The following is a 93,432-nucleotide window of genomic DNA, read 5'->3' as shown; positions in this document are numbered from 1 at the left end:
GACCCCGAAACCAACGAATTACTGCATACAAAGCTTGAACCGACACGGACGAACGTGCTCGCGCACGCGTTCTTCTCGGAGTTACGCGAGAAACACGACGTCGATGACGCCGTGTTTCTCGTCGACGGTGCGACGCCGCTGAAAGACGCTTGCAACCGTCACGGGCTCGATTTCCGCTACGAGAAACACGGAAATCGCAACAGCGTCGAACGTGTCTTTCGAGAGGTAAAACGCAGAACTAACGCTTTCTCGAACTGTTTCAGTCACGCCGAAGCTGAAACTGCTGACGAGTGGCTCAAATCATTCGCCTTCGCATGGAATCAGCTAATCTGAACGCGACCCCTGCCGTTGGGCGAGCCTTTATCCTGATTCCTGACCAATACTCGCGGCATGAACGTGATTGTCGCCGGCGGAACCGGCTTCATCGGAAGTCACCTGTGTGCAGAGCTCGCCGACCGCGGACACGACGTGACCGCCCTCGCACGGAGCCCCGACGACGCCGACCTCCCGAACACCGTGGAGACTGCGATGGGCGACGTGAGCGCCTACGAGTCCATCGAGTCCCACTTCGAGGGGCAGGACGTGGCGGTCAACCTCGTCGCGCTCTCCCCGCTGTTCAAGCCGAAGGGGAACCTCAGCCACGAGACGGTCCACCTGCAGGGGACGGAGAACGTCGTGCGCGCCTGCGAAGAGCACGATGTCGGCAAGCTCGTCCAGATGTCGGCGCTCGGGGCCGACCCGAACGGCCCGACGGCGTACCTCCGGACGAAGGGGCAGGCCGAGGAGGTCGTCCGGTCCGCCGACCTGGACTGGGTCCTCGTCCGTCCCTCGGTCGTGTTCGGCGACGGCGGCGAGTTCGTCTCCTTCACGAAGAAGCTGACGACGCCGTACGTCACAGGCTTCCCCGGCGGCGGGAAGACGCCGTTCCAGCCCATCTGGCTGGGCGACCTGGTGCCGATGCTGGCCGACGCCGTCGAGGACGACGACCACGTCGGCGAGGCGTACGACATCGGTGGCCCGGAGGTGCTGACCCTCGCGGACGTCACTCACCTCGCCTACGCCGCCGAGGGGAAATCAGTCCGCATTCTGCCAGTTCCGATGCCGCTGGCGAAGCTGGGTATGACGATGGCCGGACCGCTCCCGTTCATCCCGTTCGGCCCGGACCAGGCTCGCTCCCTGAAGGTCGACAACACGGTCGCCGACAACGGCGTCGCGGCGTTCGGTGTCGAACCCCACGAGCTGACGACGCTGTCGTCGTATCTCGGCGTGGAGAACACGGCGAAAGCCAGCGCCTGACCGGGGAAACGACACCCCCGCAGGAGCTTAAATAGACCGGGGTAGTGTCACGGAATAATTGAAAAGTATCGTATGCCTAATTCGGACGATAGCAGGCCTATCGGACGGTTATTTTTGGGAACATGACATCGGGCCGAGAGTGGGACCATCCAAAGGCTTATATCCTTCATCCCACTCTTGGCAAACCAACGGAGCCCCCTTTCAAATGAAACTGGCGATGATTGGATTCGGTCAGGCCGGCGGGAAGATCGTCGACCGATTCGTCGACTACGACGAACGGACACAGAGCGGCATCGTCCGTTCGGCGATCGCGGTCAACACGGCCAAGGCCGACCTGATGGGTCTGGAGAACATTCAGAACGAGAACCGCGTCCTCATCGGTCAGTCCCGGGTGAAGGGACACGGTGTCGGCGCTGACAACGAGCTCGGCGCGGAGATCGCCGAGGAGGACATCGACGAGGTGCAGGGCGCCATCGACTCGATCCCGACACACGAGATCGACGCGTTCCTCGTCGTCGCCGGGATGGGCGGCGGCACGGGGAGCGGTGGCGCACCGGTCCTCGCCAAGCACCTGAAGCGCATCTACACGATTCCGGTGTACGGGCTGGGCGTCCTGCCGGGGTCGGACGAAGGTGGTATCTACACGCTGAACGCCGCGCGGTCGTTCCAGACGTTCGTCCGCGAGGTCGACAACCTGCTGGTCTTCGACAACGACTCGTGGCGGCAGGCCGGCGAGTCCGTCGAGGGCGGCTACGAGGAGATCAACGAGGAAATCGTCCGCCGCTTCGGCGTCCTGTTCGGGGCCGGCGAGGTCGGCCAGGGGGACGAGGTGGGCGAGTCTGTCGTCGACTCCTCCGAGATCATCAACACGCTGGCCGGCGGCGGCATCTCGACCGTCGGCTACGCGACCGAGGAGGTCGAGCTGTCCGACGACAGCGGCCTCCTCTCGCGCTTTACCGGCGGCGACGACGAGCAGGTCGACACCGCACACACGACCAACCGCATCACGTCGCTCGTCCGCAAGGCCGCGCTCGGGCGACTGACCCTGCCGTGTGAGATCGAGGGGGCGGAGCGGGCCCTGCTCGTCATGGCAGGTCCCACGGAGCACCTCAACCGGAAAGGGATAGAGCGCGGGCGGAAGTGGCTCGAGGAGCAGACCGGCTCCATGGAGGTCCGCGGCGGCGACTACCCGCTGCGTGAGCCCCAGGTCGCGTCCTGTATCCTCCTGTCGGGCGTGAACAACGTCCCGCGGATCAAGGAGCTGCAGCAGGTCGCCATCGAGGCCCAGGACAACATCGAGGCCATCCGAGAGGAAAGCGAAGATAACTTACAGAACTTAGTCGAAGATGACGAGGATGAGCTCGAGCCGCTATTCTAGGTGGGCGATCCTCGCCGCGGTGGCCTTGCTGGCGTTCGCCGCGGTCGGCACAGCCGTGGCCGTACAGGTCAGCGAGGAGGACGTCCCGGACGAAGGACAGGTCGGTGAAGACTACACCGCGAGCGTCACTCTCGGGGAGCTGTACCAGAACCCCGACTACACCTCGTGGACGCTGCGCGGCGAGACCGAACTGCAGAACGTGACGTGGACGGTGACGACCACCGACACGGACACCGGGAACCAGATCGACAGCCAGTCGTTCGACGGGCAGTCGTTCAACTACTCGAACATCGACGCCGAGGCGAACGACGCCAACCAGGTCACCGTCGAGGTGACCGGCACGGTGCCGAGCATCGAGAACTTCACCTACGCCGACGAGGAGATGTTCGTCGTCGCGTCGCTGACCCAGGCCCGCGAGGGCGGCACCTCGAACGAGATCGCCTCCCGCGAGGCCCACCACTTCACCGAGGAGAGCCAGGCAGCGCGGGAGGCCATCGTCGAGGCGCAGGCCGCCATCGACGAGGCCGACAGCGCGGGCGGCGACACCTCGACCGCCGAGGACTCGCTCGAGTCGGCCATCTCGGCCTACGAGGGCGAGAACTTCGGCAACGCACAGAACCTCGCCAGTCGGGCACAGGAGGAGGCCAACACGGCCAAGAGCAACGCCGAATCGACCGAGCAGCGCAACCAGCTGCTCCTCTACGCCGGCGTCGGCGTCGTCGTCGTCGCTCTCATCGGTGGCGGCTTCTACTGGTACCGCCAGCAGCAGGACGACCACAGCCGCCTCGGCTGAGCGGTTCGGAACGTTCTTTGCGATTCACCGGCGACCTCCAGCTATGCGTGTCGTCGTACCGTTCGCGGCTGAGAACCCCAAGACCCGGCTCTCCGGCGTCCTCGACGCCGGCGAGCGCGCCGCCTTCGCGCGGGCGATGCTCGCGGACGTGCTCGACGCCGTCCGGGCCGCGGGCCACACACCGACGGTCCTCGCGACCGCACCGGTCGACATCGACGCCCGCGTCCGCGTGGACGACCGGTCGCTGACGGCCGCCGTGAACGACCTGCTCGCGGAGACCGACGGGGCGGTCGCGGTCGTGATGGCCGACCTGCCGCTCGTGACGCCCGCGGTGCTCGAGCGGCTGTTCGGAGCCGACGGCGACGTGGTCGTCGCGCCGGGCCGTGGCGCGGGCACGAACGCCCTGGTCGTGCGCGAGCCGGCGTTCCGGACCGACTTCCACGGCGCGTCCTACCTCGACCACCGTGCGGCGGCGAACGCCGTCGGTGCGGCGGTGACGGTGGTCGACTCCCACCGGCTCGCGACCGACGTCGACGAGCGCGTCGACCTGGTGGAGGTGCTCGTCCACGGGGACGGCCGGGCCCCTACCTGGCTCGCGAACCACGGCGTTCGAATCGAGCGCGGAAACGGCCGGGTCAACGCGGTGCGAGTCGACGACTGAGTCGCTACGTGGCACTATATCGGGGCGACTCCTCAGTGAGAGTGCGCGAGGCCTCTGCGCGCGAATCCACCACTACTCCCCTTCTGGCTTTCTCGGAATACGGGTAGCGCATGTCGTCGAGAGCGGTCTGCTGACGTTGCGGAGGTCACTGTTTCCGGTGACTGAGCTGCGGTGAAACCGCGAACGACCGGACGCCACGGCAGTCGTGGGACGGCCGGCTCGCAGGCGTGTGCCGCCCGGTCGTCCCCAAGCCATCGCGTCTTCGGACGAATCCTTCCCATGAAGACACCCTTTTGCCCGTCGACCACGCATCCCCGAGCATGATTCCGGGGGCGGACGAGTACGACATCTCGCTGTCGTTCGACGAGCGCGAGGTGGCGCGCGCGCTCTCGGTCACCCCCGACGACGTCGAGCCCGCCGACGAGCTCACCTTCGCCCGGAACGTGTTCCTGCCGCTGACGACCGCCTGCCGGTACACCTGCACCTACTGTACGTTCTTCGACCCGCCGGGCGAGGCGACGCTCATGGACGACGACGACGTGGACGAGACGCTCGACAGGGGCATCGACGCTGGCTGTACGGAGGCCCTCTTTACCTTCGGCGACGACCCCGACGACCGCTACGACGAGGTCCACGCCCAGCTCGACCGCTGGGGCTACGACGATATCCACGACTACCTCCGTGCGGTGTGTGCGCACACCCTGGACCGGGGCATCCTTCCGCACTCGAACCCCGGCGACCAGACCAGAGAGCAGATGGCGATGGTCGCACCGTACAACGCCAGCATGGGGGTGATGCTGGAGACGACCGCCGACGTGGACGCCCACGCGGGGCGCCGGGTGAAGTCGCCCGGCCAGCGGCTCAACACCATCCGGAACGCCGGCGAGCTGCGGGTCCCGTTCACGACGGGCATCCTGGTCGGCATCGGCGAGGACTGGCGCGACCGCGCGGAGAGCCTGCTCGCCATCCGCGACCTGCACGAGCGATACGGGCACGTGCAGGAGGTCATCGTCCAGAACGTCGTCCCGAACGAGCGCTCGCGCTACGAGCGTCCCGACGTCGAGACGATGCGCCGGGTGGTCGCCATGGCGCGCTGGGTGCTCCCCGAGACGGTGTCGGTGCAGGTGCCGCCGAACCTCTCGCCGACGCGCGAGCTGCTCGACTGCGGGGTCGACGACCTCGGCGGCGTCTCCCCGGTGACGGACGACTACATCAACCCCGACTACGAGTGGCCGGCGCTCCGCGAGCTCCGGGACATCGCCGACGAGGCCGGGGTCCCCCTCCGCGAACGCCTGCCCGTCTACGAGCGCTACCTCCCCGCGGAGCTGCGCTCGGACGACTTCGACGGCGAGGCCGCTCCCGGTGACGGGTGGCTCGACGACCCCGTCCGCGACGCACTCGCCGGCGACACCCCGGCGGGCCGACGGTACCGTCGGGTCCTCGATGGGGCACCGGTCCAGCTATAGACCGCTCGGGAGCGCTCGATACGTCTCCTAGTGAGCTTCTTGCTGCAGCCGTCCCTTCGCTGGAGTGGGATGGACGAGACTCACGCACCCGACGCCGACCAGCCCACGCCAGACTCACCACCAGCGCCGGACCGCCCGGCCGACCTGGCCATCCTCCACGCGCTCGACACCGCTCACGCCATGCCCATCGCGGAGCTCACGAGCGCGGTCGACGCCGACCCGACGACCATCGACCACCTCTGTCACCGCCTCCAGAGCGCGGGCTACGTCCGCGCCCGGACCGACGGCGCCTACAGCATCACCGCGCACGGGGAACAGTACCTGCGGACACTGCTCAGACAGCGACGCATCAGCCCCTGACACCGGGGGTCACTCCGCCGCTCTGACGACCCAGTGGCCCTCTCCCTGCCGCGCGATGACCGACGGTTCGCGCATCCGCACCACGTAGCCCGTCGGGTTCGACTGCACCTCGTGTTCGGCACGGACGCTGCCCAACTCGCCGAGCAGCTGCGCCGTGGGCGGCTTCTGTGCCGCGCCGCAGTCGTAGACCGTGAGGAGCCCGCGGCCGCCCTCGCGCTCGTAGACGACGATGTGGGCGTGCTGTGGCAGCCGATAGCGGTCGTCGCCGTCTGCCGGCGCGAGCGTGTTCATGCGTGGCGGTAGGTCGAACGGGGTGAAAAGGGGTGCTGTTCAGTCGTCGGCCGCGAGCCCGTCGCCGCCGGCCCGCGCGCCCTCGTCCTCGCGGAGCAGCGGCGTTCCGTCCGCTCGGGGGCCGAGTTCGGGGCCGAACGGCGGGTCCCCGTCGACGACGCGGCGCTGCTCGTAGTCCGTCGAACGCTCGACCGGCGTGCGGCCGATGGCCCGTATCATCTCGACGTACTGGTCGAACGAGCGGAACTCGCCGTACTCGCCGCCGGCGCGCTTCGTTATCTCCTCGGAGAGGATGGTGCCCATGAAGTCGTCCGCGCCGCAGTTGAGCATCTTCAGTCCCCGCTCGTCGCCGTACTTCACCCACGAGGACTGCACGTGGTCGACGTTGTCGAGGTAGAGCCGGGAGACGGCGATCATCAGCTCGTCCTCGTCGTCGCTCGCGCCGCCGTCGACGACGCCGTGCTCGTACAGCGGCGTCGACTGGTGGATAAAGGAGAGCGGGACGAACTCGGTGATGGCCCCGTCGACGCGCTCTTGCAGGTCCCGCACCTTGTCGAGGTGGCGGACTCGGTGTGCCGCGTTCTCGACGTGGCCGTACATGATGGTGGCAGTGAGCCCCAGGCCGACGTTCGCGGCGGCCTCCATGGCTTCGAGCCACTCGTCGGTCCGTATCTTCCCGGGGCAGATGACGTCCCGGACCTCGTCGACGAGAATCTCGGCGGCGGTGCCGGGCACCGAGTCGAGGCCGGCGGCCTGCAGCTCGTCGTACACCTCCTCGTAGCTCCAGTCGGTGCCGCGCCGCGCGTGGTACGCCTCCTCCGGCGTCATCGAGTGGAGGTGGACGTCGCCGACCGACATCGCCTCCATCTGCTCGACGTAGGTCCCGGGGTCCGTGTCGTAGCGCTCGGGCGGCTTGTAGTTCGTCTCCTTCCAGTCCGAGTCGCGCAGTATCTCGTGGTGCGCCTCGTTCAGCGCGAACGCTGGATGGAGCCCCGAGACCGACGTGACCTCGTAGATGCCGCGGTCGAGCATCGACGCGACGACCTCGCGGGACTCCGCCGGCGTCTTCGTGAAGCCGGCGTGGTCCACGTCGCTGTCGTCCTCGAAGGCGTGGGCGGTGTCCTTGAAGTTGCAGAACAGACAGCCGGTGTTGCAGGCCGTCGTGACGTTGTTGTTCAGGTTGGCGACGAACGTGACCTCGTCGCCGACGACCGCGGCGCGCCGGCGGTCGGCGGCCTCCAGCACCAGCTCCTTCCGGGACTGGTCGATGCCGTCGACGTCCGTGCCGGTGGTGATGAGTTCGATGCCGTCCGCGACGGTGAGCCGCTCCCCGTTCCGCGCCTTCGCGAGCGCGTTCCCGAAGGACTGGTCGCTCTCGGGAACGTGCTCGTAGTCGAAGCCGTCCGTGGGCAGGTCAGCCGCGCTGTGCTCGGACGAGTCGGCCATTATCTATGCGTCGGGTTTGACTCTCAAAAGGGTAGTGGAACCGGCCGTTAGTCGTAATTGGGTTTCTCCGAATCGAGGTCTCCATGAGAGCTGTGACGGCCTCGAAAGCCCCGAGACGCTGGAGTCGGGGGCCTCGCTGCGGTCCTCGTTCCTCCGGTCCTTGCATCGCCCGCCTTCCTCCAGCGTCTCGCCCCTTTCAGTCCCACCGTCGGAGCAAGCTCCGACGAGCCCCCGTTCGCTCGCAGGCTCGCTCACGGGGACACCCCGCACAGCACCGCACCTCTGACCTCCCCAACCGATTCGCTCGGTCGCAGGCTCCCTCGCTCATCCCTCGCACGAGCGTTGGACTCGCCGCCTCGCAGTGCTCGGCGACGAGTTCGGCCGCGCGCCAGCCGGCTGATTGGCTGTCGTCGCCACCCGGTTCGGACTCCCTCGACCGCGTAGTGAAACCTTCTTTAGTGACGGCTTCGCCCGTTCGAGTATGAGCACTCGCCTGCGGAGGGAGCGGCCGTGACGAGCGTCAAGGAGTTCCGCATCGAGGAGCCAGCGACCGCCGACGAGCTGGGCCGTGGTGCGTTCGTCTTCACCGACGACTACTCCGTCTTCGACTGGGGGAAGATGCCAGACACCATCGCGAACAAGGGCGCGTCGCTCTGCTCGATGGGCGCGTTCAACTTCGAACTCCTCGAGGACGAGGGGATTCCGACGCACTACCGAGGCGTCGTCCGCAACGGCGACACGCTGCCGCTGCGCGAGGCCGACCAGCCCCCGTGGGAGATGGCCATCGACCTTACGCAGGTGCCCGACCTCCCGCACGAGGGCCGGGACTACGACTACGACGCGTTCCACGCCGAAGCGGGCGGGAACTACCTCGTCCCGCTCGAGATCGTCTTCCGGAACCGCGTCCCCGTCGGCTCCAGCCTGCGCAGCCGGACCGACCCCGCGGACCACGGGCTCGACTTCGACGCGTGGCCCGAGGGGGTCGTCGACCTCGACGAGCCCATCGTCGAGTTCTCCACGAAGTTCGAGGAGTCCGACCGCTACCTCTCCCGCGAGGAGGCCGACGCCGTCGCGGGCCGTGCGGACGTCGACGCGCTGGAACGGACCGCCCGCGAGGTCAACCGCGTCGTCACCGAGCAGGCCGAGTCCGGCGGCCTGACCCACGAGGACGGGAAGATCGAGTGCCTCTACTTCGACGGCGAGATCCGCGTCGCGGACGTGGTCGGCACCTTCGACGAGAACCGCTTCAGCTACGAGGGCACGCAGATCTCGAAGGAGGTCATCCGGCAGTACCACAAGCGCACCCAGCCCGACTGGGTCGCCGCCGTCACCGAGGCCAAGGAGCGCGCGAAGGCCGAGAACGTCGCCGACTGGAAGTCGCTCTGCGAGGTCCGGCCCGAGCCCCTCGACGACGACGTCCTCGCCGTCGCGAGCGAGCTCTACACCGCCGGTGCCAACGCGTACACCGGCCTCGAACTGTTCGATGCTCCACCGCTGAACTCGGCAATCGGGGCCGTCAGCCGGCTCTGAGCCGGGGCGCTGTACTCGTTCGAGGGTCTCCGATTCACTCCAGAGGCTGTGCGAAGTCGACCTGTTTCGGCCGGAACCCCGTGTCGCGGTAGAAGCGTCGCGCACCCTCGTTCCCCCACTCACAGGAGACTTTCAGGTAGTCACAGCCCCGCTCGCAGGCCAGCGTTTTCACACGGTCGACGACGGCAGCGCCGTGACCGCTGTCCCGGTACTCTGCGTCGATGAAGAGGTTCACGATGCGGAGGTACCGCGAGTACTCGCGGGACGGATGAGTACCCTCCCGGAGGGTGACGAGGCCGATTTGCTCGCCGTCCTCGACGCCGAGGTAATCGTCGACCGCGTCGTCGGCGAGCTGCCGGCGAAAGCCCTCCGCGGCGGCCTCCGTTACGTCCGGGCTGGCGAGTTCGTTCAGTTCGTCGTGGGCCTCCATCGCCCGGGCCAGCGAGTGCCAGCGGTCGACGAGCGCCTGGATGTCGTCGGTGGTGGCTTCGACGAGTTCCATGGGACGACTCGTCGGGGCTGGCTCGTAAACCTCCGGTCGCCGTGGGAGCTCCAGACACACCCCGGGACCGCACTCGAAACACGCTTGCCCACGGAACGACCTAGTGACCGACAGTGACAGCGGAGGAACCCCGGAACTCCATCGACATCGACGAGTTCTACGACGCGCTCGACGCCGAGGGACGGCCGGTCATCACGGCCGACCAGCTCGCGCGCCGGCTCGACAGCACGCAGGAGGCCGCCCTGCAGGCGCTCGAAGCCCTCGAATCGCAGGGCGCGGTCGAGCGGACCGACGCGGGCGTCGAGCCGACCATCTGGTACCCGAGCGACTGGGGCGCGATGCTCGAGCGCGAGCGGGTCGTCTTCTTCCCGGAGCGTCGGCAGTTCGTCGTCGACCAGCCCAAGCAGTTCACCCGGGCGCAGTGCTCGCAGTTCGCCCACCTCGTCGACACGACGCGGTCGGGCGGCTACCTCTACGAGGTGCGCCAGCAGGACATCTGGCAGGCGCCCTACGAGACGTTCGAGAAGCTCGAACGGACGATGCGGCAGGTGCTCCCCGAGCGCGCGCCGGAGTTCGAGGCGTGGGTCGAGGACCAGTGGAAGCGCGCGAACCAGTTCGTCCTCCGCACGCACGAGGACGGCTACGTCGTGCTCGAGGCGGCGAACGAGAGCCTCCTGGGCAACGTCGCACTGGAGAAGCTCCCCGAGGACTGCATCCGCGCGCCCATCGACGACGTGACCGCGTGGGTCGCCGAGGAGAAGCTCGCCGAGGTGAAGCGCCGGCTGTACGAGGCGGGCTACCCCGTGCAGGACGAGCGCGAGCTGGAGGGCGGCGACGAGCTGCCGATGGAGCTCGGGCTCGTGCTCCGGGACTACCAGCAGTCCTGGGTCGACCGATTCCTCGAGGCGAAAGCCGGCGTGATGGTCGGCCCACCGGGGAGCGGCAAGACCGTCGCCGCGATGGGCGTCATGGCCGCCATCGAGGGAGAGACGCTCATCCTGGTGCCCTCGCGCGAGCTCGCCGGGCAGTGGCGCGACGAGATTCTGACCCACACGTCGCTCTCGCCCGACCAGGTCGGCGAGTACCACGGCGGCACGAAGGACGTCCGTCCCGTCACGGTCGCCACGTACCAGATCGCCGGGATGGACCGCCACCGCGGCCTGTTCGACTCCCGCGAGTGGGGGCTCATCGTCTACGACGAGGTCCAACACATCCCCTCCGACGTGCGTCGGCGGACCGCCGACCTGCAGTCGAAGCACCGCCTCGGGCTCACCGCGACGCCCGTCCGCGAGGACGACCGCGAGGAGGACATCTTCACGCTCGTCGGCCCGCCAATCGGGACCGACTGGGACGCGCTGTTCGCGGCCGGCTACGTGCAGGAGCCGGAGGTCCACATCCGTTACGTGCCGTGGACGGACGACGAGAAGAAGAGCGAGCACGCCAGCGCCGACCCCGGCCACCACCGCCGCCAGCTCGCCGCGATGAACCCCGCGAAGGTCACCGAGACGCGGCACCTCCTCGCCGAGAACCCCGAGAAGAAGGCGCTCGTGTTCGTCGAGTACCTCGACCACGGCGACCAGCTCGCCGCGGCGCTCGACGCCCCGTTCATCTCCGGCGAGACGCCGCACGCGCGCCGTCGGGAGCTGTTCGCGGAGTTCCGCCGCGGCGACCGGCGGACGCTCGTCGTCTCCCGCGTCGGCGACGAGGGCATCGACCTGCCCGACGCCGAACTCGCCATCGTCGCCTCCGGCCTCGGCGGGTCGCGACGGCAGGGCGCACAGCGCGCCGGCCGGACGATGCGCCCCGAGGGCACTGCGCTGGTCTACGTGCTCGCGACCCGGGGCACGCGGGAGGAGGGCTTCGCGAAGCGACAGGTCCGCCACCTCGCCTCGAAGGGCATCGGTGTCCGCGACGGCCCGGCCGAGGCGGTCGACTGACGCGGCGAGCGGACAGCGACCGAAGAATTGCCGTCGTCGGGACTGTTGACCCTCTCCGCGTGCGAAGGGGAGCCATGGTCGACCCCACATCGGACATCGGCGACGTGGACCCCGAGGACGCCCCGGCCTGTGCCGTCTGCGGCGCGGCCGTCACCGGCGACGAGCACCGGGTGCGCTCGTGGGTCGAGGACGGCAACGTCGAGCATCGCCACTTCTGTGACGACGACTGCCTCGAGAAGTGGGACGGCTGATCAGTCGTCCGTCGACTCCTCGCCCGCTGCCGACCCCGCCACTATCTCGCCGAGGCCGTCGACGGGCCGGTCGGGGTTCGCGTCGCGCGCTTCCCTGGAGAGGCCGAGCTGGTAGCTCGCACTCTGCTCCCTGAGTCGGGTCCGCCCCCGGTGGACGGAGACGTCACCGTTCAGATGCAGGCGCACTGCCTCGAGCAGCGCGTCCGCCTCGAGCGGCTGGCCCCGCTCTTTCATCGTCTGGATGTCGGCACCGTCGGGCACGTCGAACGCCCGCTGGGTGATGATGGGCCCCTGGTCGAGGTCCGTCGTCACGTAGTGCGCGGTGACGCCGGCGATACGGACGCCCTCCTCCAGCGCCTGCCGGTACGCCTTCGCGCCCGGGAAGGCCGGCAGCAGGCTCGGGTGGATGTTGATGATGCGGTCCTCGAACCGGAACACCACGTCCGGGCTGAGGATGCGCATGTACCGCGCGAGGACGATGAGGTCGGCGTCGTACTCGCCCAGCAGGTCGAGAATCTCGCCCTCGTCGGGCGTGCCCTTCTCGTCGCCGACGTCGTGGAACGGGACCTCGTACTTATCGGCGAGCGGTTCGAGGGTGTCGTGGTTCGCGATGACCACCGAGATGTCCGCGCCGAGGTCGCCGCTGGCCCACGCCTGGAACAGCCGCTCGAGACAGTGGCTCTCCTTCGTCGCCAGCACCGCGATCTGCTGGGTCTCGCGGTCGGCGGGGAACCGCACCTGTACGTCGACGCCGAGCTCGTCCCCGAGGTCGTGGAGGTCGTCACGCAGCGTCTCCTCCTTGCAGACCATCTCCGTGGTGTCCGCGTGGAGGGTCATCCGGAAGATGTCGTCCCGGACGGCCTGGTCCAGGTCCTCGACGTTGATGCCGCGCTCGAACAGGAGGCTCGTGACGCGTGCGATGAGTCCGGTCTTGTCTCCTCCGACCACCGTAATTTCGGTTAGCTCTGTCGTCATCGATACCACCTCCGGTCACTGGTCGTCGGAGACATCAGTTTGCGCTCAGGCCGTCGGCGTGCAAAAGCGTTCGCATCGGCGCAACGACAGCCTGGCCCGTGTGACCAGGCACCATCTGGGTCGGGGCGACGCCGATCAGCCCACGATGGCGACCGGCACCGGCATGAAGCAGAGCAGGCCGAGGACGAACGTGAGCACGCCGAGCGCCATCCGGCCGCGGCCGAGTCGCTCCTCGTCGCTGACCGGCGTCGCCGAGCCCGCGGCGGCGATGAACGCGGCGAAGCCGCCCCAGAAGACCCAGATGAACACCGAGTCCCAGGCGAACCCGTCGACGAAGTGGAGGTAGCCCGCGAGCGAGAACAGCCCGACGGGGACCAGCGTCGCCACGGTGTCGTGGGCCTCGCCGAACATCGCACGCATGATGTGCCCGCCGTCCAGCTGGCCGACGGGGATGAGGTTCAGCAGGGTGATGAACGCGCCGGCCCACGCGCCGATGACGACCGGGTGGGCGTTCACCGTCGGGTCCTGGTAGGAGAGCTGCTGTCCCGTCAGGAAGGCGATTCCCTCGATGAGCGGTGGGAACTGCAGCTGGATGGTGACCGCGTCGGCCCCGGGGGCGAAGCTCTCCGGCGCGACGACCGGCGGGAGGAAGAGTCCCACGACGGTGACGAGCACGGTCGCGACGAGCCCGGCCAGCGGACCGGCCGCGCCGATGTCGAACAACGCCTTCCGGTTGGGCATCCGGCCACGCATCCGGATGACCGCGCCCATCGTCCCGATGAGCGTCGGGAACGGCAGGAAGTACGGCAGCGACGCGTCCACGTCGTGGTACCGGCTCATCGCGTAGTGCCCCAGTTCGTGCGTGCCCAGGACGAACAGGATAGCGGCGGAGAACGGCCAGGCGGTCAGCACCGCCTCGACCGGGTTCGCGACGGGGTCCACGTAGAACCACCGCGCACCCACGTAGAGCGTGGAGAAGACGGTGGCGAGGAACAGCAGGACGTTCTTCCAGGGAATCCCGTCCGGACCGTGACTGGCCGGTTCCGCGACGATGACGTACCGTCCTGCAGAGGTCGTCAGCTCCGCGTCGTAGCCGGCCTCGTGGAACGTACCCCAGACGTTCCGCATTGTCATCTCCGGGGTCCGAAGCGGCGTGCCGTAGTAGTAAATCGTCTCACCGTCTCGTCGGACGTCCTCCACGTGGAACTCGTCCGCCAGGGCGGAGAGCGGCGGCCCGGCCTCAGGGACGGACTGTGACGGCGGCTCGTCGGCGGCCATGTGGACGTTGCTTAGTCGTCACGTCGTAAAAAGGCACGGCGGCGGGCCGCAGACGATGAGGCGCCGGGGACCAACGGCCGGCGGTGGGGTGTGGGGCGGGCCGCAGTGCAGTGGTGGGGTCGGCGTGGTGGGAGCGGCGTTGTGGGGTGTGGTGGGGTGTGGTGGGGTGTGGTGGGGTGTGGTGGGGTGTGGTGGTGTGGGATGCCAGGGTGCGGGGCCGCTCAGATGGGCTCGACCCGCCAGGTCGTCGCGCTCGTGTACGACCACTTCTCGATCTCGAGGTCCGTGGCCGAGTCCTTGAGCTTCACCATGAGTGCGCCGATCTCCTTCGGGGAGAGGCCGACGTCGTCGGCGATGAACTTCGACTTGAAGTACATCTCGCCGTCGGTCGCCTTCTCCCGCAGGTACTCCTGCAGGCGCGTCTCTTTGTTGGCGGGCTCGCTGTCAACGGAGGGATTCTGCGTTGCGCTCATATTGCGTTCGCCTCACTTCCTCCAAGCCACTGGGAGAGGTTATAAAGGGCAGTTGCTTCGGGCTGTTTTGATATATTTCGAGTGAAATCGGAGTAATACGACGTTTTACGCGAGTTATAAGATAGAATTCGAAGGTTTCAGAAGACGCTAGAAGTTTTAAAACCGCTGCTAACCCTTCCAAACGAGGTGTCGTCTGACGCACGTCAGATTCCATCTTTCCCCCCGATACACGAGAAAATAACTCCAGGGACCTGTCAGGCGCGGTTACTCAGCACCGGTGTCCCGCTCGTGAACCCAGAACTCGCCGTCGGTCGTCGCCTCCTTCTTGAAGATGGGAACCTCGTCTTTGAGCCGGTCGATCCCGTCCGAGACGGTCTCGAAGGCCTCCGGCCGGTGGCCGGCGAGGACGACGACGAACACGATGTCCTCTCCGGCGGCGACGACCCCGGTCCGGTGGTGCATGACGACCTCGTGGACGCCCTCGCGTTGCTCGAGGTCGGCCTCGATGGTCGCCATGCGTTCCTCGGCGACACCCTCGTACGTCTCGAACTCGAGGTGGGTCGTCCGCTCGTCGTCGGGGTCGTCCCGTGCCCGTACCCTGCCCGTGAACGTGGCGATGGCACCGGCGAACTCCGCACCGGGCGCACCCGTGGCACGCTCGACCAGCGAGTCGAGCGTCTCGTGGGGAATCCGCTCGTGGAGCGTCGTGACGACCGCGTCGACGTCGACGCCGCTCCCGGTTTCGACGGTCGTCAGGGCGTCGCCCGCGTAGTCCACCCCGCCGAGGACGACGCCGGGTACCGTCGCCTCGCGAACGTCGTCGAGGAGGCAGTAGTCGTGCGTCGGCGTGAGGTCGTCGACGACGTCGTCCAGCGTGCGGTCGGTGCCGGCAGCGGCCCAGCCGTCGGAACCGACCCCGACGCTGGTTCGGACGCGCTCGTCCGACGCCCCCGGCAGCCCATCGGCCTCCCGGACCGGGTCGTCCTCGGTCACGACGGCGACCGTCCCATCGGCCGCGAGCGCGCCGACGAACTGGTCGACGAGGTCGGCCCGCCCCGCCCCGTCGGGGCCGACCACTGCGAGTACGTACATACCGGACTGGTCAGGCGGCAGTCGCTTGTAGGTGTCGCCGACGGGTACTTGGCAATCCTTAAGAGAGGCAGTCGGCTACTGGCCGGTAGCATGAAGGTAGTCGTCTCCGTCGGGGGCAGCGTCCTCGCGCCGGAACTCGACCCCGACCGGGTCGCCGCGTACGCGGACGTTGTCGACGAGCTCGTCGCGGACGGATGTCAGGTCGCCGCCGTCGTCGGCGGCGGGGGCGTCGCCCGCGACTACATCGGCACGGCGCGTGACCTCGGTGCCAACGAGATCGAACTCGACCAGATCGGCATCGACGTCACTCGCCTGAACGCCCGGCTCCTCATCTCCGCCCTCGGCGAGAACGTCGTGACCGCGCCCGCGAAGGACTACGAGTCCGCCGGCGAGGTGATGCGCAACGGCGACGTCGTCGTCATGGGCGGCGTCGCGCCCGCACAGACCACCGACGCCGTCAGCGCTGCCCTCGCGGAGTACGTCGGCGCGGACCTGCTCGTCTACGCCACCTCGGTCCCCGGCGTCTTCTCCGCCGACCCCGAGGAGGACGATACCGCGGAGCGCTACGAGGAGCTCACCGCGAACGACCTCGTCGACGTCATCGCCGGGCTGGAGATGAACGCCGGGGCGTCCGCCCCGGTCGACCTCCTCGCCGCGAAGGTCATCCAGCGCTCCGGGATGCGAACCATCGTCCTCGACGGGAACGACCCCGAGCGCGTCCTCACTGCCGTCCGTTACGGCGACCACGACGGCACCGACGTCATCCCCGAGGGGGCCGGCGACGAACTCACCTACTGGGCCGAGTAGGCGCGGCTGCCTCTGCTTGACAACCCTTAAGCACGCCACACGGGTAGCCACAGCCATGCAACCGACACGCGCTGCTGCGGCCGAACGCGGGGTGTGCGCCCCGTGAGCGCCGACGAGGCGACCAGCCCGTACACGCTCCAGGCGGACGAGGACGACGGCGACGACCAGCGACACGTGTTCTGGGCCGACCGGATCGCCGACGAGATAGCGGCACGCGACCCCGACGACCCCATCGTCATCAAGGGCGGTATCTCCCCGTCGGGCGTCCCCCACTTCGGCAACATGAACGAGGTGATGCGGGGCTACTTCGTCGCCGCGGTGCTCCGCGAGCGCGGCCACGATGTCCGGCAGGTGTTCACCGCCGACGACCGCGACCCGCTCCGGAAGCTGCCCCGGAAGCTCGCCGACCTCGACGGCACCCTCGTCGACCTCGGCGACGTGAACGCCGGCGCACTCGGACGGAACCTCGGCAGGCCGTACACCGACATCCCCGACCCGTTCGGCTGCTGTGACTCCTACGGCGACCACTTCTCCGCACTCATCCAGTCCAGCGCCGACGCCCTCGGCGTGCCCATCGAGCTCGTCTCGAACACCGAGCTCTACGAGGACGGCGAGTTCGAGGCCGTGACCCGCTTCCTGCTGGACCACGCCGACACCGCCCGGACCGTCCTCGCGAAGTACCAGGACAAGGTCGACGCCGACTACGTCCCGTTCAACCCGATCTGTGCCGACTGCGGGAAGGTCACCGAGACCGTCACCGACATCCGGCCCGACGAGGGCGAGGTCGACTACGTCTGCACCGACATGGAGGCCGGCGGCGACACCATCGCCGGCTGTGGTCACGAGGGCACCGCCACGCTGCGCGAGGGCAAGCTCCCCTGGCGCTTCGAGTGGCCCGCGCAGTGGCGCGTCCTGGGCGTCGACTTCGAACCCTTCGGGAAGGACCACGCCGAGGGCTCCTGGCCCTCCGGCGACGACGTGGCGCGGAACGTCCTCGGCGACGTTCCGCCGGTCCCGATGGTGTACGAGTGGTTCACCCTCGACGGGAAGGCCTTCTCTTCCTCCGAGGGCCACGTCGTCCTCGTCGAGGACGTGCTCGAACTGCTGGAGCCGGAGGTCGTCCGCTTCTTCTTCGCGAAGAACCCGAAGCGGGCGCGGGACTTCTCCATCGAGCGCCTCGACCAGCTCGTCGACGAGTTCGACCGCTTCGAGCAGCTCTACTTCGGCGAGGTCGAGGGCACCGAGGACGAGACCGCCCGGGCGGAGCGGGTCTACCCCTTCGTCGTCGACGAGGTCGACCCCGACCGCATCCGGCTCCCCTTTACCTTCGCCGCCGTCCTCGGGATGTTCGACGACCCGGACCTCCGCGAACAGGTCGCCCGAAAGGAGGGCCACATCCCCGACGACGCCGACGAGGAAACCGTCGAGGCCGCCCTCGCCCGCGTCGAGCGCGCCCGGAACTGGACGCGCCGCACGGACAACGAGTTCAACTACGAGCTCAAGCGCGCGGAGATGCCCGACGTGGACCTCGACCCGGCCACCGAGGCGGCGCTCGACGAACTCGCCGACTTCGTCGCCGAGGGCCACGACGGCGACGCCATCCAGGGCGAGATCTACGAGACCGCGAAGGACAACGACATCGACATCGGCGCGCTCTTCACCGCCGGCTACCGGCTGTTCTTCGACGAGGAGCAGGGACCCCAGCTCGGCACGTTTCTCGGCAAGCTCGACCGCGACTTCGTGGTCGCGCGACTGCGTCGGGAACGGTGAACAGCTACCGGTTACAGCAGGAACAGCGATTCCCGATGGAACAGGCGCTACGCTACAGAGCGAGCGCCCCACACAGGTAGTGATTGCTGAGGTACTATCCCTACGAACCGTTCAGGCGCTCTTTCGACCAAAATGATTATGTCAGTAAGATGCGCGGACCGGTGCGTGAGATTAGATCTCGTTTCCCGTTCCAGAGCAGCCGACCTGCCTTGTGAAAACGGATATTGACTCATCGTCTATCTGGAATATAACGTCGAGACAGACATTATCATCCGAGCCGTTGGTATTGTCTCCGGGTTGGTTAGAATTGAATTTCTGGCTTCGACCGTCAGCCGTTTCGACCGATACTTCGTATGGTACCGGTTTTCCCATATCCTCGTGATGAAAATGTCTATCCTCCCATGTCGACAATTTGGAATTGTCCGATAATATAGTTTCGTCGTTCCTCCAAACGTTTATTTCGAAATTCGTCTCTGATTCTGAGGCATTTAATAAAGTAATTTGAGCTAATCCCATACTAGAACTAACACTATCCAAACACCCAGATAATATAATCGGGACTGGGATAAGTGACGAAATATAGGTTCTCCGTTTCATTGTCTCAATATTTTGTTGGGAGATTCAGTTACGACGATTAACTACTAATTGATATTCTTTACGCAAACTTATATTATATTGTATATTTTGCTAAAGATTCAATCCAAATCCCCGACTAAGGATTTGGACATATCCGTGATTACTTTTCTCTCCATTCCTCACTCCGTCCAACATTTGTTACAGTGATAGGGGGGTTCGTTGCAATATATTCTGGGGTCCTCCCATTATACTGTGGTACATTCTCAGCAGTCGCATACTCATCTTCATCAACACGTGTGATCCCCAATTGTTGTTCCATTTCCGAGGACATTTCATCAGGATGTGGCAGTTCACTAGTAGACTCATCACAATAATTCCCTCTCGGTCCACAATTAACGTCGTGAAGGTGAATGTTCGCGTACCAGCTTGACCAGTGTTCATCAGCCCACGAATTCCCATCCTGATAGGACATTTTTACTTTGACATATGGGTCGAGACTTTGGCTGATGAATTGCGCGTAGTGACCGCAATTCCGCCATCCTTTCAACTCGCCAGGAGTGTTATCTTGGTTATGATATTTATATATGTCCGACGGGTCCTCGCCTGCCGGACCAAATGCCTCTTCAATCGCATCACCACCTGCTTGCATCCAGCCATCAGATGGATTGGAGTTTGCTAATGCGTTTTCTAGCAGTGGAATCGCCCAGTCCGGTAGAGAGCCACCGTCACCATTTGGATGTACGCCTGAATGATTTGTCGATTCCTTGTATAAATTTGATCCTCTAGGGTCGACCGTATACTCATGCCCAAACAATTCCGTTCCAAGTCCAACGCTGTCGCAATGTGCAACCGACGAAATTCCCCATTTATGATACCACTCACCACCAGAATGCCCCGACGAGTATTTAACAATTGACCCTTGGTCCCAACGATTGCAAGGCCCAAGTTCAAGCATGCCGGTATTCCCTGTTTCAAGAACCTCCCCTTCTTCAGAAGCTCCCGAAACCCGTGCGTCATTATATGTTTCCCTACTATCCTCTTTCGCGAATACTTTACTTGCAATTCCAGAACTTCCGACTCCAATTCCCAATCCAGCGGTGGTCGTGAGGAATGCACGCCGTCCGTGTTTTTCCATACTATTCATATATCCTACCCCATCATAAATATTTTGAAATAATATATTAAATAATATCATATATAACTTTATTTGCCCGTAATTTATTTGTAGTATTTATTGTATTACTTGTAGGATTGCCCCCTCATCATGGCTCCTATTGATTCCTACCAGACTAATCAAATAATTCGCTACCTGACTAACAAGAGACTAATGACCACCAAATCTTTAGACCTTCGCAGATTGTAACTGGCTGCTGGAAGCCGTGTAGGAGCGACGGACTGTCGCTTCCGGGGCCTCAACGATAGTCCCCCTGCTCGCGTGGTGCCGACGGGGACAGCCATGGTTTCTCCCCGTAGTGTGTCGTCTCACGTCGATGTATCAGCCGGAGTACTGGGGGCGACCGACCACACCGGATAGCCGAGTGTAATCCGAACGTGACAGCCGACCTGAACCCCCGCACGTACCCGGTCAAACCAAACGCATTTCCCCGCGCCTCCCTCAATATCCGGCAATGGTCTCCACCCTGTGGCTGGGTATCGGCGGTTTCGTCCTCTACTGGCTGGTGGTCTGGGCGGCCAAGAAGGAGAACCTCCTCCCGTCGTACATCTCGACGCAGGGGCCGGTGCTGCTGGTCCACACGAAGCGCGGGCGGCGGTTCCTGAACTGGCTGGCCGGGCCGAAGCGGTTCTGGCGGGCCTGGTCGAACATCGGCCTCGGCATCGCCCTCGTGGTGATGTTCGGCGCGTTCCTCTTCCTCCTCCAGGGGGCCATCCTGACGATCCAAAACCCGCCGGCACCGAGCGCGGTGAACCAGCCCCGAAACGTGCTGGTCATCCCCGGCGTGAACGACTTCCTGCCACTGGCGGCGACGCCGGGAATCCTCTTCGGGCTGCTGGTCGGGCTGGTCGTCCACGAGGGCGGCCACGGGCTGCTCTGCCGGGTCGAGGACATCGAGATCGAGTCGATGGGCATCGGCCTGCTCGCGGTGCTGCCGGTCGCGGCGTTCGTCGAGCCGAACGAGGAGAACCGCCGGAAGGCGTCCCGGGGCGCGCAGTCGCGGATGTTCGCGGCGGGCGTGACGAACAACTTCGCCATCACCGTCGTCGCGTTCGCGCTGCTGTTCGGGCCTGTCGCGGGCTCTATCGGCGTCGCGAGCGGCGCGCTCGTCGGCGGCGCGCTCCCGGGGTCGGCGGCGGCCGACGCGGGCATCGACGGCGGCGACAGAATCACCGCCGTCGGTGGGACCCCCGTCGAGAACAACAGCCACTTCGAGGATCTCGTCGCCGAGCAGAACGCGAGCCGGCTCGAACTGGAGGTGAACGGCGACCGGACGGTGACGATGAACCGGAGCGTGCTCGTGACCGGAGCCCTGGAGAACGGGCCGGCCAACCTCTCCGCGGGCGATACGATAACCGCGGTGAACGGGACGCCCGTCACGACCACCGCCGGCTTCGAGGACGCGCTCCGTGACTCATCCGGCCGGGTCACGGTGACGACGCAGGAGGGCGAGACGAAGGCGTTCGTCGCCGGCGCGTACCTCCGCCCCATCGAGGGCGAACCGCTGGCAGCGGCGGGCGCACCTGCCGGTGAGAACGTCATCGTCACCCGGTTCGGCGACACACGGGTCATCTCCTACAGCGAGCTCGGCGAGGCCATCGACGCCGCCGAGCCGGGCAAGACCGTCGAAGTCGTGCTCTACGACGACGGCGAACGCTCGGTCCGGGAGGTCACCCTCGGCACGCAGGACGACGGCAGCAGCTTCCTCGGCGTCGCACCGCTCGCCCGCGGCGTCAGCGGGGTGACCGTCGACGACGTGGGGCTGAACTACTACCCCGCCGAGTCGTACCTCGCCATCCTGGGTGGCGGCGACCAGTCGATGCTCAACTCGTTCGCCCAGTCGTTCGTCGGCAAGGTGCTGTTCGTGCTCGTCCTGCCCATCGCGGCCGTGATGCCCGGCGGCGACTTCCCGTACAACTTCGCGGGATTCATCGGCGAGATCACGAACTTCTTCGTCGCGACCGGCCCACTGGAGTTCCTCGGCGCGGGCGTGCTGTTCGCGATCGCGAACGCCCTGTTCTGGACCGGCTGGATCAACGTCCAGCTCGGCGCGTTCAACTGCATCCCCGCGTTCCCGCTCGACGGCGGGCACCTGCTGCGGACCTCGACCGAGGCCGTGCTCTCGCGGTTCCCGGTCGAGGTGACCCGCCGGCGCGTGAGCGCGGTGACGACGACCGTCGGCCTGACGATGTTCCTGAGCTTCGTCGTGCTGGTCGTCGGCCCGCAGTTCCTGGCCGGCTGAGGGGTCGTTCGGCTTCGACGAGTGAACCGGCGGTGACCGCACTCATCGCTCACTACACTGGAACCGGGGGACCGCAAACAGCCGTGGACGCCGGCGCGCGCTACTCCTCGTCGTTGTCGATGCCGTGTTCCTCGTAGAACTCCTCTGGCGTGGCGTCGATACGGTCGAACTCGTCGCTGTAGTAGTGCTCGTGGTGGCGGATCATCTGCTCGACGATCCACGCGGAGAAGGTCTCGTCGAAGCGCCACTCGCCCTCGACGTGCGGCACCTCGAACCGGTCGTCGCAGGAGAAGGCGACGTAGACGTGGTAGAAACCGAGGATGACGTCGGCGAACTCCTTGGCCTTCATCGCGGAGTCCTCGCGGCGGCTGTCCAGTTCGTCGTATCCCGAGTCGGTCAGCTCGAAGTACTTGCGGTCGGGCTCGTCCTCGCGCTCGATGCGCTCGGCCCAGCCCTCGTCCTCGAACTTGTACAGGATGGGGTAGACCGAGCCGTAGGAGGGCTCCCAGTGGCCGCCACTGAGCTCCCGTATCTCCTTGAGTATCTCGTACCCGTACCGCGGTTTCTCCGCGAGCAGCTCGAGCACCAGATAGGCGATGAGTCCCTTCGGTGGACCGCTTTTCCGCATTGTCGCGTGGTACCCGTGGTGGACGTGAAAGGGTTTCGATACTGAGAACCGCTTGCCCGGTTCTCGGTCGCGTCCCGCCGTCGTCTCCGACGAATCAACACGTCCTTACCCTTCGTCTCCGAACGCTCGACCATGCAGCGACGCGAACCTCCGTTGACCGAGGAAGGCTGGTACGCACTGCACGACTTCCGGACCGTGGACTGGGACGCGTGGCGCGACGCGCCGGAGCGAACGCGCGAGCGGGCCGTCGGGGAGGGCATCGCGTTCCTCGACACCCACAGCGACCCCGAGACGGGCGGGACGGCGGTCTACACCGTGCTCGGCCACAAGGCCGACCTCGTGGTACTGCACCTGCGCCCGACACTCGACGAGTTGGACCAGCTCGAACGCGGCTTCGAGTCGACGGAGTTCGCGGGGTTCACCGAGCAGACGAGCTCGTACATCTCTGTCACGGAGGCCTCGGGCTACACCGAGCGTGCCCGGGAGTACTTCGAGGGCGAGGTCGACGACGACTCCGGGCTGGCGCAGTACATCCAGTCGCGCCTCCACCCGGAGATACCGGACATGGACTACCTCTCCTTCTACCCGATGTCCAAGCGCCGCACCGCCGAGGACAACTGGTACGACCTGCCGTTCGAGGACCGCGCCGAGCACATGGCGAGCCACGGCGACATCGGCCGCGACTACGGCGGCAAGGTCCAGCAGATGATCACGGGGAGCGTCGGTCTCGACGACCACGAGTGGGGCGTCACGCTCTGGGCCGACGACATGACCGACGTGAAGGACCTGCTGTACGAGATGCGCTTCGACCCGTCCACCTCCCGGTTCGCCGAGTTCGGCCAGTTCTACACCGGCCGCCGGTTCGAGCCGCGCGACCTCCCGGCGTTCATGGCCGGCGAGGCCGTCCCCGCCGAGGAGGGCGACGCACACGGCCACGGTGAGGGTGGCCATCACGGCGACGGCGAAGGCGGACACCACCACGGCGACGGCGACGAGGACGAGCGCCCGGCCACCGACCACGGCGCGGACGTGCGCTCCGCGCTCGAGGAGGAGGGTGTCTACGGGGGTCAGCCCCACGGCGAGGACGTCTACGCCGTCGTCCTCTACTCCGACGCCGACCCGGACGAACTGTTCGACGAGGTCGAGGGACTGCGCTCGAACTTCGAGCACTACGACTCCCACGTGAAGACGGCGGTGTACCAGTCCGACGGCGACGCCCCGACGGCGGTCGCGAGCGTCTGGGAGACCCAGTCCGCCGCCGACACGGCCAGTGGCTTCCTCTCGGACCTGCCCGGCATCGTCCGGCAGGCCGGCGACGACGCCGCGGCCGACACCTGGGGGACGATGGGGATGTTCTACGCCACCAAGCCCGAGAAGCGCACGGACTTCGTCGAGAAGTTCGAGACCGTCGGGAACGTGCTCGCGGACATGGACGGCCACATCACCACGGACCTGCTCGCCAACCGCGAGGACGAGAACGACATGTTCATCGCCTCGCGCTGGGAGTCCCAGGACGACGCGATGGCGTTCTTCCGGTCGGACGCGTTCTCGGACACGGTCGACTGGGGGCGCGACGTGCTGGCGGACCGCCCGCGCCACGTCTTCCTGGCCTGACCGGCCACGGCGGCCCGCCACAGCAGTCGTCGGGACTGCGGAGTGAAAGTAAAACTCGGCGCGTGTATTCGCCCGACTGTGACGGGGCTCCAGCCGAAAGAAAGGGGTAGCAGTCCCGTGTTCGGAGCGAACACGACGACCGCCCCCGCCCCGCGTCAGTGGGGGGAGTCTGCGCGGCAGGGGGTTGGTGCGGCCCGGAATCGGCCAGGCTCTCGCTCGACGGAATCCGACCGTCGGAGCCGAGAGCAGGAGTAGCGTGAACCCCGAGACAGAAAGGTAATCGCCCGTTTTCCAGGCGAATGGACAGATTAGTCCGGCGTTTTCAGGTCGCCTGCTTGTCGATGTTCGCCGCGTCGATGTCCTCGCCGCCGACCGACGAGCGGAGCACGTCCATCCCGTCGTCGCGTTCGATGCCGAAGTCGTCGGCGTACAGCTCGGCGACGCGCGTGACCTCCTCGTCGCTGAGCGGCGGCACGTCGCTCGCGGCCGCCCACTCGTCGATGTCGTCCTTCGTGCGGAACGTCGGGGTCACCGTCGCGACCTCGCTGTGCGAGAGGAGCCACCGGATGCTGGCCTGGGACATCGTGCGCTCGCGGTCGTTCCCGGACTGCGTCCGGGAGTTCGACGAGGTCCCCTCGTCGGCGCGTTCGAGGAACCGGAGCGCCTCGACCTTCTCCCAGCCCGTCTCGTACCACTCGTCGGGACGGTAGGAGCGGTGGTCCCCGTCGTCGAGCTCCGTCTCCGGCGTGACCTGCTCGTTCAGCAGGCCGGAGGAGTGCGGGACGCGGGGGATGAGACTCGTCCCCGAGCCGGTGCGCTCGATGGTGTCGAGGAAGTGGTCGCCGACCTCCTGTTCGAGCACGTTCCAGACGAGCTGCAACGAGTCGAACTCCTGTTCGATGGCCATGTCGCCCTCGGCGAGCCAGCCGATGGAGGGGCCGAGCGCCCAGCCGATGGCGTCGACGAGGCCCTCCTCGCGGAGCTCGTCGAGGACCTCGAGCACGTCCGCGTCGACCTCGTCGACGTTCGCGTTGTGCAGCTGAAGCACGTCGACGTAGTCGAAGCCGAGGCGGTCGAGGCTCCGCTCGGTCGCGGTGCGGATCCACTCCGGTGTGATCTCCTTCGGGAGCTCGCCGTGGCCCGCCTGCGGGTTGTTGTAGAAGTCGTAGCCGACCTTCGTCGCGACGGTCACGTCGTCGCGTCGGTCGCCGAGGGCCTCGCCGACGAGCTCCTCGCTACGCCCGTGGCCGTACACGTCACCGGTGTCGAAGTAGGTGATGCCCTGGTCGTGGGCGTACTGCAGCATCTCGACCGCCTGTTCCTCCGTGCGGTCGCCCCACCAGTCCGTGCCGACGACCCACGCGCCGAAGCCGATTTCGGACACCTCGACGCCGGAGTCTCCGAGTTCGCGGTACTGCATACTCCCGGCTAGGGAACGGTGCCACTTAGCGAGTGCGTTTCGGTCCCAGCTCGCGGGAAAGGGCCACGGGACGCCGGCTACGTCAGGTCGACATCGAACACGAGCGCACCGATACCGATGATGGCGAGCGTTATGCCGGCCGTAACCCCGGCGATGGCGAGGGGGCCGGAGACTGTGCTGAACGCGACGGTCGCACCGAAGGCACCGCCGATACCGCCGAGGGCCGCACCGCTGATCGACGAGTCGGCATCACCGCTGGGGTGGGACGTACCGGGCATGACGGGCAGTCGGTGCCCGGCGCGTGTAAATCTTGTCGTCATTCGGAGAGGTCCTGGCGCTGTCCGTCGCCGTCTGTTGCTCGACGAACTGGACGACGACGGCGGCCGCGGCCGCGCAGAGGCCGACCGTGACCGAGAGCAGACCGGGAGATGCGCTGGGATATCTGCTGGGTCGTCGTCACGTCGAGCGCCGGCGGCAGGAACGCCGCCGACTTCAGACCCAAACTGAACACGGTCGCCCCGACGACAGCCAGCAGGAGCCCGTACAGCTGGGTCCGGAAGCCGTCGAGCACCATCTCGCGGTCGAGCAGCACCGTCCCGACGCTGGCCGTCAGCGCAGAGCCGACCAGCGGGGCGATGACCATCGAGCCGACCACGATGGCCGGCGAGTCGAGCAACAGTCCCGCGGTCGCGACGAGCACGCTCAGTAGCGTCATCGCGTAGTACGTCACCGGGCTGGGCGTGAGGTCGAGCGCTGTCGAGCGGATCTCCTCGGTCGCGATGCTGTCGTCCTCCTCGTCCCCCGTGATGAACCGTTCCTCCAGCTGGTCGTCGTGCTCGGAGAAGACGCCCTCCGCGCTGGCGACGACCGTGTAGGTCTCGTCGACCGCCGTCGCCTCCCCGAGGTCGTCGAGGACCGTCTCGACCGCCTGTGTCGGCAGGGGGAACTCGACGACCACCGCGTCGTCGCGGCCGCTGTCCTCCTCGAACAGCAGGTAGTCGATGTCGTGTTCGTCGAGCACCGACCGTACGGCCGACACATCCGACGACGGGACGAGCGTTCGAATCAGACGCACAGGCCACGGTACGGGCTCCATCGGGAAACCGCTGTTCTGACCACCTGAAAACGGTAACCAGTCGTCGGCAAGCGGCAGCGACCCGGACGGGACGGCGACCCCCGCCGCGGACCGCTGCTGCACGGAGTTCGGACAACAGAAGGTCCATACGGCTGCCCGCCGAACGGGGAGCCATGACGAAACGGCACGTCTCGCTCCCGGCCGACGCGGAGGCTGGTGTTCGGGCCTTCATCGACGAGGTCGACGAGCGGCTCTCGTCCGACGAGGACACCTGCACGGTCGTCGAGGAGACGCTGGTCGACCTGCACGGCGACCGTGACGCCTACGAGCGCTGGCAGAACGACGCGACGGTCTCGCCGGCCGAGCGCGTCCGTCTCCAGGGCTACGACCCGTGCAACACGACGCTCGAGTCGGAGTACTACGCCGAGAAGGACGAGGAGCGCTTCGAGCGCTCGAAGCACCTCCAGTGGCTCTGGCGGCAGTTCGACGCCACGCCGATGGCCGACAACGTCGAGTTCGCGCTGCGCTTCCGGGCGATGCTCGCCGACCACCTGTTCGACGAGTGCGGGGATGACTGCCGGTTCTTCAAGGATATCTCCTTCACCTACGGCCACAACATCAGCGTCGGCGACAACGTGGTCGTCCACGACGACGTCCACCTCGACGACCGCGGGACGCTGACAATCGGCGACCGTGTCTCCATCTCCGACGACGCCCACATCTACAGCCACGACCACGACATCGTCGACCAGACTGCGGTGTCGAACTTCCACACCATCGTCGACGACGACGCCCGCGTCACCTACGACTCGATGGTCCGGGCGGGCTGTCGCGTCGGGGAGAACGCCGTCGTCGGCGCCAAGAGCATCGTCGCCAGCGACGTGCCCGACCACCACGTCGCCGTCGGCCAGCCCGCAAAGAGCGTCCGCGTCAAGCCCGGCTGGGAGGACGTCGCCACCCCGCTCGAGGACGCGAACGTGGACCGCCGGGACGAACGCGAGCTCGAGTACGAACTGCCCGAGGACCTCGACACGTTCGACGAGTTCGGGCGCGACCTGTCGCCGACGAAGTAACAGGTTTTTACTCTGTCGTGTGAAAAGTCGGTGTAATGAAGCGTCGCCGCCTCCTCGCCACGGTCGGTGTCGGCCTCGCCAGTGGCGTCGCCGGCTGTCTGACCCCGCCCGACACCGGCGAGGGGACGACCATCAAGGACGGTGCCCCGCTCCGACTCGAGCGCGTCCGGATGCGCCTCGACACGCCGTGGGGGGCGTCGTTCCACCCCGAGACTGGCAACCTGTTCGTCACCGAGCGGCCGGGACGGGTCGTCCGAGCGATGGGGAACGACCGCGGCCCCGTCAGGACCCTCGACAGCACCGCCAACTTCGGCGAGGGCGGCCTCCTCGGTCTCGCGTTCGACCCCCGGAACCCGCGCGATGCCTACGTCTACCAGACCTACGACGGCGAAGCGGGGCTGGCCAACCGGGTGCTGCGACTCGACGCCGACCGCGAGTTCGCCGTCGACTCGGTCGTCCTCGACGGCATCCCGGCGAACACCGTCCACAACGGCGGCCGACTCGAGTTCGGCCCCGACGGCGCGCTCTGGGTGACGACCGGCGACGCCGGCGAGCCGAGCACGGCGCAGTCCCGGGACTCACTCGCCGGGAAGGTGCTCCGGATCACCCGCAACGGCGACCCCGACCCGGGCAACCCGTTCGACAGCCCGGTGTACACCTACGGCCACCGGAACCCGCAGGGCCTCTCGTTCGTCGGCGGGTCCGTCTACGCCGTCGAGCACGGACCGGACGAGGCCGACGAGCTCAACCGACTGGAGGCCGGCGGGAACTACGGCTGGCCGGCGGTCAGCGGCGAGAGCGACCGGGAGACGTACGTCGAGCCGCTGGTCACGTGGACTCCCTCCATCGGCCCGGCCGGGCTCGCCTACTACACCGGCCCGATCGAGCGCTGGCAGGACAGCTTCTTCGTCGGGGCGCTGGTGGGCACGCACCTGCGCCAGGTCAGCCTCGACGCTGACGACGTGGCGTCCCAGAACACCCTCTACGGTAACCTCGGTCGGCTCCGGACGACGTTCACCGGCCCCGACGACCACCTCTACTTCACCACCAGCAACCAGGACGGACGCGGCGACCCGGACCCGACCGACGACGAGGTCTACCGCGTCAGACCGCCGTGACCCTCTCGGGACGACAACTGGCGAACGGTATAAGTCCCATGGCACACTATAGCATAGTATGGCGAACGTCTGGGACTGGACCCTCGGCTACCTCGTCGTGTTCGCTGTCCTGCAGTTCGCCGTGTACGCCTACTACCGCCGGCAGGTCGACGACGACCCGACGCCGGACCCTGCAGGCGGCGACCCGGCAGGCATCGACCGGACCGTGGCGAACACCTCGGTCCGCGGCAGCGAGACGACCGACAGTCGCCGCTGTCCACACTGCGGCGCGTCGAACGAGCCCGACTCGCGCTACCGGTACTGTCGCAACTGCACGAAGTCGCTGTCCGGTGCTTAGGCGTTGTGGCCACGCCGGCCAGCAAACATAAGCCCAGCGCGGCGGAATCCTGAATCGACTCGAATGGAAGATACGGATTCCGAACGGTACGTCGGCCGCGAGACGGTCAACGGACTCATCATCTACGACCGAGAGAACTTAGACGCCTGGATCGAGTCCGATACCACCGTCGCCGTCACCGAGCAGACGGACCATCGCTCGTCGCCGTCGCGGTAGGCTCGGCTGTCTGCGCTTCTCAGGCTACTCGGACCCCGAAGCCGCTGCTCCGTGGACGGTGCGCGAAGAAGTGCGAGGGCGCCAGCGGGATGACGCCGCGAAGCTGTGGAATCAGTAGGTGCCTCGAAGCTCCGGTTCGAGCGCGAGTCCGACCGTGAACAGACAGACTGCGAGGATGCCGATCGACCCCAGCGCGTACACCGCTCCCTCGAGCGACCACGCCAGGGCGAGTGCGGTCAGTGCGAACAACGCCAGACCGACCACCAGCCGGACCATGGTCGGGAACCGCATCTCACTCCCCCTCCGCACAGTCGAGTAGCGCTTCCGGCTCGACGTCGAGGTCCTCGTGCTCGATGTCGTCCCACTCGACCGCGACTGCGGCCTGGATGGTCACGAAGTCGTTCGACGAGTAGCCACGTTCGAGCTGTGGCCACCGCTCGGCGACCGTCGATTCGGAGAGGACGTCGAACACGAGCGACTCCGCCCTCCGCTGTTCACCCGTCGCGGGTGGATCGATACCCCCAGTATCAGATTGTGCGTTTTGGCTCACGGCCTTCCAACTCCCCGGCCACAACATTGATACGTGGGGACATAGCTAACCACGGATTACCTCACCGTCGTTCGGAGTGTAAGCGACCCAACGGGAATAATACGGTCTTTTACCTGCCGCGCTGTCGGGTGGTTTTCTGCGTCAGGAACTCGTTACCCGGTGGTTTCGAACCGAACCGGATGACCGTTCGCGACGGACTCGAAAGCTCGGGTTCCCGCGTCCAACCAGCGCCTGTACGCGCGGGACCGAACTGCGATTCCGCAACAGCGCCACCAGCCGGATGCTGGGGGCGTCCAGTGCCGAGGTCCGCATCCGGTGGGTGGGGAGACGTGCGCCGTCCGGGAACCGAACCACGGTCGCTCACCCCGTTCGCTCCCTGGTTCAATTCCCGCTGCCGGTACTGTCTCTCACTTCGTTCGAGACAAGGATGCGCCGTCCGGGAATTGAACCCGGGCTAGTGGCTTGGGAAGCCACTGTCCTACCACTGGACCAACGGCGCTCACTCACTGCGTTCGTTCGCGCCGAGGTCCCACTCACTTCGTTCGCGGGACCAACGGCGCTCGTTCACTGCCTCCGTTCGCACCGGGGTCACGCACTTCGTTCGCGGGACCAACGGCGCAGACGCACAGCGATTCCACTCCGTCCTTCCCCCCGATGGCACTTGAACGTAGCGCTTCGCCCGACTGGACGGTCGTCCAGTTCCAGGCGGGACCGAGGAACGTTATTGGTCCTGTACTCCCAAGCGTCGGACGATGATAGACCTCCGGCTCGGAGACGAGGAACTGACCGCACAGCGCGACCACATCGTGGGCTTCATCCAGGATGTCGTCGCCGACGCCGGCGCAACCGGTGCCGTACTGGGACTCTCCGGTGGCGTCGACAGCACCACGACCGCCTACCTGGCCGTCGAGGCGCTCGGTCGCGAACACGTCCGCGGGCTCGTCCTGCCCTCGCGCGTCTCCAGCGACGAGAACATGAGCGACGCCGAGCGCGTCGCCGAGGACCTCGGCATCGACTACGACGTGATCGAGATCGGGAGCATCGTCGACGAGATCGTCGATTCGATCCCCGACGCCGCGGAGGACACCGTCGCCGTGGGCAACACCGCTGCACGCGTCCGGGGCGTCCTCAACTACTACGTCGCCAACGAGGAGAACCGGGTTGTCCTCGGCACCGGAAACAAGGCCGAGGCGCTGACCGGCTACTTCACGAAGTACGGCGACCAGGCCGTCGACTGCAACCCCATCGGCAACCTGTACAAGCAGCAGGTCCGCCAGCTCGCCCGTCACCTCGGTGCCCCGGAGGACCTGGCCGAGAAGCCCGCGACGGCGGAGCTCTGGGCCGACCAGACCGACGAGGACGAGATGGGGGTCGGCTACGACGTCGTCGACGCCGTCATCGCGCTCCACATCGAGGGCGGCGCCTCCACCGCCGCGACGGCACGCGAGCTGGGCGTCGAGGAGGGCGTCGTCGAGACCGTCCGCGAGCTGTACGAGAAGAGCGCCCACAAGCGCTCGATGCCGCCCGCACCCGAACCGGCCGACCTGTAATCAGGCGCTCGCGTTGTTCGTCGCCACGACCTCCACCTGGTCTCCCTCCTGGAGTTCGTACGTCGTCGGGTCGACCGGCTGGTCGTTGACGACGAAGCGGACCGTGTCACCCTCGCCGGTCCGGTACACCGTCCCCTCGAAGGCCAGTGCCTCGGGGGCGACATCGATACCGAGGCTCTCCAGCGCGTACTCCAGGGTCACGCCGCGGGCGTGGACGTGCCACCGCCCGCCGTTGCCGCGCTCGTAGTGGAAGGCGGGGTTCTCGCGTGCTCGCTGGAACTCCGGCTGGCTGAAGTCGAGCGACCGCCCGTCGATGGTGACGGTCATCCCGCCGTGGTGGTGCGGGCCGCCGATGTTGGTCGGCTGTTGCGGCGCGCTGTCGTTCAGCGTGCTGGGTCCACCCCCGCCGCCGCCGCCGAGCAGGCCGACGGCGACGCCCCCGAGCAGGACGAGACCGACGACGGCCGCCGCGGCGTAGACGAACCCCGGGAGGCCGTCGTCGCCGTCGTCCAGCGCGTCGACCCGTCGCTGCTCGATTGGGCCGAGGTCGTCGGCGTGTTCGTCCCGCAGGTGTTCGAGGTACGGTTCCTCGTCCTCGAACGACTCCGAACAGTGGTCGCACTCGTGCACACACCCCACGTGTACCCGGGAGTACTCATATTTTCCGTGTGGGCGTTCGCGAAACCCACTACCGCTGTCGCAGGTCCAGCTCCCGCGTGACGGCCGCGTCGCGCTCGACCAGCTCGCGGTACCTTGCCGCCACCTCGGCCGCGCTCAGGGCGTCGTCGTCGACCTGGCCGACCGGGTCGACGCGACTCCCGATGCGGACGTAGGTGACCTGTACGTCGTCGAGGGCGGTCGCCAGGGACTTCGAGAGCCCCCGTGCGGCCGGGCCGACCGCCCCCCACTCTATCTGCTCGGGGACGAGCGAGTCGGCGTACGTCGTCCCGCTGAAGATGACCGTGCCCTCGGTCTCGCGGAGGTCCGACAGCGCGGCGTTGACACAGGCGAGCGAGCCGGCGACGCGCACGTCGAAGATGTCGCGGAGCCGTTCCGCGTTCGCATCGCCGACGGGACCGCCCCCGCCGCCGGTCGCGTTCAACACCAGCGCCGAGACCGGCCCGAACGCCTCGCGCACCGTGGTCATCCCCGACTGGACGGACTCCTGGTCGGTCACGTCGGCCGGGACCGCGAGCGCGCCCTCGCCGAGGTCAGCTGCCAGCTCCTCGATGGACCCCTCCGAGCGCGCGAACAGCCCCACATCGTAGCCCGCGTCGTGGAGTTCGCGTGCGACTGCCTCGCCGATCTTCGGCCCGACACCAGCGACGACTGCGGTTCCCGTCATGGGAGACGCCAGTGGTGAGAGGCCCAAAAGCGTTCGCTGAAGCGCGGTTTGGTAGCGCGAGTGTCAGGTCCGCGGCGGCCGGTTCGGTGCCGTCACCAGGAGAGGTCGCCGGCGTTCCGCTCGACCAGGTCCGCGAAGGCATCGGCCTCGCGGGCGTGCTGGACCACCCGGTCCGCGTCGTCGCGCAGCCGTCGCTTCAGCACCGACAGTGCGGCGGGGTCGTTCCCGGCTATCGTCTCGGCGACGGCCGCCGGCTCGTCGACCACGCGCGAGACGAGCCCCATCCGCAGTGCTTCGTCGGCATCGACGGTCCGGCCCGACAGCGCGAGGTCCATCGCCTCGCCCTCGCCGACGACGCACGGGAGCCGTGCCGTCCCACCCCACGCGCCGAACAGGCCGAGCGAGACGCCCGTCTCGGCGAACGTGGCCGCGGGCGTGGCGACCCGGACGTCGCAGGCGAGCGCCAGCTCCACCCCGCCGCCCCGGGCCGGCCCATCGATGCCGACGACGACGACCGCCTCGGCCTCCTCGATGGCGGTCGCGACCGACTGGCCCAGCTGCGCGAACGTCCGCGCCTCCTCGTGGCCCAGACCCGTGACGACCTCGAGGTCCGCCCCCGCGGAGAACGCCGCCCCCTCGCCGGTCAGGAACACCACCGGCGTCTCCGCCCCGGTCACCGCCGACCGCAGCGCCCGCAGCCCGGACTCGGTGAACGCGTTCCGCCGGTCCGGCCGGGAGAGTGTCACCCGGGTCACGTCCCCGTCGACTGCCGTTTCGATCATACGTTGGCGAGTCTTCGCTTTCCAAAGGTCTTTGCCTTTCCCCCCGCTAGTCGGCGGCAATGGACGAGGTCGCAACGTGCAGGCGCGCCGCCCGGGAGGCGCTCGCCGACATCTACCCCGACCGGCTCCGGGACGACATCGCATCCCGCCTGGCAGCCGCGCCGATGGCCCCCGGCGTGGTGACGCTCCGCTGTGCCCGCGCCTGCGACGACGACGTCGACGTCGAGAGCGTCGTCGACAGGGCCGCAGGCGTGCAGCTCATCTACGACGGCCTCCGGCTCACCCGCTCGCTCGCCCACGACGAGCCCTGGACCGAGACCGACGACCACACGCAGGCCAACCTCGACTCGCTGGCCGCCACGGTGCTCGTCTCCCGCGGTTTCTACCTCCTCGCGCGGACCGACGCCGCCGCCAAGGCCGTCGGGACCGTCCGCGACTTCGGCCGCGACCAGACCGACCGCCGGCAGCCCGACGCCGACACGACCGCCCTCGATGCCAGCCTCGAACGCGACGTGTTCGAACTCGCCGCCGTCGCCGGCACCACCGCCGTCGGTGCCACTCCCACCACCGAGCTGTTCGCCCAGCTCACCGGCCTCGTGCCAACCGACGGGAGCGAGCCGCTGCCAGCGGTCGAGACACTCCCCGCCGCGACCGACCTCAGTATCGGCGCGACGGCCAGCGAGACCGCCGGCAGGGCCGACGACCACGTCCGCCAGTCGGCGACGGATTCGTAGGGCGGAATCGAAACCCATTAAAACTACACCGAGCAACGATAGGATGCACTTCGGTGCCTGGGTAGCTTAGCGGTAAAGCGCGTCCTTGGTAAGGACGAGAGCCCGGGTTCAAATCCCGGCCTAGGCTCTTCTCGCGACGTAGAAATCGAGGAGCGACAGCCCGTCACGACGGAGGACGGTCACTGGCACCGAGATTCCGGTCGAGAACTGACCGGAGCGCGTCGTCGGGGGCTCTGGGGTGACGAGCGGCCCCGGACCTGCTTCTCGTCGCGGTCAGTCCTCGGCGTCGGGCAGGGACGGCTCCGCCTCGGCGTCGAGGAAGCCGTGGTACGGGCAGACGTACTCGTCGCGGATGAGCTGTTCGTCGACGATCCTGAGCCCGAGCTCGTCGAGTTCCTGTGCGATTCGGTTGAGGTCGTCGTGGTCCGTGCCGATGGCGTTGACGTAGACGTTCCGCTCGCCGGTCATGATCTCTCGGACGGCGGTCACGCCGTCGACCTCGCGGGCGCGGTCCGCGAGGGTGTCGCGGTCCGGAACCGGCGCGGTACAGATTATCTTCGTGTACAGCGGGTAGCCGGCGAGGTCGTAGTCGATGTCGATGTGGTAGCCCCGGATGACGCCGCTGGTCTCGAGTTCCTTGAGTCGCGTCCGGACCGTGCTCGGCGAGATGTCGAGCTCCTCGGCGATGTCGCTGGACGAGGTGTGTCTGGCGTCTCGCTGGAGATAGTACAGGATGTGTCTGTCGACGTCGTCGAGTGTGCCGTCCTTCATCTGCTCTCTGGGTGGTCGTCGAGCACTATTCATTGTTTGGCTCCGACGGCGGTCGCGAGTGCGTGTCGTCGAACCGCGTCGTCACCGGCGGAGTGTAAAGACGTTTAGCGTGTTTAATCGCCCTTATTTTGACAACCTGTGAAATGAAGCGGTTGTTTTATGCTGTTCCGTCGCCTAACACGGAGTACGACCCCGGTCCGTGGTCGCGAACCGCGGCCCGGACCACATCTCCCCCGACCATGATACAGAACCCACGCGGCCGGGACGAACCGCCCGTCGACGCCTGGTACGTCCTCGGCGGCGGCCCAGTCGGAGAACAGGTTGCCAGACGCCTCGCTGACGTCGGTCTGCGGGCGCGGTACGTCGACGACAGTCACGAGTCGTCGGTGGTCCCCTCGCACGAGGCAGACCCGACCGACGTACAGGCGCTCGAAACGACGGGCATCGGGCCGGGCTCGACCGTCGTGGTAGCGACCCGCCACGACCGGACGAACCTGCTCGCGGCACAGCTCGTCCGCGTCCACTTCGACCCGGACCGCATCATCGTCCTGGCGAACCGGCCGAGCAGCGTCCGCCTGTTCGAGGAGGCCGGCCACGAGTCGGTCTGCGCGGCGACCGCGCTGTCGACCGGCGTCGCGGAGGCGTTATGAAGGAGCTCGAACGGGACCTCGGGCTGCCGTCGGTCCTCGCCATCAGCATCGGCGCGATGATCGGGAGCGGCATCTTCATCCTCCCGGCGCTGGCGCTCGGCATCGCGGGCCCGCTCGTCGTCGTCGCGTACCTCCTGGCCGGCATCCTCGTCGTCCCAGCGGCGCTCTCGAAGTCGGAGATGGCGACGGCGATGCCCGAGGCCGGCGGGACGTACATCTACATCGAGCGCGGGATGGGACCGCTGCTCGGCACCATCGCCGGCGTCGGTACGTGGTTCTCGCTCTCGTTCAAGGGGGCGCTCGCGCTCGTCGGCGGGGTTCCCTACCTGCTGTTGCTGTTCGACCTCCCGCTCAAGCCCGTCGCGCTCGGGCTCGCGGCGCTGTTGATCCTGGTGAACGTCGTCGGCGCGAAGCAGACGGGACAGCTCCAGCTCGGCATCGTCGTCGTGATGCTCGCCGCACTCGGCTGGTTCGCGGCCGGCAGCGCACCGGCCGTCCAGTCGGCGAACTACGCGAACTTCTTCGACGCGGGCCTCGGTGGGCTCCTCGCGGCGACCGGGCTGGTGTTCGTCTCCTACGCCGGCGTCACGAAGGTCGCGAGCGTCGCCGAAGAGGTCGAGGACCCCGGCCGGAACATCCCGCTCGGCATCCTGGGGTCGCTCGCGTTCACGACCGTTCTCTACGTCGCCATCGTCGCCGTGCTCGTCGGGGTGACCGACCCCGGTAGCGTCGCCGGGTCGCTCACGCCGGTCGCGGTCGCCGCCGAGCAGACGCTCGGGACCGCCGGCGTGTACGCGGTCATCGGGGCCGCCATCCTCGCGCTCGTCTCCACCGCGAACGCCGGCATCCTCTCCTCGTCGCGCTACCCGTTCGCGATGAGCCGGGACGACCTCGCACCGCCGTCGCTCTCGACGATCAGCGAGCGGTTCGGAACGCCCGTGGCTTCCATCACCCTCACCGGAGCGGTGCTGCTGGTGCTCATCGCGTTCGTGCCGATCCTGGAGATCGCCAAGCTCGCGAGCGCGTTCCAGATACTCGTGTTCGCGCTCATCAACCTCGCCGTCGTCGCCTTCCGTGAGGGGGAGGCCGAGTACGAACCCGAGTTCACCTCGCCACTGTACCCCTGGATGCAGCTCTTCGGCGTCGTCGCCGGCGTCGCGCTGCTGACCCAGATGGGGACGGTCGCCCTCGTCGGGGCCGTGGTCATCACGGTCGCGAGCATCGGCTGGTACCTCGTCTACGTCCGGCCGCGGGTGGACCGGGAGGGCACCGCGCGGGACGCCATCCGCCGCCAGGTCAGCCGCTCCGCACTGACCGACGTCGCGGACGGCCAGTCCGAGCCCACCCACGAGGTGCTCGTCGCCCTCACGAAGGACGTCGGGCCGGACCGGGAGCGCTCGCTGGTCGCGCTCGCCGCCGACCTCGTCCGGCCGCACGACGGCCGAGTGGTCGCGGTCCGCTTCGAGGAGGTGCCTGACCAGGCCCCGCTGACCGAGGAGATGACCGTGCAGTCCTCGTCGGACCTCTCGTTCGAGACGCGGGTCACGGAGCTCGGGGCCGAGTTCGGTGTGGACGTCGAGGCCGACGAGGTCGTCAGCCACGACACGAAACACGCCATCGTCAACGTCGCCGCCGACCGCGAGGTCGACACGGTGCTCGCCGAGCACGAGCCGCTCCGGCTCCGCTCGCGGCTGTTCGGCGACCCCATCGACTGGGTCGTCCGCCACGCACCCTGTGACGTGCTGCTCGTCGACAACCTGGGCTACGACCGCCCTCAGCACGTCGTCCTCGCGGGCGTCGGCCCGTACGACCCACTCGCCGTCTCGGTCGCGGAGACCGTCGCCCGGGCCAACGACGGCCGGATCTCGCTCTGGTACCCGGTCGACAGCGACGCCCCGGACCAGTACCGGGCCACCGTCGGGGAGTACCAGTCGGACCTGTCGTCGCTCCTCTCCGTCCCGGTCCAGTCGACGCCCGTCCGCACGGACGGCGGCCGCGAAACGCGGCCGGACGTGGTCGTCCGCCGCGGTGCCGACCACCGGCTCCGGAGCGCGCTGTTCGACGAACGGCCGGCGTTCCCGAGCCCCCAGTGTACGACCGTCACCGTCTACCCCACGCAGTCCGAACGGCCCGGCCTGCTGCGCCGCCTGCTCGAACGGCTGGTGTTCTGAGCCCGGGCCGGTCCTCGACCCCACGCCAAAGATTGATGACCGGACGCGGAGACGGCGACGGCATGGACGAGGTCGCCCGAACCCGGTCCGTCTACGAATCCAACAGCGACGCGTTCGTGGAGAAGTACCGACGCGAGTCCATCGCGGAGCGGTTCGGCGAGCCGTTCTTCGACGCCCTCCAGGGCACCCGAATCCTCGACGTGGGCTGTGGCCCCGGCTCGGACGCGGAGACGTTCGCAGACCGCGGGTACGACGTGACCGGGCTGGACGTGACGCCGTCGTTCATCGAGAGCGGTCGCGAGAACGTCTCCGACGCCCGGTTCGCGCTGGGCGACATGCGCACCCTACCCTTCGGCCCGAACAGCTTCGACGGCGTCTGGGCGTGTGCCTCGCTGCTGCACGTGCCTCGTGGGGACGTGCCGGCGACGCTGTCCGAGTTCGCGCGGGTGCTCGACGGCGACGGGACGCTGTACTGCTCGCTGAAGCGCGGCGACGAGAGCGGCTTCGACGGTCTGGGACGGTTCTTCGAGCGCCACACGGCGGCCGCGGTGTGCGAGCTGCTGGTCGACACCGGCTTCGAGCCCGTGCACGTCGAGACGGCCGACGCCGCGGAGGTCGCGAGCCAGGACGGCTGGGTGCAGGCGGTCGCTCGGGTGGCGTAGCGACGGTCGCACGGCTTTTGTCCGGCCGGTTCGAACGTCGGGTGAATGCGCAGGTCCCTGCTGCTCGTCGTCACGCTGGCGGTGGTCGTGCTGTCCGGCTGTACCGCGCTCGGCGCACAGGAAGCCGACCCACCGGCGGGCGACGACTCGCTCGCGGCCGACCCCTCCGTCACGGACCCGACAACCGACGTACAGGGCTGGGAACGGGGGTACTGGCACAACGAGTCGCTGAACGTCGACCCCGAGGACGGTCTGACCGAGGCCGAACTGCAGGCACTCGTCTCCCGTGCGATGGCCCGCGTCGAGGTCGTGCGGGACATCGAGTTCGACGAGCCCGTCGCCGTCGAGCTCGTCAACCGCTCCGAGTACAGGGGGAGCGGCGGCGACGGCGGCTCGCCGACGGCCGGCCAGCGCGCCGCCGCGGCCGAGCGCGCCGCGGAGTTCGAGGCGCTGTTCGTCGTCGGCGAGACGACCGACGCGGGCGAGGCCGAGGAGGCGACCCGGGAGGCGTCGGTGCAGGGCTACTACGACACCCAGCAGGACCGCATCGTCGTCGTCTCGAACTCCGACACGCCCAGACTGGCCGAGCTGACGCTCGGCCACGAGCTCGTCCACGCCTACCAGTTCCGGGGGCCGCTCCGGCAGACCCGCATCCCCCAGAACGTCTCGCAGGACGGCATCGTCGCGCTCCGGGCGCTCATCGAGGGTGACGCGAACTTCGCCGAACGCCGGTACGAGGCGCGCTGTGGCGAGGAGTGGGACTGCCTGCGCCGGAGCGACTGGACCGACGAGGGCGGCGGCGGGGCCGACGGCGGCGACGGTGGCTCGGGCGGGAACGCAGCCGTCGACCGGGCCGGCCCGAACCTGGGTATCTACCTGCAGTCGTACTTCCCGTACGCCGCCGGCGAGTCGATGGTCGCCGGCGTGTACGAGCGCGAGGGCTGGGACGGCGTCGCCGAACTCTACCAGGAGCCGCCCCTGTCGACCGAGCAGGTCATCCACTGGCGGTCGAACCCGGACGACGCCAGGTCGGTCTCGGTCCCCGACCGCAGCACGGGCGACTGGGAGCGCGTGACCGCGGGCGAACCGGCGGGCCGGACCCTCGGCGAGGCGAGCCTCGCCACGATGTTCGCCTACACGCTGTACGACGACCGCGACGGGAGTCTCGTCGCGGAGGACGCGTTCCGCCGGCAGGACGGCCCGGGACCACGGCTCACCTACGACCTCGCCCCGAGCGCCGGCTGGGGCGGCGACCGGCTGTACGCCTACCGCAACGGCGAGGAGACGGGCTACGTCTGGCGCATCGAGTGGGACTCGAACGCCGAGGCTCGCGAGTTCGCGAGCGCGTATCGCGACCTGCTCGAGTACCACGGGGCCGTCCGCGCCACCGCCGAGACCTGGGTCATCAACGACGGGGAGTTCGCCGACGCGTTCTCCGTGCGCGTCTCGAACGACGCCGTGACCATCGTGAACGGGCCCGACCGGTCGTCGCTGGCCGAGATACACCCGCAGAACAGCCGGGTCGCCGCGGCCGACGTCGCACCGGCTCAGGGCGCGATCAACTCGACCGCGTGCGGAACCTCGCCGCCGAGCAGCGCGTCGAGCTGTTCCTGACAGGACGTGCCGCTGGCGGCGACGACCGGCTCGCCGGCGAACTGGTCGGCGAGCTCCTCGCCGACGTCCATGCTCAGCTCGTAGTAGCTCTCCTTGTAGCCGAAGCTGCCGGCCATCCCGCAGCACTCCACGTCCGAGGTGCGGACCGTCGCGCCACACGCCTCGAGCACCGCGACGGTGTACGGCTCGAGGTCGAGCGTTCGGCCCTGGCAGTGGCTGTGGTAGGCGACGGCCTCCGGCGGGCTCCCGAGCGCGTCGGGCGAGCCACCGTTCTCCAGCAGGCCGTACACGTACTCCATGACCTCGTAGCTCGCGTCGGCCAGCCGGTCCGCGGATTCCGGGGCCAGGAGCCGCTCGTACTCCCGCTCGAACATCGCCAGGGCGGAGGGCTCGACGACCACCACGTCCCGGCCGGCGTCGATGTGCTCGGCCAGTCCGGCGTAGACGTGGTGGGCGTGGTCCTCCGCGGTCGAGATCATCCCCTGCGAGAGCGGTGCACGGCCCGAGGACCGGACGCGGGGCACGTGGACGCGCACGTCGAGCGCCTCCAGCGCCCGGACCGCCGCCTTCCCGCGGTCGACGAGCACGTAGTTCGTGTACGCGTCGGGGTAGAGCACCGCCTCCCGCGAAGCGTCGTCGGCAGCGACGCGCGGCCCGCGGTCGTCGAACCAGTCGACCAGCGTCTCCCGCCGGAACCGCGGCAGGTCGCGCCGGCGGTCGACGCCGAGGACGCGCTCCATCGCCGCCCGGGCGGGGCCGGCGTCGGCCAGCCAGTTCGAGACGGGCGCGGTCGCGCTCCCGAGCTTCGCCAGCCGCTCGAAGTTGCCGAACAGGCGCTTGTCCAGCGCGAGCCCGGACGGCTCCTCGTCGGGCGACAGTCCGTCGACGAGATGGTCGAAGGTGTCGGGGTCGGCGTCGCGGTTCAGCCGGTCGCGGACGACCGTGTTGATCCACGGGATGTCGATCTTCACGGGGCAGGCGTCGACACAGCGCGAGCAGCCCGTACAGAGGTCGTTGAACTCGGCGGCGCTGTCCATGCCGTGGACGCCGGCCTCCCAGCCGGTCGCGATGCCCCCGGAGTACGTCTCGCCGCCGAAGCCGTGGCCGCCGACGGCCTGGAAGTTCGCACACGAGTTCGAGCACGCGCCACAGCGGATGCAGTACAGCGTCTCCCGCAGCTGGTCGTCCTCGCGCAGCTCGGTGCGGCCGTTGTCGACGAGCACGAGGTGGAACGCGCGGTCGTCGTCGGGGTCGTCGCGCTCGGCGGTCGCCTCGCCGAACTCGATGGGCTCGTCGCTCTCGAAGTCGAGCGTCGGCGAGGCCACCGGCGGCGTGAACAGGGAGACGTACCGCGAGATGTCCTGCCCGGTCGCCGCCTTCGAGATGAGGTCGACGAACGGGCCGAAGTCGTCGACCGACGGCAGTATCTTCTCGATTCCGGTGACGGCGACGTGGGTGTCCGGCGTCACCGCACATTTCCGGGCGTTGCCCTCGTTCGTCACGAGCGCCATCGATCCCGACTCGGCGAAGACGAAGTTCGCGCCGGTCACGCCGACGTCGGCCTCGCGGATGCGCTCGCCGAGGTAGTCCCGGGCGAACCGGGTCATCTCCTCGGCCGTCTCCAGCGGTTCGTCGGGCTCGAACGTCGCGTTCAGCAGGTCGGCGATCTCCTCGCGGGACTTGTGCAGCGCCGGACCGACGATGTGGCTCGGCGACTCCTCGGCCAGTTGAATCACGAACTCCCCGAGGTCCGTCTCGTAGGTGTCCACGCCGGCGGCCGCGAGCGCGTCGTTCAGCTCCAGCTCCTCCGTCGTCATCGACTTCGACTTCACGAGCGTCTCCGCGCCCTGCTCGTCGCACAGCTCGGTGACGTAGCGGTTCGCGTCGGCCGCGTCGTCGGCGACGTAGACGGTGCCGCCGTTCGCCTCGACCGACTCGCGGAGCTGTTCGAGCAGTTCGGGGAGGTCCGCGATGGCGGCCTCCTTGATGGCCCGTGCCTCGTCACGGGTGCTGTCCCACGCGTCGAACCGCTCTGCGGCGGCGTAGCGGTCGCGGTTCTTCGAGCTGACCTTCGGCCCGATGAGCGGCCCCTCGGTCTCGAGCAGGTGACGGAGCTGTGCCGCCTTCTGCTTGCGTTCGGAGCTCATTCGGTATCGGCCTCCACGAGCACGACGTGGACCTCGTTCGGGCCGTGGACGCCCTCGACGAGCCCACCCATGTCCGCCGTCGCGGAGGCACCGGTCGCGAGCACGTGCGAGCCCCGGCCGGCGGCGACCTCGCTGGCGAGCCAGTCGACCGCGTCCCGTCCCGTCGCGACCACGTCGGCGGCGTCGAGCACCGCCACGTGTCGCTCGGGGTAGAGGCTCAGCGGTTCGTCGCCGCCGGCGCTCGACCGGATGACGACGCTCCCGTACTCCGCGATACCGAGGCGGGCGGGCGTGACCCCCGTCGCGGCGTCCTGCAGCTCGCTCGGGGTGAACGTCGTCGCGACCGAACCGGGCAGGCTGGCGTCGACGTGCAGCGGCACACCGACTGCCGGGTCGGTGACCGCGTCGGCGAGCGTCGCCGGCAGGTCGGCGAGTGTCGTCCGGTCGTGGGACACGTCGAGGTCGTCGAGCGCGTCCAGGAAGTCGTCGGTGACTGTCACTCTCGAAGACACGGTCACACACCGAGGTATCGTTGACGGAACTCCTCGTCCTCGCGGATGCGGTCGCTCGTCACCTCGTCGACGATATGGCCCTCGTCGAGCACGTAGTGGCGGTCCGCGATGGCGAGTGCGGCCGCGACGTTCTGCTCGACGAAGAAGACCGTGATACCCTGTTCGGCGTTGATATCGGCGACGATGTCCTCGATGCGCCGGACGATGTACGGCGCGAGCCCCTCGAACGGCTCGTCGAGCAGCATCAGGTCCGGGTTCGCCGCGAGCGCGCGGGCGATGGCGAGCATCTGCTGTTCGCCGCCGCTCATGTTCCGGGCCTCCTTCCCGCGCATGTCGTCGAGTTCGGGGAAGAACGCGAGCGCCTCGTCCAGCCCGAGCGGGTTCTGCGCGTGGTTGATGGCGAGACGGACGTTCTCGACGACCGAGAGACGAGGGAAGCACCGCCGCTTCTCCGGCACGATGGCGATACCGCGGTTCGCGCGCCGGTGTGACTGCCAGTCAACGATGGACTCGCCGCGGTACCGGATGTCGCCGCCGAGCACCGCCGGCTCGTCGGCGCCCATGATGGCGTGCATCGTCGTGGTCTTCCCCGCGCCGTTGCGTCCGAGCAGGGAGACCAGCTCGCCCTCCTCGATGGCGAGGTCGACGTCGAACAGCACCTGGCCGGTGTCGTAGCCGGCCGCGAGGCCGTCGACTTCGAGCAGTGCGCCGGACGGTTCCGTCGCGTCAGCGGTCGTGCTAGCGTCCCAGTCCGAACTCATAGTTCCTCCCGCATACCGCCGAGGTACGCGTCCTGGACGGCGTCGTTCGCCTGTATCTCCTCCGGCGGGCCGGTCGCGATGAGCGACCCGCGGTTCAGCACCGAGATGCGGTCCGAGATGGAGAGCACGACGTCCATGTCGTGCTCGATGAGGACGACCGTCAGCCCGAGCTCGTCACGGATCTCCTCGATGAGGTTCGCCGTCGCCGTCGTCGCGCCGGGGCTCATCCCCGAGGTTGGTTCGTCCAGCAGCAGCACCTCGGGCTCGGTCGCCAGCGCCATCGCGATGCCGAGCCGGCGCTGGTCGCCGTGCGAGAGGTTCTTCGCGAGCGTCGACGGTGGCGCGTCGAGCCCGACGGTGTCGAGCAGTTCGAGGGCTCGCTCCCTGCCCACGGACCGGTGGTCCCGGAACAGGTCGAAGCTGAACGCGCCGCGACGGCTCGTCTGGACGACGACGCGGACGTTCTCGAGCACCGTCTGTTCCTCGAACAGCTCGTTCGACTGGAACGACCGCGCCAGCCCGAGGTGGGGGCGCTCGTGCTCGTCGCGCTCGGTGACGTCCTGCCCGTCGAGGAACACCCGTCCGTCGGTCGGCGGGAGCGTCCCCATGATGGTGTTGAACAGCGTCGTCTTGCCAGCGCCGTTCGGGCCGATGATGGCCCGGAGCTCGCCGCGCTCGACGCCGAGCGAGACGCGGTCGACCGCGGTGACCTCGCCGAACGTCCGGCGGAGGCCGTCGGTCGCCAGGGCGGCCGTCGTTGGATCGACGGCGGGGTCCGGCGACGGCATCGTGTCGGCCTCGCGGCCGGCGTCCGTCGGCTCCACGTCGTCGGTCGTCTCGGTGGCTGTGTCGGCGGTGTCGCTCATTCGGCCACCCCCTTGAGACGGACGTAGAGGTCGCGCACCCAGTCACGCAGGTAGCCCCAGATGCCCTCCAGCGGGGCGACCACGACGAGCACGACGAACAGCGCGCCGAGGAAGAACTGCCAGTGGGTCAACACCCCCGAGAGGTCGACGCTGGTGAACCCGAGGTGTAGCACCTCGAACTCGTTGAGGAACTCCTCGGCGAACTGCCAGACGAACACGCCCGCGATGGGTCCGAAGAAGTACCGGACCCCGCCGAGGACGGCCATCAGCACGGTGTCGCCGCTGGTGATGACGCTGAGGGTCTCCTGTGACGCGCCGTACCGGTCGACCATCAGCACCGACCCGGCGAGCGCGGAGAACGCGGCGCTGATGGTGAACGCCTGCACCTTGTACCGGGTCGTGTCGATTCCCATCGCCCGCGCGAGGTCGCCGTTCTCGCGGATGGCGACGAGCGACCGCCCGAACGGCGAGCGGACGATCTGCCAGAGCGCGAGCATCGAGACGAGGAACACGGCCGACACGAACCAGTACCAGTCGACCTCGAGGCCCCCGAAGACGACGACGAGCTGGCCCCGCGTCGACTCGACGAAGCCCGGCAGCACGTTCTGCGTGACGCCGTTCGAGCCCCCGGTGAGGTTCAGCGGGTTACGGTTCGCGGTGAACTCCACTGCCTGTGCGACCGCCAGTGTGAGGAAGGCGAAGTATATCTCGCCCTTCTCGACGGTGAGCCGCCCGAGCAGGTAGCCGACCGTCGCCGCGACGGCGATGCCGATTGCCGCGGCGACCGGGAACGGCAGCTGGGGTGCGCCGGCCCGGCCGGAGACGCCGATGGCCGCGGCGTACATCCCGAAGCCGAGGAACATCGCGTGCCCGAACGAGAGCAGGCCCGCGTAGCCGAACAGCAGGTTGAACGCCGCGACGAACACCATCCAGATGAGGATGGTCGCCGCGACGGCCTCGTAGCCGAGCAGCAGCGGGTTCGAGATGACCGGGCGCAACAGCACGACGACCAGGACGAGCCCGACCGGCACCCGGTAGCGTCCGAGCAGCGAGCGCGCGCGGTCCAGCGTCTCGGTCGACCCGCCGCCGGTCGCCGTCTCGCCGCTCATTCCAGGAACCCCTCCTCGCCGAACAGCCCCCGTGGCCGGTACAGCAGGATGAGTATCATCACGAGGTACGGGACGAGGTCCCGGATCTGGAGCGCCAGCCACGGCTGGTTCGTCACCTCCGCGAGCGCGGAGAGCACGACCGGCGTGAGGTACGCCGACACGCCGATGAGGATGCCGCTCACCACGCTCCCGAACAGGCTCCCGATACCACCGACGACGACGACCACGAACGCGAGGATGACGAACGTCTCACCCATCGTCGTCCGCATGCCCGTCTCGGCCGAGTACAGCACGCCGGCGAAGCCGGCCAGCGCCGCGCCGAGGAAGAACATCGCGGTGAAGCGAACCGGGAGGTTCACCCCGACGAACTCGGTCATCTCGCCGTCCTGCACCCCGGCCCTGACCGTGAGCCCGAAGTCCGTCCGCGAGATGAGCAGGTACACCGCGACGATGGTGAGCACCGCGACGCCGACCAGGAACAGCCGGTAGGTCGGCACCGTCGTCACGCCGAGGTCCGTCCCGCGCGTCAGTACCGACGGACGGGAGATCTCCAGCGGTGCGGTGCCCCAGTACGCGCGGATGACCTCCTCGATCATCATCGTCAGGCCGAACGTCGCGAGCAGGCTGACGATGGGGTCCGAACCGTAGAGGTATCGCAGCACGGTGATCTCCAGGACGACGCCGACCACGCCGACGGCGAGCGGTGCCAGTATCAGCGCCGCCCAGAACGGCAGGCCGAGCGTGACGACGACCGAGTACGAGAGGTACGCACCCAGCATGAAGAACGCGCCGTGGGCGAAGTTGACGATACCCATCAGCCCGAGGATGAGCGAGAGCCCGAGCGTGACGAGCACCAGCACCATCCCGTACACGAGGCCGCCGATGGCCTGGTCGATGAACAGCCCGGGCTCGACGGCGAACGTGACCGCTAGCAGGACGACCGCCACGAGGGCGGCGGCCCACCAGGCCGGCGAGACCGTCGCGAGGTCCTCACGAGTGAGTTCCGTCGTGTTCATCGATCACATCGAACAGCCGGTTTCGGAGACCGGGCGTGCCACGTCGTCACCGTCGTACGTGTTCACCGTCTGGAACCACCGCTTGTAGGGGTCCTCGGACATCTCCTCGACCGCCATCGCCTCGACTGTGTAGGTGGGCTGGATGAGCTGGTGGTCGCCCTCGCGCCAGTACATGCCACTGTCGCCGCCCTTGATGTCGGCGGCCATGGACGTCACCTCGTGGCCCTCCAGCGCCCCGCGCATGTCGTCGGCGTTGGTCGAGTCCGCCCGCACGGCCGCCCGCACCGCCTGGTCCATCGAGAGGTAGCCGAGGAAGTGCCGGACGTACGGGTCCGTCTCGGAGCTCTCGGCGACGCGCTCGCAGAAGTCGACGCTCGCGTCGGTGTCGACCGCCGGCCCCCAGACCTGCCCCGCGGAGTCGAGAATTCCGGCCGACTCACGGTCCAGACCCCAGAAGACGGCGTCCTCGAGCTGGTGCATCGCGAGCGTGTAGTCCCCCTGCATGCCCTGCGAAACGAGCTGGTTGGACGCCTTCCGCAGGTCGAGTCCCGCGATGAGCATCCCGATGCCCTCTGCGCCGGAGTTGTCCGCCTCGTTGAGGTACGGCGAGTAGTCGTCCGCCGGGAACGGCGTCGCCGACCGGCCGACGACCTCCTTGCCCTGCTCCTCCAGGATGCGGGTCACCGCCGCCTGTGCGGTCTGGCCCCACGCGTAGTCCGAGTAGAGCAGGTACCAGCTGTCCGCGCTCTCGGCCATCTCGGCACCGATGCTCGCCGCGAGCATCGAGTTCGACGCGGTCGGACGGAACGAGTACGGCCCGCACGCCTCGCCGGTCAGCCCGTCGCCGTGTGCTCCCGTCGGCATGTAGATGACCTCGTTCTCGTTCGCCCACGAGGCCATCGCCTGCGCGGCGCTCGACGAGACAGCCCCCATCGTGAAGTCCGCGTCGGCCTCGGTGACCATCCGCTGGAGCTGGCTCACGCCCGTCTGCGGGTCGAGCTGGGTGTCCCCGTCCTCGACCGTGATGCTGACGCCGAGTTCCTCCTCCAGGTCCTCGACCGCGAGCATCGCCCCGTCGAGCGCCGACTGGCCGAACACCGAGAACGGCCCCGACAGCGACGTCGCGAAGCCGACGGTCAGGTCGTTCGCACCACCCTCGCCGCCGCCACCGCCGAGACAGCCCGCGAGTCCACCGATGCCTGCCGCGCCAGCGGCGCGGAGCATCGTACGCCTGTCCACCGTACCCCAAGTGTTGTTGCCACTCATGCCCAGGACTAACAAACGACCATAGATAAACCTACGTGGTGAAATCGAAAGCTGACGGCGGGGTCAGCCTGTCAGACCGGTGGATTCAAGCCTGTCGACTTCGGCATCCACAGCGAACCGACCGCCTGCTCCCGCCCCACATCGGCCGCCCTCCCGGGACTATCTTTTTTACCCCCCGCTCGCGTAGCGTCCCCCATGAAGTTCGTTATCGTGGGCTACGGTCGTGTCGGAACGAGAACCTGCCGCATCCTCAGCGAGGAGGGCCACGACGTCGTCGTCGTCGACAACGACCCGGACCGCGTGGAGCGCGCGCGCAACGACGGGTTCGACGTCGTCGAGGGCGACGCCGAGGACGAGGACGTCCTCGTCGAAGCTGGAATCGCCGACTCGGACGCCATCGCCGCGCTCACGCCCGACCTGAACGCGAACTTCACCGCCTGTATGATCGGGAAGCACAACGGTGCCCGGACCGTCCTCCGCATCGACGAGGACTACCGCGAGGACATCTACGAGAAGTACGCCAGCGACGTCGACGAGGTCATCTACCCCGAACGGCTGGGTGCCGCCGGGGCGAAGACCGCGATGCTCGGTGGCGACTTCAACGTCCTCGCGGACGTGACCGAGAACCTGCAGTTCTCCGTCTTCGAGATCCCTGCGGACTCCCAGCTCGTCGGTAAGCGCGTCGTCGAGGTCGACCTGCCCGAGCAGGCACGAGTCTACGCCCACGGCTCCAGCGACGGCCCGCTCACGATTCCGCTCCCCTCGACGTCCATCGAGGCGGGCGACCGGCTCGCCGTCGTCGTCGAACAGACGGGCATCGACTCGGTCCGCCAGGCACTCACCGCTGCCTGAGCGTGTGAAGGTGGAAAGGGGGGAGAGACAGCTACCGGGCGCGCGACGTGTAGGATGGGAGTTCGAGGCCGTCGTGCGCGCCCTATCGGTTCGTGACATCGGTTGCTCATAAAGCTACGTCAGACGTTTGTCGCACACCGACGCGGATACCCGCCAGCGGTTCGCTTTTGTCGTCCCGCCGACTCACTACGACCATGCAAGGCACCGGACTGCCGCTCGTGACACCCTTCGACGAGACCGGCGACGTGGACGAAGCCGCACTCCGCGCGCTGGTCGACCGCGTCACCGACGCCGGGGTCGATTTCGTCGTGCCGTGTGGGTCGAACAGCGAGGCACCACTGCTCACGCCAGTGGAGCGCCGTCGCGTCGTCGAGGTCGTCGCCGACCGAAGCGAGGTGCCCGTCCTCGCCGGCACGGGGCAGCCGGGCTACCGCGAGACGCTCGCCGACACCGAGGCTGCCGCCGCGGCCGGTGCCGACGCCGCGCTCGTGGTGACCCCCTACTACTTCAGACACGACCAGTCGGCACTCGCGTCGTACTACCGCGACCTCGCCGACGAGAGCCCCATCCCCATCTACCTCTACAGCGTCCCGAAGTACACCGAGACGGCGCTCGACCCGCGCACCGTCGAGTCGCTCGCGACACACCCGAACGTCGGTGGCATCAAGGACTCGAGCGGGAACCTCGAACGGCTCCAGCGCACCGCTGCGCTCACCGAGGACGCCGACTTCGCCGTGCTCGTCGGGAGCGGAAGCATCTACGCTGCCGGACTCGACCACGGCGCTGACGGTGGGGTCCTCGCGCTGGCGAACGTCGTCCCCGAACGCGCGAGCGAGGTGTACGAACGCCACGCCGACGGGGACGACGACGGTGCACGCGCGCTGAACCGGGCGCTCGTCGAACTGAACCGAGCGGTCACCGCCCGCTACGGCGTCCCGGGACTGAAGGCCGCGATGCGCTCGCGGTCGCTCCCCGCCGGCCACGTCCGGCGGCCGTTCGGCCCGGTCGACGACGCCACCGCGACCGAGCTCGCCGAACTCGTCGAGGCCGCACGATGAGCTGGGAAGCGCTGTTCGACCGGGCGGCCGCGTACGACGTGACCGTCGACGACGTGCGGGCGACGCTCACCGAACGCCGTGCCGCGAGCGCCGACGACCCGGACGCCGACGAGGAGGGCGGCGATGGGCGTTGAGGCTGCCGCCCGCGTCGTCGCCGACGCGGACGTACTCGTCGCCGACCTCTGCTGTGACGGGGCGAGCCGCGCGGCCATGGACCACGTCCGGCGACACGACTGGGTGACACTGGTCGCGAGCGACCATCTGCTCGACGACGCGGCGGCGGTCATCGCGACGCTGACGGACGCGTCGCTCGCCGCGGACTGGCGCGAGCGGATCGAACGGGAGCGCGAGCCAGTCGACCACCCCGCGACCGACCACCCTGGTCTCGCGTCGGCGTACCGGGGGCGGGCCGCACACCTCCTCAGCTTCGACGAGGGGCTGGGTAGCGTCGACGCCGGGGCGAACCTGAACCGCCGGATGTCGGTCAGCGTCCGGACACCGGACGCGTTCGCACGGCTGTTCGACGCCGAGAGCCTGTACGAGGCCACGGTCGGTGGCGAGTACCCGGGGCCGGACCGCGACCCGCGGGCCTGATCAGGCCTGCTCGAAGCTCCGCTTGAGGAGGAGGTAGACGAGACCGAAGTCGACCGGCGCGAACCCGAGGACCAGCCAGTACAGCACGGAGTCGGCCAGGAAGAGCAGTGCAGCCACCAGCAGGAGCGCGGTGGCGCTACCACCGGCAGCGAGCAACGCGGCTCGATGGGGGCCAAGTCGCCTGACGAACGTTCCGGAGGACATCACCGTAACCGCCGGACAGGAGCCCAATACGACTTGCGATTACCGCTCTTCGTTGACAATCCGTGCGACCCGCCGGAGGATGGGTCGCGGCGTCACACGCGACAGCAGGTACAGCGCCTTCATCGGCAGCCCCGGGACGACGACCGCCTTGCCCTTCATCAGCCCGGTGTAGCCGGCCTTCGCGACATCCTCGACGGGCTGTTTGTACGTCGACCCGACCGCCGAGTCCGTCATGCCCGCACGCGACTGGAAGTCCGTGTCCACGGGACCCGGAGCGAGCACCGTCGCGGAGACGCCGGTCTCGCGGAGCTCCTCGGCGAGCGCCTCGGTGAAGGAGTTGACGTACGCCTTGCTGGCGTAGTAGCCGGCCATGAACGGCCCCGGCTGGAAGCCAGCGGTCGAGCCCACGTTGAGGATCTTCCCGCGGTCCTGCGCGGTGAAGTCGTCGAGGAACAGCCGGGTCAGCTCGACGAGCGTGACGACGTTGAGCCGGAGCTGCGTGCGCTCCTCGTCGAGGTCGCTGTCGGCGAACGGGCCGTAGGTGCCGATACCGACGTTGTTCACGAGGATACCCACGTCGAGGCCGCGCTCGTGAACCGCGTCGTACAGCTCCTGGCTCGCGCCGTCCCGGTCGAGGTCCATCGGGAGCGGCGTCACGTCGACGGCGTAGCGGGACTCTATCTCGTCGGCCACCTCGTCGAGCGTCGCCTCGCTGCGGGCGACGGCGACGACGTCGTGGCCGTGACGGGCGAACTGTCTGGCGAGCTCGCGACCGATGCCGGCGGACGCGCCGGTGACGAGGGCGGTGTCGCGTGTCATATCGGCAACGGGGGACGCCGGGAGAGTAACCCTTCGGGTTTCGGTCGGACGGAACGCGATGGCGAACAGGCGGCGCGCTGCTGCCCCCGGCGATGTGCCGCGCTCGCGCCTCGGTCAGCCGGGGGTCGGTCGTCAGTACACGCCGACCCTGTCCCCGGCTTCGTACTTGAACTGCCGGGTGAGCGGATGGGGGGCTACCGTGGCCCCTTCCGCTCGGCTGGCTCGGCGGCGAGCCAGTCCGCGAACTTCGCCAGGGCGCGGCCACGGTGGCTGATGGCGTTCTTCTCGGCGGTGCTCATCTCCGCGAGCGTCTGCCCGTCGTGCTCGAAGATGGGGTCGTATCCGAAACCGCCGTCGCCGCGCGGGTCGACGATGCGACCCTGGACCGCGCCGTCGAACGTGACGACCTCGTCGCCGTCGTAGTACGCGAGGACGGTCCGGAATCGCGCCCGGTCGTCGTCGGCGGTGGCGACGAGTTCGCGGACGCCCCCCACGCCGACGGTGTCCTGGACGTAGGCCGAGTACGGGCCCGGGAAGCCGTCGAAGGCGTCGCAGAAGAGCCCGGCGTCGTCGACCAGCACCGGCGCCTCGCCGCCCAGGTGGGCGAACGCCTCGCGTGCGCCGTGGGCGGCGATGTCGCCGAGGTCGTCGCTCTGTATCTCGGTGTAGTCGTAGTTCACCTGCTCGACGGGTTCGGTGAGGTACTCGCTGGCCTCGCGAACCTTCCCCTCGTTGCTCGTCACGAAGCGAATCGTCATGCGGTAGCGTCGGCGTGTCGGCGTCAAAGAGCCGTCGGTCGCGGTCGACACCCGACAGTCAGCAGTCCAGGTCGCCGAGCAGTTCGGCGGCGGCCTTCTGGAGATGTTCGGCGGCGGTGCCCGTCGAGCAGTCGAGCGCGTTGGCCACGTCCGCCACGGTGGCGTCCCGCGGCACCTCGTAGTAGCCGAGTTCCTGTGCGACGCGGACGGCCTCGCGCTGGCGGTCCGTGAGCCGTGCGCCGGCGACAGCCGGGTCCGCGGCGTACTGGCCGACCCGCTCGATGTCGACGTCGATACCGTCCGGGGTCGCCTCGAACACCTCCCAGAGGCGGTCGGGCTCGCCGAGGACCCCGATGGACACCGAGCGGTCCATCCGGTAGGACAGCGGCGGGACGGCGGCGATGCTCGGCCGGGAGAACGCGTCCATCAGCCCCCGCCCGGTCTCGTCCGGCTCGTCCATGACGTAGACGTAGAACCGGTCGTCGCCGAGCGGTGCGACCTCGAACGACCGGACCCCCTCGACCTCCCGGAGCGCCCCCTCGTAGGGTTCGCGCGGGCCGCGGACGTGGAACAGGAGCGTGTTCGCGTCGGGCGTGGCGAAGTTCCAGTTCACGAGGTGGTACTCGTCGTACCTTCCGTGGTCGCAGACGAACTCGTGCATCGGGTGGATGGTCTCCGCCGAGTGCCTGAACGTGACCTGCAGGTACTTCATCGGCGGCGGGTTCGGGCCGGGGACTTAAATCCCCTAGCGACTGCGACCAAAATGCCGTGGCTCGTGGGGCACGAACACCGGTATGGAGCGACCGACGAGTCACACAGGAGGTGCCGCGCCGTGAGCGGCGGAACGGCCGGGACGCTGGCACGGACCGAAGGCGCGGCCGAACCGGACATCGACGGCCTCGTGGGTGAGTACGTCCTCGACCGCGAGGAGCACCTGAACGCGCCGGGCATCGTCGTCCGGCCGGACGAGGTCCAGACCGTCCTCAGCCATCTCAAGCGCGAGGCGGGCTACGACCACTGCTCCTGCGTCACCGCCCAGCAGTACGAGGACCGCTACGAGACCATCTACCACCTGAAGCAGTACGACGACCCGACCGACGAGCTGAGCGTCGTCGTCCCGACGAGCGTCGACGACCCGTGGAGCGAGTCCGCCGCCCCCGTCTACGAGACGGCCAACTGGCACGAGCGCGAGGCGTTCGACCTCGTCGGCATCGACTACGGCGACCACCCGGACCCGCGGCGCATCCTCCTCCCGCGCACCTGGCAGGGGCATCCGCTCTCGCTGGACTACGACCAGGACCAGCCACAGGTCGTCCCACTGGAGGAGCACGCCAACCCGCTGCGGGACGACGAGCGCGAGCAGGACACGCTGTTCCTCAACATCGGCCCACATCACCCGTCGACCCACGGCGTGTTGCACGTCAAGACGGTGCTCGACGGCGAGACGGTGGCCGACGTGGACCCGGACATCGGCTTCATCCACCGCTGCGAGGAGCAGATGTGCCAGAACGGCAGCTACCGCCACCAGATCATGCCGTACCCCGACCGCTGGGACTGGGCGTCAGCGGGCCTGCTGAACGAGTGGGCGTACGCCCGTGCCGCCGAGGACATGGCCGACATCGAGGTGCCGGAGTACGCGCAGGTCATCCGGACGATGGGGGCCGAGCTCTGCCGCATCGCCTCCCACATGCTCGCCATCGCGACGTACGCACTGGACGTCTTCGGCGAGTTCACCGCCGTCTTCCAGTACGGCATCCGCGACCGTGAGAAGGCGCTGGGCTTGCTCGAACAGCTCACCGGGCAGCGGATGATGTTCAACTACTTCAGACTCGGCGGGGTCGCCTGGGACCTCCCCGACCCGCGGGAGGCGTTCTTCGCGGACGTGCGCGAGACGCTGGCGACGCTGCCACCCGCGCTGGAGGAGTACCACGACCTGCTGACGAGCAACGAGATATTCCAGCTCCGCTGTGTCGACACCGGCCACCTCGACCCGGAGGTCGCGAGGGAGTACGGCTGCACCGGCCCCGTCGCCCGCGGCTCCGGGGTCGACTACGACCTCCGCCGGGACGACCCGTACGGCTACTACGACGAACTCGACTGGGAAGTGGTCACGCGCGACGGCTGTGACAACTTCGCCCGCGTGCTCGTTCGACTGCAGGAGGTCGAGGAGTCCGCGAAGATCATCGAGCAGTGCGTCGACGTCCTCGAGGCGTGGCCCGAGGAGGACCGCACCATCCAGTCCAACGTCCCACGCACCCTCAAGCCCGAGGCCGACACCGAGGTGTACCGCGCCGTCGAGGGCGCGAAGGGCGAACTCGGCATCTACATGCGCTCGGATGGGACGGACGAGCCGGCGCGCTTCAAGATCCGGAGCCCGTGCTTCTCGAACCTCTCCGCGCTGCCCGCCATGGCCGAGGGCGAGTACGTCCCCGACCTGGTCGCGTCGCTGGGCAGCCTCGATACGATCATGGGAGAAGTGGACCGCTGACTAGTCCTCGACGATGACCTCGACGGCCTCGTCCTCATCTTCGGCAGCCTCCGAGCCGGAGTTACGCTCCTGCCAGAGCAGGCCGCCGGCCACCGCGATGACGACCCACGAACGCCAGTTCGCCAGGTTCAGCGTGTAGCCGATGCCGAACGGCTTCTTCACGAGCATCCCCTCGCCGGGCTCCCAGTACGAGGAGAGCATGCGGCTCAGGCTCGGCCGTTCGAAGTTGTACGGAACCCCCAGAATCTCGCCAGAACTCGGTTTATCGGACATACCTGTCCGTACGGGCGGTTGATTTAAGAAGATTGTCGTCGCGCCGACCGTTCCGTGCCGCCGCGGTCACCGGCCGGGACGGCGTGCCCCGCGCGTCGGCGGGACCGCCGGACATCGGGACGACCCCGAGACGCGCTCAGGCGTACTGCTTCTCGAGGTAGGCGACGATGTCGTCGGACTCGGGCATCCCCTCGACGCCGTTGTCCGGGTCGACCAGAACCGGGACGCCCGTCTGACCGCTGACCGCCTTCACTTCGGTGCGCTGGCTGTGCGACCGTGGCACCTCGTGGGTCTCGTACTCGAGGCCGAGTTCGTCGAGCTTTGTCTTCACCTTCGCGCAGAACGGGCAGCCGGGGAGGTCGTACAGTTCGAGGTTGGACATGCTGGTCACCGCTTGGCGCCTCGCGATAAAAGGGACGGCGGTCGTGTGCGCCGCTGGCGTCAGACCACGGCGCGAGAGCGTCACCGGGTGTCAGCCGACGATGCCGCTGGTTCGCACGGCGAAGTAGACGAGGAACGCACCCGCGAGCAACCACTGCCCGGCGTTCGTCTCGTCGAACTCGCCGGCGGCGGTCTTGACGATGGGATAGCTGAGGATACCTGCCGCGATACCGTACGCGATGGAGAACGTGAAGGGCATGACCATGATGGTCAGCCCCGCCGGGACCGCGTGGGTGATGTCGTCCCACTGGACCTCGACGACGTTGCGCAGCATCAGGATGGCCACGACGACCAGCGCGATATGCGACGCGTACAGGGGAATCGCGGCCGCGAGCGGGACGAACACGAGCGAGACGAGGAAGAGGGTCGCGACCACGAGCGCGGTCATCCCCGTTCGGCCGCCCTCCTCGACGCCGGTCGCGGACTCGATGTACGTCGTGACGGTCGAGGTGCCGAGCATGCCGCCCGTGGTCGTACCGACCGCGTCCGCCATCAGGGGCTTGTCGATGTCCGGCAGTTCGCCGTCCTCGTCGAGGAAGTCGCCGGCCTGGCCGACGCCGACGAGCGTGCCGGCGGTGTCGAAGAAGTCCACGAAGAAGAACGTGAACACGACGAGTGCGAACGTGAACGCCTCGACGTCCTGGAAGCCGGAGAGGAACGCGCCGGCCAGCGGCGTGATGTCGTAGGTCGCCTGCGGGAGTTCGCCGGCGACGAACGCGCCCTCGGTGATGAAATCGCCCGAGAGCGACCCCGAGCCGATGCCGGCGAACGAGAGCGCGAAGCCGGCGAGCGTGGTCAGTACGATGCCGATGACGATGGAGCCCTTCACCCCCCGGGCGTAGAGCGCCACGGTGAGGAACAGCCCGACGGCGGAGACGATGGCGGCCGGGCTCTCCGCGATGGAGGACAGCGCGACGATGGTGCCCGCCTCGCCGGTGATGATGCCCATCGCCTCCAGGCCGATGATGCCGAGGAACAGCCCGATACCCGTTCCGACCGAGAACTTCACCGGTTCGGGGATGAGGCCGATGACGTACTCCCGCGCGCCGACGGCGGTCAGGACGATGAACAGCACACCTTCGGTGACGACGGCGGCGAGGGCTGTCTGCCACGGGATACCCATCGCGCCGACGACGGTGAACGCGAAGAAGGCGTTCAGTCCGAGGCCGGGTGCCTGCGCGAACGGCCGGTTCGCGTAGAACGCCATCACGAGGATGGCGGCGACGCTCGCGAGGATGGTGACGACCGCGAGCATCTGGATGACCTGGTCGTCGGTGTAGCCGGACAGCGCGATGCCGGGACTCGTGACGTTCCCCTCGTTGTCCCTCGTCTGAGCCATTATCTGCGGGTTCACGGCGACGATGTAGCTCATCGTCAGGAACGTCGTCAGCCCCGCCAGGAGTTCGGTTTTGAGGTCTGTACCGTGCTCGTCGAAGCCGAAGTAGTCGGCGAACCAGCTGGACCCACCACTAGCGTCCGACTGCTCCGCCGCACTCTCACTGGAACCCATAATGCACGTACGGCCAACCACAGAACTGCAGTACTAGAGCGTTACGGAAAAACAACGGTGGGACACACACACAATCGTGTATAATTACACGATTGCACACCGGGAAACGCGTCCGCGGCTGCCCGACTGCTCCCGCGACCCCTGATGGCTCCGGACCGGCTCGCGGGCCCCGGGCGCGGCTCCACTTTTTATACCATCCCGCCGAACACCGTGGTAGATGCACGTCGCGGACCTGCCGCTGGCCGAGCGCTTCGTCGCGCACTTCGAGGCCCAGGGCGTCGAGGAGCTCTACCCGCCACAGCAGGCGGCCGTCGAGGCCGGCGTCTGCGAGGGCGAACGGGTACTTGCGGCGGTGCCCACCGCGTCGGGCAAGACGTTCGTCGCCCAGCTCGCGATGCTCACCAGCGACGGGCCGGCGGTGTACGTCGTCCCGCTGCGGGCGCTCGCGACGGAGAAGTACGACGAGTTCACCGAGCTGCCGGGCGTGAGCGTCGGCATCGCGACGGGCGACTTCGACGCGACCGACGAGGACCTCGCCGAGCACGACATCGTCGTCGCGACCAGCGAGAAGGTCGACTCGGCGATTCGCAACGGCGCGGAGTGGATATCGGCGGTCGACTGCGCGGTCGTCGACGAGATACACCTGCTCGACCAGGACGGCCGCGGGCCGACGCTGGAGGTGACCGTCGCCAAGCTCCGCCGGCTCACGCCCGACATCCAGCTCGTCGGGCTCTCCGCGACGGTCGGCAACGCCGCCGAGATCGCGGACTGGCTCGACGCCGAACTCGTCGCGAGCGACTGGCGGCCGGTCGAGCTGAAGACCGGCGTCTACGCCGAGGAGACCGCCGTCTTCGACGACGGCGAGGAGCGCGACGTGCCGACGGGCGGCGACCAGCCGGCCATCGCGCTCGCCCGCGACGCGGTCGACGACGGCGGCCAGTGCCTCGTGTTCGTCTCCTCGCGGCGGTCGGCCCAGGCACTCGCCGACGACCTCGCCGACGAGTTCCTCGACGATGCCGCCGAGGTGGCGGAGGAGCTGCGGGTCCTGGCGACGACCGGCACCGGGACCGACCTCGCGCGCTCGGCTGCCAACGCGGTCGCGTTCCACCACGCCGGGCTCTCCGCCGACCAGCGCCGGGTCGTCGAGGACGCCTTCCGGGACCGCGAGCTGACGGTCATCGTCGCCACGCCGACGCTCGCGGCGGGGGTGAACGTCCCCGCCCGCCGGGTCGTCGTCCGGGACCACGAGCGCTACGACGGGGACGGGATGGCACCGCTCCCCGTCCTCGAGGTCCACCAGATGTTCGGCCGGGCGGGCCGTCCCCACCTCGACCCCTACGGCGAGGCGCTGCTGGTCGCCGGCGACGCCGCGGAGGCGGCCGAGCTCCGCGACCGCTACGTCGGCGCGGAGCCCGAACGCGTCACCTCGAAGCTCGACAGCGAGCGCGCCCTGCGCACCCACGTGCTCTCGACGGTCGCGTCGGGGTTCGCCGACTCGAGAACGGAGGTGCTCGACCTCCTCGACGAGACGTTCTACGGGCACCAGCGCGCCGCCGACGAACTCGGCTCCGTCGTCGGCGACGTGCTCGACTACCTCGCGGCGTCGGGGATGCTCGAGCGTCGCGAGGGGCTCGCGGCCACCCGGCTCGGGGCGCTCGTCTCCCGGGTGTACGTCGACCCCGTCACCGGGCGGTCGGTCGTCGACGCCATCGAGCAGGCGGCCGACCTCCCGCGCGTGACGCCGCTGACCGTGCTCGAACTCGTCTGCGACACGAGCGACATGCCGACGCTGTACGTCCGCAACGACGAGGCCGGCCGCGTGACGGACGCGGCGACCCGGCGCGAGAGCGAGCTCACGAAGTCGGTGATGAGCTTCGACGGCGACTTCCAGCGCTGGCTGGACGTGTTCAAGACCGCGCTGATGCTCGCGGACTGGGCCGACGGTGTCGCGCTGGACGAGCTCGCGAACCAGTACGGCGTCGGGCCGGGCGACGTGGGCCGCATCGCCGAGCGCGCGGCGTGGCTGCTCGCGGCCACGGAGTCCATCGCTGGCTACATCGCCGACGAGGGCGGCGAGGTCGAGAGCGTCGCCCGGGTCATCCGCGAGACGCGCGAGGCGCTGGTCGAACGGGAGGCCTAGAACTCGCGTCCGAACGCGACCAGCAGCGCGACCGCTCCCGCGAACAGCAGCGCGGACGAGCCCGCCCCGAGACGCCCGACGACGAGCAGGTAGCCGCCGTAGCCGACGCCGACCGCGGTCGCCCCCACGGCGAGTGCGTACCCGAGATGTCGCAGTTCGACGGCGCGCGTCGGGCTCTCGCGGCCGAGCTGCCGGCCGAGGCTCCGTGCGTGGTGGCCGGTGTCCCACGCGACCACCGCCCCGAGGCCGCCGAGCAGGGTCGTGAGCGGGGCGAGCACCGTCCCGGCGAGGACGACGGCCCCGAAGAGCCCGAGCGACCCGAGCGTGATACCGGGCGCGACGCCGCGCCACAGCCCGGCCGCGAGCAGGCCGAACCCGACGCCGCCGAGGGCGAGCGTGCCGACGCCCGCGAGGCTGGCGACGACGAGCGCGACCCCGCCCGCGACGAGGCTCGCCCAGGCGCCCGCGCCGGTCGGCCGCGCGGTCACCGTCGCTCACCCCGTTCGAGCGCTGCCGAGAGCGGCTCGTCCCACGCCCAGTCGACCACCGTCACGCCGGCCTCGCGGAGGTCGTGGACCCGGTTCTCGCGGGCGACCCGCGCCAGCGTCTGGCTCGGGGAGTCCGTCGTCGTCGGGTCCGGGCTGACGACGGTCGCCGGGTGGCCGCCGACCTCGAAGCGGCGGGCGATCGCCGCGGCGTAGTCGTCACAGAGCGGCGAGAGCAGGAGCACCTGCGCGCCGGACGGCAGCCGGCGGTCGAGCCGGGCGATGGCCTGCCGCGCGGCGAGGTTGGTGCCCTCGGGGGCCGACGACAGCGCCGGGTGCGTGCCGAGTGTCTCCCGGAACCGGGCGCGGTGGCCCGCACCCGCGCCCGGCGGCACCCAGCAGTCGGCGGTACTGACGGCGGTGAGGCCGACCCGGTTCCCGGCGTCGGTCAGCGAGGGGTAGAGCGACGCGACCGCGCCGAGTGCCCGGTCGAGCGCGTGTTCGGACTCGGGGTCGGGCGCGACGTAGCTCGCGGCACGGGCATCGACGACGAAGACGACCGTCGCCGCGCGCTCGCGCTCGAACTCGACGGTCGCGAACTCGCCGGTTCGGGCCCAGCGTCGCCAGTCGACGCGGGAGAGGGGGTCGCCCTTCCGGTACTCCCGGGTCGCGTGGAACGTCGTCCCTTCGCCACCGTCACCGGTCCGTATCTCGCCCGCGGCACGGGTGGCTTGCCGGCGGAGCGGCACCGTCCCGCTCGCCCGGAAGCGGGGGAGCACGCGGAGCGTGGACGCCGCGGGACACAGGCACTCGACCGCCCGCGCCGCCGTCCCGTCCCGGACGACCGCAAGCGTCGGGCCGAACGCGTGGCTCCCGCGGCGGGCGGCGACCGCGTACCGGAGCGTCGTCGACTCGCCCGGGGCCAGCGTGACGGCGGCGCGGGCGGACCCGTCGACGACCGGGAGCCCGACGGGCACGCCGTCGACCAGCCGGCAGTCAGCGACCGTCGACGCGCCCTCGTTGGTCACCGTCAGCTCGACCGCGACCCTGTCGCCCGGGGCGACGCCCTCGTCGGCCAGCGTCCGCTCGACGGCGATGTCGGGTGCGTCGCGGCCGGCGTCGGCCCCGAGCCGGCTGGCACCGAGCGCGGCCGCGCCGAGGTAACCGAACGGGAGCGCGCCGAGCAGGACGACCGACGGCGAGCGCAGCAGGGTCCCGACCGCGAGCGTGGCGAGGCCGAGCGCGCGTAGCCCGCGCCAGCGCCCGGTCGACCGTCGTTCGCGGACGTAGAGGCCGCCGTCGTGGTCCGGAGGCAGCGAGGGCACCGTCTCGACGGGAGTCCCGGGGCGGACGGCGAACCAGACCGGTGCGTCGCCGGCACGTTCGACCCCGGCGACGCTCGCGACGGCGTCGACGGTCGCCCGGACGTCGTCCCGGAGCGTCGACCCGCCGCCGAACGGGAGGCGGTCGCGCCACGAGGCGTCGTCCTCGTCGCCGTCGGCGAGGAACGCGGCGGCGCGGGCGTCGTCGGTCCAGGTGCCGGCGGCGACGGCCGACTCGGCCTCGTCCCGCGAGCGGTCGCCGGCCCGGACGAGGGCGGAGACGGCGGCCGCCGACAGCGCGCCCCGGAGGTCCCGTGCGGAGCGGCCGACGCGGCCCCCGCCGACGAACTGGCCCAACGCGTCGGCGATGCTCGCCCCCGGTGGCTCGGTCCCGGCGGCCCGCTCGACGGACGGAAGCGTCCGCTCGTCGCGCCCGTCGACGACCACGCTGCTGGCGAGCCACGCGGTCAGGAGCAGCGTCACGACGGCGAACGCGGCGGCAACGCCGGCCCCGAGTTCGAACAGGCCGAGCAGGCCGACGCCGACGGCCGCGAGCCCGCCGGCAGCGAGCGCACGGTTCACGGCTCCGGACCGCCCCCGTCGGTCGTCGCCTCCATCCGTTCGAGCGCCCGCCGCGCCCGGTCCGCGTACGCCTCGGGGGCCTCGTCGCCGTAGCGGACCGTCTCGAACACGTCGGTCAGGTCGGCGACGGCGTCGGCGTCGAACCCGGCGTCGACCGCCGCCGCGGCGAACTCGCCGGGCGTCGTCGACGCGGGCGCACCGACGTCCAGCGCGGCGGTCATCTCGCGCCACGCCCGGTAGACGACGTTGTCGACCGGCCTGTCGCCCCTGACCAGCCGCTCCGCGGCCGTACCGGCCGTCGCTGCGACGGCCGCCCGGGTCGCGGCCGTGTCCGCGTCGTCCGCCTCGGTCGGTGTGTCGGTCGTGGTCCGGAGCCGCAGCCAGAGCAGCCCGGCACCCGCGAGCCCGACGGCCGCGACGACCGCCAGCCCGGCGAGTCCGGTCCCGCCGGGACCGGTCGTCGTGTCCGGCGTGGACTGGTCCGCCGCGCCGAGCGGGCCGCTACCGGTGCCGGCGGGGAGGGAGGTCCCACCCCCGCTCGCGTTCGCGAGCAGGAACGCGACGACGGCGGCGAGGACGCCGGCCAGAAGGATCATGACGGCGGCCAGCCTGAGGTCGATGGACTCCGTGAGGCCCTCGCGGCCGAGCGCCGGCAGGAGCAGCGGCGCGGCGACGACCGCGAGCAGTGCGAAGACCGCCGCGACCGCACGGGCGACGACCCGGCCCCCGCCGGTGCCGACGCTGGCGGTGACGGGTGTCGCCGGCGTGGAGAGCGCCGCCGCGAGCGCGACGACGCCCACGAGGCCGCCGGCCGTCGCAAGGGCGGAGCGAGGTCGCATCTGGTCACATCCGCGAGCGCGGCGAAGAAAAGGCTCAGGGTTCGACGTCGACCAGCGCGCCGACGGGCGCGTCGGTGAGCGCGGCCGCGCGCTCGGTGCCCTCGTCGCCGACCGCGATGAGGGCGAAGACGCCGCCGACCGTCGCGCCGGCGTGGTCCGCGATGTCGAGCAGCAGCTCCTGGGTCTCGCCGGAGCGGATGAGGTCGTCGACGACCAGGACGGTGTCGCCGGCGGAGAGGGAGGAGGCGGGCAGGTAGTAGGTGAGCTCGATGCCGGACTGGAGGCGCTGGCGGGCCTCGACGAACTCCTCGACTGCGGTCTCCTTGCTCTTCTTCGCGTAGACACAGCGAGCGCCGAAGTAGCTCGCCATCGCCGCCGCGAGCGTGATGCCGTCCGTCGCCGCGGTCAGCACGGCGTCCGGCCGCTCGAACTCGTAGGCGTCGGCGGCGACCGGCGCGACGAGGTCGAGGAACGCCTGGTCGAAGACGGCCGCGGAGTTGTCGACGTAGCCCTCGTCGTCGACCTCGATTCTGGCCTCGAGCTCGTCGCCGAGGGCCTCGTGGCCGACGCCGGAGACGACTTCGCGGGCGCGCTCGGCGCTCGGGAGGACGTGGCCGTTCACGTAGCGGTTCAGGTCGCCCGCAGGGAGACCGGTGACCTCGGCGAGCTCGTCGTAGGTGCGCGTCTCCTTCAACATCTGGAGCACGTCGACGGCGCGAAGCTGGAGCGCCGCCTTCTCTGCGCGGTTCATGACCGAGTTACACGGTTGCACAAGTATGAATACGTCGAATCGAAAACCGGTGTCGGTGTCCACAGACGTGCAATGTTCGGGTGGGCCCGGGAGAACGGAGAGGGCGGCAGCGGCGGTGGAGAGGGCAGCGGCGGCGGAGCGAAATCAGTCCAGCAGGAAGTCCGGTTCGACGTGCTTCTCGTCGCGCTCGCGGCGGAGGTGGTCGCGGAACGCGTCGATCTCGACGTCGTACTCCTGGTTCTCGTTGCGGTCGCGCACCGAGATGTTGCCGGCCTCCTCCTCGTTGCCGCCGACGATTATCATGTACGGCACGCGGTCGTTGTGTGCGCCGCGGATCTTCCGCTCGATGGTCGCGTCGCGGTCGTTGACCTCGACGCGGAACTCGTCGAACTCCTCGGCGATCTCGTAGGCGTAGTCGAGGTTGTCGTCCGAGATGGCGAGGATGCGGACCTGCTCGGGGGCGAGCCAGAACGGGAACTTGCCCTCGAAGTGCTCGATGAGCACCATGAAGAAGCGCTCGTACGAGCCGTAGACGCCGCGGTGGATCATCACCGGGCGGTGGTGCTCGTTGTCCTCGCCGACGTAGGAGAGGTCGAAGCGCTCGGGCATGTTGAAGTCGAGCTGGACCGTCGGGCCGTCCCACTTGCGGCCGAGGGCGTCCTCGAACGCGAAGTCGATCTTCGGGCCGTAGAACGCGCCGTCGCCGTCCTCGATGACGTAGTCGTCCTCGTGCTCCTCGATGACCCGCTCGAGGATGGACTCGGCCTTCTCCCAGATCTCGTCGCTCCCGACGGACTTCTCCGGGCGCGTGGCGAGGGCGACCTCGTAGTCGAGCTCGAACGTGTCGAGCACCGTGTCGATGGCGTCGAGGATCTGCTCGACCTCCGCCTCAATCTGGTCCGGGCGGACGAACAGGTGGCCGTCGTCGATGGTGAACGCCCAGACGCGGGAGAGTCCGGAGAGCTCGCCCGACTGCTCCTTGCGGTACACCTTCCCGTCCTCCGCGTAGCGCACCGGCAGGTCGCGATAGCTCCAGGACTGGTCCTGGAAGATGGCGGCGTGGCCCGGACAGTTCATCGGCTTGAGGCCGAACTCGTCGTCGTCGACCTCGAAGAGGAACATGTCGTCCTCGTAGTTCTCGTAGTGGCCCGAGCGCTTCCAGAGGTCCGTCTTGAACAGGTGGGGCGTCTCGACGTACTCGTAGCCCGCGTCGAGGTTGAGGTCCTCGATGAACCGCTCGAGCTCGCGCAGCACCGTCTTGCCGTTCGGGTGGTAGAGCGGCAGCCCCGGCCCCGTCACGTCCTGGATGGAGAACAGGTCCATCTGGTTGCCGATCTTGCGGTGGTCGCGTCGCTCGGCCTCCTCCTTGCGGTCGAGGAACTGTTCGAGATCGTCCTCGCTCTCGAACGCCGTACCGTAGATGCGCGTCTGCATCTCGTTGTCCTCGTCGCCGCGCCAGTACGCGCCGGCAATCTCGAGCAGGTCGAACGCGCCGATCTCACCCGTGGATTCGACGTGCGGGCCGGCACAGAGGTCCTCGAAGTCGCCCTGGGAGTAGAACGTTATCTGCGCGCCCTCTTCGTGAAGTTCGTCGAGCAGTTCGAGCTTGTACGGCTCGTCGGCGAGGCGCTCCTTGGCGTCCTCGTAGGACACTTCCTCGCGTTCGAGTTCGAGGTCGGCCTCGACGATGTCGGCCATCTCGTCCTCGAGGTCGGCGAGGTCGTCGGCGTCGACGTCGATGTCGTCGAAGTCGTAGTAGAAGCCCTCGTCCGTCGGTGGGCCGATGGCGAGTTCGGCGTCCGGGTACAGTCGTTTCACCGCCTGCGCGAGGACGTGGGCGGCCGTGTGGCGCATCACCTCGACGTACTCGTCGGAGCCGTCGGTGACGATCTCGATGGCCGCGCCGTCGTGGACCTCGGCCTCCTTGGCGACGAGGTCGCCGTCGATCTTGCCCGCGACGGTGTCCCGACCGAGACCGGGCCCGATCTCGTAGGCGACGTCTTCGACGCTGGCTCCCTCGGGGACGGAGAGTTCGGATCCGTCCGGTAGTACGACCGCTATCTGTGATTCGGATTCTGACTGGGACATGGCTGTTGTGGATGTCTCTGGTCGGTGTCTGCGAACGCGGAGAACGGTAGGTGGACGTTGATGTTAGAAGTGGGCTGCCGCCCGGCCTGTAAAGCAGACACCTACCATCGTACATCTCAATAGCCGAGACTGCAAGAAAAGGGTTGCGATGCGAGCTGTGCTACTCTATCGCACGGCGCTATCCATCGTCGGCGTGGTCGAGCAGGTCGCTCGCGGTGACGAGTGCCTCCATCTCGACGCCCACGTCGGCGAGGTTCTCCCGGCCGCCCTCCTCCCGGTCGACGACGATGAGCGCACGGTTCACCACCGCGCCGGCGTCACGGAGCGCTTCCACGGCGTCGACGGCTGACTGGCCCGTCGTGGCGATGTCCTCGACCACGACGACCTCCTCGGCCTCGTCCAGCCGCCCCTCGACGAGGTTCGCGGTGCCGTACTCCTTCTGCTGCTTGCGGGCGATGACGTACGGCAGGTCGGCCGCCAGTGCGGTCGCCACCACGAGCGGGACCCCGCCGAGCGCGACGCCCGCCAGCTTCGTGTCCGCGACCCGCTCCGCGAACGCGTCGCCGATCCGGCGCAGGCAGTCCACGTCCGTCTCGAACAGGTACTTGTCCACGTAGTACTCGCTCGTGCCGCCGTGGCTCAGTTCGAACTCGCCGAAGCGAACCGCGTCCGCCGCCACCAGCGCCGAGATGAGCTCGTCGTTCGTCATTGGACTGAGAGCCGCGCCCGGCGACAATAAGGCCCGTGGATTCAATCGGGCTGTCTCACCACGGCTCCTCTTTCAGGTCGAGCGCGTACGCCACCCCGTTGGTCCCGACGTGCAGCAGCGGCGTCACGACGACGACGACCGCGAGCACGGGACCCGTGAACCACTCGCCGAACCACGCGGGGTCGACGGCGGCGGCGAGCGCGAGCGCTCCCACGACGAAGTCCAGCTGGTCCAGCCCGGGGAACGCGGCCCCGCGGTCCCGGCCGGTCCGGCGTTTGAGGAACGACGCGCCGATGTCGCCGACCATCGCGCCGAAGGCGAGCCCGAACGCGACCGGCAGCGGGAACGTCGGCAGTGCAACGTTCACGGCCTCACCGACCGGTGTTGCGACCTCGGAGAGCAGCAGCGCGAGCCCGACGCCGACGCCCGTGCCGACGATTGTCCCACGCCAGGTCTTCCCGTCGCCCAGGATGCGCCGCTCGCCGAGGTTCCGCCCCCCGTCGATGGGCCGGCCGCCGCCGAGGAGGACGGCGGCGTTGTTCGGCACGTACGCGGGGAGCATCGCCCAGAAAGCGACGACCACCGTCGAGACGAGGTCCATGTTCGTGGGATATCGACCGGCCACCTTAAGGCGTCTGGGTCGTCGTCGAATCGACGGACTCGTCGTGTCAGCGACCCCGTCGCGTCGGTGGAGCCCGCGACGACGAGGACCACGAACAGCCGGCACGTCCCGGACGAGGACGGCTCCGGAGCCGCCCGCAGCCAGTAGACTCCGAGCGTCTCGCGGGCCTGGCCTCGGTGGACTCCGTCCCGCACCGGGTCACCGAACGGAGTTTACAAGGAAGGTAAACCGGCCGCCCGTGGTGCACGGCCTCGGTCGAACCGGCGGTCAGACATCCCAGCCCGGTACATCAATCCTCTTGTACCACCGGCCCCCACTCTCGGGCATGATTCCACCCATCGCGAGCCGGTTCGTCGCCGGGGAGACACCAGCGGAGGCACTGGCGCACGCCCGGGAGCTGAACGAGGGCGACGTGAAGGTCATCCTGAACCTGCTCGGCGAGCACTACGACGAGCGCGGGCCGGCCGAGGACGACGCCGAGACGTACAAGCAGCTGGTCGCGGACATCGGCGACACCGAGGTCGACGCCTGCATCTCGATCAAACCATCGCAGATCGGGCTGGACGTCGGCGACGACGTGTTCGACGAGCTGCTCGGCGAGATCGTCGACGTGGCCGACGAGGCCGGCACGTTCGTGTGGGTCGACATGGAGGACCGCCACACGACCGACGCGACGCTCGACGCCTTCGAGAAGTACGCCCGCGAGACCGACGGCAACGTCGGCGTCTGCATCCAGGCGAACCTCAAGCGCACGCCCGAGGACCTGGAGCGGCTTGCGGACGTGCCCGGGAAGGTCCGACTGGTGAAGGGCGCGTACGACGAGCCGCAGTCGGTCGCGTACACGGAGAAGTCCCGCGTCGACCGGCAGTACCGCGACCTCCTCACGCAGATGTTCGAGCAGTTCGACGACGGCATCGCGGTCGGCAGCCACGACCCGGAGATGATCGCGATGGCACGGGACCTCCACGCGGAACACGGTACCCCCTACGAGGTGCAGATGCTCATGGGCGTGCGCGAGGACGCCCAGTTCGACCTCGCCAGCGAGGGAGTCGAGGTGTGGCAGTACGCCCCCTACGGCGGGAAGTGGCTCTCGTACTTCTACCGGCGGGTCCGCGAACGGAAAGAAAACGTCACGTTCGCGTTACGGGCGGTCCTCGGCCGATAGGAACAGAGACATAACCCCGCGGTGGGATTTGTCGCGTATATGTCGTCGTGGAAACGGGACTTCGCATCGGGTCTCATCGTCGTCCTGCCCGTGCTCGTCAGCGCCTACGTCATCGCCTGGCTGTACGGCGTCATCTCCGCCGTCACCCCACAGCGCGTCATCAAGGTCGACCTGCTCACCGACCTCGGGCTGTCGTCGGGCGTCGCGAGCACCCTCGTCGAACCCCTCCGCGTGCTGGTCGTCCTCGCCGTCTTCGTCGTCTTCGTCTTCTCTGTCGGCTATCTGATGCGCACTGCCGTCGGTAACCTGGCCGAGGGTCTCATCGACAACATGGCCAACCGCGTCCCCGGGCTGCGCGTCGTCTACAACGCCTCGAAGATGGCCGCCGAGACCGCACTCGGCGGCACGGACTCGCTCCAGACGCCCGTCCGCGTCGAGCCGCTCCCGGGGATGCGCCTGACCGCGTTCAAGACCGGCAAGACGACCGAGGACGGCCGCGAGGTGGTGTTCCTGCCGACGGCACCGAACATCACTACCGGGTTCGTCATCGAGATTCCGCCCGAGGAGATCGAGGAGACGGACGAGCGCGTCGAGGACGCCCTCACCCGCATCCTCTCGGCCGGGTTCGGCGACTCCGAACGGATGGGCAACTCGACGGTCGAGGACCTGGTCGAAGTCGAAGAGAAGGAGTAGGGCGCTTCGAAGCGGCCGCAGCGAGTCGTGGCGGTGCGCGAGCGGGAGAAGAGCCGCGAACCGCAGTAGAATCAGGCCGTCCAGTTCAGGCGTCGACGTAGTCGAACCACTCCTCGTGGTCGTCGGTGCGCCGGTTGACCACGTCGAAGAAGCGCTGCTGGATCTCCTCGGTGATCGGCCCGCGCGAGCCGTCGCCGATCTCGACGTTGTCGACCTGCCGGATGGGCGTGACCTCGGCGGCGGAGCCGGTGAAGAACAGCTCGTCGGCGGTGTTGAGTTCGCCACGCGAGATGGAGACGTTGTCGTGGACCTCGTAGCCCAGTTCCTCGGCGAGGGTGATGACGGTGTCGCGGGTGATGCCGTCGAGGATGCTCTCGGAGAGCCCGGGCGTGTACAGCTCCCCGTCGCGGACGAGGAAGATGTTCTCGCCGGGGCCCTCGGCGACGTTACCCTCCTTGTTCAGGACGATAGCCTCGCGGAAGCCGTTGCGGCGGGCCTCCTCGCCGGCCAGGAGGCTGTTGACGTACAGGCCGGTCGTCTTCGCGTTCGTCGGGATCTGGCTGGAGGAGTGCTTGCGCCACGAGGATATCTTCACCTTGATACCGTTCTCCAGTGCGTCCTCGCCGAGGTAGGTGCCCCACGGCCAGCACGCGATGGCGGTCCGGGTCGGGCAGTCACCCGGCGAGACGCCAAGGCTCTTGTAGCCGTAGTAGACGATGGGACGGATGTAGCAGGAGGCGAGGTCCTGCTCGGCGATGAGCGTCTTCGTCGCCTCGGTGATCTCCGCGGGCTCGTGGTCGATCTCCATCTCGTACGGCTTGCAGGACTCGTACAGCCGCTCGACGTGTTCGTCCCAGCGGAAGATAGCCGGGCCGTTCTCCGTATCGTAACACCGCGCGCCCTCGAAGACCCCGGTTCCGTAGTGGAGTCCGTGGGTGAGCACGTGTATCTGTGCGTCCTCCCAGTCGACGTACTCCCCGTCCATCCAGATCGTGTCCACGTCCATCTCGGCGAAGCTCATAGTCGGGGCAATGCTTGCGTCCCATATAGGTGTGGGCGATTTGCGTCCGGCCCTCGGTTGGCGCAACATGCGGGCCAGTCAGTCCGGTACCGCGTCGGCCCCCGGACCAGCACGTGCGAGCAGACCGACGAGCCGTCCCTGCGCGAGCGCGTCCCCGACCACGAGGCGTGGACCGGCCCGGACGCCGTCGCCGACGCGGTCTGGTACGTCCTCACCCAGCCCGAGTCGGCGCGGCCGTTCGAGTTCGACATCCGCGCCGCCGGCGACGAGGTCCGCCCGCCCCGAGTGCCGGTGAATGTCGGTTCGCCGTCAACTATTTGTCCGTACCGCCTGACGATAGAGGTGTGTTGGGGGACACGGACGCAGACGAGGGGAACCGCCGGTGAACACGCTCGAGTCCAGCGACGAGGACGCGGCCACGTCGCCGATAGCGGTCGTGCTGATGGTCGGGCTCGTGTTCGCGACCGTCGTCACGGTGGCGGTGTACGTCCCGCAGTTCCTGCAGGAGCCGCCCGAGCCCGCGCCGTCGGCACGGGTCACGATCGAGTCGGCGAACTTCGGGGACGGCGTCGCGAAGAACGACACCGTCGTCGTCACGCACGTCGGCGGCGACCGCCTCGACCGGGACCGGCTGACCGTCCTCGTCGGCGGCGAGACGGTGTACAACGGCACCGAGGACAGCGAGAGTTCGTCGGCCACGTTCGACGTCCCGGGGCTGGTCGTCGAGGTCGACGACGACGAGTTCAACGACCTGAACAAGCCCTGCCGGGTCGACGGCGAGCGCGTGTCGCCCGCCGGGACCTGCGGGGGGCCGCCCGGCGACACCGACGGGTCGGACTCCGGTGTCGTCCTGGAGTGGGCCGAGAACGTGAGCGCGGGCCAGCGCCTGGTCATCCAGGAGCGGAACGCGGGCCAGGCCTACGACGTGGTGCAGCCGGGGGAGTCGGTCACCGTCATCTACCGCGGCGACGACTTCACCGCGGTCCTCGCGGAGACGACCGTCGGCACGGGCCACAACCGGACCGCCGTCACGCCGTAGCGTCCCGCCGGAACCAGCCCCAGGCGGCACGGAACCGCCCCGTGTGGTCCCCGTGGAGGACGCCGTCGTGTGACGCGAAGGATTCGGGCGTGAACCAGCCGACGGCCTGTACCTCGTCGCGGACCGTCGCCGTACCGTCGCAGCGGTCGGCGGCGACCGCGTAGCCGATGGAGACGACGTACTTGCCGTCGCCGTTGCTGGTGTGGAAGCAGTCGAGCAGCGCGAGGTCGGTGGGGTCGGCCCGGAGTCCGGTCTCCTCCTCGAGTTCGCGTGCCGCCGCGACGGGGGCGGGCTCGTCGGCCTCCAGGTGGCCGCCGGGGACGCTCCACTCGCCACGGCCGGGGGGCACGTCGCGCTGGACGAGCAAGACGCCCTCTTCGCCGACGACACCGACGCCGGCACACGGTGCGGGGTTGTGCCAGACGATCCGCTCGCAGGCCTCGCAGTACCGACGCTCGCGCCCGTCGAGCTGGCGCTCGTCGAGTTCCGTGCCACAGTCCGGGCAGAAGCTGGCGGGGTAGGTCGTCACGGTCAGAGCGTCGTGAGCCCGCTCCCCGTCAGCGCGACGACCACGTCCTCGTCGTCGTCGACGACGCCGAGCTCGCGGTACTTCGTGAGCGCGGCCGGGGCGACGGCGCAGGTGGGCTCGACGTAGAAGCCGTCCCTATGGAGGGTGTCGAGCGTGTTCTCGACGACGTGCTCGCCGAGAGCGATGGCGTCGCCCCCGGAGTCCTCGATGGCAGCAGTGAGCTGTGCGTGACGGGCTGGCTCCGATATCTGGATGCCGTCGGCGATCTCGTTCTCGGTGTCGTCCTCGTCCTCGGCGACGAGCCCGCGGAACTCGTCGGCGATAGGAGCGTAGCCGGCGGCCTGTCCGACCAGCAGTCGAGGCAGCCGGTCGACGATGCCCGCGCGTTCGAGCAGGTCGAAGCCGCGGTACGCGCCGAGGGCGAGCGTGCCGTGGCCGACGGGGAGCACGACCGCGTCGGGCACCGTCCAGTCGCGCTGGGCGGCGAGCTCGAGGGCGAACGTCATCGTGCCGGCGTAGAACGCGGGGTTCCAGGCGTGGCTGGCGTACCAGCCCTCGCCGGACTCGACGGCGTCGACGGCCGCCTCGGTCACGTCCTCGCGCGAGCCCTCGACCCTGACGGGGCGGGCACCCGAGCGCTGGATGGCCATCAGCTTCGACTGCTTCACGTCGCCGGGCACGTACACGTCGGCCTCGATGCCCGCGCGGGCCGCGTACGTCGCGATGGCCGCACCGGCGTTGCCCGAGGAGTCCTCGATGACCTTGTCGACGCCCAGGGCAGCGGCGCGCGAGAGCGTCGTCGTCGCGCCGCGGTCCTTGAACGAGCCGCTCGGAGAGACGTACTCGAGCTTGAACTCGGCGTCCCAGCGGCCCGCATCGACGACCGGCGTGAACCCTTCGCCGAGCGTTACCGCGCGGTCAACCGGGAGGAACTCGTGGAACGTCCACAGCCCGCGTCGGGTGTCGAGCTGGCTCACCGGCAGCGGCTCGCCCTCGGGGAGTGGTGGCGTCTCGAGGTCCAGCGCGTGGCCGCAGGAACAGCGCCACGGCTCGTCCGGACCGGCGTCGTACTCCGCACCGCAGGCCTGGCAGTAGAGGTTCTGTAGTGTCATGGCAGGGATGTGGCTGATGTCGGAGGCGTGTGACCGATATGGGGCCTGACTGGGTGGTCGCAGGGCTGGCAGATAGGTTTGCCGGGCGGTCAGTAGCTGTCGATGTCGGTGCCGACCGAGCAGACGTACTCGCCCGTCGCGACCTGCGGGAGGCGGCGGGTCCGCCAGAACAGGCCGTTCGAGTCCGCGGTCACCTCGGCCTTGCGCTGGCCGAACGCGTCGGTTACGCGGAACAGCGTGTCGCCGCGCTTGACCCGGTCGCCGAGGTCGACCGCGAAGTCGACCAGCCCGCCCGCCGGCGCGCCGTACTGGTCGAAGCCCGACGCGCGGGTCTGTGGCGTCAGGTCGGTGTCGCCCTCGATGAACTCGTAGTGCCGGAGCACGTTGAACACCCCCTCGACGCCGACGGCGACGCTCTCGGCGTCGAAGCCGACGGTGCCCCCGAGCTCGGGGTCGATGGTCGGGATGCCCTCGTCCGGGCCAGCGCGGGCGAGCTGTCCGTCCGGCCCCTTCTGGTCGAGGATGTGTCCCGCGCCGAACACCTTCGCGAGCTCGAGACAGCGCTGGTGCATCCGGTGGCGGCGGCCACAGCGCACCCGCGTCTCGTGTATCATCCGGCTGTCCGACCCCTGGTGGAGGTCGAGGATGAGGTCCGCGTCACGCGCCGCGTCGAACGTCGCCGCCGCGATGCGCTCCGAGGAGGTGCCCTCGTGGTCGCCGGGGTACGTCCGGTTCAGCTTCGTGTCGTCGATGGGGTTCCGGTGGGAGTCGATCTGGAAGCCGTGGTAGTTCACGATGCCGACGATGCGGATCTCGCCGGCGAGTTCGGCGGGGTCCAGCTGCGGGAACACCTCGCGTATCACACCGACGCCGTTCAACTCGTTGCCGTCGCTCGCCGCCTGCATGTAGAGCGTCTTGCCGTCGCGCTCGCCGTTCACGACGGCGACGGGCAGGCCGACGGGACTGCCGTCGCGGGTCTCCCCGACCGTGAGGCGACCGGTGTCGACCTCGCCGGGGGCCGCGCTGGCCGTTCCCAGAGTCGTCATTAGCGTAGCCATAGGTCGGTCCGCCTTTAGGTGTTCTGACTACGGTGGGGGACGGAACGGGAGGGGGTCTCGTGGGGTGGCGCGGACGTACTCCGGCAATGCTCGATTCGGGGGCTCGTTGAACGCCTCAAATCGGGGGTAGATATGGTGTGTATCTACGTCGACGTTCCAAACGCTGTGGATTAGTGGAAGATCAGTTCCGGGCCGAGAGGTGGCCACCCGATAGTTTTAAACATTTGACAGCTAATCGTGGGTTGTTGATGGATTTCGACCTGTCCCGGGTTGCACATCGACGGGCAGTAGTAACAGGTATAGGGGCAACGATTACCGCTGGGCTCGCTGGTTGTCTGTCACAATCGAACTCCGGTTCGTCACCCGCCACCTCAGACACATCCGACACGACCGCTATGGACCGCACCGCGGATGGCGACCAGACCACCAGTACGGAAAACGGCGACCAGGCCGACGAAACGACGGCAGAGGACGTGAGCGCGCCATCGACCGTCAGTGGTACCTGGCCGATCTACTACGAGGGAAATCCCGACGGCTCAAACCGGGTGGCGATGACTGGACCCGAGGGGGAGCTCGTACCGCTTTGGACGCGGGATGCACGAACCTTGGATCTCGTCTTGGGTGATGGCTACATCTTCGGCAGCCGTGACGGCCAACTCCGGGCACTTGACGCTGCGACCGGCGAGACAGCTTGGACGGCAAGCGGCGGATCACCGTGGTACGCCGGTGGAACAGTGTTTGACGCCTTGTCCGATTCAGTAGTTCGTGACGCCACCACCGGAGAGCCGTTGTGGCGAACCGAGGAGTTCGTCCCACGCTGGACGGATGGTGACGTCCCCTACGGCACGGTCTACGATTCCCAGACAGAGGTGAGACGCCTACAGCGACGCGACCCACAGAACGGGACGCTCGACTGGGAGTACGAACTTCCAGCAGACAGTCCGAGAACACAGCAATCACTCAGGCTGCACGTCGTCGATCCGGACGCCGACACCGTGATTGCAACCGCCGGGTCCGCCGACGAGAACCAAGTGCTCCTCGGAATCGACCGCGAATCGGGGCGACGACAGTGGCTGGCCGACGCCAGCTCCCTCTCGAACATCTACTATCCGTTGAGTGACGGAGAACGTCTCTACGTCGTAACCGATACTGGACTGGTCGCGATCTCCTACGACAGTTCGACCCCAGACTGGCAGTACGACCCCGACGCGAATCTGGACCCACACCGAGTGGCAGTCGCTGACAGCCGGGTGTTCGTCGTCGAGTCTTCGGGTCGACTCGTCGGCTTGGACCGGGAGACGGGCGCGGTCACATGGGAACAAACCCTCGGGGAGGTCAGGCAAAGCAACGTGTTCGTTGGCCGTGACTCACTGTTCGTGTCCACGACGGTACGAACTGATGGGTCGTGGACGTACCGGACGTTCCAGGTGGCACTCGACGGTACGATTGACCGAACGGTCGACGGTGTCTTCACGACGTTCGTCTCCGAAGAACTCCTGTTTGGGGTGACCAATCCCCAGGGAGGAAGCGCAAGCCTCACCGCGTACGCGTCTCCCGATTCTTAGACTCGGACCTCGTCTCGGGACGACTACGTACCCCTCCATACTCCCCGACCGAACCTTCTATACCCGAACCGACCGCACCTCCAGCCAGCCATGGGGGACGCCGACACGCCCGGCGCGCTCACCTACTTCCGGCAGTTCGTCGCGCTGGAGCGGGACGTGTTCGTGCTCTCGGTCGCGATGTTCGCGTTCAGCCTCGGCTTCCAGATGACGGGGCGGTACATGGGCGAGTACATCCTCTTCCTCGGCGGCACCGAACTCGTGGTCGGCCTGTTCGGGAGCTTCGGGAACCTCATCGGCGCGGCGTACCCCTATCCCGGTGGCGCCATCTCGGACCGCATCGGCTCCCGGACCGCACTCACGCTGTTCGGGCTGGCGTCGGCACTCGGGTTCGCAGTCTGGGTGTTCGCGCCGGCGCTGGCCATCGCGGGGGTTCCGGCGTGGGCGTGGGTGTTCGTCGGGCTGGTGCTCGCGCAGGCCTGGAAGTCGTTCGGGCTGGGCGCGACGTTCGCCGTCGTCAAGCAGAGCGTGCCGAACGACCGGCTCGCGACGGGTTTCGCCAGCACGGAGACGTTCCGGCGGACCGCCTTTCTGGTGGGGCCGCTCGTCGCCGCCGGCCTGCTCGCTGTCTACGGCTTCGACCCCGGGTTCCAGTACGTGCTCGCCGTCTCGGTCGGCGTCGCGCTGGTCGGGACGCTCACCCAGCACGTGCTGTACGAGGCCGAGGAGGACTCGCTGGGGAAGGAGTTCGAGGGCCTCTCGGGGATCAGGGACGACCTCGCGAACCTGCCCGACCCGCTGCGTCCGCTGCTCGTCGGCGACACGCTCGTCCGGTTCGCGAACGGGATGGTGTACGGCTTCGCCGTCCTCGTGGTCACGCGCTACCTGGCGACCGACGCGACGCTGTTCGGGGTGTACCTCGCGCCGGAGGCCCTGTTCGGGGTGTTCCTCGCGGTCGAGATGGCCGTCGCGCTCGTGACCATGGTCCCCGTGGCGAACCTGGCCGAACGCGTCGGGCTGAAACCCGTCGTCGCGCTCGGCTTCTTCGTCTACGCGGTCTTCCCGGTCATGCTCGTGGCGGCGCCCGACGGCGGTGTCGTCCTCGACTCGCTGCCCCTCCTCGGCACCGTCTCGCTCTCGGAGGCCGTCGTCGTCGGCGCGGTCTGGGCGTTCTCCGGGCTCCGGTTCGCCGGGCTGCCAGCGCACAAGGCACTCATTGTGGGCCCCGCCGAGGAGAACACCGGCGGCCGCGTCACCGGCTCGTACTACCTCGTCCGGAACACGCTCACCATCCCGAGCGCCGCGTTCGGCGGGCTGCTGTACGGCTCCGCCGGCTATCTCGGCTACTCCGGCCCGGCGGTCGCGTTCGGATTCTCCACCGTCGTCGGCCTCCTCGGAACCGGGTACTTCCTCGTCCGCGGGGAGGAGTTCGCGGCATACACCTGACCGGAGACCGACGCAGATTTGTCCCTCTCGCCCCAAGCCCCGGGCGTGACAGACGCCACCGAGTCAGCCGGCCCGGTCGACGGGGAGCCGACAGTCGACGCCGACGGCGACGCGGCGGGCGAGGCCGACGCTCCGGCGTCCGACGACCACCGGCCCGGCCGCCCACCGCTCCTCCGGTTCTTCGAGGCGCTCGGGTTCCGCCGCCACGCCCGCGTCGGCGTCGTCTCGGGCATCGTCCTCGCCGTCTCCCTGTACGGGTTCTTCGTCGCGGTGCCGAGCGTCGCACCCGGCGTCCGCGGCCGCCCCGAGTCGCCCCTGCTGTTCGCCGTCCTCGGCTTCGTCGCCGCGGTCGCAACCGCGCTGTTCGTCACGACCGCGCTGACCGTCCGGACGCTCGCGCAGGCCGTCGCCTCGCCGCCGAAGTGGGTCCGCCGCGGCGGCGCGGTCGCGACCGTCGGGGGCCTGCTCTGGGCGGCCGCCACCCTCGCGGGCGTCGCCCCCGCCGCCGACGCCGTCCGGCCGTGGATCTCGGTTCCCGTGCTCCTCGTCGTCTGCGGTATCTGGGCCGCCCACACCCGTATCAAACGACTCGGCAGCCCCCTCGACCCTGTCGGCACCGTCCTCGCGACCGCCGGCGTCGCGGGCGTCCACGTCGCCGCGCTCCTCGAGCCAGCGCCGTTCCTCGGGGCGGCCGTCGAGCCCGCGCTCACGCCGTTCACCGGCAGCGTCGGCACGCTCGCCGTCGGGACCGTGCTGCTCGCGGCCGTCGCACGCCCCGAACTCGGGACGCTCGCGGACGCGGCTACCGCGCTCTCGGTGCTTGGGACGCTGGCCGTCGCCCTGGCGCTCACGGACACCACCGCCGTCTCCGGCGCGGTCGCGGTCGTCCCGCTCGCGCTCGCCTGGGTCGCGCTCGGGGTCGCGCTCCGGGGTTCCCCGACGCCCGCGAACTGGTCCCCGGACGAGGTCGGGTCCCTGCTCGACGACGGCGGCTGACCGGTCGCGCCGCTCGACGCTCGTGTTTTCCGACCCCGAAAAGTCGCTCGAAGGGTTATAGGCTCCCAGTCCCAAGCCGGGCGTAGACGATGCAACGAACGAAGGCCCTCCTACTGGTCGTCGTCCTGCTCGCGTCGCCCGTGCTCGCCGGCTGTACGGACCAGGGCGACGCCGGGATGACGACCGACCCGACCGACGGAACGCCGACCGACGCCCCGACGACCGACGCCACGCCGACCGACGACGGCGGAGACGCGTTCTCCGACGCCGAGGAGCGCGAGATACGCCAGTCCGCGCTGACCGCGCTTCGGGACGTCTCGGACGTCCGGCTCGAGGGCGTGCTCGACCAGACCGTCTCGACGGCGACTGCCAGCCAGTCCACCAGTGCGACGTTCACCGTGACCATCGACGCCGAGCAGCGCCGCCTGGCCGTCGACCAGAGCGTCCGGACCGGGGGACGGACCGTGAACCAGACGACGTACCTGCTGAACGACTCGCTGTACGTCCGGAGCCCGGCGTTCGAGCGGCAGTACGGCTCGCAGTGGGTGACCCAGAACGTCGCCGACCGCTACGACCGGCTCTGGCGGAACCGGAGCGCGCTCCAGCTGCACACGAACCTGCTGAACGTCACCGAGAACGTGAGCGTCACCGGGACCGAGAGCGTCCGCGGCGAGGAGGTGTACGTCCTCTCGCTCCGTCCCAGTGACGCCGAACTGGCCGAGCTGAGCGGCGTCAACTTCCGTGGCGGCGAGGTCCACCGGTTCGACGCCACGCTCTACGTCTCGACCGAGACGGACCGCGTGGTGCGCTCTGACATCCACGTGAACGAGACCGTCAGCATCAGGGGGCAGGAGCTCCAGCAGGTCGTGGACGTCCGCCGCGAGTTCGTCGCCTACGACCAGGGCGTCGACGTCACGCTGCCGCCCGAGGCCGATGGCGCGGTCCCCATCGGCGGGAACCAGAGCGTCGATACGGCCGCACGGCGGGTGACTGCCTGAATGAGTCGCGGCCGTCGTCTGGGCGTGCTCGCCTGTGCCCTGCTGGTCGTCCTCGCGGGCTGTGGCGCACAGGAGGTCACCCGCTCGCCGACGGCCACCGCGACGCCGGACCAGTCCACGACGACCGAACAGCCGTCCGCCGGACCCACCGACGCCCAGGGTGGCGACACCGACGCGGAAATCCGCTACCGGGGTGAGGGGCTCTCCTTCGCGGCCGCACCGGTGTTCGACCGCGTCGAGTCACTGCTCGGCGTGACCGCCGAGCCGCCGACCGAGGTGTCCGTCGAGAACGCCTCCACGTGGTTCGGGACGAACGTGACCGAGCGCCGCGCCCCGACCGGGACCAGCCGGTTCGGCGCGCTGGTCGGCGTCGAGACCGCCGGCAGCTACAGCGACCTGCGGGGGACGCCCAACGGCGCGACCAGTCCCTTCGGCGGCGTGACCCTCTACCCCGGCAACGGCTCGCCGGCCGCGCTGGAGGTCGTACTCGCCCACGAGTTCGTCCACGTCGTCCAGTTCCAGCGCAACCAGGTGTCGGCGGTCCGCCGCAACGTCGGCGGCACGAGCACCGACGCCCGCTGGACCGCCCGGAGCATCGTCGAGGGTGTCGCCGTCTGGACAGAGACACGGTACGTCGAGACCGACGGGCTGGACGCCCCGACCGGCGGCGAGCGTACCGCGACGCTGTACGCCGAGGCCACCCCCGGTACTCCCTTCCGGCACGGCCAGGGCGCGTACCGGTTCGGGTACGACTACGTCCGCAACAACTCCCCGGGGCTCGATGGGGTCGAGGGGCTCTACGAGCGGCCACCGACGACCAGCGAGCAGGTGCTCCACGGGCTCGCCCCGGGCAGCGAGCCACCGGCGGAGCTGTACGTCCGGACCATCGCCGAGGGCGCGACGTGGCGCGGTTCGGCCACCGACACGCTCGGCGAGGCGTACGCACGCGTCGTCCTGGAGAACGGCGTCTCGGTCCCGGCGTCGGTCGAAGCCGCCGCTGGCTGGGGGAACGACCGGCTCGTCACCTACCGCGAACGCCCGACCGCGAACGCCAGCTTCGTCTGGGTGACCCGGTGGGACACCGCCGCCGACGCGACCGAGTTCCGCGACGCGATGAACGCCACCTTCGACGCCGGCGGCGAGCGAACCGGCGACCGCTGGCGGCTGGACGGCGACGTACGCGCGACGACCGCGCGTCCCGACGACGCCACCGTGGTCGTCACGGTCGGCCGGCCCGGCCTGCTCGACGCGCTCGCCGTGTCGCTCGACGGGTCGACCGTCGCACTCACGACGAACCAGTCGGCGGCGAACACCACCGCGACCGCCGACGCCGCACCTGCGGTCACCACGTCGACGACGCCACCCGTGACCGCCGAGACGCCGCCCTCACCACCGGCCGTCCGCACGACCCCACGTCATCAGTTCGCGCAGACATCGCTGGCACCACAAACGACAACCCCCGAGCGGTCGTACGTCGACGTATGACACGCGAGCAGCTCGAGACCGCCGGCGAGCACGTCCGCACCGCCGCACAGGCAGCCACCGACGCCGACGCCCGCGAACGGCTGTACCGACAGGCCGAGGAGTTCGAACGCCACGCCGAGGCCGAACGCGGGCCCGACCACGGCCGGCTCGCACGCCACGAGCGCATCCTCGACGACATCGCCGACGAGGAGGGCGCGGCCGTCCGCGAGGAGGTCGACGCCGCGCTGGAGCACATCCACGCCTATCGGGAGACCCTGCCTGGGGTATGATGAATCTCAAATTGTAAACGATACCTCTACAATGAACATAAGACATTAATCATAGATCTCCTCTACTGCAAATTGACCTTCGCAACAGTGCCTGGACACTACAAATCCGAGTTCTGCTAATAAACAACGACTACTGTCTTATGCCGGAAACTAATAGAGAAAAGCCTGGGCCACTTCTTGGTGCGGTTGTCGGTGGTTTAGCAGGAACCGCAGCCGGAGATGCGTTCGAGCTTTCACTTAGTTTAAGAATGTTGGTCGCGGTTATCGCCGCAGTTATCGTTGTCACCACATATTCTAAAATAAGAAATATATTTGAATCATATTCATAAATAAAGAATATTTTGCGCCTCGCTCAAGTTTATGTAATATAGTTTGAATTTTTAATGACTGTTGGGTGATTATACAAACGCGCCAGTTACTTCTGAATCGGTTCTTCCGGCTCATCCGCCCCGCGCAGCGGCGTACAGCGAACTCGGTAGCATTACCCGATATCGTATACATCGAGTTCGTTCAGACGCTCGATGGCACGGTGTAGTTCAGTACCTCGCGAGCTGATGGTTTCTATCATCTCCTTTAATATCGGCATCGGTGGCACATTTATCGAAGTTCACGTCATCTACTACTCCACGAAGTGGATGGCATCGCCCGTATTCCTCCGGTCTTTCCGCTCTCAGCAGACCGGCTTCGGGTTCACGCCCATCGCCTCTAGCCGGTCGACGTACACATCGTACGCCGCAGTGACGACGCCCGCCGCTGCCTCGACCGCGGCCTCCCGCTCCGACTCGTCGTCGACGACCGCTTCGAGCGCCGCCAGCGCCGCCTCGCGTCGCTCGTCCAGCTCGCCGCCGTAGCTCCGGAACGTCGACGCCGTCGTCGGGTCGGCCTGCCCGACGAAGAAGCCGACGAGCTGCTCCTGCAGCTTCTTCGTCACGACGGTCGCGGCGACGAAGCCGCCCGCCCGGTCGACCGTCCCCTCGCAGCCGTCCAGCCCGTCGAACAGGCCGCCTGCGACAGTCTCGTCGGTCTTCCCGGCCGCGTCGCTCGCCCGTTCTCGCTCGGCCTCGGCCGCGGCCGACAGCGCGTCGGCCAGCTCGCCGTCCGCGTCCGCGGCCCACGACTCGTACCGGTTGGCCTGCGCAGTCGCGAGCGACTCGACGACCGCGAAGACGTGGTCCTCGTCCATCTCCCCGCCAGTCAACGCGTACAGTGACTTCGAGGAGCCGAGCCGCGACAGCTCCGTTCGGTTCCCGTCCTCGACCGCCTCGACGAATGCCGCTGTGTCCATGCCCGGCGGTTCGACGCGCGACCGCTTGTAACCACCGCCAGGCGCACGACCTGCCGGGGTTCGTGACGCTGGGTGTGCGTTCGGGGAGGTCTCCGATAGGGATTCGAACCACGGTCGGACCTGCTCGCTCCGCTGCGTCCTCCCTGATTCAAATCCCTGTGGGCGTTCTGGAGTCGACGAACTCGTCGCTAGCGCTCCTCGTCGTTGTCGACTCCAGAAGCGCCAGGACAGGGATTTGAACCCTGAATCCCGAAAGGGAACACGCTTTCCAGGCGTGCGCCTTACCGTTCGGCCATCCTGGCTCGTTCGTCGATAATCGGGTGCTGCATTTAACGGCTACGTTTCTCCCGGACGGCTACTGCCCGGCGTACCGGCGGGCCGCGACCAGACAACCGAGTGCCGTGAACGCCGCTGGCACGCCGAATCCGGGCGTTTCACTGTCCGTCCCGGTGACTGTCTCGGTCGGCGTCTGTGTCGTGGACGAAGTCGGCGTAAGTGTGGCAGTCGGCGTCGCCCGAACCTCCTCCTCGTCGTTCTCGGTGTTCGGGTCCGTCTCGAACTCGTTCACCTCTTCGCCGTCGGTCAGGCCGTCCCCGTCGGTGTCTATGAGGGTCGGATCGGTGTCGTGTTCGGTGACCTCGACTCCGTCATCGAGACCATCCCCATCAGTGTCGACGGTGGTGGGATCGGTGCTGTGTTGATCGATTTCCACCCCGTCGTCGAGTCCATCACCGTCCGAATCCTCTACAGTCGGGTCGCTCCCGTGCTCTATCACCTCCGTCTCGTCACTGACACCGTCGTCGTCGGTGTCGGCAGCGGTGGGATCGGTCTCGTACCTGTCGAGCTCCGCTGAATCGGAAAAGCCGTCGCCGTCGGTGTCGGTCGCGTTCGGGTTCGTGCCGTGGACTCGGACCTCTGCAGCGTCGCCCAGTCCATCGCCGTCCGTGTCGGTCGCGGTCGGATCGCTCCCGTTGGCAAACTCGGAGCCATCATCGAGACCATCCCCGTCGGTATCGGCGAGGAACGGCGACGAGACATTTCGCTGTTGCTCTACGATGTTCGCGATGCCGTCGCCGTCACCGTCTGGCTCCCCCGACGGTTGCGAAAACAGGCCGGGGTCTTCCGGCACAGAGGGCACCTCACTGGTCGTCACGTAACGGTCAAGCCAGTCGTCCATCGGCCGTCCGACGACCCGTTCGACGGCCGCCTTCAGGTCCTCGTGGGTCAGCATGCTCGCATACTTACCGGCTTCCCGATTGAGCACGTAGATGACGTCACGGAGTGTGTAGTTCCCCCCGGTCTCCTGCCGGATTCGTGCGTCGAGGGCGGCTGCGACCCGCGAGCCCTTACGGTAGTCCGAGTACTCGTTCCAAGTCCGTGGTTCAGCGAGAACGACCGACTGATCCGACTCGGACTCGACGGCGTCGTGGAACGTCGTGAACGAGATTCTGCCCTGCTGGTACGTTTCGAGTGCAGCGAGGTACTCCGCCGACCCCTCGGTGACCACTCGAGGTCGTCTTCGGTGTTGAACCACTGTCTGACGTGGACGTACTCGTGGACCCAGATGTTCTCTGGACTGTCGACCGGGGCCGTCATCGAGACGGCAGTATCGGGGTTTACGCTGAATTTGAGCCCCCCGAACCGTTCGTCCAGGGCGAACACCGTCACACCCACCGTGTCCCGGGATGGAATGTAGCCGGTGGATGCCTCCGTGAGCGTGTCCCGAACTTCGGAGCCGTCGCGGTCGGTCGAATCCGGGAGAACGAGCGTGAACTGTTCGTCGTCTGTCTCCCAGTGGACCGTGCTATGGGCTCCGAGGTACGCAACCTGCCGTCCGACGTAGCCCTCACCGTTGACGAACCGGGTCTCTCGGTACCTCCAGTCGGGGATACCGTATCCGTCGAGTCGTCCTTCCGTGGCTGAAGTCGCCCGTGCCATGACGCGGGCGTCGACGAACGACCAGCCGTCACCCTCCGTGAACCCATCCTCCCTGATAGTCGGATTCAACGCTTCGAAGACGATGGTCATCGATGGAGCGGGATTTCCCTGTTCCCAAACATACGTAACGCCCTCTCGCTCCATTCCCGTTGTACTCGTCACCTCGCCATCGAACGGAACCCAGACCTGTAGGGTCTCGATGCTCTCGTGGAGTTCGTAGTCGACGGTGAGGCGGACGTGTCCGTCTCGGTCCGGTGTTCGGTCGAAAGTGAGTATCTCGTGGACCGGCGTCGACTCGTTCGGCACGGTCGAGGGTGCCAGAACCGTATCGGCGGCCGGGCTGTTGAACTCACCACGGGCGGAATCGTCCGTAATACCGCCTACGACCGGTGTAACCGCTCCAAAGAGCAAAATAGCTATGCAACACCCAACCCATTTTCTGTTCATTACTTCCTGATGAAACCAGTAGGAGTAAAATAACTTCTGGCAGTCACCGCCCGCGCCGGAGCAGCCGGACCTCCCCGACGTACGCCGCCACTGCCACGGCGGCACCGACGACGACCGCCACGCCGATTGCCGGGAGGATGCCGACGCCGCGTCCCCCCACGAACACGTAGCCCTGGTGGAGCACGAGGAAGGCGAAGACGCCGACTGCGCCCCACAGCAGGGCCGATTTCGTGCGCTCGTTCACTCCGCGTCGGCGATGGCCTCGATCTCGACGCCGACGCCCTTCGGGAGGTTCGCGACCTCGACGGCAGAGCGGGCCGGGGGGTTGTCGACGAAGTACTCCTTGTAGGCGTCGTTCATCTCGTCGAAGTCCTCGATGTCGTCCATGAACACGGTCACCTTGAGCACGTCCGTCATGTTGCAGCCCTCCTCGTCGAGGATCGCCTCGACGTTCTCGAGCGACTGGCGTGTCTGGGCGGCGATGGGCTCGTCGTCGAGCAGCTCGCCGTCGGGCGTCATCGGGATCTGGCCGGCGGTGAAGATGACATCGCCGTTGGTCGTCGCCTGGCTGTACGCGCCGACTGCCGCGGGGGCGTCGGAGGTGCTGATAGTTCGCTTCATACGCAGGGGGACGACGGCCTCCGTCTTAAAAACCGACGACTTACGGAGCGGTGGGACCGGTCGTCGAGAACCGCACGTTCCTTGACCCAGCGGCCGAACGTGTCGGGACGATGGACGAGCGTCGCGGAACCGTCGGCGGAGCCCTCACCACAGCGCTCGGTCTCGCCGGCCTGGGCTACGCGGCCCGTCGGCTCGCCGGGTCGCGCGTGACCGACGTGCCCCTGAGCCCGCTCGTCGCGCGCGGACGCGTCGGCGGCGACTGGGTCGCACGCGCCGGCGTCGGCACCGGCGACCACCCCGTCGGCGAGATGGACGACATGGCCGCGTTCGCCGGGGACGGCTTCGACCCGGAGCTGGTCGACCCCGACGTGCGGGCGTTCTACGAGCGTACCAGCGAGCACGCGCTCTCGCTCACCGCCGAGTGGCACCGCCCGTTCCGGACGGGTGCGTGGCTGGCGAGTCAGTTGACCGGCAGGATGGAACAGCTGAACCTCCCCGCGCCGGGCGACGGACGGACGGTGCGACTCCGGAGCGAGTTCGAGCGCATCGACCCCGCACTGGACCCGCGCGACGGGGCGAGAATGTGGGTCCGTACCGACGCCGACACCGGCGACGGGGTGTTCGTCGCGGCCTACGGCTCGCACGTCGCCGACGGCGAGCGCTACGTCAACATCGGGGTGCCCCTGCCCGGGTGCAACCTCTCGACGGTGCTCTCGCTCCGGAACCTGGACGACGGCGCGGTCGCGCTGACGACCGAGGCGGCGGGCGACCCCGGCCTCTACCTGCTGACGCCGTCGGGTTCGTTCGAGCTACCCATGGCACAGCGGTTCCGGGTGTGGCCCGCGGATGGGGCGGCGGTGCCGACGGACGTGCCGAGAACGGACGAGACGGCCATCGTCGCCACCCACGAGATGTGGCTCTACGGGCAGCAGTTCCTCACCGTGCGGTACGCCGGTCAGACCAGTACTTCGACCTCGTAGCCGGCGTCACGGATGGCCTCGAGCAGCTCGTCGATGTGGTCCCGGCCCCTGGTTTCGAGGTCCACCTCGACCTCCGTGTCGGCCATGCCGATCTGGCGGGAGGTCCGGTCGTGCTGGATGGCGTAGATGTTCGCCTTCTTCTCGCTGATGACGTGCAGGAGGTCCTCGAGCGAGCCAGGGCGGTCGCGTAGCACCGTGCGGATCTTGACGTACCGGCCAGTCGCGACGAGGCCGCGCATGATAGCCGTCGTCAGCATGTTGAGGTCGATGTTCCCCCCGCACATCGCCGGGACGACGACCTCGTCCTCCTCGTAGTCGAACTTGTCGAACAGCAGGGCGGCGAGGGGAGCCGCGCCGGCACCCTCGACGAGCGTCTTCCCGCGTTCGAGCACGTACGTCAGCGCCATCGCGATCTCGGGGTCGGAGACCGTGACGACCTCGTCGACGCGCTCCGTGATGACCTCGTAGGTGAGCGTGCCGGGGGCGCGGACCGCGATACCGTCGGCGATGGTGTCCACGTGGTCGAGCTCGACGCGGTGCCCCTTCGAGAGCGACTGGGCGACACTGGATGCGCCCTCGGCCTGGACGCCGACGACGCGGGTGTCCGGGCTCCTGGCCTTGATGACGGTCGCGATGCCGGAGATGAGACCGCCGCCGCCGATAGGGACGAGCACCGTCTCGGTTTCGGGCAGGTCCTCCAGTATCTCCAGCGCGATGGTGCCCTGCCCCGCCATCACCTTCTCGTCGTCGAACGCGTGGACGTACGTCCGCCCCTCCTCGCGTTCCAGCTCGTGGGCCCGCTCGGCGGCCTCGTCGTAGTCAGCGCCGTGGAGGACGACCTCCGCGCCGTAGCTCTGCGTCGCCTTTATCTTCGAGATGGGTGCGTACTCCGGCATGACGATCTTCGCGTCGACGCCCGACCGCGTCGCCGCCAGCGCCACGCCCTGGGCGTGGTTGCCCGCGCTCGCGGTGACGACGCCGGCCGCCTTCTCCTCCTCGGAGAGCGTCGCGATGCGGTTCGTCGCTCCCCGGATCTTGAACGAGCCGGTGCGCTGGAAGTTCTCCATCTTGAGGTGGACCTCCGCGCCCGTCATGTCCGAGAAGGTGTGCGTGTACTCGATAGGTGTGTGCCGGGATGTCTCCCTGACTCGCGGCTCCGCGGCGAGAACATCGTCGAGTTCGAGCATAATCGCCGGGTTCGACCGCCGCCCGGTTAATATTGCCGTATCGGAAGCCGAGCACCCCGGGTCGTTCACGGTTTCGACGACCGGCAGCGCGGCGGCTCGGTGGGTGACGCAGGAAAAGACGCCCGTCGGGGGTACGGGGAGCCCGCCGAGGTCGTCCAAAGGGGAATACGGGGTAGCACGCGTGTGACGTGCAACTGAGTTGTCGACCCGAATGCACATAAACGCCAGCCATCCGGAGTGAAAGTATAACCGCCATACAGCCCCGCCCTCGAACGGCTGTCAGACGGTCGTCTGCCGGGTGTCATTCGGGTGTTGCGACCACGGTACAGTCGGCTGCAAGCAGCTCGGCCAGCTCGGCGAGCGGCGGTGGATCGCTCCCGGGCCGCGTCGACCCGCCGGTCGCGTCGAGCCGGGCAGGGTCGCCGACGTACACCTGCACCGGCCCGGCTGTCCGGTCGTCACCGCGTCGAACGGGAACCCCGTCGGTACAGCCCGCTCTCGACGCCCTCGTACCGGTCGAGCGCGTCCGTCGCCGCGGTTCGGAGCAGTCGTCCCGCGGTCTCGCCACCGGGTGCGAGCGTCGGGTACCGTCCGTCGACCCGGTGAGCACCCCGGCGGACGGCGTCCGGCACGAACGACCAGTCGTCGAGCACGGCGGCGACGCGGTCGGGGTCGGTGAGCGTCCCGTAGACGAAGACGCCCATCGGTCTCGACGAGGGGAGCCGGCTCCCTCGCGGTTCCGCTTCCGACAGCACGAAAGGGCCGAGCGACGCAGACGGACCATGGACTGGGGGCGGCTGTACGCGGTCTGGCGGCGGGTCCTCGGCCTCTCGTGGCCGGTGATGGTCGAGCAGACGGTGCGTACGGCGATGCGGACCACCGACATCATCGTCACCGGCCTGTTCTCGCCCGCCGCCATCGCCGCCATCGGGCTCGCCGACCTCTACTCACGGTTCCCGCTCCGCCTCGGTCTCGGCCTCGGTGGCGGGGCCATCACGCTGTCGAGCCAGGACACCGGCGCCGACGCGACGGCCAACCGCGACGAGGCCGTCACACAGGCCATCCTCCTCGGGCTCGTCACGGGCATCCCGTTCGCCCTGTTCGGGGTCTCGTTCGGCGACGAGGCACTCGCCATCCTCGGCGCGAGCGACACGGTCGCCAGCCTCGGCGGCACCTACCTCGCAATCATCTTCGCGACCGCGCCGGCCCGCCAGGTGTCGCTCATCGCCGCCCGGTCGTTGCAGGGCACCGGCGACACGCGCACGCCCATGTACATCAACGTCGTCTCGAACGGGCTGAACATCGTCGGGAGCGTCACCCTGGGACTGGGGCTGTTCGGCGTCCCGCGCTACGAGATCGTCGGCGTCGGCGCGGCGACCGCCTTCAGCAACGTGTTCACCGCCGTCGTGCTCTGTCTCGTGATGTTCGCGGGGCGGACGAGCGCGGGCTTCGCCCGGCCCGCGAACCCCGTCATCGCCAGACAGCTGGTCGTCGTCTCCGCGCCCCGCGTCCTCGAGGGGTTCGTGGAGACGTTCGCGGAGTTCCCGTTCAACGCGCTGCTGCTCGGCTTCGGCACGGAGGTCAACGCCGCGTTCCAGGTTGGGCGCCGGCTCTACCAGCAGGTGACGGGGCCGCTCTCACGAGGTTACAGCGTCGCCGCGAGCGTCGTCGTCGGGCAGGCGCTCGGCGAGGGCGACCCCCAGGGTGCCCGCGAGAACGGCTACGCGACGGCCCTGCTCGGCCTCGTCACCGTCGGGAGCATCGGACTGGCGCTGGTCCCCACGGCGCCGCTGTTCGTCCGCCTCTTCACCAGCGACCCCGAGACGGTCCGGTACGGCGTCGGCTTCGCCCGTGCCTACGGGCTCACTGCACCTGCGCTCGTGACGTTCGTCGTCTTCTCCGGCGGCCTGCAGGGCGGCAGCGAGACGCGCACGCCGTTCCTCGCACGGGTCCTCGGCCTCGGCGTCTTCTTCCTCGGCTTCAGCTACGTCGTCGGCGTCACGCTCGGCTACGGCGTCCTCGGCGCGTACGGCGGTATCGTCGGCTACTACGGGCTCGCCGCGGGCGTCGTCGCGCTCGGCTTCTGGTACGGCGACTGGGCGGACCGGGCCGCGCGGATGATGGCGGAACGCGGGAGCGCGATGGACTGAACGGGCCGCCCGTCAGGTGTTCGCGTCCCGCACCCTGTCGTCCGGTTCGCCCGGCCCGGGGTCGCCCTCGACCCACTCTGCACTCTCGAAGACGAAGCGTGCGCCGTCGTGCGCGGGGTCCACCCGGACCGTCCAGCCGTGGGCCTCGGCGATGTCCTCGACGATGGCCAGCCCGAAGCCCGTGCCGCTCTCGGCGGTGGTAAAGCCCTGCTCGAACGCGCGGCCGGCGTCCGTCACCGGCAGGCCCGGGCCGTCGTCGGCGACCGCGAAGCCGCGGCCCGTCCGTTCGACCGTGACCGCCACCTCGCCGCCGACGTGCGCGACCGAGTTGCGGTAGAGGTTCTCGAACAGCGCGCTCAGACGCTCCGGGTCGGCCAGCACCGCTCCGTCGTGCTCGACGACGGTCAGGCTCGCGTCGGCGGTGTCGCAGTACGACCACGCCTCCCCCGCGACCTGCCCGAGCGACACCGGCCGAGGGTCGTCGACCGTCTTCCCTGACCGGGCGAGCTGGAGCACGTCGGCGATGAGCGACTCCATCCGGTCGAGCGCCCAGCCGAGGTCGGCGAGCGACGCGTGGTCGCACTCGTCGGCGAGCACCTCGTGGTGACCGCGGGCGACCGTCAGCGGGTTGCGGAGGTCGTGGCTGACGATGCCGGCGAACTCGTCGAGGCGCTCGTTCTGTCGCTGCAGCTCGCGCTCGCGCTCCCGCCGCTCGGTCACGTCGGTGTAGACGAAGTACGCCCGGTCGCTCCCCGGGGTGACGGCCACGCTCCTGAGCAGGAACGTCCGGACCTCGTCGTCGGCGAGGCGCTGCACCTCCGTCTCGACGCGCTCCCCGCCCGCGACGCGTTGGTTGATGGTCCGACCCTCGTCGCGCCGGGACGGCGGGAGCACGACCTCGTCGAGGTCGCGCCCGACCAGCGTGCCCGGCTCCGCCCCGACCATCGTCGCGAAGGCCCGGTTCGCCTGCTGGATGATGGCCGTCTCGTCCGACAGCGTCGCCTCGACGATGCCGTCGGTCGTGTTCTCGAACAGCCGCCGGACCTTGGACATCGCTCGGGACTCCGTCTCCTGGATCCAGCGCTCGGCGGCACGGGTCGCGCGTTCGGCCGCCAGGCGACGCGCCACGTCGCCGTCGTCGTCGACCACGTCGACAGCGCCGGCCTCGAGCGCCGCCGGAGCCACGCCGCACCGGTTCTCGGCCACCACGACGACCGGCACGTCGAGGACGAGCCCGTCGAACCGCTCGATGGCCGTCACGAGGCCCCCGTCCGGGGCATCGTCGGACAGCACGACGCAGTGGATACCGACGTCTGTCTCGAGCTGTGCCACCGCGGCATCGACGGACGCCGTCGCCTCGACCGCCGTACCTTCGTCGAACGCGGCCACCAGCGAGGCACGTCGCTCGTCGGCCGCGACGACACAGAGAACGGACGGGGATTCGGTATCTGACATCAAGCTAGTCGTGACGCCCAGTACAGTCTGTAGATGTATGTCGTAATGAAATGAATTACGGCCAGTCGCCACACCGTCGAACGCACAAAGCACTTATACAGACCATTGGACATGACCGTATGCGAATCGAAGCAGTGCTGGCGGGGGTCGCTGTGGTCGCTATCGTGGCGACCACCGGCGTCCTCGTCGCCGCCCCTGACGCGGTCAAGTCCCCAGCGCCGAGCGAACCGACCAACCCCGGTGGCGGCTCCCTCGAAGACCTGACGATCGCCGTCGAGAACGTCTCCGGCGGCACGGCCACCTTCGCCGTGACCCCGTACGTCGAACACCGCGGGAACACCGCACCGAACGTCACCGTCCTCCTGCGCGCGGTCGACGACGAGAACGGCGTCGTCGCCGCCACACGAACCCTCTCCCTGGGGGAGCTCACCGGCGGCCGGGAGGTCAACGCCACCGGCACGCTCGCCGTTCCCCGGGAGGGCGACTACACCATCGAGGCCCTGCTCTACCGCGACGGGGAGCGACTCGACACCGGTCGCCGGACCATCTCCGGTGTCGGGAGCCTCACCCCCGAGTACGAACGCACGCCCGTCGCGTTCCACGAGTTCAGGGGCGAGGAGATGCCGGTCATCGAGTACAGCATCGAGGACGTCACCGACGGGCAGGCGACCCTCGGCGTGACGACCTACCTGACCAACACCGGCGACGAACCCGTCGAGGACCTGCACTTCGTCCTGAAGGCCCGCCAGAACGGCTCGAACGTCGTCGCCGACCGGACCACCGTCGACGTCGGTCGGGTCGACCCCGGCGAGACAGTCACCCCCGGCGCTGACCTCACCGTCCCCGACGGCTACGACTACTACCTCGACGCGATCCTCTGGGACGGCGACACCGTCATCGACACCCAGCGCTCGGTCGCCAACCTCGGCCCCGGCACCGGCCTCAGCGTCGACGAGACGACCGAGAACGACAGCTTCGAGAGCGGCGACTTCGCCGACACCGGCGGCTCGGCTGACGGCGACTACACGACCGAGACACCAACCGAGATGGACGACGGTGACGGCGGCCAGCCCGGCTTCGGCGTGCCCGTCGCCCTCGCCGCACTGCTCGCGACCGCCCTGTTCGCACGGAGGTTCCGACGATGACTGACGACGACACCACCCACGACACCGACGCACCGCCCGCCGACGAACCACACGAGGACACCGACGCGGCGTCCGCCGATGGACCGCCCGAGGACACCGACGCCGGGTTCGACTTCGACGGCGACGACGACGGCGCTACGGCCCCCGGCGAGTCCGCCGACACCGCCGGCACGTACACCACCAGCAGCGGCGAGTCGCGGGACGAACCCACCGCTACGCGGGCCGACATCACTCCACCACGGAACGATACCAGCGCACCCCGAGCACCCGCCGCCCACCGTGACTCCAGCCGCGACGCCCACCGCCCGAACGAGTCCGGCAACGAGATCCGGACGTACGTCCTCTGGGCGGCGCTCGCCGTCCTCGGGCTGTTCAGCGTCGTCCTGCTGTTCCAGTTCTACGGCAGTACCATGCAAGCTATCACCGACTGGGTCGGCCCCGAGTACCGCTCCGTCGTCCGCAGCGCCGTCTCCCTCGTGCTGCTGTGTCTCACGCTCGTCGGCGTCGCGCAGGTCACCCGCGAGCTCGCCGACTGACGTCCCTGCCACTGCGTCGCAGACTCCCGGAAGGGTCATCCCCTCACCGCACGTCCCGGTCCCAACGAGGTGACCCACATGACATGTCCACGATGTACCACGTCCGCCACCGAGACCGGCGGCTCGCTGCTGTGCCCCGCCTGCGGCTGGCGTGAACGTGCCGGTGCAGACTAAGCGACCACCGTTTCCGACTACCTACTGTATAGTGCGTTTGTGCTGCAGTCCAACCTCTTGTGCTTCGGTCGGTCGCTTAACTGGTCGGTCGGCAACAGATGGACCAAAACCCTCGTAACTTTCTCGGACCGTCACCTAGCCTGCTTGCTTCGCTCTCTCACTCGTCGACGGCCCAAACGCTGAAAATCGGTTGAATGGGCTCTCAGACTGTGTTAATTTCGAGTACAGCCTCTGTTTCGGCCACGTCAACGACCGTCGCGCGCAGGTGGTCACTCCCATCTACTGAGAGCATCACGGAATCGCCTTCACTGAGTCCGTCCCGCGCTCCCTCGTCGATTACGACGGTGTATTCATTCACCCGACGGGAGGGGGTCACGACGCGAGGTGCCATGCTCATACGATGATATTATGCGGAATGCGTATTCAGTGTTACGACAGATTAGACGTGTCACTGTTCGCCCAGTCGTAAATGGCTCGCCACTCGTCGATGCCAAACTCGTTAATCCTCTCGGCCTCCGCGATCTTCGCAAACGGACTGATATCTCCTTCTTCGTCTCCCAGGATTCTTGCCCTTGCTCGCTCCGCAAACTGTTCCTCGTCGCGGTCCTCGAACCTGGTCTCCCATTCATCAATGGTCAGGAAAACCGTCCTCGAATCGTCGCCTGTTACCGAGACTCTGGTCAGCTCTGCAGTTCCTAACCGGAGATGGTAGTCGAGGTCATCGGATTCACTGACCGGTGCTTCGACATAAATTCGGAAGCGAAGTCCCGTATATAGGCAATCCGGCTTTTGATGGACAGTTCCTCGAAAATCACCATCAGACTGGACCTGTAGTTCAATCTGGTCGGGTCCTCGTTCGATGAATTGCTTTGCTTGATAATCGCGCTTTACCCTGGTCACTGTACTCTCTGCTGACTGAACCCAACGGTACTGCGAATCGAGAGCGAACAGCTTCAGAACTCCATAATCTGCCGTGTTGAATAGATGCTGAGTCATGGTTAGAGAGGTTCACAGAGCGGTTCTATGTTGGAGATGGCGAACATGAGGACGATTTCACGGAACTGTCGATACCAGCCGAGCGCTCGCACGGCATCGCCGAGCGAGCGCTTCGTTGTCGAATACGATGTTTCGGCCATCCAGCGCTGAGAGTAGCCTTTTGCCCGGATGAGCGCGTTATGTCCTAGCGTTAACGGTCTTGATCCACGCTGTAAGATGAGTGGCTCGACACCGAGTGCGTAGAACTCGTATTTCGTGATCCAGTTGTGGAAGGCTTTGTCGGCAGCCACTGATAGCAGGTCGTCCGCGTTCCGGCGGACGACCT

At 68.3% G+C, this 93,432-nt stretch carries 96 protein-coding genes, 3 tRNA genes and 2 pseudogenes; 44 read left to right on the top strand and 57 right to left on the bottom strand.

Annotated elements, in window-relative coordinates:
* From BLT27_RS12425 to BLT27_RS12395, 7 genes and pseudogenes are all read left to right on the top strand, one after another.
* Positions 1–333: pseudogene (locus tag BLT27_RS12425) on the top strand (IS6 family transposase); the annotation flags it as partial.
* Between the two features lie 57 nt (positions 334–390).
* Positions 391–1,296 (top strand): complex I NDUFA9 subunit family protein, encoded by a 906-nt coding sequence (locus BLT27_RS12420; RefSeq protein WP_089734358.1) that lies wholly within the window; start codon positions 391–393, stop codon positions 1,294–1,296.
* Positions 1,297–1,501: 205 nt separating this feature from the next.
* Positions 1,502–2,674, top strand: a complete 1,173-nt coding sequence (locus tag BLT27_RS12415) for a tubulin/FtsZ family protein (RefSeq protein ID WP_089734356.1) — start codon at positions 1,502–1,504, stop codon at positions 2,672–2,674.
* Entirely contained in the window at positions 2,652–3,467 is an 816-nt protein-coding gene (locus BLT27_RS12410; RefSeq protein ID WP_217639147.1) for a hypothetical protein, read from the top strand. The genes BLT27_RS12415 and BLT27_RS12410 overlap by 23 nt, the downstream gene beginning before the upstream one ends.
* Before the next feature lie 43 nt (positions 3,468–3,510).
* Positions 3,511–4,128 carry a 2-phospho-L-lactate guanylyltransferase gene (gene cofC / locus BLT27_RS12405; RefSeq protein ID WP_089734351.1) on the top strand — a complete coding sequence of 206 codons (618 nt, stop codon included), beginning with the start codon at positions 3,511–3,513 and terminating at the stop codon, positions 4,126–4,128.
* A 320-nt stretch (positions 4,129–4,448) separates the two neighbouring features.
* Positions 4,449–5,594 (top strand): 7,8-didemethyl-8-hydroxy-5-deazariboflavin synthase subunit CofG, encoded by a 1,146-nt coding sequence (cofG, locus tag BLT27_RS12400; protein ID WP_089734349.1) that lies wholly within the window; start codon positions 4,449–4,451, stop codon positions 5,592–5,594.
* A gap of 69 nt (positions 5,595–5,663) precedes the next feature.
* On the top strand, positions 5,664–5,954 hold the full coding sequence (locus BLT27_RS12395) for a helix-turn-helix domain-containing protein (protein WP_089734347.1): 291 nt from the start codon (positions 5,664–5,666) through the stop codon (positions 5,952–5,954).
* A gap of 9 nt (positions 5,955–5,963) precedes the next feature.
* Here the strand turns inward: BLT27_RS12395 and BLT27_RS12390 are convergent, their stop codons facing one another.
* Positions 5,964–6,245 (bottom strand): hypothetical protein, encoded by a 282-nt coding sequence (locus BLT27_RS12390; protein ID WP_089734345.1) that lies wholly within the window; start codon positions 6,243–6,245, stop codon positions 5,964–5,966.
* Positions 6,246–6,284: 39 nt separating this feature from the next.
* Positions 6,285–7,691: a 7,8-didemethyl-8-hydroxy-5-deazariboflavin synthase subunit CofH gene (cofH, locus tag BLT27_RS12385; protein ID WP_089734343.1), complete on the bottom strand. Its 1,407-nt coding sequence runs from the start codon at positions 7,689–7,691 to the stop codon at positions 6,285–6,287.
* Between the two features lie 510 nt (positions 7,692–8,201).
* Between cofH and BLT27_RS12380 the strand changes: the two genes are divergently transcribed.
* On the top strand, positions 8,202–9,221 hold the full coding sequence (locus tag BLT27_RS12380) for a phosphoribosylaminoimidazolesuccinocarboxamide synthase (protein WP_089734341.1): 1,020 nt from the start codon (positions 8,202–8,204) through the stop codon (positions 9,219–9,221).
* A 34-nt stretch (positions 9,222–9,255) separates the two neighbouring features.
* Here the strand turns inward: BLT27_RS12380 and BLT27_RS12375 are convergent, their stop codons facing one another.
* Entirely contained in the window at positions 9,256–9,723 is a 468-nt protein-coding gene (locus BLT27_RS12375; protein WP_089734340.1) for a GNAT family N-acetyltransferase, read from the bottom strand.
* Between the two features lie 113 nt (positions 9,724–9,836).
* Between BLT27_RS12375 and BLT27_RS12370 the strand changes: the two genes are divergently transcribed.
* Complete coding sequence (locus BLT27_RS12370) at positions 9,837–11,660, top strand: DEAD/DEAH box helicase family protein (RefSeq protein WP_089734338.1); 1,824 nt, start codon at positions 9,837–9,839, stop codon at positions 11,658–11,660.
* Between the two features lie 74 nt (positions 11,661–11,734).
* The gene (locus BLT27_RS19805; RefSeq protein WP_175526451.1) at positions 11,735–11,911 is read left to right on the top strand and encodes a DUF7576 family protein; all 177 of its coding nucleotides are present in this window, start codon (positions 11,735–11,737) and stop codon (positions 11,909–11,911) included.
* Here BLT27_RS19805 and BLT27_RS12365 read toward each other — a convergent pair whose 3' ends face one another.
* From BLT27_RS12365 to BLT27_RS12345, 4 genes are all read right to left on the bottom strand, one after another.
* Positions 11,912–12,886 carry a formyltetrahydrofolate deformylase gene (locus BLT27_RS12365; protein ID WP_089734336.1) on the bottom strand — a complete coding sequence of 325 codons (975 nt, stop codon included), beginning with the start codon at positions 12,884–12,886 and terminating at the stop codon, positions 11,912–11,914. It lies immediately after the preceding gene.
* Positions 12,887–13,021: 135 nt separating this feature from the next.
* Entirely contained in the window at positions 13,022–14,164 is a 1,143-nt protein-coding gene (locus tag BLT27_RS12360) for a site-2 protease family protein (RefSeq protein WP_089734334.1), read from the bottom strand.
* A gap of 221 nt (positions 14,165–14,385) precedes the next feature.
* A complete protein-coding gene (locus BLT27_RS12350) occupies positions 14,386–14,637 on the bottom strand; it encodes a DUF7123 family protein (protein WP_089734331.1) in 252 nt (83 codons plus the stop codon).
* Positions 14,638–14,901: 264 nt separating this feature from the next.
* Complete coding sequence (locus BLT27_RS12345; protein WP_089734329.1) at positions 14,902–15,729, bottom strand: molybdopterin synthase; 828 nt, start codon at positions 15,727–15,729, stop codon at positions 14,902–14,904.
* Between the two features lie 90 nt (positions 15,730–15,819).
* Here BLT27_RS12345 and pyrH point away from each other — a divergent pair, with 90 nt between their 5' ends.
* Both pyrH and lysS read left to right on the top strand, forming a co-directional pair.
* A complete protein-coding gene (gene pyrH / locus BLT27_RS12340) occupies positions 15,820–16,536 on the top strand; it encodes a UMP kinase (protein ID WP_089734327.1) in 717 nt (238 codons plus the stop codon).
* A 93-nt stretch (positions 16,537–16,629) separates the two neighbouring features.
* Entirely contained in the window at positions 16,630–18,306 is a 1,677-nt protein-coding gene (lysS, locus tag BLT27_RS12335) for a lysine--tRNA ligase (protein WP_089734325.1), read from the top strand.
* A gap of 736 nt (positions 18,307–19,042) precedes the next feature.
* Here lysS and BLT27_RS19215 read toward each other — a convergent pair.
* Positions 19,043–20,017: a hypothetical protein gene (locus BLT27_RS19215; protein ID WP_139172332.1), complete on the bottom strand. Its 975-nt coding sequence runs from the start codon at positions 20,015–20,017 to the stop codon at positions 19,043–19,045.
* 493 nt (positions 20,018–20,510) lie between these two features.
* Here BLT27_RS19215 and BLT27_RS12330 point away from each other — a divergent pair, with 493 nt between their 5' ends.
* The gene (locus BLT27_RS12330; protein ID WP_089734323.1) at positions 20,511–22,298 is read left to right on the top strand and encodes a site-2 protease family protein; all 1,788 of its coding nucleotides are present in this window, start codon (positions 20,511–20,513) and stop codon (positions 22,296–22,298) included.
* A 100-nt stretch (positions 22,299–22,398) separates the two neighbouring features.
* Here the strand turns inward: BLT27_RS12330 and BLT27_RS12325 are convergent, their stop codons facing one another.
* The gene (locus BLT27_RS12325; protein WP_089734321.1) at positions 22,399–22,926 is read right to left on the bottom strand and encodes a PadR family transcriptional regulator; all 528 of its coding nucleotides are present in this window, start codon (positions 22,924–22,926) and stop codon (positions 22,399–22,401) included.
* Between the two features lie 132 nt (positions 22,927–23,058).
* Between BLT27_RS12325 and BLT27_RS12320 the strand changes: the two genes are divergently transcribed.
* The gene (locus BLT27_RS12320; RefSeq protein ID WP_089734319.1) at positions 23,059–24,540 is read left to right on the top strand and encodes a heme-binding protein; all 1,482 of its coding nucleotides are present in this window, start codon (positions 23,059–23,061) and stop codon (positions 24,538–24,540) included.
* A gap of 322 nt (positions 24,541–24,862) precedes the next feature.
* On the opposite strand, the gene BLT27_RS12315 is transcribed toward BLT27_RS12320, so the two are convergent.
* From BLT27_RS12315 to BLT27_RS12305, 3 genes are all read right to left on the bottom strand, one after another.
* Positions 24,863–25,960 (bottom strand): aldo/keto reductase, encoded by a 1,098-nt coding sequence (locus BLT27_RS12315; protein ID WP_089734317.1) that lies wholly within the window; start codon positions 25,958–25,960, stop codon positions 24,863–24,865.
* A 77-nt stretch (positions 25,961–26,037) separates the two neighbouring features.
* A complete protein-coding gene (locus tag BLT27_RS12310; RefSeq protein WP_089734315.1) occupies positions 26,038–26,238 on the bottom strand; it encodes a hypothetical protein in 201 nt (66 codons plus the stop codon).
* 38 nt (positions 26,239–26,276) lie between these two features.
* Complete coding sequence (locus BLT27_RS12305; protein WP_245707739.1) at positions 26,277–26,999, bottom strand: DUF389 domain-containing protein; 723 nt, start codon at positions 26,997–26,999, stop codon at positions 26,277–26,279.
* A 209-nt stretch (positions 27,000–27,208) separates the two neighbouring features.
* Between BLT27_RS12305 and BLT27_RS12300 the strand changes: the two genes are divergently transcribed.
* The 4 genes from BLT27_RS12300 to BLT27_RS19800 all read left to right on the top strand — a co-directional run bounded on the left by BLT27_RS12300 (position 27,209) and on the right by BLT27_RS19800 (position 29,779).
* Positions 27,209–28,108 (top strand): acyltransferase, encoded by a 900-nt coding sequence (locus tag BLT27_RS12300; RefSeq protein WP_089734313.1) that lies wholly within the window; start codon positions 27,209–27,211, stop codon positions 28,106–28,108.
* 35 nt (positions 28,109–28,143) lie between these two features.
* Positions 28,144–29,226 (top strand): PQQ-dependent sugar dehydrogenase, encoded by a 1,083-nt coding sequence (locus tag BLT27_RS12295; protein WP_089734310.1) that lies wholly within the window; start codon positions 28,144–28,146, stop codon positions 29,224–29,226.
* Positions 29,227–29,284: 58 nt separating this feature from the next.
* Positions 29,285–29,563: a DUF7577 domain-containing protein gene (locus BLT27_RS12290; protein WP_089734308.1), complete on the top strand. Its 279-nt coding sequence runs from the start codon at positions 29,285–29,287 to the stop codon at positions 29,561–29,563.
* A gap of 63 nt (positions 29,564–29,626) precedes the next feature.
* Positions 29,627–29,779 carry a DUF7331 family protein gene (locus tag BLT27_RS19800; protein ID WP_175526450.1) on the top strand — a complete coding sequence of 51 codons (153 nt, stop codon included), beginning with the start codon at positions 29,627–29,629 and terminating at the stop codon, positions 29,777–29,779.
* 111 nt (positions 29,780–29,890) lie between these two features.
* Here the strand turns inward: BLT27_RS19800 and BLT27_RS12285 are convergent, their stop codons facing one another.
* The 3 genes from BLT27_RS12285 to BLT27_RS12275 form a co-directional block, all read right to left on the bottom strand.
* Entirely contained in the window at positions 29,891–30,070 is a 180-nt protein-coding gene (locus BLT27_RS12285) for a hypothetical protein (protein WP_089734306.1), read from the bottom strand.
* Between the two features lies 1 nt (position 30,071).
* Entirely contained in the window at positions 30,072–30,329 is a 258-nt protein-coding gene (locus BLT27_RS12280; protein ID WP_139172331.1) for a hypothetical protein, read from the bottom strand.
* Between the two features lie 428 nt (positions 30,330–30,757).
* Positions 30,758–30,828 (bottom strand) — tRNA-Gly (locus BLT27_RS12275).
* Between the two features lie 253 nt (positions 30,829–31,081).
* Here BLT27_RS12275 and BLT27_RS12270 point away from each other — a divergent pair.
* On the top strand, positions 31,082–31,879 hold the full coding sequence (locus tag BLT27_RS12270) for an NAD+ synthase (protein ID WP_089734302.1): 798 nt from the start codon (positions 31,082–31,084) through the stop codon (positions 31,877–31,879).
* Here BLT27_RS12270 and BLT27_RS12265 read toward each other — a convergent pair whose 3' ends face one another.
* The 3 genes from BLT27_RS12265 to BLT27_RS12255 all read right to left on the bottom strand — a co-directional run bounded on the left by BLT27_RS12265 (position 31,880) and on the right by BLT27_RS12255 (position 34,006).
* Entirely contained in the window at positions 31,880–32,509 is a 630-nt protein-coding gene (locus BLT27_RS12265; protein ID WP_089734301.1) for a MoaD/ThiS family protein, read from the bottom strand. It lies immediately after the preceding gene.
* Between the two features lie 58 nt (positions 32,510–32,567).
* Entirely contained in the window at positions 32,568–33,224 is a 657-nt protein-coding gene (locus BLT27_RS12260) for an SDR family oxidoreductase (protein WP_089734299.1), read from the bottom strand.
* A gap of 92 nt (positions 33,225–33,316) precedes the next feature.
* Positions 33,317–34,006: an enoyl-CoA hydratase/isomerase family protein gene (locus BLT27_RS12255; RefSeq protein ID WP_089734298.1), complete on the bottom strand. Its 690-nt coding sequence runs from the start codon at positions 34,004–34,006 to the stop codon at positions 33,317–33,319.
* Positions 34,007–34,065: 59 nt separating this feature from the next.
* Between BLT27_RS12255 and BLT27_RS12250 the strand changes: the two genes are divergently transcribed.
* Complete coding sequence (locus BLT27_RS12250; RefSeq protein WP_089734295.1) at positions 34,066–34,740, top strand: DUF7114 family protein; 675 nt, start codon at positions 34,066–34,068, stop codon at positions 34,738–34,740.
* 55 nt (positions 34,741–34,795) lie between these two features.
* A tRNA-Thr gene (locus tag BLT27_RS12245) sits at positions 34,796–34,867 on the top strand.
* Between the two features lie 146 nt (positions 34,868–35,013).
* On the opposite strand, the gene BLT27_RS12240 is transcribed toward BLT27_RS12245, so the two are convergent.
* The gene (locus tag BLT27_RS12240; RefSeq protein WP_089734293.1) at positions 35,014–35,511 is read right to left on the bottom strand and encodes an Lrp/AsnC family transcriptional regulator; all 498 of its coding nucleotides are present in this window, start codon (positions 35,509–35,511) and stop codon (positions 35,014–35,016) included.
* Between the two features lie 239 nt (positions 35,512–35,750).
* On the opposite strand from BLT27_RS12240, the gene BLT27_RS12235 reads away from it, so the two are divergent.
* From BLT27_RS12235 to BLT27_RS12220, 4 genes are all read left to right on the top strand, one after another.
* Positions 35,751–36,161 (top strand): NAD-binding protein, encoded by a 411-nt coding sequence (locus BLT27_RS12235; RefSeq protein ID WP_175526449.1) that lies wholly within the window; start codon positions 35,751–35,753, stop codon positions 36,159–36,161.
* On the top strand, positions 36,158–38,332 hold the full coding sequence (locus tag BLT27_RS12230) for an amino acid permease (protein ID WP_089734289.1): 2,175 nt from the start codon (positions 36,158–36,160) through the stop codon (positions 38,330–38,332). The genes BLT27_RS12235 and BLT27_RS12230 overlap by 4 nt, the downstream gene beginning before the upstream one ends.
* A 62-nt stretch (positions 38,333–38,394) precedes the next feature.
* Complete coding sequence (locus BLT27_RS12225) at positions 38,395–38,994, top strand: class I SAM-dependent methyltransferase (RefSeq protein WP_089734365.1); 600 nt, start codon at positions 38,395–38,397, stop codon at positions 38,992–38,994.
* Positions 38,995–39,039: 45 nt separating this feature from the next.
* A complete protein-coding gene (locus BLT27_RS12220) occupies positions 39,040–40,608 on the top strand; it encodes an Hvo_1808 family surface protein (RefSeq protein WP_089734287.1) in 1,569 nt (522 codons plus the stop codon).
* Here BLT27_RS12220 and BLT27_RS12215 read toward each other — a convergent pair.
* The 7 genes from BLT27_RS12215 to BLT27_RS12185 are packed head-to-tail and all read right to left on the bottom strand — an operon-like array spanning position 40,542 to position 48,285.
* A complete protein-coding gene (locus BLT27_RS12215; protein ID WP_089734283.1) occupies positions 40,542–42,755 on the bottom strand; it encodes an LUD domain-containing protein in 2,214 nt (737 codons plus the stop codon). The genes BLT27_RS12220 and BLT27_RS12215 overlap by 67 nt on opposite strands.
* Positions 42,752–43,255, bottom strand: coding sequence for an LUD domain-containing protein (locus BLT27_RS12210; RefSeq protein ID WP_089734281.1), 504 nt, complete (start codon positions 43,253–43,255; stop codon positions 42,752–42,754). The genes BLT27_RS12215 and BLT27_RS12210 overlap by 4 nt, the downstream gene beginning before the upstream one ends.
* A 14-nt stretch (positions 43,256–43,269) precedes the next feature.
* A complete protein-coding gene (locus tag BLT27_RS12205; RefSeq protein WP_089734278.1) occupies positions 43,270–44,028 on the bottom strand; it encodes an ABC transporter ATP-binding protein in 759 nt (252 codons plus the stop codon).
* Positions 44,025–44,894, bottom strand: coding sequence for an ABC transporter ATP-binding protein (locus BLT27_RS12200; RefSeq protein WP_245707737.1), 870 nt, complete (start codon positions 44,892–44,894; stop codon positions 44,025–44,027). The genes BLT27_RS12205 and BLT27_RS12200 overlap by 4 nt, the downstream gene beginning before the upstream one ends.
* Entirely contained in the window at positions 44,891–46,003 is a 1,113-nt protein-coding gene (locus BLT27_RS12195) for a branched-chain amino acid ABC transporter permease (protein ID WP_089734276.1), read from the bottom strand. Before BLT27_RS12195 ends, BLT27_RS12200 begins: the two co-directional genes overlap by 4 nt.
* Positions 46,000–47,019 carry a branched-chain amino acid ABC transporter permease gene (locus BLT27_RS12190; protein ID WP_089734274.1) on the bottom strand — a complete coding sequence of 340 codons (1,020 nt, stop codon included), beginning with the start codon at positions 47,017–47,019 and terminating at the stop codon, positions 46,000–46,002. Before BLT27_RS12190 ends, BLT27_RS12195 begins: the two co-directional genes overlap by 4 nt.
* Before the next feature lie 3 nt (positions 47,020–47,022).
* Positions 47,023–48,285 carry an ABC transporter substrate-binding protein gene (locus BLT27_RS12185; protein WP_089734273.1) on the bottom strand — a complete coding sequence of 421 codons (1,263 nt, stop codon included), beginning with the start codon at positions 48,283–48,285 and terminating at the stop codon, positions 47,023–47,025.
* A 195-nt stretch (positions 48,286–48,480) separates the two neighbouring features.
* Here BLT27_RS12185 and BLT27_RS12180 point away from each other — a divergent pair, with 195 nt between their 5' ends.
* The 4 genes from BLT27_RS12180 (at position 48,481) to BLT27_RS12170 (ending at position 50,789) form a co-directional block, all read left to right on the top strand.
* On the top strand, positions 48,481–49,137 hold the full coding sequence (locus BLT27_RS12180; RefSeq protein WP_089734271.1) for a potassium channel family protein: 657 nt from the start codon (positions 48,481–48,483) through the stop codon (positions 49,135–49,137).
* A 194-nt stretch (positions 49,138–49,331) separates the two neighbouring features.
* Positions 49,332–50,195, top strand: a complete 864-nt coding sequence (locus BLT27_RS12175; protein ID WP_089734270.1) for a dihydrodipicolinate synthase family protein — start codon at positions 49,332–49,334, stop codon at positions 50,193–50,195.
* Positions 50,192–50,329, top strand: a complete 138-nt coding sequence (locus BLT27_RS19795) for a hypothetical protein (RefSeq protein ID WP_175526448.1) — start codon at positions 50,192–50,194, stop codon at positions 50,327–50,329. The genes BLT27_RS12175 and BLT27_RS19795 overlap by 4 nt, the downstream gene beginning before the upstream one ends.
* Positions 50,319–50,789 (top strand): DUF7384 family protein, encoded by a 471-nt coding sequence (locus BLT27_RS12170; protein WP_089734268.1) that lies wholly within the window; start codon positions 50,319–50,321, stop codon positions 50,787–50,789. The genes BLT27_RS19795 and BLT27_RS12170 overlap by 11 nt, the downstream gene beginning before the upstream one ends.
* Here BLT27_RS12170 and BLT27_RS19210 read toward each other — a convergent pair whose 3' ends face one another.
* From BLT27_RS19210 to BLT27_RS12155, 4 genes are all read right to left on the bottom strand, one after another.
* Positions 50,790–50,993 carry a hypothetical protein gene (locus BLT27_RS19210; RefSeq protein ID WP_139172330.1) on the bottom strand — a complete coding sequence of 68 codons (204 nt, stop codon included), beginning with the start codon at positions 50,991–50,993 and terminating at the stop codon, positions 50,790–50,792.
* Between the two features lie 39 nt (positions 50,994–51,032).
* Positions 51,033–51,812, bottom strand: coding sequence for an SDR family NAD(P)-dependent oxidoreductase (locus tag BLT27_RS12165; RefSeq protein WP_089734266.1), 780 nt, complete (start codon positions 51,810–51,812; stop codon positions 51,033–51,035).
* A 194-nt stretch (positions 51,813–52,006) separates the two neighbouring features.
* Positions 52,007–52,570 (bottom strand): RdgB/HAM1 family non-canonical purine NTP pyrophosphatase, encoded by a 564-nt coding sequence (gene rdgB, locus BLT27_RS12160; RefSeq protein WP_089734264.1) that lies wholly within the window; start codon positions 52,568–52,570, stop codon positions 52,007–52,009.
* Between the two features lie 58 nt (positions 52,571–52,628).
* Positions 52,629–53,282 carry a helix-turn-helix domain-containing protein gene (locus tag BLT27_RS12155; protein ID WP_089734262.1) on the bottom strand — a complete coding sequence of 218 codons (654 nt, stop codon included), beginning with the start codon at positions 53,280–53,282 and terminating at the stop codon, positions 52,629–52,631.
* A gap of 177 nt (positions 53,283–53,459) precedes the next feature.
* Between BLT27_RS12155 and BLT27_RS12150 the strand changes: the two genes are divergently transcribed.
* On the top strand, positions 53,460–55,058 hold the full coding sequence (locus tag BLT27_RS12150) for an NADH-quinone oxidoreductase subunit D (protein WP_390255061.1): 1,599 nt from the start codon (positions 53,460–53,462) through the stop codon (positions 55,056–55,058).
* Here the strand turns inward: BLT27_RS12150 and BLT27_RS12145 are convergent, their stop codons facing one another.
* From BLT27_RS12145 to BLT27_RS12135, 3 genes are all read right to left on the bottom strand, one after another.
* A complete protein-coding gene (locus tag BLT27_RS12145; protein WP_089734259.1) occupies positions 55,059–55,331 on the bottom strand; it encodes a DUF5808 domain-containing protein in 273 nt (90 codons plus the stop codon). It abuts the gene before it with no gap.
* Positions 55,332–55,467: 136 nt separating this feature from the next.
* A complete protein-coding gene (locus BLT27_RS12140) occupies positions 55,468–55,713 on the bottom strand; it encodes a glutathione S-transferase N-terminal domain-containing protein (protein WP_089734257.1) in 246 nt (81 codons plus the stop codon).
* Between the two features lie 90 nt (positions 55,714–55,803).
* Entirely contained in the window at positions 55,804–57,282 is a 1,479-nt protein-coding gene (locus BLT27_RS12135; RefSeq protein WP_089734255.1) for an NCS2 family permease, read from the bottom strand.
* Between the two features lie 217 nt (positions 57,283–57,499).
* On the opposite strand from BLT27_RS12135, the gene BLT27_RS12130 reads away from it, so the two are divergent.
* Positions 57,500–59,422: a DEAD/DEAH box helicase gene (locus BLT27_RS12130; protein WP_089734253.1), complete on the top strand. Its 1,923-nt coding sequence runs from the start codon at positions 57,500–57,502 to the stop codon at positions 59,420–59,422.
* Here the strand turns inward: BLT27_RS12130 and BLT27_RS12125 are convergent.
* The 7 genes from BLT27_RS12125 to BLT27_RS12095 form a co-directional block, all read right to left on the bottom strand.
* Positions 59,419–59,910 carry a DUF7519 family protein gene (locus BLT27_RS12125; RefSeq protein WP_089734251.1) on the bottom strand — a complete coding sequence of 164 codons (492 nt, stop codon included), beginning with the start codon at positions 59,908–59,910 and terminating at the stop codon, positions 59,419–59,421. The genes BLT27_RS12130 and BLT27_RS12125 overlap by 4 nt on opposite strands.
* Entirely contained in the window at positions 59,907–61,811 is a 1,905-nt protein-coding gene (locus BLT27_RS12120) for a DUF58 domain-containing protein (protein ID WP_089734249.1), read from the bottom strand. The genes BLT27_RS12125 and BLT27_RS12120 overlap by 4 nt, the downstream gene beginning before the upstream one ends.
* Positions 61,808–62,650: a DUF4129 domain-containing protein gene (locus tag BLT27_RS12115; RefSeq protein ID WP_089734247.1), complete on the bottom strand. Its 843-nt coding sequence runs from the start codon at positions 62,648–62,650 to the stop codon at positions 61,808–61,810. Before BLT27_RS12115 ends, BLT27_RS12120 begins: the two co-directional genes overlap by 4 nt.
* A gap of 34 nt (positions 62,651–62,684) precedes the next feature.
* Positions 62,685–63,401, bottom strand: a complete 717-nt coding sequence (locus tag BLT27_RS12110; RefSeq protein ID WP_089734245.1) for a phosphoribosyltransferase family protein — start codon at positions 63,399–63,401, stop codon at positions 62,685–62,687.
* Positions 63,402–63,545: 144 nt separating this feature from the next.
* A complete protein-coding gene (thrS, locus tag BLT27_RS12105) occupies positions 63,546–65,489 on the bottom strand; it encodes a threonine--tRNA ligase (RefSeq protein ID WP_089734243.1) in 1,944 nt (647 codons plus the stop codon).
* Between the two features lie 178 nt (positions 65,490–65,667).
* A complete protein-coding gene (pyrE, locus tag BLT27_RS12100; protein WP_089734241.1) occupies positions 65,668–66,198 on the bottom strand; it encodes an orotate phosphoribosyltransferase in 531 nt (176 codons plus the stop codon).
* Positions 66,199–66,253: 55 nt separating this feature from the next.
* On the bottom strand, positions 66,254–66,799 hold the full coding sequence (locus tag BLT27_RS12095; RefSeq protein WP_089734239.1) for a CDP-2,3-bis-(O-geranylgeranyl)-sn-glycerol synthase: 546 nt from the start codon (positions 66,797–66,799) through the stop codon (positions 66,254–66,256).
* Between the two features lie 346 nt (positions 66,800–67,145).
* Between BLT27_RS12095 and BLT27_RS12090 the strand changes: the two genes are divergently transcribed.
* Both BLT27_RS12090 and BLT27_RS12085 read left to right on the top strand, forming a co-directional pair.
* Entirely contained in the window at positions 67,146–67,985 is an 840-nt protein-coding gene (locus BLT27_RS12090; protein WP_089734237.1) for a proline dehydrogenase family protein, read from the top strand.
* A gap of 39 nt (positions 67,986–68,024) precedes the next feature.
* Positions 68,025–68,678 (top strand): DUF502 domain-containing protein, encoded by a 654-nt coding sequence (locus BLT27_RS12085; RefSeq protein WP_089734235.1) that lies wholly within the window; start codon positions 68,025–68,027, stop codon positions 68,676–68,678.
* Between the two features lie 85 nt (positions 68,679–68,763).
* Here BLT27_RS12085 and BLT27_RS12080 read toward each other — a convergent pair whose 3' ends face one another.
* Positions 68,764–69,699, bottom strand: a complete 936-nt coding sequence (locus BLT27_RS12080; RefSeq protein ID WP_089734233.1) for a branched-chain amino acid transaminase — start codon at positions 69,697–69,699, stop codon at positions 68,764–68,766.
* 382 nt (positions 69,700–70,081) lie between these two features.
* On the opposite strand from BLT27_RS12080, the gene BLT27_RS12075 reads away from it, so the two are divergent.
* Positions 70,082–70,738 carry a type IV pilin domain-containing protein gene (locus tag BLT27_RS12075; protein ID WP_089734231.1) on the top strand — a complete coding sequence of 219 codons (657 nt, stop codon included), beginning with the start codon at positions 70,082–70,084 and terminating at the stop codon, positions 70,736–70,738.
* Here the strand turns inward: BLT27_RS12075 and BLT27_RS12070 are convergent.
* The 3 genes from BLT27_RS12070 to BLT27_RS12060 all read right to left on the bottom strand — a co-directional run bounded on the left by BLT27_RS12070 (position 70,728) and on the right by BLT27_RS12060 (position 73,425).
* The gene (locus BLT27_RS12070; RefSeq protein ID WP_089734230.1) at positions 70,728–71,267 is read right to left on the bottom strand and encodes an NUDIX hydrolase; all 540 of its coding nucleotides are present in this window, start codon (positions 71,265–71,267) and stop codon (positions 70,728–70,730) included. The genes BLT27_RS12075 and BLT27_RS12070 overlap by 11 nt on opposite strands.
* 2 nt (positions 71,268–71,269) lie before the next feature.
* Entirely contained in the window at positions 71,270–72,379 is a 1,110-nt protein-coding gene (locus tag BLT27_RS12065) for a pyridoxal-phosphate dependent enzyme (RefSeq protein WP_089734228.1), read from the bottom strand.
* Between the two features lie 89 nt (positions 72,380–72,468).
* The gene (locus BLT27_RS12060; protein ID WP_089734227.1) at positions 72,469–73,425 is read right to left on the bottom strand and encodes a succinylglutamate desuccinylase/aspartoacylase family protein; all 957 of its coding nucleotides are present in this window, start codon (positions 73,423–73,425) and stop codon (positions 72,469–72,471) included.
* Positions 73,426–73,832: 407 nt separating this feature from the next.
* On the opposite strand from BLT27_RS12060, the gene BLT27_RS12055 reads away from it, so the two are divergent.
* From BLT27_RS12055 to BLT27_RS12030, 6 genes are all read left to right on the top strand, one after another.
* A complete protein-coding gene (locus BLT27_RS12055) occupies positions 73,833–75,002 on the top strand; it encodes a PQQ-binding-like beta-propeller repeat protein (RefSeq protein WP_175526447.1) in 1,170 nt (389 codons plus the stop codon).
* A gap of 90 nt (positions 75,003–75,092) precedes the next feature.
* Positions 75,093–76,445, top strand: coding sequence for an MFS transporter (locus BLT27_RS12050; RefSeq protein ID WP_089734223.1), 1,353 nt, complete (start codon positions 75,093–75,095; stop codon positions 76,443–76,445).
* Between the two features lie 45 nt (positions 76,446–76,490).
* On the top strand, positions 76,491–77,441 hold the full coding sequence (locus BLT27_RS12045; RefSeq protein ID WP_089734221.1) for a DUF7536 family protein: 951 nt from the start codon (positions 76,491–76,493) through the stop codon (positions 77,439–77,441).
* An 89-nt stretch (positions 77,442–77,530) separates the two neighbouring features.
* Positions 77,531–78,439 (top strand): hypothetical protein, encoded by a 909-nt coding sequence (locus BLT27_RS12040; RefSeq protein WP_089734219.1) that lies wholly within the window; start codon positions 77,531–77,533, stop codon positions 78,437–78,439.
* Positions 78,440–79,924, top strand: coding sequence for a hypothetical protein (locus BLT27_RS12035; RefSeq protein ID WP_089734217.1), 1,485 nt, complete (start codon positions 78,440–78,442; stop codon positions 79,922–79,924).
* Entirely contained in the window at positions 79,921–80,193 is a 273-nt protein-coding gene (locus BLT27_RS12030) for a DUF7553 family protein (RefSeq protein ID WP_089734215.1), read from the top strand. The genes BLT27_RS12035 and BLT27_RS12030 overlap by 4 nt, the downstream gene beginning before the upstream one ends.
* Before the next feature lie 670 nt (positions 80,194–80,863).
* Here the strand turns inward: BLT27_RS12030 and BLT27_RS12025 are convergent.
* The 6 genes from BLT27_RS12025 to BLT27_RS12005 all read right to left on the bottom strand — a co-directional run bounded on the left by BLT27_RS12025 (position 80,864) and on the right by BLT27_RS12005 (position 84,484).
* A complete protein-coding gene (locus tag BLT27_RS12025) occupies positions 80,864–81,478 on the bottom strand; it encodes a hypothetical protein (RefSeq protein ID WP_089734213.1) in 615 nt (204 codons plus the stop codon).
* Positions 81,479–81,698: 220 nt separating this feature from the next.
* Positions 81,699–81,780, bottom strand: a tRNA-Ser gene (locus tag BLT27_RS12020).
* A gap of 53 nt (positions 81,781–81,833) precedes the next feature.
* Positions 81,834–82,709: a hypothetical protein gene (locus BLT27_RS12015; RefSeq protein WP_139172329.1), complete on the bottom strand. Its 876-nt coding sequence runs from the start codon at positions 82,707–82,709 to the stop codon at positions 81,834–81,836.
* Positions 82,703–83,863: a hypothetical protein gene (locus tag BLT27_RS19205; RefSeq protein WP_139172328.1), complete on the bottom strand. Its 1,161-nt coding sequence runs from the start codon at positions 83,861–83,863 to the stop codon at positions 82,703–82,705. The genes BLT27_RS12015 and BLT27_RS19205 overlap by 7 nt, the downstream gene beginning before the upstream one ends.
* A 43-nt stretch (positions 83,864–83,906) precedes the next feature.
* Positions 83,907–84,107: a DUF7981 family protein gene (locus BLT27_RS12010; RefSeq protein ID WP_089734210.1), complete on the bottom strand. Its 201-nt coding sequence runs from the start codon at positions 84,105–84,107 to the stop codon at positions 83,907–83,909.
* Complete coding sequence (locus BLT27_RS12005; RefSeq protein WP_089734208.1) at positions 84,104–84,484, bottom strand: Rid family detoxifying hydrolase; 381 nt, start codon at positions 84,482–84,484, stop codon at positions 84,104–84,106. The genes BLT27_RS12010 and BLT27_RS12005 overlap by 4 nt, the downstream gene beginning before the upstream one ends.
* Before the next feature lie 110 nt (positions 84,485–84,594).
* Between BLT27_RS12005 and BLT27_RS12000 the strand changes: the two genes are divergently transcribed.
* Positions 84,595–85,464 carry a hypothetical protein gene (locus BLT27_RS12000; protein WP_089734361.1) on the top strand — a complete coding sequence of 290 codons (870 nt, stop codon included), beginning with the start codon at positions 84,595–84,597 and terminating at the stop codon, positions 85,462–85,464.
* Here BLT27_RS12000 and ilvA read toward each other — a convergent pair.
* The 3 genes from ilvA to BLT27_RS11990 form a co-directional block, all read right to left on the bottom strand.
* The gene (gene ilvA, locus BLT27_RS11995) at positions 85,440–86,651 is read right to left on the bottom strand and encodes a threonine ammonia-lyase (RefSeq protein WP_089734206.1); all 1,212 of its coding nucleotides are present in this window, start codon (positions 86,649–86,651) and stop codon (positions 85,440–85,442) included. The two genes, BLT27_RS12000 and ilvA, sit on opposite strands and share 25 nt — an antisense overlap.
* Positions 86,652–86,952: 301 nt before the next feature.
* Complete coding sequence (locus BLT27_RS19790) at positions 86,953–87,090, bottom strand: hypothetical protein (RefSeq protein ID WP_175526446.1); 138 nt, start codon at positions 87,088–87,090, stop codon at positions 86,953–86,955.
* A gap of 19 nt (positions 87,091–87,109) precedes the next feature.
* Entirely contained in the window at positions 87,110–87,355 is a 246-nt protein-coding gene (locus BLT27_RS11990) for a gamma-glutamylcyclotransferase family protein (protein ID WP_089734204.1), read from the bottom strand.
* Between the two features lie 78 nt (positions 87,356–87,433).
* Here BLT27_RS11990 and BLT27_RS11985 point away from each other — a divergent pair, with 78 nt between their 5' ends.
* Positions 87,434–88,801 (top strand): MATE family efflux transporter, encoded by a 1,368-nt coding sequence (locus BLT27_RS11985; RefSeq protein ID WP_175526445.1) that lies wholly within the window; start codon positions 87,434–87,436, stop codon positions 88,799–88,801.
* Between the two features lie 12 nt (positions 88,802–88,813).
* Here BLT27_RS11985 and BLT27_RS11980 read toward each other — a convergent pair whose 3' ends face one another.
* Positions 88,814–90,256: a sensor histidine kinase gene (locus BLT27_RS11980; RefSeq protein WP_089734202.1), complete on the bottom strand. Its 1,443-nt coding sequence runs from the start codon at positions 90,254–90,256 to the stop codon at positions 88,814–88,816.
* A gap of 119 nt (positions 90,257–90,375) precedes the next feature.
* Between BLT27_RS11980 and BLT27_RS11975 the strand changes: the two genes are divergently transcribed.
* Both BLT27_RS11975 and BLT27_RS11970 read left to right on the top strand, forming a co-directional pair.
* A complete protein-coding gene (locus tag BLT27_RS11975) occupies positions 90,376–91,401 on the top strand; it encodes a DUF7490 domain-containing protein (protein WP_089734200.1) in 1,026 nt (341 codons plus the stop codon).
* A complete protein-coding gene (locus BLT27_RS11970) occupies positions 91,398–91,937 on the top strand; it encodes a DUF8060 family membrane protein (protein ID WP_089734198.1) in 540 nt (179 codons plus the stop codon). Before BLT27_RS11975 ends, BLT27_RS11970 begins: the two co-directional genes overlap by 4 nt.
* 376 nt (positions 91,938–92,313) lie before the next feature.
* On the opposite strand, the gene BLT27_RS19200 is transcribed toward BLT27_RS11970, so the two are convergent.
* The 3 genes and pseudogenes from BLT27_RS19200 to BLT27_RS11960 form a co-directional block, all read right to left on the bottom strand.
* Complete coding sequence (locus tag BLT27_RS19200; protein WP_139172327.1) at positions 92,314–92,508, bottom strand: hypothetical protein; 195 nt, start codon at positions 92,506–92,508, stop codon at positions 92,314–92,316.
* A 32-nt stretch (positions 92,509–92,540) separates the two neighbouring features.
* On the bottom strand, positions 92,541–93,011 hold the full coding sequence (locus tag BLT27_RS11965; protein WP_175526444.1) for a hypothetical protein: 471 nt from the start codon (positions 93,009–93,011) through the stop codon (positions 92,541–92,543).
* Between the two features lie 98 nt (positions 93,012–93,109).
* A pseudogene (locus BLT27_RS11960) lies at positions 93,110–93,432 on the bottom strand (IS5/IS1182 family transposase); the annotation flags it as partial.

This window comes from Haloarchaeobius iranensis (assembly GCF_900103505.1).
Taxonomy (GTDB): Archaea; Halobacteriota; Halobacteria; order Halobacteriales; family Natrialbaceae; genus Haloarchaeobius; species Haloarchaeobius iranensis.
The sequence above is the reverse complement of the archived record's forward strand: the minus strand, read 5'-3'. Positions and strand labels throughout refer to the sequence as shown.

Coding starts and splice junctions, on each gene's coding strand:
- BLT27_RS12420 (WP_089734358.1), top strand. CDS start 391: ATGAACGTGATTGTCGCCGGCGGAACCGGCTTCATCGGAAGTCACCTG.
- BLT27_RS12415 (WP_089734356.1), top strand. CDS start 1,502: ATGAAACTGGCGATGATTGGATTCGGTCAGGCCGGCGGGAAGATCGTC.
- BLT27_RS12410 (WP_217639147.1), top strand. CDS start 2,652: ATGAGCTCGAGCCGCTATTCTAGGTGGGCGATCCTCGCCGCGGTGGCC.
- cofC (WP_089734351.1), top strand. CDS start 3,511: ATGCGTGTCGTCGTACCGTTCGCGGCTGAGAACCCCAAGACCCGGCTC.
- cofG (WP_089734349.1), top strand. CDS start 4,449: ATGATTCCGGGGGCGGACGAGTACGACATCTCGCTGTCGTTCGACGAG.
- BLT27_RS12395 (WP_089734347.1), top strand. CDS start 5,664: ATGGACGAGACTCACGCACCCGACGCCGACCAGCCCACGCCAGACTCA.
- BLT27_RS12390 (WP_089734345.1), bottom strand. CDS start 6,245: ATGAACACGCTCGCGCCGGCAGACGGCGACGACCGCTATCGGCTGCCA.
- cofH (WP_089734343.1), bottom strand. CDS start 7,691: ATGGCCGACTCGTCCGAGCACAGCGCGGCTGACCTGCCCACGGACGGC.
- BLT27_RS12375 (WP_089734340.1), bottom strand. CDS start 9,723: ATGGAACTCGTCGAAGCCACCACCGACGACATCCAGGCGCTCGTCGAC.
- BLT27_RS19805 (WP_175526451.1), top strand. CDS start 11,735: ATGGTCGACCCCACATCGGACATCGGCGACGTGGACCCCGAGGACGCC.
- BLT27_RS12365 (WP_089734336.1), bottom strand. CDS start 12,886: ATGACGACAGAGCTAACCGAAATTACGGTGGTCGGAGGAGACAAGACC.
- BLT27_RS12360 (WP_089734334.1), bottom strand. CDS start 14,164: ATGGCCGCCGACGAGCCGCCGTCACAGTCCGTCCCTGAGGCCGGGCCG.
- BLT27_RS12350 (WP_089734331.1), bottom strand. CDS start 14,637: ATGAGCGCAACGCAGAATCCCTCCGTTGACAGCGAGCCCGCCAACAAA.
- BLT27_RS12345 (WP_089734329.1), bottom strand. CDS start 15,729: ATGTACGTACTCGCAGTGGTCGGCCCCGACGGGGCGGGGCGGGCCGAC.
- pyrH (WP_089734327.1), top strand. CDS start 15,820: ATGAAGGTAGTCGTCTCCGTCGGGGGCAGCGTCCTCGCGCCGGAACTC.
- BLT27_RS19215 (WP_139172332.1), bottom strand. CDS start 20,017: ATGGAAAAACACGGACGGCGTGCATTCCTCACGACCACCGCTGGATTG.
- BLT27_RS12330 (WP_089734323.1), top strand. CDS start 20,511: ATGGTCTCCACCCTGTGGCTGGGTATCGGCGGTTTCGTCCTCTACTGG.
- BLT27_RS12325 (WP_089734321.1), bottom strand. CDS start 22,926: ATGCGGAAAAGCGGTCCACCGAAGGGACTCATCGCCTATCTGGTGCTC.
- BLT27_RS12320 (WP_089734319.1), top strand. CDS start 23,059: ATGCAGCGACGCGAACCTCCGTTGACCGAGGAAGGCTGGTACGCACTG.
- BLT27_RS12315 (WP_089734317.1), bottom strand. CDS start 25,960: ATGCAGTACCGCGAACTCGGAGACTCCGGCGTCGAGGTGTCCGAAATC.
- BLT27_RS12310 (WP_089734315.1), bottom strand. CDS start 26,238: ATGCCCGGTACGTCCCACCCCAGCGGTGATGCCGACTCGTCGATCAGC.
- BLT27_RS12300 (WP_089734313.1), top strand. CDS start 27,209: ATGACGAAACGGCACGTCTCGCTCCCGGCCGACGCGGAGGCTGGTGTT.
- BLT27_RS12295 (WP_089734310.1), top strand. CDS start 28,144: ATGAAGCGTCGCCGCCTCCTCGCCACGGTCGGTGTCGGCCTCGCCAGT.
- BLT27_RS12290 (WP_089734308.1), top strand. CDS start 29,285: ATGGCGAACGTCTGGGACTGGACCCTCGGCTACCTCGTCGTGTTCGCT.
- BLT27_RS19800 (WP_175526450.1), top strand. CDS start 29,627: ATGGAAGATACGGATTCCGAACGGTACGTCGGCCGCGAGACGGTCAAC.
- BLT27_RS12285 (WP_089734306.1), bottom strand. CDS start 30,070: ATGCGGTTCCCGACCATGGTCCGGCTGGTGGTCGGTCTGGCGTTGTTC.
- BLT27_RS12270 (WP_089734302.1), top strand. CDS start 31,082: ATGATAGACCTCCGGCTCGGAGACGAGGAACTGACCGCACAGCGCGAC.
- BLT27_RS12260 (WP_089734299.1), bottom strand. CDS start 33,224: ATGACGGGAACCGCAGTCGTCGCTGGTGTCGGGCCGAAGATCGGCGAG.
- BLT27_RS12255 (WP_089734298.1), bottom strand. CDS start 34,006: ATGATCGAAACGGCAGTCGACGGGGACGTGACCCGGGTGACACTCTCC.
- BLT27_RS12250 (WP_089734295.1), top strand. CDS start 34,066: ATGGACGAGGTCGCAACGTGCAGGCGCGCCGCCCGGGAGGCGCTCGCC.
- BLT27_RS12240 (WP_089734293.1), bottom strand. CDS start 35,511: ATGAAGGACGGCACACTCGACGACGTCGACAGACACATCCTGTACTAT.
- BLT27_RS12235 (WP_175526449.1), top strand. CDS start 35,751: ATGATACAGAACCCACGCGGCCGGGACGAACCGCCCGTCGACGCCTGG.
- BLT27_RS12230 (WP_089734289.1), top strand. CDS start 36,158: ATGAAGGAGCTCGAACGGGACCTCGGGCTGCCGTCGGTCCTCGCCATC.
- BLT27_RS12225 (WP_089734365.1), top strand. CDS start 38,395: ATGGACGAGGTCGCCCGAACCCGGTCCGTCTACGAATCCAACAGCGAC.
- BLT27_RS12220 (WP_089734287.1), top strand. CDS start 39,040: ATGCGCAGGTCCCTGCTGCTCGTCGTCACGCTGGCGGTGGTCGTGCTG.
- BLT27_RS12215 (WP_089734283.1), bottom strand. CDS start 42,755: ATGAGCTCCGAACGCAAGCAGAAGGCGGCACAGCTCCGTCACCTGCTC.
- BLT27_RS12205 (WP_089734278.1), bottom strand. CDS start 44,028: ATGAGTTCGGACTGGGACGCTAGCACGACCGCTGACGCGACGGAACCG.
- BLT27_RS12200 (WP_245707737.1), bottom strand. CDS start 44,894: ATGAGCGACACCGCCGACACAGCCACCGAGACGACCGACGACGTGGAG.
- BLT27_RS12195 (WP_089734276.1), bottom strand. CDS start 46,003: ATGAGCGGCGAGACGGCGACCGGCGGCGGGTCGACCGAGACGCTGGAC.
- BLT27_RS12190 (WP_089734274.1), bottom strand. CDS start 47,019: ATGAACACGACGGAACTCACTCGTGAGGACCTCGCGACGGTCTCGCCG.
- BLT27_RS12185 (WP_089734273.1), bottom strand. CDS start 48,285: ATGAGTGGCAACAACACTTGGGGTACGGTGGACAGGCGTACGATGCTC.
- BLT27_RS12180 (WP_089734271.1), top strand. CDS start 48,481: ATGAAGTTCGTTATCGTGGGCTACGGTCGTGTCGGAACGAGAACCTGC.
- BLT27_RS12175 (WP_089734270.1), top strand. CDS start 49,332: ATGCAAGGCACCGGACTGCCGCTCGTGACACCCTTCGACGAGACCGGC.
- BLT27_RS19795 (WP_175526448.1), top strand. CDS start 50,192: ATGAGCTGGGAAGCGCTGTTCGACCGGGCGGCCGCGTACGACGTGACC.
- BLT27_RS12170 (WP_089734268.1), top strand. CDS start 50,319: ATGGGCGTTGAGGCTGCCGCCCGCGTCGTCGCCGACGCGGACGTACTC.
- BLT27_RS19210 (WP_139172330.1), bottom strand. CDS start 50,993: ATGTCCTCCGGAACGTTCGTCAGGCGACTTGGCCCCCATCGAGCCGCG.
- BLT27_RS12165 (WP_089734266.1), bottom strand. CDS start 51,812: ATGACACGCGACACCGCCCTCGTCACCGGCGCGTCCGCCGGCATCGGT.
- rdgB (WP_089734264.1), bottom strand. CDS start 52,570: ATGACGATTCGCTTCGTGACGAGCAACGAGGGGAAGGTTCGCGAGGCC.
- BLT27_RS12155 (WP_089734262.1), bottom strand. CDS start 53,282: ATGAAGTACCTGCAGGTCACGTTCAGGCACTCGGCGGAGACCATCCAC.
- BLT27_RS12145 (WP_089734259.1), bottom strand. CDS start 55,331: ATGTCCGATAAACCGAGTTCTGGCGAGATTCTGGGGGTTCCGTACAAC.
- BLT27_RS12140 (WP_089734257.1), bottom strand. CDS start 55,713: ATGTCCAACCTCGAACTGTACGACCTCCCCGGCTGCCCGTTCTGCGCG.
- BLT27_RS12135 (WP_089734255.1), bottom strand. CDS start 57,282: ATGGGTTCCAGTGAGAGTGCGGCGGAGCAGTCGGACGCTAGTGGTGGG.
- BLT27_RS12130 (WP_089734253.1), top strand. CDS start 57,500: ATGCACGTCGCGGACCTGCCGCTGGCCGAGCGCTTCGTCGCGCACTTC.
- BLT27_RS12115 (WP_089734247.1), bottom strand. CDS start 62,650: ATGCGACCTCGCTCCGCCCTTGCGACGGCCGGCGGCCTCGTGGGCGTC.
- BLT27_RS12110 (WP_089734245.1), bottom strand. CDS start 63,401: ATGAACCGCGCAGAGAAGGCGGCGCTCCAGCTTCGCGCCGTCGACGTG.
- thrS (WP_089734243.1), bottom strand. CDS start 65,489: ATGTCCCAGTCAGAATCCGAATCACAGATAGCGGTCGTACTACCGGAC.
- pyrE (WP_089734241.1), bottom strand. CDS start 66,198: ATGACGAACGACGAGCTCATCTCGGCGCTGGTGGCGGCGGACGCGGTT.
- BLT27_RS12095 (WP_089734239.1), bottom strand. CDS start 66,799: ATGGACCTCGTCTCGACGGTGGTCGTCGCTTTCTGGGCGATGCTCCCC.
- BLT27_RS12090 (WP_089734237.1), top strand. CDS start 67,146: ATGATTCCACCCATCGCGAGCCGGTTCGTCGCCGGGGAGACACCAGCG.
- BLT27_RS12085 (WP_089734235.1), top strand. CDS start 68,025: ATGTCGTCGTGGAAACGGGACTTCGCATCGGGTCTCATCGTCGTCCTG.
- BLT27_RS12080 (WP_089734233.1), bottom strand. CDS start 69,699: ATGAGCTTCGCCGAGATGGACGTGGACACGATCTGGATGGACGGGGAG.
- BLT27_RS12065 (WP_089734228.1), bottom strand. CDS start 72,379: ATGACACTACAGAACCTCTACTGCCAGGCCTGCGGTGCGGAGTACGAC.
- BLT27_RS12060 (WP_089734227.1), bottom strand. CDS start 73,425: ATGACGACTCTGGGAACGGCCAGCGCGGCCCCCGGCGAGGTCGACACC.
- BLT27_RS12055 (WP_175526447.1), top strand. CDS start 73,833: ATGGACCGCACCGCGGATGGCGACCAGACCACCAGTACGGAAAACGGC.
- BLT27_RS12050 (WP_089734223.1), top strand. CDS start 75,093: ATGGGGGACGCCGACACGCCCGGCGCGCTCACCTACTTCCGGCAGTTC.
- BLT27_RS12040 (WP_089734219.1), top strand. CDS start 77,531: ATGCAACGAACGAAGGCCCTCCTACTGGTCGTCGTCCTGCTCGCGTCG.
- BLT27_RS12035 (WP_089734217.1), top strand. CDS start 78,440: ATGAGTCGCGGCCGTCGTCTGGGCGTGCTCGCCTGTGCCCTGCTGGTC.
- BLT27_RS12030 (WP_089734215.1), top strand. CDS start 79,921: ATGACACGCGAGCAGCTCGAGACCGCCGGCGAGCACGTCCGCACCGCC.
- BLT27_RS12025 (WP_089734213.1), bottom strand. CDS start 81,478: ATGGACACAGCGGCATTCGTCGAGGCGGTCGAGGACGGGAACCGAACG.
- BLT27_RS12015 (WP_139172329.1), bottom strand. CDS start 82,709: ATGCTGACCCACGAGGACCTGAAGGCGGCCGTCGAACGGGTCGTCGGA.
- BLT27_RS19205 (WP_139172328.1), bottom strand. CDS start 83,863: ATGAACAGAAAATGGGTTGGGTGTTGCATAGCTATTTTGCTCTTTGGA.
- BLT27_RS12005 (WP_089734208.1), bottom strand. CDS start 84,484: ATGAAGCGAACTATCAGCACCTCCGACGCCCCCGCGGCAGTCGGCGCG.
- BLT27_RS12000 (WP_089734361.1), top strand. CDS start 84,595: ATGGACGAGCGTCGCGGAACCGTCGGCGGAGCCCTCACCACAGCGCTC.
- ilvA (WP_089734206.1), bottom strand. CDS start 86,651: ATGCTCGAACTCGACGATGTTCTCGCCGCGGAGCCGCGAGTCAGGGAG.
- BLT27_RS11990 (WP_089734204.1), bottom strand. CDS start 87,355: ATGGGCGTCTTCGTCTACGGGACGCTCACCGACCCCGACCGCGTCGCC.
- BLT27_RS11985 (WP_175526445.1), top strand. CDS start 87,434: ATGGACTGGGGGCGGCTGTACGCGGTCTGGCGGCGGGTCCTCGGCCTC.
- BLT27_RS11980 (WP_089734202.1), bottom strand. CDS start 90,256: ATGTCAGATACCGAATCCCCGTCCGTTCTCTGTGTCGTCGCGGCCGAC.
- BLT27_RS11975 (WP_089734200.1), top strand. CDS start 90,376: ATGCGAATCGAAGCAGTGCTGGCGGGGGTCGCTGTGGTCGCTATCGTG.
- BLT27_RS11970 (WP_089734198.1), top strand. CDS start 91,398: ATGACTGACGACGACACCACCCACGACACCGACGCACCGCCCGCCGAC.
- BLT27_RS19200 (WP_139172327.1), bottom strand. CDS start 92,508: ATGAGCATGGCACCTCGCGTCGTGACCCCCTCCCGTCGGGTGAATGAA.